Source organism: Flagellimonas yonaguniensis, from assembly GCF_029193885.1.
GTDB classification, from domain to species: Bacteria; Bacteroidota; Bacteroidia; order Flavobacteriales; family Flavobacteriaceae; genus Flagellimonas; species Flagellimonas yonaguniensis.
The window spans coordinates 57672-173014 of record NZ_JARFVB010000005.1 but is presented as its reverse complement, the minus strand read 5'-3'; the positions used below and the strand labels follow the sequence as shown (position 1 = coordinate 173014).

General features: G+C 40.9%; 106 protein-coding genes, 2 tRNA genes and 1 pseudogene (1 of these 109 only partly in view). 56 read left to right on the top strand and 53 right to left on the bottom strand.

Features of this window, described 5'->3' with window-relative positions; genetic code table 11:
* Window positions 1–393 precede the first annotated feature (393 nt).
* From PY092_RS10500 to PY092_RS10490, 3 genes and pseudogenes are all read left to right on the top strand, one after another.
* Window positions 394–852, top strand: coding sequence for a DUF4172 domain-containing protein (locus PY092_RS10500; protein WP_275615803.1), 459 nt, complete (start codon window positions 394–396; stop codon window positions 850–852).
* Window positions 853–870: 18 nt separating this feature from the next.
* A pseudogene (locus PY092_RS10495) lies at window positions 871–1497 on the top strand (Fic family protein); the annotation flags it as partial.
* A gap of 308 nt (window positions 1498–1805) precedes the next feature.
* Window positions 1806–2294 (top strand): lipocalin family protein, encoded by a 489-nt coding sequence (locus tag PY092_RS10490; RefSeq protein WP_275615802.1) that lies wholly within the window; start codon window positions 1806–1808, stop codon window positions 2292–2294.
* A gap of 21 nt (window positions 2295–2315) precedes the next feature.
* Here PY092_RS10490 and PY092_RS10485 read toward each other — a convergent pair whose 3' ends face one another.
* The 13 genes from PY092_RS10485 to PY092_RS10425 are packed head-to-tail and all read right to left on the bottom strand — an operon-like array spanning window position 2316 to window position 14740.
* A complete protein-coding gene (locus tag PY092_RS10485; protein ID WP_275615801.1) occupies window positions 2316–5348 on the bottom strand; it encodes a TraQ conjugal transfer family protein in 3033 nt (1010 codons plus the stop codon).
* Window positions 5349–5360: 12 nt separating this feature from the next.
* Window positions 5361–5900, bottom strand: a complete 540-nt coding sequence (locus PY092_RS10480) for a conjugal transfer protein TraO (protein ID WP_275615800.1) — start codon at window positions 5898–5900, stop codon at window positions 5361–5363.
* Window position 5901: 1 nt separating this feature from the next.
* The gene (locus PY092_RS10475; RefSeq protein ID WP_275615799.1) at window positions 5902–6864 is read right to left on the bottom strand and encodes a DUF4138 domain-containing protein; all 963 of its coding nucleotides are present in this window, start codon (window positions 6862–6864) and stop codon (window positions 5902–5904) included.
* A gap of 3 nt (window positions 6865–6867) precedes the next feature.
* Window positions 6868–7863 (bottom strand): conjugative transposon protein TraM, encoded by a 996-nt coding sequence (gene traM / locus PY092_RS10470; protein WP_275615798.1) that lies wholly within the window; start codon window positions 7861–7863, stop codon window positions 6868–6870.
* A complete protein-coding gene (locus tag PY092_RS10465) occupies window positions 7860–8480 on the bottom strand; it encodes a hypothetical protein (protein ID WP_275615797.1) in 621 nt (206 codons plus the stop codon). Before PY092_RS10465 ends, traM begins: the two co-directional genes overlap by 4 nt.
* 46 nt (window positions 8481–8526) lie before the next feature.
* Window positions 8527–9438: a TraJ family protein gene (locus PY092_RS10460; protein ID WP_275615796.1), complete on the bottom strand. Its 912-nt coding sequence runs from the start codon at window positions 9436–9438 to the stop codon at window positions 8527–8529.
* A gap of 10 nt (window positions 9439–9448) precedes the next feature.
* Window positions 9449–10066, bottom strand: a complete 618-nt coding sequence (locus tag PY092_RS10455) for a hypothetical protein (protein ID WP_275615795.1) — start codon at window positions 10064–10066, stop codon at window positions 9449–9451.
* Window positions 10063–12612: a TraG family conjugative transposon ATPase gene (locus PY092_RS10450; protein WP_275615794.1), complete on the bottom strand. Its 2550-nt coding sequence runs from the start codon at window positions 12610–12612 to the stop codon at window positions 10063–10065. The genes PY092_RS10455 and PY092_RS10450 overlap by 4 nt, the downstream gene beginning before the upstream one ends.
* The gene (locus tag PY092_RS10445) at window positions 12597–12920 is read right to left on the bottom strand and encodes a DUF4133 domain-containing protein (RefSeq protein ID WP_275615793.1); all 324 of its coding nucleotides are present in this window, start codon (window positions 12918–12920) and stop codon (window positions 12597–12599) included. The genes PY092_RS10450 and PY092_RS10445 overlap by 16 nt, the downstream gene beginning before the upstream one ends.
* A gap of 12 nt (window positions 12921–12932) precedes the next feature.
* Complete coding sequence (locus PY092_RS10440; protein ID WP_147378610.1) at window positions 12933–13292, bottom strand: hypothetical protein; 360 nt, start codon at window positions 13290–13292, stop codon at window positions 12933–12935.
* On the bottom strand, window positions 13225–13575 hold the full coding sequence (locus PY092_RS10435; RefSeq protein ID WP_275615792.1) for a hypothetical protein: 351 nt from the start codon (window positions 13573–13575) through the stop codon (window positions 13225–13227). The genes PY092_RS10440 and PY092_RS10435 overlap by 68 nt, the downstream gene beginning before the upstream one ends.
* A 9-nt stretch (window positions 13576–13584) precedes the next feature.
* Window positions 13585–14049, bottom strand: a complete 465-nt coding sequence (locus tag PY092_RS10430) for a hypothetical protein (RefSeq protein ID WP_275615791.1) — start codon at window positions 14047–14049, stop codon at window positions 13585–13587.
* 10 nt (window positions 14050–14059) lie between these two features.
* Complete coding sequence (locus PY092_RS10425; RefSeq protein ID WP_275615790.1) at window positions 14060–14740, bottom strand: ParA family protein; 681 nt, start codon at window positions 14738–14740, stop codon at window positions 14060–14062.
* Between the two features lie 814 nt (window positions 14741–15554).
* On the opposite strand from PY092_RS10425, the gene PY092_RS10420 reads away from it, so the two are divergent.
* Entirely contained in the window at window positions 15555–15941 is a 387-nt protein-coding gene (locus tag PY092_RS10420) for a hypothetical protein (protein WP_275615789.1), read from the top strand.
* The gene (locus PY092_RS10415) at window positions 15938–18232 is read left to right on the top strand and encodes a relaxase/mobilization nuclease domain-containing protein (protein ID WP_275615788.1); all 2295 of its coding nucleotides are present in this window, start codon (window positions 15938–15940) and stop codon (window positions 18230–18232) included. Before PY092_RS10420 ends, PY092_RS10415 begins: the two co-directional genes overlap by 4 nt.
* Before the next feature lie 14 nt (window positions 18233–18246).
* Here PY092_RS10415 and PY092_RS10410 read toward each other — a convergent pair whose 3' ends face one another.
* From PY092_RS10410 to PY092_RS10375, 8 genes are all read right to left on the bottom strand, one after another.
* Entirely contained in the window at window positions 18247–18618 is a 372-nt protein-coding gene (locus PY092_RS10410; protein WP_275615787.1) for a hypothetical protein, read from the bottom strand.
* A gap of 35 nt (window positions 18619–18653) precedes the next feature.
* Complete coding sequence (locus PY092_RS10405; protein WP_275615786.1) at window positions 18654–19163, bottom strand: ORF6N domain-containing protein; 510 nt, start codon at window positions 19161–19163, stop codon at window positions 18654–18656.
* 135 nt (window positions 19164–19298) lie between these two features.
* Window positions 19299–19697 (bottom strand): hypothetical protein, encoded by a 399-nt coding sequence (locus PY092_RS10400; RefSeq protein WP_094998913.1) that lies wholly within the window; start codon window positions 19695–19697, stop codon window positions 19299–19301.
* 9 nt (window positions 19698–19706) lie between these two features.
* A complete protein-coding gene (locus tag PY092_RS10395; protein ID WP_275615785.1) occupies window positions 19707–22250 on the bottom strand; it encodes a type IV secretory system conjugative DNA transfer family protein in 2544 nt (847 codons plus the stop codon).
* Between the two features lie 36 nt (window positions 22251–22286).
* Window positions 22287–22544: a hypothetical protein gene (locus tag PY092_RS10390; protein WP_275615784.1), complete on the bottom strand. Its 258-nt coding sequence runs from the start codon at window positions 22542–22544 to the stop codon at window positions 22287–22289.
* The gene (locus PY092_RS10385; RefSeq protein WP_275615783.1) at window positions 22541–24106 is read right to left on the bottom strand and encodes a toprim domain-containing protein; all 1566 of its coding nucleotides are present in this window, start codon (window positions 24104–24106) and stop codon (window positions 22541–22543) included. The genes PY092_RS10390 and PY092_RS10385 overlap by 4 nt, the downstream gene beginning before the upstream one ends.
* 69 nt (window positions 24107–24175) lie before the next feature.
* Window positions 24176–25036: a hypothetical protein gene (locus PY092_RS10380; RefSeq protein WP_275615782.1), complete on the bottom strand. Its 861-nt coding sequence runs from the start codon at window positions 25034–25036 to the stop codon at window positions 24176–24178.
* 126 nt (window positions 25037–25162) lie between these two features.
* On the bottom strand, window positions 25163–26389 hold the full coding sequence (locus tag PY092_RS10375; protein WP_275615781.1) for a hypothetical protein: 1227 nt from the start codon (window positions 26387–26389) through the stop codon (window positions 25163–25165).
* 121 nt (window positions 26390–26510) lie between these two features.
* Here PY092_RS10375 and PY092_RS10370 point away from each other — a divergent pair, with 121 nt between their 5' ends.
* The 4 genes from PY092_RS10370 to PY092_RS10355 are packed head-to-tail and all read left to right on the top strand — an operon-like array spanning window position 26511 to window position 33896.
* Window positions 26511–27275, top strand: coding sequence for a M23 family metallopeptidase (locus PY092_RS10370; protein ID WP_275615780.1), 765 nt, complete (start codon window positions 26511–26513; stop codon window positions 27273–27275).
* Window positions 27265–28536 (top strand): hypothetical protein, encoded by a 1272-nt coding sequence (locus PY092_RS10365; RefSeq protein WP_275615779.1) that lies wholly within the window; start codon window positions 27265–27267, stop codon window positions 28534–28536. Before PY092_RS10370 ends, PY092_RS10365 begins: the two co-directional genes overlap by 11 nt.
* Before the next feature lies 1 nt (window position 28537).
* Window positions 28538–28987 carry a hypothetical protein gene (locus tag PY092_RS10360; protein ID WP_275615778.1) on the top strand — a complete coding sequence of 150 codons (450 nt, stop codon included), beginning with the start codon at window positions 28538–28540 and terminating at the stop codon, window positions 28985–28987.
* A 37-nt stretch (window positions 28988–29024) separates the two neighbouring features.
* Complete coding sequence (locus tag PY092_RS10355) at window positions 29025–33896, top strand: Eco57I restriction-modification methylase domain-containing protein (protein ID WP_275615777.1); 4872 nt, start codon at window positions 29025–29027, stop codon at window positions 33894–33896.
* A gap of 183 nt (window positions 33897–34079) precedes the next feature.
* Here PY092_RS10355 and PY092_RS10350 read toward each other — a convergent pair whose 3' ends face one another.
* Genes PY092_RS10350 through PY092_RS10335 form a run of 4 tightly spaced genes read right to left on the bottom strand, consistent with a single transcriptional unit; the run spans window position 34080 to window position 37082 of the window.
* Window positions 34080–34718: a hypothetical protein gene (locus PY092_RS10350; RefSeq protein ID WP_275615776.1), complete on the bottom strand. Its 639-nt coding sequence runs from the start codon at window positions 34716–34718 to the stop codon at window positions 34080–34082.
* A gap of 6 nt (window positions 34719–34724) precedes the next feature.
* Window positions 34725–35582, bottom strand: a complete 858-nt coding sequence (locus tag PY092_RS10345) for a hypothetical protein (protein ID WP_094998902.1) — start codon at window positions 35580–35582, stop codon at window positions 34725–34727.
* A gap of 54 nt (window positions 35583–35636) precedes the next feature.
* Window positions 35637–36329 carry a hypothetical protein gene (locus PY092_RS10340; RefSeq protein ID WP_275615775.1) on the bottom strand — a complete coding sequence of 231 codons (693 nt, stop codon included), beginning with the start codon at window positions 36327–36329 and terminating at the stop codon, window positions 35637–35639.
* A gap of 39 nt (window positions 36330–36368) precedes the next feature.
* The gene (locus PY092_RS10335) at window positions 36369–37082 is read right to left on the bottom strand and encodes a hypothetical protein (protein ID WP_275615774.1); all 714 of its coding nucleotides are present in this window, start codon (window positions 37080–37082) and stop codon (window positions 36369–36371) included.
* Between the two features lie 333 nt (window positions 37083–37415).
* Here PY092_RS10335 and PY092_RS10330 point away from each other — a divergent pair, with 333 nt between their 5' ends.
* The 5 genes from PY092_RS10330 to PY092_RS10310 are packed head-to-tail and all read left to right on the top strand — an operon-like array spanning window position 37416 to window position 40681.
* Complete coding sequence (locus PY092_RS10330) at window positions 37416–37904, top strand: PRTRC system protein E (RefSeq protein ID WP_094998899.1); 489 nt, start codon at window positions 37416–37418, stop codon at window positions 37902–37904.
* Complete coding sequence (locus PY092_RS10325; RefSeq protein ID WP_275615773.1) at window positions 37904–38122, top strand: PRTRC system protein C; 219 nt, start codon at window positions 37904–37906, stop codon at window positions 38120–38122. Before PY092_RS10330 ends, PY092_RS10325 begins: the two co-directional genes overlap by 1 nt.
* 36 nt (window positions 38123–38158) lie before the next feature.
* Window positions 38159–39202: a hypothetical protein gene (locus PY092_RS10320; RefSeq protein ID WP_275615772.1), complete on the top strand. Its 1044-nt coding sequence runs from the start codon at window positions 38159–38161 to the stop codon at window positions 39200–39202.
* Window positions 39203–39204: 2 nt separating this feature from the next.
* Complete coding sequence (locus PY092_RS10315) at window positions 39205–39912, top strand: hypothetical protein (RefSeq protein ID WP_275615771.1); 708 nt, start codon at window positions 39205–39207, stop codon at window positions 39910–39912.
* Window positions 39902–40681, top strand: a complete 780-nt coding sequence (locus PY092_RS10310) for a PRTRC system ThiF family protein (RefSeq protein ID WP_275615770.1) — start codon at window positions 39902–39904, stop codon at window positions 40679–40681. The genes PY092_RS10315 and PY092_RS10310 overlap by 11 nt, the downstream gene beginning before the upstream one ends.
* 34 nt (window positions 40682–40715) lie before the next feature.
* Here the strand turns inward: PY092_RS10310 and PY092_RS10305 are convergent, their stop codons facing one another.
* The 9 genes from PY092_RS10305 to PY092_RS10265 form a co-directional block, all read right to left on the bottom strand.
* A complete protein-coding gene (locus tag PY092_RS10305; protein ID WP_275615769.1) occupies window positions 40716–41033 on the bottom strand; it encodes a hypothetical protein in 318 nt (105 codons plus the stop codon).
* Window positions 41034–41154: 121 nt separating this feature from the next.
* On the bottom strand, window positions 41155–42141 hold the full coding sequence (locus tag PY092_RS10300; protein ID WP_275615768.1) for a type II toxin-antitoxin system HipA family toxin: 987 nt from the start codon (window positions 42139–42141) through the stop codon (window positions 41155–41157).
* The gene (locus tag PY092_RS10295) at window positions 42138–42470 is read right to left on the bottom strand and encodes a HipA N-terminal domain-containing protein (protein ID WP_275615767.1); all 333 of its coding nucleotides are present in this window, start codon (window positions 42468–42470) and stop codon (window positions 42138–42140) included. Before PY092_RS10295 ends, PY092_RS10300 begins: the two co-directional genes overlap by 4 nt.
* 9 nt (window positions 42471–42479) lie before the next feature.
* Window positions 42480–42686 (bottom strand): helix-turn-helix domain-containing protein, encoded by a 207-nt coding sequence (locus tag PY092_RS10290; protein WP_275615766.1) that lies wholly within the window; start codon window positions 42684–42686, stop codon window positions 42480–42482.
* A gap of 400 nt (window positions 42687–43086) precedes the next feature.
* Window positions 43087–44112 carry a CBASS cGAMP-activated phospholipase gene (locus PY092_RS10285; RefSeq protein ID WP_275615765.1) on the bottom strand — a complete coding sequence of 342 codons (1026 nt, stop codon included), beginning with the start codon at window positions 44110–44112 and terminating at the stop codon, window positions 43087–43089.
* Window positions 44105–44482 carry a type II CBASS E2 protein gene (locus tag PY092_RS10280; RefSeq protein ID WP_470300425.1) on the bottom strand — a complete coding sequence of 126 codons (378 nt, stop codon included), beginning with the start codon at window positions 44480–44482 and terminating at the stop codon, window positions 44105–44107. Before PY092_RS10280 ends, PY092_RS10285 begins: the two co-directional genes overlap by 8 nt.
* Before the next feature lie 104 nt (window positions 44483–44586).
* Window positions 44587–45825, bottom strand: a complete 1239-nt coding sequence (locus tag PY092_RS10275) for a nucleotidyltransferase domain-containing protein (RefSeq protein WP_275615763.1) — start codon at window positions 45823–45825, stop codon at window positions 44587–44589.
* Between the two features lie 136 nt (window positions 45826–45961).
* On the bottom strand, window positions 45962–46117 hold the full coding sequence (locus tag PY092_RS10270; RefSeq protein ID WP_275615762.1) for a hypothetical protein: 156 nt from the start codon (window positions 46115–46117) through the stop codon (window positions 45962–45964).
* 53 nt (window positions 46118–46170) lie between these two features.
* A complete protein-coding gene (locus tag PY092_RS10265) occupies window positions 46171–46296 on the bottom strand; it encodes a hypothetical protein (RefSeq protein WP_262509855.1) in 126 nt (41 codons plus the stop codon).
* Between the two features lie 145 nt (window positions 46297–46441).
* On the opposite strand from PY092_RS10265, the gene PY092_RS10260 reads away from it, so the two are divergent.
* Genes PY092_RS10260 through PY092_RS10245 form a run of 4 tightly spaced genes read left to right on the top strand, consistent with a single transcriptional unit; the run spans window position 46442 to window position 48693 of the window.
* Entirely contained in the window at window positions 46442–47125 is a 684-nt protein-coding gene (locus tag PY092_RS10260; protein WP_275615761.1) for an RNA polymerase subunit sigma, read from the top strand.
* Window positions 47112–47456 (top strand): hypothetical protein, encoded by a 345-nt coding sequence (locus tag PY092_RS10255; protein ID WP_275615760.1) that lies wholly within the window; start codon window positions 47112–47114, stop codon window positions 47454–47456. The genes PY092_RS10260 and PY092_RS10255 overlap by 14 nt, the downstream gene beginning before the upstream one ends.
* Window positions 47443–48231 (top strand): ImmA/IrrE family metallo-endopeptidase, encoded by a 789-nt coding sequence (locus tag PY092_RS10250; protein ID WP_275615759.1) that lies wholly within the window; start codon window positions 47443–47445, stop codon window positions 48229–48231. The genes PY092_RS10255 and PY092_RS10250 overlap by 14 nt, the downstream gene beginning before the upstream one ends.
* Window positions 48232–48255: 24 nt before the next feature.
* Window positions 48256–48693: a hypothetical protein gene (locus tag PY092_RS10245; RefSeq protein ID WP_275615758.1), complete on the top strand. Its 438-nt coding sequence runs from the start codon at window positions 48256–48258 to the stop codon at window positions 48691–48693.
* A gap of 208 nt (window positions 48694–48901) precedes the next feature.
* Here the strand turns inward: PY092_RS10245 and PY092_RS10240 are convergent.
* Window positions 48902–48975: transfer RNA gene (locus tag PY092_RS10240), tRNA-Met, on the bottom strand.
* Between the two features lie 210 nt (window positions 48976–49185).
* Between PY092_RS10240 and PY092_RS10235 the strand changes: the two genes are divergently transcribed.
* Together PY092_RS10235 and PY092_RS10230 are read left to right on the top strand one after the other, a co-directional pair.
* Entirely contained in the window at window positions 49186–49569 is a 384-nt protein-coding gene (locus PY092_RS10235; protein ID WP_275615757.1) for an START-like domain-containing protein, read from the top strand.
* Window positions 49570–49623: 54 nt separating this feature from the next.
* Window positions 49624–50469, top strand: a complete 846-nt coding sequence (locus PY092_RS10230; protein WP_275615756.1) for an aminotransferase class IV — start codon at window positions 49624–49626, stop codon at window positions 50467–50469.
* On the opposite strand, the gene PY092_RS10225 is transcribed toward PY092_RS10230, so the two are convergent.
* The 5 genes from PY092_RS10225 to PY092_RS10205 all read right to left on the bottom strand — a co-directional run bounded on the left by PY092_RS10225 (window position 50466) and on the right by PY092_RS10205 (window position 54993).
* Entirely contained in the window at window positions 50466–51026 is a 561-nt protein-coding gene (locus PY092_RS10225; protein WP_275615755.1) for a YqgE/AlgH family protein, read from the bottom strand. The two genes, PY092_RS10230 and PY092_RS10225, sit on opposite strands and share 4 nt — an antisense overlap.
* A 119-nt stretch (window positions 51027–51145) precedes the next feature.
* The gene (locus PY092_RS10220) at window positions 51146–51418 is read right to left on the bottom strand and encodes an HU family DNA-binding protein (RefSeq protein ID WP_014034238.1); all 273 of its coding nucleotides are present in this window, start codon (window positions 51416–51418) and stop codon (window positions 51146–51148) included.
* A gap of 176 nt (window positions 51419–51594) precedes the next feature.
* The gene (fmt, locus tag PY092_RS10215) at window positions 51595–52557 is read right to left on the bottom strand and encodes a methionyl-tRNA formyltransferase (protein WP_275615754.1); all 963 of its coding nucleotides are present in this window, start codon (window positions 52555–52557) and stop codon (window positions 51595–51597) included.
* A complete protein-coding gene (locus PY092_RS10210) occupies window positions 52538–54430 on the bottom strand; it encodes a RecQ family ATP-dependent DNA helicase (RefSeq protein WP_275615753.1) in 1893 nt (630 codons plus the stop codon). Before PY092_RS10210 ends, fmt begins: the two co-directional genes overlap by 20 nt.
* Window positions 54430–54993 (bottom strand): AAA family ATPase, encoded by a 564-nt coding sequence (locus PY092_RS10205; RefSeq protein ID WP_275615752.1) that lies wholly within the window; start codon window positions 54991–54993, stop codon window positions 54430–54432. Before PY092_RS10205 ends, PY092_RS10210 begins: the two co-directional genes overlap by 1 nt.
* A gap of 88 nt (window positions 54994–55081) precedes the next feature.
* Between PY092_RS10205 and PY092_RS10200 the strand changes: the two genes are divergently transcribed.
* From PY092_RS10200 to murA, 3 genes are all read left to right on the top strand, one after another.
* A complete protein-coding gene (locus PY092_RS10200) occupies window positions 55082–55369 on the top strand; it encodes a DUF493 family protein (protein ID WP_275615751.1) in 288 nt (95 codons plus the stop codon).
* 82 nt (window positions 55370–55451) lie between these two features.
* Entirely contained in the window at window positions 55452–56102 is a 651-nt protein-coding gene (locus tag PY092_RS10195; RefSeq protein WP_275615750.1) for a DUF4290 domain-containing protein, read from the top strand.
* 15 nt (window positions 56103–56117) lie between these two features.
* Complete coding sequence (murA, locus tag PY092_RS10190) at window positions 56118–57425, top strand: UDP-N-acetylglucosamine 1-carboxyvinyltransferase (RefSeq protein WP_275615749.1); 1308 nt, start codon at window positions 56118–56120, stop codon at window positions 57423–57425.
* Between the two features lie 5 nt (window positions 57426–57430).
* Here murA and PY092_RS10185 read toward each other — a convergent pair whose 3' ends face one another.
* The 4 genes from PY092_RS10185 to PY092_RS10170 form a co-directional block, all read right to left on the bottom strand.
* Window positions 57431–59224, bottom strand: a complete 1794-nt coding sequence (locus tag PY092_RS10185) for a tetratricopeptide repeat-containing sensor histidine kinase (protein WP_275615748.1) — start codon at window positions 59222–59224, stop codon at window positions 57431–57433.
* Between the two features lie 306 nt (window positions 59225–59530).
* Window positions 59531–60535, bottom strand: a complete 1005-nt coding sequence (locus tag PY092_RS10180; RefSeq protein WP_275615747.1) for a pirin family protein — start codon at window positions 60533–60535, stop codon at window positions 59531–59533.
* A gap of 70 nt (window positions 60536–60605) precedes the next feature.
* The gene (locus tag PY092_RS10175; protein WP_275615746.1) at window positions 60606–61919 is read right to left on the bottom strand and encodes a cryptochrome/photolyase family protein; all 1314 of its coding nucleotides are present in this window, start codon (window positions 61917–61919) and stop codon (window positions 60606–60608) included.
* Window position 61920: 1 nt separating this feature from the next.
* Window positions 61921–62418, bottom strand: a complete 498-nt coding sequence (locus tag PY092_RS10170) for an SRPBCC family protein (protein ID WP_275615745.1) — start codon at window positions 62416–62418, stop codon at window positions 61921–61923.
* A gap of 177 nt (window positions 62419–62595) precedes the next feature.
* Here PY092_RS10170 and PY092_RS10165 point away from each other — a divergent pair, with 177 nt between their 5' ends.
* Window positions 62596–63450, top strand: coding sequence for a DUF2911 domain-containing protein (locus PY092_RS10165; RefSeq protein WP_275615744.1), 855 nt, complete (start codon window positions 62596–62598; stop codon window positions 63448–63450).
* Window positions 63451–63508: 58 nt separating this feature from the next.
* Here the strand turns inward: PY092_RS10165 and PY092_RS10160 are convergent, their stop codons facing one another.
* The 3 genes from PY092_RS10160 to PY092_RS10150 all read right to left on the bottom strand — a co-directional run bounded on the left by PY092_RS10160 (window position 63509) and on the right by PY092_RS10150 (window position 68904).
* Window positions 63509–65218 carry a sodium:solute symporter family transporter gene (locus PY092_RS10160; RefSeq protein WP_275615743.1) on the bottom strand — a complete coding sequence of 570 codons (1710 nt, stop codon included), beginning with the start codon at window positions 65216–65218 and terminating at the stop codon, window positions 63509–63511.
* 114 nt (window positions 65219–65332) lie between these two features.
* Window positions 65333–67864 carry a PIG-L family deacetylase gene (locus tag PY092_RS10155; protein ID WP_275615742.1) on the bottom strand — a complete coding sequence of 844 codons (2532 nt, stop codon included), beginning with the start codon at window positions 67862–67864 and terminating at the stop codon, window positions 65333–65335.
* A gap of 92 nt (window positions 67865–67956) precedes the next feature.
* On the bottom strand, window positions 67957–68904 hold the full coding sequence (locus tag PY092_RS10150; protein WP_275615741.1) for a septum formation inhibitor Maf: 948 nt from the start codon (window positions 68902–68904) through the stop codon (window positions 67957–67959).
* A 117-nt stretch (window positions 68905–69021) separates the two neighbouring features.
* Between PY092_RS10150 and PY092_RS10145 the strand changes: the two genes are divergently transcribed.
* Together PY092_RS10145 and PY092_RS10140 are read left to right on the top strand one after the other, a co-directional pair.
* Window positions 69022–70266, top strand: a complete 1245-nt coding sequence (locus PY092_RS10145) for a peptidase U32 family protein (protein ID WP_275615740.1) — start codon at window positions 69022–69024, stop codon at window positions 70264–70266.
* Window positions 70266–70496: a ferredoxin gene (locus PY092_RS10140; RefSeq protein ID WP_275615739.1), complete on the top strand. Its 231-nt coding sequence runs from the start codon at window positions 70266–70268 to the stop codon at window positions 70494–70496. The genes PY092_RS10145 and PY092_RS10140 overlap by 1 nt, the downstream gene beginning before the upstream one ends.
* On the opposite strand, the gene PY092_RS10135 is transcribed toward PY092_RS10140, so the two are convergent.
* Genes PY092_RS10135 through PY092_RS10125 form a run of 3 tightly spaced genes read right to left on the bottom strand, consistent with a single transcriptional unit; the run spans window position 70497 to window position 72355 of the window.
* Window positions 70497–71090 (bottom strand): Maf family nucleotide pyrophosphatase, encoded by a 594-nt coding sequence (locus tag PY092_RS10135; protein ID WP_275615738.1) that lies wholly within the window; start codon window positions 71088–71090, stop codon window positions 70497–70499.
* Window positions 71083–71610 (bottom strand): KdsC family phosphatase, encoded by a 528-nt coding sequence (locus tag PY092_RS10130; protein WP_275615737.1) that lies wholly within the window; start codon window positions 71608–71610, stop codon window positions 71083–71085. Before PY092_RS10130 ends, PY092_RS10135 begins: the two co-directional genes overlap by 8 nt.
* Window positions 71594–72355 carry a Rossmann-like and DUF2520 domain-containing protein gene (locus tag PY092_RS10125; RefSeq protein WP_275615736.1) on the bottom strand — a complete coding sequence of 254 codons (762 nt, stop codon included), beginning with the start codon at window positions 72353–72355 and terminating at the stop codon, window positions 71594–71596. The genes PY092_RS10130 and PY092_RS10125 overlap by 17 nt, the downstream gene beginning before the upstream one ends.
* Window positions 72356–72488: 133 nt before the next feature.
* Here PY092_RS10125 and PY092_RS10120 point away from each other — a divergent pair, with 133 nt between their 5' ends.
* The 4 genes from PY092_RS10120 (at window position 72489) to bshB1 (ending at window position 79260) form a co-directional block, all read left to right on the top strand.
* A complete protein-coding gene (locus PY092_RS10120) occupies window positions 72489–75662 on the top strand; it encodes a cytochrome c biogenesis protein (RefSeq protein WP_275615735.1) in 3174 nt (1057 codons plus the stop codon).
* Between the two features lie 254 nt (window positions 75663–75916).
* Window positions 75917–77326 (top strand): MATE family efflux transporter, encoded by a 1410-nt coding sequence (locus tag PY092_RS10115; protein ID WP_275615734.1) that lies wholly within the window; start codon window positions 75917–75919, stop codon window positions 77324–77326.
* A 34-nt stretch (window positions 77327–77360) separates the two neighbouring features.
* Window positions 77361–78530, top strand: coding sequence for a trans-sulfuration enzyme family protein (locus PY092_RS10110; RefSeq protein ID WP_275615733.1), 1170 nt, complete (start codon window positions 77361–77363; stop codon window positions 78528–78530).
* A 7-nt stretch (window positions 78531–78537) separates the two neighbouring features.
* Complete coding sequence (gene bshB1, locus PY092_RS10105) at window positions 78538–79260, top strand: bacillithiol biosynthesis deacetylase BshB1 (protein ID WP_275615732.1); 723 nt, start codon at window positions 78538–78540, stop codon at window positions 79258–79260.
* On the opposite strand, the gene PY092_RS10100 is transcribed toward bshB1, so the two are convergent.
* Window positions 79261–81354, bottom strand: a complete 2094-nt coding sequence (locus PY092_RS10100; RefSeq protein WP_275615731.1) for a tetratricopeptide repeat-containing sensor histidine kinase — start codon at window positions 81352–81354, stop codon at window positions 79261–79263.
* 264 nt (window positions 81355–81618) lie between these two features.
* Between PY092_RS10100 and PY092_RS10095 the strand changes: the two genes are divergently transcribed.
* From PY092_RS10095 to PY092_RS09995, 21 genes are all read left to right on the top strand, one after another.
* Window positions 81619–81694, top strand: a tRNA-His gene (locus PY092_RS10095).
* A gap of 148 nt (window positions 81695–81842) precedes the next feature.
* Window positions 81843–86603 carry a hypothetical protein gene (locus PY092_RS10090; protein WP_275615730.1) on the top strand — a complete coding sequence of 1587 codons (4761 nt, stop codon included), beginning with the start codon at window positions 81843–81845 and terminating at the stop codon, window positions 86601–86603.
* A 126-nt stretch (window positions 86604–86729) separates the two neighbouring features.
* Window positions 86730–88787 carry a fibronectin type III domain-containing protein gene (locus PY092_RS10085; RefSeq protein WP_275615729.1) on the top strand — a complete coding sequence of 686 codons (2058 nt, stop codon included), beginning with the start codon at window positions 86730–86732 and terminating at the stop codon, window positions 88785–88787.
* A gap of 209 nt (window positions 88788–88996) precedes the next feature.
* Complete coding sequence (locus PY092_RS10080; RefSeq protein WP_275615728.1) at window positions 88997–92893, top strand: hypothetical protein; 3897 nt, start codon at window positions 88997–88999, stop codon at window positions 92891–92893.
* On the top strand, window positions 92893–94248 hold the full coding sequence (locus tag PY092_RS10075) for a PKD domain-containing protein (RefSeq protein ID WP_275615727.1): 1356 nt from the start codon (window positions 92893–92895) through the stop codon (window positions 94246–94248). The genes PY092_RS10080 and PY092_RS10075 overlap by 1 nt, the downstream gene beginning before the upstream one ends.
* A gap of 92 nt (window positions 94249–94340) precedes the next feature.
* Window positions 94341–94703 (top strand): four helix bundle protein, encoded by a 363-nt coding sequence (locus tag PY092_RS10070; protein WP_275615726.1) that lies wholly within the window; start codon window positions 94341–94343, stop codon window positions 94701–94703.
* Complete coding sequence (locus PY092_RS10065; RefSeq protein ID WP_275615725.1) at window positions 94700–97936, top strand: fibronectin type III domain-containing protein; 3237 nt, start codon at window positions 94700–94702, stop codon at window positions 97934–97936. The genes PY092_RS10070 and PY092_RS10065 overlap by 4 nt, the downstream gene beginning before the upstream one ends.
* Window positions 97937–97943: 7 nt before the next feature.
* The gene (locus tag PY092_RS10060) at window positions 97944–98825 is read left to right on the top strand and encodes a hypothetical protein (protein WP_275615724.1); all 882 of its coding nucleotides are present in this window, start codon (window positions 97944–97946) and stop codon (window positions 98823–98825) included.
* Between the two features lie 174 nt (window positions 98826–98999).
* Entirely contained in the window at window positions 99000–99590 is a 591-nt protein-coding gene (locus tag PY092_RS10055; protein ID WP_275615723.1) for a TreTu family toxin, read from the top strand.
* On the top strand, window positions 99591–99890 hold the full coding sequence (locus PY092_RS10050; protein WP_275615722.1) for a hypothetical protein: 300 nt from the start codon (window positions 99591–99593) through the stop codon (window positions 99888–99890). It abuts the gene before it with no gap.
* Between the two features lie 120 nt (window positions 99891–100010).
* The gene (locus tag PY092_RS10045; RefSeq protein ID WP_275615721.1) at window positions 100011–100310 is read left to right on the top strand and encodes a hypothetical protein; all 300 of its coding nucleotides are present in this window, start codon (window positions 100011–100013) and stop codon (window positions 100308–100310) included.
* The gene (locus tag PY092_RS10040; protein ID WP_275615720.1) at window positions 100310–100555 is read left to right on the top strand and encodes a hypothetical protein; all 246 of its coding nucleotides are present in this window, start codon (window positions 100310–100312) and stop codon (window positions 100553–100555) included. Before PY092_RS10045 ends, PY092_RS10040 begins: the two co-directional genes overlap by 1 nt.
* A gap of 196 nt (window positions 100556–100751) precedes the next feature.
* The gene (locus tag PY092_RS10035) at window positions 100752–101294 is read left to right on the top strand and encodes an REP-associated tyrosine transposase (RefSeq protein ID WP_275615719.1); all 543 of its coding nucleotides are present in this window, start codon (window positions 100752–100754) and stop codon (window positions 101292–101294) included.
* Entirely contained in the window at window positions 101291–101413 is a 123-nt protein-coding gene (locus PY092_RS10030) for a hypothetical protein (protein WP_275615718.1), read from the top strand. The genes PY092_RS10035 and PY092_RS10030 overlap by 4 nt, the downstream gene beginning before the upstream one ends.
* 2 nt (window positions 101414–101415) lie before the next feature.
* The gene (locus PY092_RS10025) at window positions 101416–101646 is read left to right on the top strand and encodes a hypothetical protein (protein ID WP_275615717.1); all 231 of its coding nucleotides are present in this window, start codon (window positions 101416–101418) and stop codon (window positions 101644–101646) included.
* Window positions 101647–101681: 35 nt separating this feature from the next.
* Window positions 101682–101915 (top strand): DUF7660 family protein, encoded by a 234-nt coding sequence (locus PY092_RS10020; RefSeq protein ID WP_275615716.1) that lies wholly within the window; start codon window positions 101682–101684, stop codon window positions 101913–101915.
* 140 nt (window positions 101916–102055) lie between these two features.
* Window positions 102056–102718, top strand: coding sequence for an EndoU domain-containing protein (locus tag PY092_RS10015; RefSeq protein WP_275615715.1), 663 nt, complete (start codon window positions 102056–102058; stop codon window positions 102716–102718).
* A gap of 3 nt (window positions 102719–102721) precedes the next feature.
* Window positions 102722–103066, top strand: coding sequence for a hypothetical protein (locus tag PY092_RS10010; protein WP_275615714.1), 345 nt, complete (start codon window positions 102722–102724; stop codon window positions 103064–103066).
* A 338-nt stretch (window positions 103067–103404) separates the two neighbouring features.
* The gene (locus tag PY092_RS10005) at window positions 103405–104844 is read left to right on the top strand and encodes a cadherin repeat domain-containing protein (RefSeq protein ID WP_275615713.1); all 1440 of its coding nucleotides are present in this window, start codon (window positions 103405–103407) and stop codon (window positions 104842–104844) included.
* A gap of 113 nt (window positions 104845–104957) precedes the next feature.
* Window positions 104958–106829, top strand: a complete 1872-nt coding sequence (locus PY092_RS10000; RefSeq protein WP_275615712.1) for an outer membrane protein assembly factor BamB family protein — start codon at window positions 104958–104960, stop codon at window positions 106827–106829.
* A 104-nt stretch (window positions 106830–106933) separates the two neighbouring features.
* Window positions 106934–108652, top strand: a complete 1719-nt coding sequence (locus tag PY092_RS09995; protein WP_275615711.1) for a hypothetical protein — start codon at window positions 106934–106936, stop codon at window positions 108650–108652.
* Between the two features lie 123 nt (window positions 108653–108775).
* Here PY092_RS09995 and PY092_RS09990 read toward each other — a convergent pair whose 3' ends face one another.
* Window positions 108776–110332 carry a M28 family peptidase gene (locus PY092_RS09990; protein ID WP_275615710.1) on the bottom strand — a complete coding sequence of 519 codons (1557 nt, stop codon included), beginning with the start codon at window positions 110330–110332 and terminating at the stop codon, window positions 108776–108778.
* A 120-nt stretch (window positions 110333–110452) separates the two neighbouring features.
* On the opposite strand from PY092_RS09990, the gene PY092_RS09985 reads away from it, so the two are divergent.
* Together PY092_RS09985 and PY092_RS09980 are read left to right on the top strand one after the other, a co-directional pair.
* Window positions 110453–111709: an NAD(P)/FAD-dependent oxidoreductase gene (locus tag PY092_RS09985; protein WP_275615709.1), complete on the top strand. Its 1257-nt coding sequence runs from the start codon at window positions 110453–110455 to the stop codon at window positions 111707–111709.
* A 77-nt stretch (window positions 111710–111786) separates the two neighbouring features.
* A complete protein-coding gene (locus PY092_RS09980; protein ID WP_275615708.1) occupies window positions 111787–112713 on the top strand; it encodes a hypothetical protein in 927 nt (308 codons plus the stop codon).
* On the opposite strand, the gene PY092_RS09975 is transcribed toward PY092_RS09980, so the two are convergent.
* Window positions 112710–113354 carry an alpha/beta hydrolase gene (locus tag PY092_RS09975; RefSeq protein ID WP_275615707.1) on the bottom strand — a complete coding sequence of 215 codons (645 nt, stop codon included), beginning with the start codon at window positions 113352–113354 and terminating at the stop codon, window positions 112710–112712. The two genes, PY092_RS09980 and PY092_RS09975, sit on opposite strands and share 4 nt — an antisense overlap.
* 58 nt (window positions 113355–113412) lie before the next feature.
* Between PY092_RS09975 and PY092_RS09970 the strand changes: the two genes are divergently transcribed.
* The 3 genes in view from PY092_RS09970 to menD are tightly spaced (at most 55 nt apart) and all read left to right on the top strand, a layout consistent with a single transcriptional unit that may run on beyond the window.
* On the top strand, window positions 113413–113835 hold the full coding sequence (locus PY092_RS09970; RefSeq protein ID WP_275615706.1) for a PaaI family thioesterase: 423 nt from the start codon (window positions 113413–113415) through the stop codon (window positions 113833–113835).
* Window positions 113816–114877 carry a chorismate-binding protein gene (locus PY092_RS09965; protein WP_275615705.1) on the top strand — a complete coding sequence of 354 codons (1062 nt, stop codon included), beginning with the start codon at window positions 113816–113818 and terminating at the stop codon, window positions 114875–114877. The genes PY092_RS09970 and PY092_RS09965 overlap by 20 nt, the downstream gene beginning before the upstream one ends.
* A 55-nt stretch (window positions 114878–114932) precedes the next feature.
* Window positions 114933–115343, top strand: partial view of a 2-succinyl-5-enolpyruvyl-6-hydroxy-3-cyclohexene-1-carboxylic-acid synthase gene (gene menD / locus PY092_RS09960; protein WP_275615704.1) — the 5' end (the start) only. The gene runs 1329 nt beyond the window's last position; only the first 411 of its 1740 coding nucleotides appear in the window; it begins with the start codon at window positions 114933–114935; its stop codon lies beyond the right edge, outside the window.

Here is a 115343-nt window from a genome sequence, read left to right as displayed (position 1 = left end):
AAACAGAAAGGGTAAAGACTGAATTTGTTACCGGTCAGTTGGAAGGATACACAACTTTTGGGGTAATGTTTAGTTTTTGAAATTTGGTGAGCATTTTCATAATGCTCTCCCATGTGCCTGCGGAAGTTGAAAACCCTCCACCTCCAATCCTGACAGAGCGGGCACGCAAAGCTGGCCCGCTCGGTCGTCTTTCCGGCTACAGTTTTTAAACATCCTCGGCACCGCGCATAAACCCAAACGGACGAAAAAAAATCGTCCGTTTGAATTTATCTTTCCAACGCACCATTCACTATCTAATTTCTTAGTATAAAAGCTTTTTAGGTCATAGAGTTTAAGTACTTCAAGTAATTTTGAGCTATAAAAGTAATTTTTATCGCTCATGACATATCAAAAATGGAATTGGCAACAAGCAAAATGGCCTCAATTTCTTATAATCAAGAAGCCTTAAAAAGTCTTGAATATCAGTTTATGCAAGCTAATGGTATCGCCTTGGGTGCATTCAAGCATGTACAAGACGATGAAAAAGACGAACTGCTTATCGAAATACTTGTCAACGAGGCATTGAAGACCTCTGAGATTGAGGGCGAGTATCTTGACCGTGACAGCGTTCAGGAATCCATCAAGAAAAATCTTGGGTTGGAATCCACAAAAAGGAAACTACCTCCTTCGGAATTCGGAATCTCGGAAATGATGGTGAATCTATACGGAACATATGACAAACCAATAACTATTGATAAATTATTTCAATGGCACATGATGTTGACCAACGTTCGGCGGGATTTAGTAGATATTGGAAGGTATCGCACCCACGAAGACCCGATGCAGGTAGTTTCGGGAAGATTGGATAGGTAAACTGTACATTATGAAGCTCCGCCTTCGCATGCGATGAAAAAGGAGATGGATGCCTTCGTTTCATGGTTCAACCAACTACATCAACAAAGTAAAGATACAATGCTTCCTTTGGCAAAAGCGGGAATCGCACATTTTTACTTTTTGGCGATACACCCTTTTGAAGATGGCAATGGACGGATTGCAAGAGGGTTATCGGAAAAGTCAATTTCTATGAGCATTCGACGTCCAGCGTTGATTTCTTTATCACAGATGATAGAGGCAAAGAAAAAAGACTATTACGCTTTTTTGGAAGCACATAATGCAACATTGGATTTGACGAAGTGGTTGTTATATTTTGGGCAAACCATTTTAGATGCCCAGGAAAATACCTTAAAAATCATTGAATTCCTGATTGAAAAAGCCAAATTCTTCGACCGTTTTTCAAAGCAACTCAATGAACGACAGACCAAGGCGATAAAACGAGTATTAAATGCGGGGCATGTAGGATTCAAAGGCGGATTAAGTGCCGAAAATTATATGCGTATCGTCAAGACATCCGCATCGACCGCCACAAGGGATTTAAAGGATTTGGTAGATAAGGGAATCTTGCGGAAAACAGGAGAGCTGAAGAGTACACGATATTGGCTTCCGTTAGATATAGAATAGGCAAATATTGTTCAATTCTTTATTGCTCATCGGTTAAAGCTGGTCTAAACATTTCCATGCACCTGGAGGAAGTTGAAAACTATCCGCCTACAAGTCTCCCGAGCGGTCGATTTTCGCCCGCCCGCTTTCGGTCGTCTTTCCGGCTCCAAATTTTCAACACCCTCGGCACCGCGCATAAACCCAAACGGGCAAAGAAAAATCGTCTGTTTGAATTTATTTTTCCAATACGCAATTTATCGGCTTAAATCTTGTTTAAGATATTGGAGTTCAAAATTTTATATTTGTAGAGCTTGCCAAAACTAATATCCATGAAAATCAGCACTATTATTTTTCTAGTCTTTTCCATAATGTTCGTCTTTTCATGCAACAAAGATGATGACCAAGTTTCTGTAGCAGACCGAAATCGGGCATTATTAGGGCAATGGGAATATGAAGCGATCATGACAGACAGAGCGGTAGATTTGAACGGAGACAATACCTCCAATATCGATTTGTTCAATACCCAAGAACTGCCCCAATGTGTTAAGGACAATATTACAACTTATACTGAAGATGGCCCTTCAGGCAAACCGGAATATAACGTTACCGAAAATAATCTCGCTTGTGATGACAATAATCCATTTTCTTTTGTTGAAGAGGATTTTTGGATTCTTACAAACAATAATGCTACTATCAGTTTTGAAGGCAGGGAGCCTTTCAGAATAATCGAATTGACCAAAAACAGGTTAAAGGTCGAATCGGACGACACTTTCGATGGTCAAAATTATATTATGACAATTACTTATAAAAAGAAATAGAATATCATTTATAAAGTGTTTCTAGACCCTTTGTACGGTGCCCTTTTCAACATCGCTCCATTCCCCATTGCTGTCCTGAACCCGCACCTCATATCTTTGGTCGAGATATCGAAGTTTACCTTCGCTAGGCTCCTCTTCCATTAAGAATATGCGATCGACGCCTGTACCTTGTGCATCGTTATAGTTAAAAAGTTTGGTATCCCATCTTCTGTCAAACCGGTTATAGATCCTTATTTCCACCTGCTGCAATGTTGCGCCGTTGTAGGCCTCGCTACAATTCGTATCAAAACAGGTAAATATCCTTACTTGATAATCACAACCGTTCAAACCGCCACAACTTATATTTCGTTTCTCGCCTTTGGCGGCAACATTAGGCTTTTTAAACATAATTATCGATTCGCTCAGCGTTTGGGAAATGCCCGTGGAATTCTCGACCCTAAAATTGATGGTAAAGTTCTCATCGGTCTCGGGGAAAAATTGCATTGGGGTCGAGCCGTAGTCCAACGACAGAATATCCCCTTCTCGATATAGTCGGCTCTTATAGTATATGTACCCCGCGCTGGCACCCGTAAACGTAAAAGTCATTTCGTAGGTTATATTGGGATCATGACCTGTGCTGGCATTAGTAACTGCCGTCAAAGTAAAAGGCTGCCCTTCATACTTATCCTCGGAGGATTGACTGATATTGAAATCGAAGAATTCCTCGTATTTGTCAAACTGTATGTTGACATCCGCCTTTTTTTCTACTTCCGACGAAGACCGAACGGTAAACTCTATACTATGGTTCGATTCGGAAATTCCGGTATATTTTCCTTGGAATGTACCTATCGGAACGTTGAAACTCTCGCCGGCGGCATAGGTGGTTCCCTGATATTCAAAAGTACCGTTGCTTCCTCCTGAAGAATAATACATCACATACGTATCGCCGCCGATACCCAATTCCGATATGTTGAAATTGATGTCTACAGTATCCCAGGTATTGGCCTGCGATTGGGAAGCATTGGCCGTAAAGTTGAAATTTTTTGGTTCGACATTAATAGCAATGTCAACTGTCTTTTCAAGACCCGTATCATTCTGTACGTAGAAAGTCAAGTTGATATTTCCGTCATCCGTTCCCAACAGTTCCCAATTGAAATTTCCCTTGGGAACATCATAAATATTACCTGCACTGACCTGCGTGCCATTTTCATTGGTTATGACGGCATTCCCGTTAATACTATATCTCATAGTATAGTCCGAAGAACCAATACTTTCCGAAATATTGAAGTTCAAGGAAGTGATTTCCCCGACCGAAATATCGGATTTTTGGCTTCCTCCAGTAAATAGAAAATCCACTTGATTGTAACTGATAGAAGTACTTGCCGTATGGGTTATATTGGCAGTGGATTCTGCACTAAGTACGATATCATGTTGACCCGCTTCGGTGCCTGTGTAGACGACATTGTTATTGTTCGGGCCTAAAAGGAATTTCTCTCCTGGACCATATTCAGTTCCATTCACGCGTAACGAACTGTTTCTCCCCGATGAATAAAAGGCCTCATAACTATCATTGGTTCCCTCGGGTATTTCGTCAATGTCTATAATCACGTTCACGGGAATATTCGCAAATTCGGAAGTTTTTGAAGGTGTGATATTAACCGTAAAATCATTTTGCTTGGTTTCGAGATCGATCAATACAGGGCCGACTTCTTGACCATAATTATCCGTAACGATAAAAGAAACTTGATGTGAACCCAGACTTTCTGGATAATAGAATAGGGAAAAATTCCCTAGTTCCACGGGATACTCGGTCGAATTTTGTAAGGTGTTGCCGCTGATACCTGTAATTCTCCCATTGCCTTCCAAAAGCTCATAGGATATATTGTAATCGATGTTTTCGGTATTCCCGTTGGATTTGATATTGAAGTTGAATTGTGTCCTTTCATTCACGAATACGGAATTACTTTCCGAATTACCTGAAAAAGTAAAGGGAATATTCGCTACTTCGATTTCGACACTATCCCGTTTTACTTGACCGTTGGAATCACGAACGTCAAAATATATTTTCCGCTTTCCCAAATCGGTACTGGTAAACGTATAATTATAGGAGTTGGGTACAATTGTTCTGTATTGACCAGGTTCCATGACCCCACCGTTGTGATCTCTAACTGTTCCCGCTCCGTCACTTGTTGAGGAAAAGGAATGTGATATTTCATATTCCACTTCGGAATCCTTATCCTGAGTTTTCAAATCTATGGCAATGGCCAAATTTGTGTCGAGTTCTACTTGGGTCGAAGATGCAGTGGCATTGAGGGTAAAATCCAGATTTAGAACCGTGAGGAGTAATTCCTCTGTCAACGTAGCCCCATCGGGAGCTTTGGCCGTTACAGTAAGTTTGTGCTCACCCAAAGTCTCGGGCAGATATTCCAGTTCTGAAACCCCTTTTGGAAGGGTAAACGGTTTTCCTGCATCAAATACCTCCTCTCTAAGATATAATTTCCCAGTACCATTTTCAATTTGATAGGTAACTTCAAAGTCCCCTTTGTTATTAGGATCTTCAGTTTCTTTATCCCGCAATAGCGTTGCACTCAAGGGGTTTTTAGAGTTGATAATGAACTCGTTGACCCCTTTATTGAGCAAAAAGCTAAAACTGGCGTATTTGGCGTTGTACGATAATTCCAATTCTTTTTGATTGGCGTTGGAATCCCAAGCGAGAAACCTGACCTTATGCAGGCCTGTATCTATGGCGACATAGTTATAGTTCCAATTGCGGTCGGTTATGTTCAGGGTATCATTGGCCCGTATCGTGTCGCCTTCCATGGTCATAAAATAACCTTTACTATCGGTAGTAGAATACTTCATGAAGTAGTTTACGGTAGTAATCTCTTTTTCTGGAATCAAGGAGAAAGCGGTTCGGGTACTTTCGAACAAAAAACTTTCTTCGGGATGTTCGCCCGTAAAACTAAAATCAAAGCTGTCGAGAATAACATCTTCGAATTCTTTACTACAGGCTATGACAAGTGCCACAAAGCACAAAACAAGCGCAATTCGAATAGGTTTAAATTGGTTTCTCATTTTCATGTATTTTTAAAAGAGGAAATACCGTAGACCCAATCCAGCATACGGATAGAATTGGCCTACATCGCTATTTATATGGAAATATTCATTGGCCTTTAGCAAGAGGGAAAAGTCGTTGTTGAGGGTTATTTCTCCTTCAATTCCGACGAAAACCCCATATATAAATTGACTTTTGGCATCCAGAATGGCACCATTGGACAAAAGACTATTTCCGTTATTGATGACCTCATAACCGAAAATACCGCCACCGCCAACATTGATGGCATATTTCTTAAAGTTCTTCTGCTCCCAAACTTTAATGAAATACCCTGGCTGTACTGTAAATATGTTGTAGGGAATATCGAAACTTCCTTTATCCTCCGCAATGGCTGCAAATACACTTAATTGTGCATATCGGTTTCGGTTCAAATGGTAATTATACGTCCCCATAATCCCGAAACCATCTTCGGCGTAACCCCCACTTAGCCCTACGGAAGATGCATAGTTGCCACTTTGGGAGTAGGCCAAAGTTGAAATAAAAAGTGCTAGAATTATCGTATTGATTTTCATTTTAAAAGTGTATAGGGTTGTTGATAATTTCATGGCCTATCTTCAATGAAAGATTTCGATTTCCGGATTCTTCATCCAATTCAACGACCACCTCTTTCTTTTCATCCAAAGCAAACTTTTTAAAGACGATTACAAAGTGGTTTTCACTTTTACCCGAAACCGTTTTTGGTCGTTTGTAAACGAATACCGGTTCCAAAGGCATTTTTTGGTTGCTACTGCTATTTTTATAATTAGTGGCCAGTTGATGCTTAATGAAGTTGATGTCCAAGTCAAGCCCCTCTTTGTTCTCGATACGGTACTGAAAATAGAGTTCGTCCTCATTGTAATACACTCCCTTTAGCCAAAGGAAAACATTGTCCAGCCTTGAGAAATAACGACTAATCTTTGCCTTATCGAACTGTATATAATTGCATCGCAGACGGTAATATTCCATGGGGTCTTTTTCGTAGAGTTCTTTTGTAGCCCTGTCAATAGAATTTGTTGCCGAATCTTTGGTTGATATTGTGAGTTGTTCTTCTGGAATTTCTATCCGTTTTATTTTTGTTTCTGAACCTGAATCCGCAACGTCCAAACTAATTGACTTGGAATTACCATTGATATTGGTGATCGCCTTTTCGGGCTTGATGTACCACGTAAACTTCTTTGGTTTTTCCTTTAGTTTCAAAATAAAGTCATAAACGTTACCTGATTCGGTAATTACCGTATGGTTTGTGAGGTTTTCTTTTTCAGGTGCCAACTCATCATAGTATAACTTTAAGATTCGCCCATGGAATTTACTTCCAGCGGCCTTTGGCAAATCCGCTATAAAACCAAAGTCGTTACCGATAATACTTTCCGAAATATTCTCGGGAAATATTAAAATGGTCTTGTACTTTTTGGAAACTTCCAAAGTATCGGTACAGTATTGTGCCGTACCCTTGCACATCATCATTAAAGCCAATATGAAAAAAAACTGTTTTGCCATTTTTTATGCTTTTGGTACTAGAATTACACGATCCCCGTTGACCAGTAAAATCTTATCTCGTTCTTTGTATTTTTTCTTTTGGAAAAAATTGCCAAAAGACCTTACTAGATTACGGGCCAAGGGCGATTCTACCGATTCCCCAGCCGCTTCGGATAGTTCGTTTACACCTTCCCGTTCAATATTCGCCCTAAATTCCTGCATTAGTGCTCCTGCCCGCTCATTGTGAAGTCCTATCATTCCATCTTCTTTATCCATAGCTGTCAATGACATCTTTACATTGTCGATATTGGTTACTTCCAATATTATCCGTGAACCTTGTATGTTTGAGGTGGCATAAACAAAAGTGTTCTTTGGAAATCGCTTACCGTTGTAATAAGTATCCTCCTTTAAAATCAATTTTACGCGATTACCAGGAAGAATGAACTGGTCGCGATAGATGGCTGCATCAAGGGAAATTGAATTGGCGGAAGGTTTATTTGAGGACGCTACGTAGGGTGCGGAATAATCCTGACTTCGGGAAAGGCGTTCGTCACGTGCTTCCATCATCAGTTTTCGATACTCCAACTTTTCCTTAAATTCAGTTTTAGGATCGGCAGTCGATTTTTGTGTTGCAGCAGGCATAATTTCTGCGGATTCCATCGATGGTTTATCATCGAATGAAAAAGCGTTCAGTTCTTCCAGAACCAGTTCCAAAGAATCATTTGTCCGTTTGGTCTCCACGATGTTTTTCAACGTGCCATTATTGCGTAATCGTTCCAAAGAATCCTCTTGCGATTTTTTGTAAAGCTCATTGGGTCGTTGGACTTTAAGTTCATTCTCTTGACCGGGAAGCTTGTTGTTATAACCGTCGTCCTCCGCCAATGGCCTGTTTTCTTCTCCGAAAGAACCTAGACTGTTCACGAGAAAGTATATCGTCAGGAGCACGACAATCGGAGCCGACAACGCAAATAATTTGTGCTGTCTTACCCATGTATTGAATGTTTCGCGGTCAAGTTTCATTGTAAATCATTGTTTTCTAGAACATGGAACCGGATAATCTTTAACCCGTTCAAATTATTAGGTGTTGATTTGGTCTCCAAGAGAAAACCGCTGGTCACTAGATTTCGATATTCCGTCTTTTCATTCTTGCGTATTTTTTGTTTTCCCATAAACCGAAAGGCAAAGGGGTAAGCGGAGTAGTCGATATATAGCGAATCTTGCTCCACTTCAATGGAATAGTCGCTTTTGGCGACATCCTCATAATAGTTTTGATCCAACAGGCGGTTGTACAGCCGCTTACCGGAATGGTCTATCATATAGAGTGCCTTGCCCTCTATATTCCTTTTAATAAATCGTAGGTCGGGTTCTAACGAAAAGAACAGTTCGTGGAAGTTTTTTACATGTCCTTCGCACAAAATATCGAGCGCACGTTTGGGGTGGTTAATGCGCACAGCGGCCAATTTTTGTCCGTTGTCAAGCAAATAAAAACGGTTTTTTGCGCTTTCGTTCGTTTTATATCCAAAGTAAATATTGAACAAAGTGCAACCTACCGTAAGAGCTAAAGATATATAAAGAACCCTGTTGCTATTAGCACGAATCTTGTTTAAATCGTTGAAAATGTGATAAGTATCGTTCATCTGTTTATGCGCAATCGTTAAAAATCCATATTTATCGTTAAGGTGTTTACTGTATCAATGTTCTTACTCCCTTTGTAGCCCCTCCCGTCTTGGCATCGACCGTAGTTTGTGCTGCTTTTTTGGTATAGTGTTTTGTACGCTCCTTTAAGTGACCTGCACTTACGTTCATTCCCTGAACAATGAAATTGGAGAGTACCGGTGCCTTGAAATACATAAAAACGTTCATGAAAATCAAAAGCCCGCTCGTGAGTACCAACCCCAAATCGGCTTCTCCGCCCTGAAGTATGGAACCGATCAGCTTGTCGAGAATGTTCAACATGAAATTGTCAATGAGGTACAGCATGGGGATCCATAAACAAACGCTCATGAACTTTTGTAGCCACGCCTTCCACATTCCCCCGAACACGGGAATGAACGAAAGCCCGATATTCAAAGGGCCGAAAATGATAAGAACGAAGAGGTAAATGACTGACATCGCCTTGATACCAATGAATACGACCGCCGATATGACCGATGCGACCATGACGACCACGGAGGTTATGGAACTGAGAACAAACGCCTGAAATGCTTCAGGATCTGCACTTAAAAGTACCCAAGACCAGGCATAATCGGAAGAGGACTTCACTTGTGCGACCAAGACCTTCATTTGCAATATGTCCCAAGAAATATCATTGCTCTTAAAGGAGTTGCCGATGCCCTGATAAAAATCAAGGATGGTCATTGTAACTACTTTGTAATTGAGCAATAAAACGGCCAAGGGAACCCATTTCAGGTATTCCAAAAAAACTGCCCTTGTTTGGGGGTTCACAAAGACCCTAAGCGCGAGCAATGCGATACCGATAAAGGCGAACTGCTGCCCAATATCGACAATCGCATCCGTCGCTTCGAACGCATCGGCGATGTACCGGTCGAACATATCGTTGACCGTTTCGCGTATTCCTTTTTCCGTGACCTGCATATTCCTGTTCTTATTCTTTGTTCATATTGATCAAGGACAACTTGGCCTCCCGAAAAGCGTTGATTTGCGAGAGTTTGTTATTGTAGGCGATCAAGCCGTCCAAAAGCTGTTCGAGTTTCGAGTTGATGCCGCTGACTTTTTTTAGGCGCTCTTCGGGAAGGATGATGGATTTGGTCTTGATAATCCCATTACATTGTTTGAACAGGTTTTTGGCCTCTAGAATCGCATTGGCCGTATAGCCTGCAAATTCCTGAATTTCATCCTGCTCTAAATGTTTCCATTTTTGGATGCTGTTTTTGGAGGTGCTGTAGGCTTCAAGAATCTTGTCCTTCAAATCCATGGTCATGCTGACATCCGTTGATTTCATTACATAATCGGGGGAAGTCTTTTTGGCATCGAGTTCTTCCTTCAGTATTTTTCTCGATTTTGAGGTCTCGTTGTTGTTCTTTTCCATCAGATTGATGAGTCGCCCCAAGTTCTTGTTGACAGCCTTTAATTGGATGTTTATGTTCATCAATTGGCTGTTGACCATACCAACGCTGGCATTGGTAGCGGCGTCCGTTACGGGTATTTGCGCCGCCATAATAAACGGAACAATCGTTACTAGGATAAATAGTCTTCTTTTCATTTGTTTTTGTTTTTAGGGGAATTTTCGTAGGCGTAGGCCTTTGCGGTAAGCTCCCAATTATTATGATTGTTAGTGTATAGTTTTTTGATCCTTGAGCTTTCCGTAGGATTGGTCTCGTAGATACATTTTTCTTCCACCGAGGTTTCCACTCCATATACTTTTACCCTGTCCATCCAACAAAAGGCGACCTCACGGAACTTCCGGCCTTCCGGAAGGTCTTTATTGATGGATAGGATGAGTTGCTTCTGTTTTTCTCCAAGACCCATGACGGACTGGATTCGGTCAAAAGACTGAGCGAAATCCCGCATATCCAAAAAGACCTTAATGTGGGAATTGACCACAATGGCGTTTTTGAAAATCTCCGAGGAGGTAAAGTCATCCACCTTCTGTGAAATAAAAATAGGTTGGCCACCAAGTTTTCGCGCCATTCTCGATTGGCTGTTGAAATAATGTACCAGTTCCGGTCTGACCAATGCCTTCCATGCCTCGTCTACCGCTAAGATTTTATTTATGGACAGTTTCAAGGGGTCGTGCATTTTCTTATTGAAAATTTCCATGACCATCAACGCGATAATGGGAAATAACAGCTCGTTGTCTATAAGTTTACCCAACTTGAAGTACACCACCTTTTGGTCGCTAAGCCCTGTGATTCTATTATCCTCTTTATTCAACAAATTCCCTCTGGGGCCATCGGAACGGTATTTTTCCAATAGGAAGAGAAAAACATTGGGATCGAATTTTTCCTTCGGAATTTTCTTGGCTTTTATCAAAGCCACGACCTGCTTCTTACAGAATTCGAAAAAGGTATCGAACTTAAAATTTGAATCATCGTTCTCCCACATGGCACCATAGTAGCCTGAAACCAAAAGTTCAAGAACGGTATTCGTAACCTCAAGATCATTGCCATTGTCCGTACTCCCTGTAATCAATTTTAGCAAGGATACCAGATGTAGCAACTTACTTTCCGCCAAGGTCTTTTTCTCGGTGGTCGATCGGATAAAATCATGTTTGTCCAGTAAAAACGGGTTGAAGGTAAACGGGCGAGCATCGTCATGTTGTAGAACGACCCCACCGAATACCTTGGTCAGTTTGTCGTAGGAGTTGCCATCCTCCATGATAACGGCCTCGCCGCCCTGCCGTAGTTCGGAAGCAATATAGTGATTGACATAGTAGGACTTACCACCTCCCGATCCGGAGGCGACAAGCATACCACGGTTGAATATCCAATCCTTTTTTTCGGGTTCCCGGTAGACACTTACCGACAAGGGCCGCCCTGAAATCCGATCGACCAATCGCATTCCATAGACCGAATTCGTAGCATCCTTGTAGCCGCCCTCAAAATAGAGTAGGGAGGAGGCCATGTCACTTGGCATGGGCATGTACATATCCGAGGAAATGCCTATGCCGTTTCCCGGAACCCCTGCAAAAAACAAGTTCTTTCGATCTATGGTATTCTGTTTTGCGTTTATTCTTAATTTTTTGAAGGCCGAGCCAACGGAATTTTCCATCTGTCTTTGATGGTCTTTTCCTTCATCAAAACCAAATACGTTCAAATGATAAAAGACCGTTTCCTTGTGGTTTTCAAGAACCTCTTTTGTGTACTCATAGATTTGATCGGCGAAAATGGTGTTACTATCATCCTTCTTTCCCGAACTGAACCGTTGAAAGCTCTTGGCTTTTCGTCGAAGGCTGGCCAAGGCTTTCTCTTGATTCGGGATATAGATGTATTGGTTGATGATATGTTCATGGGATACCTTAAAGCCCAAAGAGAAAAGGTTACCGATGGGGAAGCGATTGTGCCGGGTCGTGAATTTGCCGTACAGTTCGTGGGAGCCGATATGGTCCTTGGTAAACTGGTCTAGGTTTTCGAGCGTGAAAAATTGGCCCTGTTTGTTTCCAATGTTGACGCTATTACCACAAAAGTCAATATCCCTCAAATTTTGGTTTTTTTCGGACAGTCCGAAATATTTGGCGTACAGTCCGTTTTCTGAAAACAGTTCGTCGTATTCCAATATGTTGGATTTGATAAGTCCGGTCGAATTGATCAAGTTGTTGACGCTCGTTACCTGGTTCTCGAAATCCGCCAATACATTAGTATCAATGAATTCTTTGGGGACCGTATGGTTTAGGTAGAAATCCCTGTTCTTGTCCAAGAAACCGTTCGCCCGTTTAGAACTGTACTTGATATAATTTTTGGGCACGATACTGATATACAGATAATGGGTCCCTTTCAGATAAGGACGGTCTTCAAAATGGTGCTCGTTGGCCCGTTCCAAAAAATCGCCTTGCAAACGTTCCTTGATCGGACGATAATTTTCCTGAAGGAAAAAATCCTGCCTGTGGAGCAGCCGGTTCGGCCCTAGAACGGCGATAATATTAAAGAACAGTTCTTGAAGGAGTCCATATTCCGACGCATCCAATGTGAATACTTCGGGAAGTTCCAATTGCAAAGGGATAGTCACACACCCCTTTTCTTTCGCGATCAAGGATTGCCTTTCATAACCGTAGATGGGGAACGCATCCCAAAGTGCTACCTGTTTTTCCATAGCAACAGATTTTCAAACGGATTGGAAACTTTAATTGTATCAGGCTTTTGGGAATCCGCCAGTTTTTTGACAAAGCCGTTAGCGCCATAGGTTCGGGAATAGAACAACAGTACAAGGAAGACGATTGCGATGACGATGGCCATCAATAGCAAGGCCCAGATTATCGGAATAAAGGTAGAAATTACCAGACCGAGCATGATGGCTGTCAGTACCAAATACAGACAATACCTAATGTATTTGGCCTTGAGTCCTTTATATAGGACATCCTTTTGCAGCCCCTTTTGGATAGGGATATACTGATTCTTCATGCGACGGGAAATTTAGATGTTGGCAATTTCCTCGCCGATGGCGATCAGGGCAAAAAATATGGCGATACCGATGACGGCCTTACCCAACTTATTGGCAAGATCGGTCTGCTGGTCGCGTATATAGAGATAGGCAAGCCCTGTTATGGCAATGGCGACACCGGCAATGATCTTGATGATGTCAACGATTTCACGGGATAAGGTCTTGGAATCGTTCTTAAAATCCTGTGCCTCCTGTAATAGTTGTTCGAATTGCCCGTAGGAGCAAAGAGGAATGCAGATTAGAATCAGAACTAGGAGAAATAGTTCAGGTTTCGGAATCCGGCGGGTCTTCTTCCGCCGTATCCTTGTTGCGGATAACTTTGAGTTTTTCATGCTTTTTGCGAGTTAAGGAATTTGAATCATCATCCAATGAACCCTCTTTAAAAGCTTCCAGAAGCTTTGAAGTGTCTTCCACTTCGTCTATCTGGTCGAGTACAGCTCCTAAATCGGTCTGTTCATTATTTGATTTATTTACAAATTTATTATTTATATGCAAATAAGCAAATTTTTCTGAATCTTTTTTCTTTGAAGTTCTTTTCTTTTTGAGCAGCACCCACGAAACGTAGCCATAATAGATAAGGGCCAAACCGATCAATATGTACCAATAGCTACTCATTTTTCTTTATTATTCCTGTTCGATAAGGTTTAGCAGTTTCCTGAACTTTTGCTGTATAAAATCTTCCAAAACCTTTCGCATCAAATCATTGCGATGGGTTTTGATCTCTAATTTATAGGATGCTCCCTGTGCCAATTTCTCATATTTGGCCATACACTCCCTACTAAGTGAGAGCACGAACGATTCCTTTCTGTCCCTGAAACTTTCCGCTTTTAGGAACTGTTCGAACTTTTGTACAGCATATCCATTGCCTTCCGGTGCATTTTCACATTTTTGGGGTTTCGAATTCCCAATAGCCGTAGTTTCGTCCTTTTTCTTAACGGATTTTCGCTCAAAATGTTGTTTGTTCTCCACCGTAGACTTGCTAGGCACCCGTTCGTTTTTCAACTCTTCCAAAACATCCACGGTTTTCTTGTTTTTCTCCGCCATTTTTTGAATAAGTCCTAGCGTATCAATTTTCCGTTGTTTTTTCATGATTCCACTTTTAACGCGTTAATTGGGCAACTTCCTTAAAAAAATGTTTGATATCCTTCTCCCCCAGCTCCTTATGTTGGGGAATGGGGTAGAGGGTATTTCGGTACCGTTCCTTGTAAATGGTTTTGTCCTTGACCACACTTTCCATCATCGGTATGTCCGCTTCAAGGAATTGTTGGCGCAGCACCGCAAATTTGTTTTTCTTGACCAACTTGTATTTGTTGAAGAACAGGTGGATACTCTTTAACATCCGTTCCTCATTGTCCAGGAAATTGTTTTTCAGGGTAAAATAAAAATGGGAAGTGCTATCGATTTCCAGTTCGTCATGATCGAATGGTACAAAGACATGCTCCACATATAAAAGACCTTTGACCATTTCCACGTTCAGGCTTCCGGGAAGATCAAGTATAATATAATCCACCATCCCGTAGTGCTTGACAATGGTATCCTGTAGGGTAGCAACCGTCACAGGTTCTATCGGATAAAGTTCTATGGATTGCCTTTCTTCCTCATCCAACGATTCCAATTCGCGCTGTCTTTTATTGTAAATGGAATATTGAGGATTGTCCAAATCCAATAGTACCACTTTTTTGCCCTTGGCATAAAAAAGGTCGGAGGCCAAAATGATGTTCAAGGTCGTTTTTCCGATACCTCCTTTTTCGCCGACGACACTAATAATCTTTGTTTCCATAATTCATTATTTAGTTCGTTCGATAATTATTTAAATGACGTATTGATCAATGCACTAATCAATGATTTATACACCTAAATAGTTATATAATTAATGATGAATATAGAGATATAAAATGTTAATATACAAGCATTTATGAATTATTTTCCAACACAAGACCATATAAGACCATAAGGGTTTAAATGGGTACAGGGACTGAATCGATATGGTGTTACGGAGATTCTTTTCTATCTAAAAGGGAAGAAAACGAAATCGGAAACCGTGACTATTCCATACTACTTTTTAAGTGCGGGTAGCCTATTTGTTTGAAGAGATAAAATAGACCTTACTTCGGATAAACGTCAAAAGATACTATCGCCATGGAACGGTAAAAATCGATTGATCAATGCTCTCCCAAAGTTCCTGCGGAAGCCAAGGAAGCCTATCGGCACCCTTGGCACCCTCGCAACCGCGCAAAAGCCCATGGGACGAAAAGGTCCCATGCACTTTTTTGGCCAATCACTATTTTTGACACTCAATTTACCGATTGAGACTTTTTTGGATTTTATATATACCAAAACAGCCGGCGGAAGTGCTACTAAATGACCGATTACGCTTTGAAAAGAAAATTAGAAGATGTCAAACAACTCATTAAAAATTAGCATTGATGTATTTTATCCAAGAATCGATACACTTGTCGAAATACCAATTACTTAGCTAAAATAATAGCTTATATTAAAATTCGTAGAATTTTGCAAGATATTTTTTAAGTAACTTAAAACTACTACTTCTTACGAAGTGAAAAAACGCAAAAGCGAGTAAAATCGGCTCCGAAATGGCACAAAAAACAGGTAGAAAACCGTTAGGCAAAAACAAGAGGAAACATGATATCATGTTGCGCTTCAATGATAAGGAGCTAGGAATGGTCAAGAAAATTTTGGCATCCTATGATTTGGATTTTGAAAAGCGCGGTATTGCTGCACCATTTCTAAGACGTCTGATATTGGACAAAGAGATGGTAGAAGAAAAGAAGCTACCTGATTTCTCGGCCAAACTGATCTATCAAATCAACAAAATAGGCATTAACATAAACCAATTGACCACAGTGGCACGGGCTAAAAACCTTAGAAGTCCGTCAGCCAAATTGGAAAGCGAAGTAGAAAGAGCGAACGAATTGTTGATGGGAATCATGGAGCTATTGAATGAAAAACTGCATAAATGATAGCCAAGATATTGTTTCGTGAAACTGTACATGGCGTGTTGAACTATGTATTCGGTAAGGAAGGAAGCATCATTTTAGGCTATCCGAACACCTGTTCGGAATTTGGGCTGTCGCCTGAATTTTTCACGAACGTACTGCATTTTCAAGGCCAACGCCATGCTACCGAAAACAGGTATGTACATATTACGATCAACCTTCCCCATGGCGAGCGGCTAGACGATACCACTTTTTACCAACTGGGAAAGGATTATATGGCAGAGATGGGCTTGGGAAACCAACCCTTTTGTGTAGTCCTTCATGAGGATACAAAACATCAACATATACACCTTGTTTCAACGGTAGTTACCGAATCTGCCTCCCTGATCTCTATGTTCAATAGTTACCGGAGAAGTATGGCAACGCAAGCGTACCTTGAAAAACGCTATGGTCTTTTGCCATCGCCCCAAACCCGACAAAAACAGCACAGGGAACTTCCGATATACCGATTTCCGGAATTCCAGTTCAAGCCCGATGATTCAAATGGCACAAGGTTCTATATACAGGATGTAATGAACGGCCTCCTTCAAAAGCACAAGGTGCGCAGTTTTGCCGAACTAAAACAATTGGCCAGACCCTACCACATCATCGTAAATACCATGACCCATGAGAGTGGAAGGGTAGGGGTAGCCTACGGAATCGATAACCAAAAAAAATACAAGACGCAATTTATAAACGGGTCGACCGTGCATCCGAAATTGAGCGGGCCGAAACTTGTGGCTATTTTTGAAAAGAATTCCAAATCGAAATTATTGGCGATGCACAAAAAGCGCTTGGAAAAGCAATGGATGACCACCTTAAAACTTTTTAAAAGCATTCGTCAGGAAGATCTACCGGATGTCCTGAAATCATATCAAAACATAGACTGCGAATTATCGTACGGAAAGAATAGACAATTGAACGAGCTAATCATTTATGACAAATCAGGTTATGTCTTCTTAGCCTCCGAGATCAGCTCCCAAATGGATTTTATCCATCACCCACAATTAGAGGACGATGTGAACGGTACAACCTGTTTGGACGAAAACGGGAAGCAATTTTTACTTGAAACCCGAAAACTCATAAAAAATGCTTTTTACGAGGCCTATTTACAAGCCAACAAAAGTGATAGGTCGTTATCCGAGTTTGTAATAACTAAAAATCTGAGGGATTTGTTGCCTCATATCGCAGGCTCTGAACGCTATTCTTTCCTAAACCATTATATGAGCCAGGATAAGGGTAAAAACCTATTGAAAGTTCTGAAAACCGAATTTGAGGGTACACGTAGGGAACTCCACAAAACCGAATCAAGAAAGGAAATGAAAACCTTGGAAGACAGAGTTTCACTATTCAAAAACGTGTTGGAAGCCAATGTGTTCGATGCTACCAAAAGCCTCTCATTTAATCTACTTCAGGGTTTGGGTCTCAAATATGTCGGGGGTAAAGTTTTCTTTAGTAATTCCAAAGCCCATTCCGTTGAATTACTTATTGAGGATTACAAAATGCCGGAAGTGGGCTCATCCTATATATCCACGGGTAGTATCAACCAAAACGTGAAAGTTCTTGAAACGCTCACAGAAACCGGAACAAGTAAGCCATCGGATTTGAACGCAACTTCTTTATTCCTTCCTTTATTGCTGCCCGAACTTTATGAATCGATGAACCCAGAATACCAAAAACAGTTTGAAGCACTCAGTTTAAGGGCATATCTCAGAATGGCCGAACAATTCAACTTACCTCTTGAAAAATCGCCCGTCGATTACATTAGGTTGTTCAATGCCAAAGGGTTTTATTTTGAGAAAAAAGTAGGGAAAGTTTACCTACGCTCACTTTATTCAAAAAATGAAACCAATATTCCGCTTTCTACGAAAACCCAGGCATATCTAAAATCCAGCACGGATTTGGATGCTGTCTTGGCTGCTCAAATGGAGACCGTCAACATATCAAACGAAAACGGTCAAATGAATCTTAAAAATTTATGGGTTTCATATCTCATCGAAAGAGGCGTTTACGGCAGGGCAGCCTACATGATGGTTTATGAGGGTGTACGACCGAATTTACATCGTGAAGCACTGGAATATCATAAGAAGAACGGGTTGCGGGAAAAAATACACGCTGAGTCCCAACAAAAAATCAATACCCAACAGGCGGCTATTTTACGCAAAAGTGTTTATTCGTTCAGTTCGCTTTTAAGCGGAAAATATAAGGAAGAGGTGTTTAACGGCTTTAGGGACGAGCTTACGGATTATACAAATAAAAAAGGTCTTTTTAGATAATTGGGTTGTGTACTTTAGTTTCGAAATCGACCTGAAAGATCATCCCAAATTTTTCCAGTTCTAGAAATGGTTGTATCCTTACGGAGTATATTGCTTAGTTCCATCATGAGCGTTTTACCAACTCCCCTGACTCTTTTAAAATCATACAAAGTAATGTCTTCCAAATAATCGAAAGGGACTCTGGATGTATATCGGGTGTTCTTCAAAAGGATATTTTGCAATCTTAAAGAAACACCTTGCTTGGACTGCAACCATTCCTTTATCGGTTTCTTTTGCGTCCTAAGAAGTTCACGGTCCCGATACATTTCAATAACATCGACCAGATGATCATGCAATTCGATGACCTCTGAATCATCCAAACACTGAAAGAGCTTTTTTAAATCCATGTTGACTATACTATAATTTTAGGATAACCTGTTCCTTACACAGTGGTCGCTTTATAACCAATGCTCTTTCTGGGTTTTCTCTCCTGCACGATAAGGTCTTTAATCGCATCGAAGACCACCTTGAATTGTTGGTCGTATTTCCGTTCCATGGACAATATTTGTTTTTCCAACTCCTTGTTCGATTCGAGTAATCTTCTTAATTGGACGAAGGTTCTCATAATTGCGATATTGACATCCAATGCCTTTTGGCTTCGAAGCACACTTGAAATCATGGCGACCCCTTGTTCCGTAAAGGCCATCGGAGCAGCTCCGCCTAAAACCCTTTTATTTTGTATCACATTACGTGATACCAAATCATCGATCTCGCTTGGCTCAAGTTCGAACATGAAATCTTTCGGAAATCGGTCAAGATTTCGTTTGACCTGTTGCTTCAGAGACCTATTTTCCACCTCGTAAAGCTTTGCAAGATGAAAATCCAGAATAACTTTATGGCCTCTAAAATATTGTATGGTTTCGGCGATGTTTTCAGGTAATATCTGTGTCATTTTCTTATACTGTTCTGAGGTATCACAAATTGTGATACCTCAAATAACTGTCCATTTTTTTGCATGTTTCAAATGTTTCATAAAGCACAATCTTCTTAGTCTATAGGTAACGGGCTCAATGGGGTCATTATGGGCTCAGAGCTTCTTTTTAAACTTCATCAAAGCCGAAACGATATCAGATTCCAATTCACGATATTCTTCCTGAACATCGGTCTGGTATACCACATTTTCGCCAACATTGTGCTTCATTATAAATTCGTTATCGGGCGAAAGGATCCAAGCGGGATTGTAGCCCAAGGTGTAATAGTACAGCACCATCTTGATGGAGGTGTAGGAAAACGTCCCTCGTTCCACATTGACAAGAGTATAATAGTCTATACCGAAGCGCTCGGCCAGATTTTTTCGAGAAAATTCACTATCCCGTTTGTTTCCGGAATCTTTTTCGATCAGTTCATCGCGTATAAGGCGCAAACGTTCCCCGATGTAACTAAAATCCTCTGAAGAGGCCTTCATAATTTCATTTATATCTTTCATAATAGTATATTATTGTGTTTGTTCATCTACCATTTCCGCGGGATAACTTGAATATAGATCGCCTAAATCCCCAATATTGGGGTTATCGACTACTTCTGTTTCTTTAACCGCCGAGACCCTTTCAAATGTAGGGATTTCATGTGCTTTCCTGAACGCATCCGCCAACTCCCTACTGGGACGTTTTTTATAGTGTTTCATAAAATTTTGGGCGATCTCCTCTTCCTTTTCCAAGGATTCGCCAATCTGGTCGCCCGTTTTTGCTTTGTCGAATACAGTAAATTCCGGTTTTTTCCCCGTGCAAATTTCATATTCCTCGGTTACCAGATCGTCAATATCCTGAATGACTTTTAGGAAATTGGCATCAAGTATCCGTTCGATTTCTTTATTGACGAACATCCTGTCCACCAATGTTGCAAGGAAGAGTTTCAAGGTGTCCTCGGTTCCCTCCTTTTTATTGATATGCCCGTCCAATGCCTGCAAATGGTCGTACAATTTGAGTTCGCGTGCCAATTTGATGAACTGCACCCGTTTTATGCTGTTCGGATAGTGCTTTTCGGCAAATGCGTCGATGTAGTACTTGTAGAAACCGATATAGTCCAATTGATTACAATCTATTTTTTGGATGGTTGCATGAAAATCAAGAGTCTGCATTAATTTCAAACGATCCTTGACAAGTTCACTATGGTTCTTGCTCCTAAAATCGGCATGGTCCGGGATTTCATATTTTCCCTGAATCTTCTTTGAAGCCATGTTGGGCCTGAGCAGCCCAAAACATAATTTCTGGTCGATTGGATGTTCAAAGGTATCCGCCACGATGCCCCCGAAATGCCCCGTGGACATGCTTGTGATCTTACTTTTCGGCAGTAATTCGGAAAGTATCGTGCTGAAATTGACCGTGGTATCGTTATTGGAAACGGCCTTGCTCTTTTTTTCCTGATGGATACGCCCGAAAATATCGCTGATACGCCGAGCCGTTTCCCCTTTAGCAGCACCGCTGAACACATTGGAGCAGTTATCGAAAATGACCTCGGCCAGTTCCCTGCCGTAGTCGGCAATCAATTGGGTTATACTCTGAATACCAAGCACGGTGGCCACATAATGCGACCTTCCGGTATCGATAATTTTTCGTAATCCCATAATGAATACGGTGGGCAGTTCGTCCAAAATCAACCCCAAAGGCCTTCCGCCAGGTTTGTTGACCACCTGTAATATTTTGTTGATATAAAGACCTATTGGTGCAGCGTAGATTTCCGAGCGATCAGGATTGTTCTGGATACAGACGATCTTGGGTTTCTTTGGGTTATTGATGTCCAACCTAAAATTGTTGCCGGTCATGATATAGTAGATTTCCTTGTTGGCCAACATCGATAGGGATATCTGTGCACTTGCGGTCTGTCCCGCCAATTGCTGGCCCGCCTGTCGTTCCATGGCATCCTTAAAGGGAATCATCAGGCTGCGTACCTCTACCTCACGCATCATAATGGTCAATAAATATTCAATATTGACCGTGGAAAGGGTAATCACGTGGGGCAGGGTGCAGATATTTTTACCCGTTTCCTCCGATTTTTTCTTCAAGTACCATATCAGCCCCGAAACAAAACTGATGGCGCTTTTAGAGAAGAAATCGCTGCGCTTGATCCAGTCCTTGTTCAGATTCTTCATGATGATGGTCGCGGCGTCTGCGGCATCGGTCTGGTTGCGCATCAAGTAGGGGTCGATGGGGTTGCAGCGATGTGATTTTTCGATATCGTCAAAGCTCAGGGTATAGAATTCGGGCAGTTCGATAAGTTCGTCTGACTTTGCGGCCATTAGTCTTTCCTTTTTTCGCATCCAATAGTTATAGGTGATTTTGCTCAGGGTATCGAACTTAAAATCATAGATCAGCAGCGTAAATCCCTTTTCTATAAACTGTTCAATGATTTCTTCGATCAAGGCAAACGACTTTCCGCTTCCCGGTGTACCAATAATTAACAAAGCCCGAAATAGATTTACGAAATTGATCCAACCCTTCCGTAGCTTTCCTTTATGACGGTATTCATAGGGTATGTTGACGGAGTAGGGGGTGTCCACCCTTTTTTCGGTCTGCCGAAAGGTCTCGTTCTTGTCGTTGAACGGGTCGTCCTCGGCCTCGTTGCCGTAGTCCATTACCTGAAAAAGATGAACCGCTCCCGAGACCGAGAAGAAGAACCCGAGCGTGTATAAGGCCAACGAGCACCAAAGTAGCTCTTGCTGGGACGGAATCAAATAACCCGTAATAAAAAGGAGTAGACCACCCAGACCAAAATAGATAAACCCTGTTACAAAAGATTTGCCCTCTCGCTTTCTGGGATTGTAGAGCATGACCGCGCCCAAGATGCACATCAATAACAGGCCACGGCTGGGCAAGGGTTTCTCCAGTGCTTCAAAGCGCAGTAAAAAATGGTAGCCGATTTCAGAGAGTTTGGAATCCCATTGCTGGTATTGCAGAATCGGATAATAGGCCATGAACCCGATTAGGGTAAACACAGCCACGGATAATAACATAGCCGAAAATGTGAGATTCTTGTCGTTCATGACGAAACCTTGGGAATTTGAAAGTTCGTTCCGGGATTATCGGAACATCCGCTCCTTCCATTGTTCGATCACCAAAGAGGAGGCGATAGGGAAGGCGACCTCATTTTTTTCGATATGATCGATGGTCTCGTCCATTAAAAGGCCTGCCTGCTCATTGATGAACCGGGCATAGGTATCCGCTTTTTGCAAACGGTGCTTTAGTTCCATATCGTTTTCCTCGATAAGTTCGTCTAAAAGGGAAACGTAGTATTGATTGTCCTTTAATTCTTCGGATAATGGTTCCATGGTCTTCATGACAGAATGTTTTGTAAGTTATTGTTTTTTGAATTCATTTTTGATTTTTCGCTGCCTTGTTCGATAACCTGGGCAGCACTTTTCTTAAAATGGGAGTGTATGGCAGAATATGGAATGGCATAGGTATAGTTCAAGCCAAAGTCGCATACCACACTATTTTTCTTTATGGATTTTACTAAACCTTGGTTAGTGCCACCTTCAGGGCCTTTGGTCGTATGCAATTCGATTTTATCCCCAACTGCGATAACATTTGGAACAACTGCGTCCATTTTTAGGTATGTTATGCTTTTGGAAGCGCAAAGGTCATCGTTCCAGTCTTTTCCCTGCGATTTGTGGAGGTCAGTCTGAAAAGGCAGATATAGCGCATTAACCATATTCAGCAGGGTTTTGAACACGTTTTGCTTTTGTTCGATATGTGGCGTGTTGACTACTTCGTTCAGGGAGAACTCCAAAAGAATCTTGTCCGAGAACCCGACACAGCGTACAAGGTCAAAAACCAAATAGTCCTTTTCTATATCGGAAGTCAATTTTTCGTTTAGAATAGTCGTATGATGGGACAATTGCCCCCTGACTTTTTCGGTATAATGAATGCCCATACTCACTTTGCCCGACCGAAATGCGGTTTCTATATAGATGTTCGGATTGTACCGATTGATGACCGCAGTAAAGATCTTTAGGTCGAACTCATGGCCTTTGAGGTCGTTGTCCGTGATGGATATCAGTTCTGTTTTCTTGGTTTGCAGTATTGGTTCGATCAGTTGAACGAAGAACTGCAATTTTTCTTGGTACACATTTCCCCCAAAGGACACGTAAAAATTATCAGGTTTTCCGTAAAGCTCGTGATAGGACATCAGGTCGATACCACTTTCCCCGAATAGTATGCGAGCAGGTCGGTCAATAGGCTTGGAATGAAACAAAAAATGGTCTTTCTGGTTCAGTACCAATCGAAACTTTTTGATTTCATTGTCCTTTTTACTTCGGTAGGGTCTGTTGTAGAGGATGTAGTTTTTTGCGTTTCCTTCCAAATCGTATTTCGGAAAGGCAATATTGGCGATTTTTCCGCCATTGTCCCGAATGTGATAGGCGTTAAAAATTCGCCCCTTGAATGCTTCGGTGTTCAGTGTTTTTCTGGAAATACTTCGCTGTACCCTCAAATATTGGGAATTCCGCAAGGGCACGATATTGTAGTTGTCTTCCAAGGATTTCACAAAGGTGTTCGGTTTATTAGCCCGCAAAGCGGTATGTTCCAGGCCATAGGCTCTAGCGGCGATTTCCAGCCCCGCCTGCACGGCTTTATAAAAATTTTCGCTGCGTTGCATCAGGTATTTAAAGAACAATCCTTTGTCAAATGAATCGTTCCGGTTGAAATAGGTAACGGGATTTCTTTTGGTTTGCAGTACGATCCGGTCTTCGTCATTTTGAAACTCCATGGAACCGGCACTTTTGGTTATGAGTTGATAACCGTTTTGGTGCAGGTACATGGGAAAATTGACCTCTTCATTAATCTTGGCGATCGACCGTTTATAATGTTCGGGATCATCCCTATAGTTCGGACTCTTCATGGGAAGGGTTTAAAATGGCCGACACGCCAAGCATATCGGCCTTTGCATTGAGTTAATTAAAAAAAGGAACTACAGGCTCATGGCGTTGCTAGGCTGTTTCTTTTTTTTTTCGCTGTCAAGGGTTGTCCCCGCTTTGACCTCCATATCCTTGAGTTTCGCTTTCTCCAAATCCCTGTAGAGAAAACGTTGCCCTTTCGCACTCCATCTGACCATATAGGTCAAAGGCCCTTTTTTGGTCTTACGGATAGTGATTTTGACTTCTTCCCCTTTGTTCATGGTGTCGGCCTGCTCCTTGGTCAATTGTTGCCCGAGTACGTACATATTGGCGGAAACTGCCGGTTTTGTACGGATATCGTTCAGTCTTGGCTCATAGTAGGCCAGTTTTTGGAAGGTGTCCCCGTTCAAGGAAGTACCGGTAAATTGAATGGTTTTGTCTTCTTTAACCATGGCATTGTATTCCTCCTTGGTAAATTGATATTGGTAGGCATTCGCATCTTCCAATTTGATCTGTTCGTTACGTCTGATCTGTACGTCCAATTTGGAACCAGTATTGGGATTATAGACCATTTGCACCATTTTGACAGAACTTTTCAACTGTCCATCACTGATATAGGTGGTCTTGATCAAACGCTCCTTGCCTTCCAAAAGGGATTCCTGAACATTATCGTCCAACTTTTGAAAACTGATATAGGCTCCTTCCAAACGCCTTTTTACGTCTTCCTTAGCAAATTGATGGTCCAAGTTTTCCCGGATCTGTATGTCCTCGTTTTTTCCACCTTCCTCGTTCATCTTGGGCATTGTAAAGGTTCTGCCATCATCGGTTTTGACCTTATAGGTGTCCTGATCCTTGGAAATGGCTTCGCCCTTAAACCAGACCTGGCTTACGTTGACGAAGACTTTTTCGATTTGTTTTTCTGCTTGTTTTTCCATTTTTGAGTGATTTTTAATTGTTACGAAATTTGAATTTGTTACTTTTGAGTACATAACTGCAAATCAGGAGTGATTTGTGAGTTACGGAATTTGAAGGAAAGAGGGCGGGAGCGTCCTTTTTCCATTTTATAGTGCGATTCTATACTCTTTCCACTGCACCTCCTTCCTTTTTTTGGTTTGGCTTTCTACCAATTCCCATTCCGAATACCAATTGTGGGATGTCGGTTTGAGGATTTCGATGGTCTTGTCCAAATAATTTTTATAGTACGACCAGACCAATAACCTTATGGCATTGGTCTCCAAAGGCAGGCGCACTTTGATCTGCTCCCCGTCCTTGGATACCATGATGCTATATCGGTTCAATCGGTTCTGGTCGATGATCTTATTGTATTTCAGAAAACTCTGGGCCAGTTCGGTATTGAACCGCCGCGTATGATCATAAAATCGGGAAAAGGATTTCTCGTTTCCCATTGGGAAATCGATTACCATATCCCTATCGGTCAAATGCAGTTTAAAATCCGAATCCTCCACATAGGAAATAAAATGCAGGTCGCGTAAATACCCCTCTATTTTTTTATCGCCCGTAAAGCTCAAAAAAAGCTTATCCACCTTGGTCAAACGCTGGATTTTAAAAAGAATTCGTGTCGTTTGGGCATTGATAGCCCCCAAAGCGAGATATACGACGTTTTTAAACTGGAATTTTCTATGGAACGCCAACGCCTCTTTAGGATTTTTAAAAAGGAACAGTCCATCGATTTTTTTGGGAATATTGGAATACCACAACGAATGTTTGATGGCCGATTCCTTATAAGGGAGCACCTCTTGCTCGGTATCCGTAAAATACCCACAGACCTCGTTCTGGATATTGAACAGTGGAAATAGGACTTCGTCTTCCTTATTTTTGAAGATGCGCCCCTCAAAAGGTGCCATATCGTCCAAATTTTTATAGAGTCCATCGGTGTTTTTATCCAAGGGTAAGGCATAAGCAAGAAAATGGTTGAAATCTTTTGTTACTGTTTCAACGGGGCTTTCCGTATTGTTGCTAACCAATAAACTTTCTGTCCGTAACACCTCTCTATAATAGGTGTCCACTTTGTCCCAGAGCATTTCTTTGTCCATTCCCTCGGTTTTCGATACATGTTCGGTAATCAGATCCGAGGCCGATAGTTTTTCATCCGGGCGTTCTATTTTATAGTACAGATAGCCCTTTTCGGTGTTGAGGATAACGTATTGCGCGCCGTTACCTTTGTATAGATAATGTGTTCTTTCCCGTTGTACCGCTCGAAAGCCCAGATGCTTAAAAAGCTTCGGGAGGTCGATGCGATGGTCTTCTGTTAGCCAATTTTTTATCATTTCTTGCTTATTTGCAAATAAATTATAAATTTGTATATAAAGCAAATATATGAATTTTTTTGAATCTGCAAATTTATTAGGAAAAAAATTGCGAATAGTTGGACATTGCTATATCAGCGGTATGGGTCGAAAGGAACTGGCCCACTTGCTCTTTCTGATACTTCTTTGTCTTTTCTATGTCATCGGAAATGGTTTTGGTTTTTCGGATTCAAAACTTCGGGAAACAACCGTTGCCATGGAAAATTACGGGGAACGGCTAAAGGACAATTTTAAAACCGACCGCTTTGATAGTACCATTGTGGATAAGGAACGGGAACATTTGTTATTGGCCATTGAAGAACGGATTGCCAAGTACCTGTATCAAATTCCGGATTACTCCTATATAGCTGCTTTGGAAACATATTTGACATACCGACCGGAACTCCTGCACCAGTTTCCCTCGTGTGTTCCCTTGGAAAAGGGCAATTATTCATTGTCAAGTAGGTATGGCATGCGTACCCATCCCATTTCCAAAAAAACGAAAACCCATTTTGGTATCGATCTGGCCGCTCCATCAGGCAAGCCTATATATGCATCGGCCGCGGGAACCGTGTCCGAGGTCATTTATTCAGAAAATGGTTATGGCATCCATATTATCATCAGGCACCGGTTCGGTTTTAAGACCCTCTACGGACATTTGGAAAAGGTATTGGTCGCCAAAGGACAGACTATTGACCAACATGAGCTTATAGCAACGGTTGGTAGTTCGGGTAGTTCCACGGGATTTCATCTGCATTACGAAGTTTGGAAGAATGAAGTCAAAATCGATCCAAGGCCATCCTTTAACCTAAAGAAAACCATCTATGCCGAAGTCATGGATATTAAACCCAATACTCATGGAGAATAAAATCCCAATTTGGAAAAGAGCTGCACGCTTTGCAAGGCGCTTGTACCATACTGTCAATAATTACAGTCAAATGTCGAAAGATATAGATTTTAGGGCTTTTGGTAAGCTGGAATATGACCCGATAACCACTGATGAAGTCAAAGACCTTAAAAAGCTCGATTATATCAAACGGCTAAACCTTGCCAAAAAGGGCTATATCGATGGAAACCTTAAAAAGCTATTGGCCCAAGGCAAGGAAAAGGAACTACTGGTAAACCACGACCATAAAATCCTTCCTATCGGGAATTTTAGGATTTTGGAAAGCGATTCGCTTTTATGCACGATAAAATTCGGGTTTCAGTTCAATACCCAAACCTTTTTTATGGCCAGCACTACCCACGGTAATATTCCTTTATGGAAAACCTACGACGGTCGAGGCTTGCGTCAATCGGTTTCGGCCTTACATCCGGTAGAAAAAAGTTCGCTTCGATTTGAGCATTCCTTTTATGGGGCCGACCGATTGCAAAACGAAAGAAAGGATAGCAGAAGTATTGCTGCATTTTATAATGATGCCGTCCAACTGACCTTCCAAAGCAATCCCTATTTCAAGGAATCGATTTTACTACCAAGCGAGCAGGTGGTATCCGATCCCATACAATATGTAGGCAAACAGTTCCATCTTTCGGAATTCGAAGGAAAATACAATATCATGACCCTTACGGAAGCTACGGAGCGCTACTTGGTGTTTCAGTCCTTTCTGGAGACGGCACCAAAATCCGAATCCCACTATTTCGGCATGCAGGAATTCAAGGAACGCTTTCTGGACAGCAAGATAGAACTCATAGCCTATCTAAAGCACGGTCTACAACTTGGCATCCACAAAGGCATCCTTTATGTTCGGCGCAATGAGGAAGTTAACGGACATTCACGATTGCAATGGGAAACTTATAAAAAACTCATGCAATCCAAGGAAATTTCTGCCCAAAAAAGACTGTACCTCTCGAAAGAGGTCATTGTCAAAAAGAATTTTGTTGTCGAAAAAGAAGCCATTATGCTAAAAAACAATGAAAGAACGGCGTTCCTCAAAAAGCATTACGGTACGGGGGAATGGCGTTTTGCGGAAGGCGAGAAAAATCAAGAGGAAATGAACTTTAGACCCATTGTCGGTTCCGTACTGCGGCATATCGATCGGAATTACTCGCACAGCAAAAATTTTCCAATTGCCTTGGTAAAACTAAAAAATAATCTAGCCGTGCAGACTGTGCAAATGAAACCTTCCTAAAATGGAAAATAAGCACAAAAAAATCGACGGACACGTTTTTAAAATGGCCATGGTAACAAAATCGTTCATTTACTATATCGGCGACAGCGAATGTGATGACAACGGAAGTGTGAGGATGTACGAAAAAGAAACGGGCCATTTGGTATCGGATAACTATATGGCAAATCGGGATATGCACCAAAACCTACTGTATTTCAATTATGAGTGGATTTGTGAAAGGCTCAGATACTCAAGAAAATGTATGGTAGAAGAATGCAAAATCAATCTTGCCCAAGAATATTTCCATGAAAATGAAATAGAACACAATGGAATTCTTGGTTGGTCCGAGTTTGCCAAGCGTAAATTCAACGATGCCCTTTTGACGAATTTAGGTTTTACACTTTCAAAATATGATTTGCGGGAAGTCCGTAAACAATTTAATCCAGATAAAAATAAAGGTCTGACTATGTAGCATAAGCATCCAATCAAATTCCTTAACTCACTCACTCATGAAATACTCAAAGAAAAGGTACCTCGACCATTTGGTCAGAACCTTGGACGCCCTCCACGCGCCAGAATCGGATCCGCATCTATTTATTAACAACCTTGGTTTTGGCAATATTTACGACATCCTCAAGAATGAGGAATATCGATCCGTTTTTTTGGAACGGTTGGAACGTTATTTCGGGCAGGAATATGCCCCGACCGTTCTGGCAAGCTTGGAAAAAAGTTCCCTCAATTCCTATTTTACACCTGTTCCCATTATACGGTCCATCGGTTCGTTCTTGAATGGTTTGCAGGGTTTTAAACCAGAGACCGTTTTGGAACCGAGCGCGGGCAACGGGCTTTTCATCCGGGAATTATTGAAGCAGTTTCCTGCGGCACGATACACCGCTTTCGAAAAGGAAATCCTGACCACCCGTATTTTGGAACACAATTTCAAACCGAACACCAATGTCCAGATTTTTGGGGTTCCCTTTGAGAATATGGCACAGACCGATGCCGGTAGAAAGTATGACCTTGTGGTCGGCAACATTCCCTTTGGGGCGAGCAAGATTTTCGATACCGCGTTAAATGGCCATCCATTACAGGCCCGGATTTCCAAGAACATCCATTCCTATTTTGTGTACAAGGGATTGTCCTGTCTAAAACCCGCTGGGGTTTCCGTTTTGATATGTACCAAGAATTTTTTGGACAAGGCCCAATATGCGCCCATTCGGAAGCACTTGATGGACACCAATAATTTTTTGGGCGGTGTCCGCCTGCCCGATACGGCCTTTGCGCAGGAAAATACGGCCGTGGTCACCGATATTTTGGTATTTCAGAACAATCAGGGGATAGAATCAACTGCCGAACAACAGAAGATCAATGCGCTGTTTTCCGATACCATAGAACAGGTGGTGGGCGAGAACACGGTCCAGTTCAGTTCCTATTTCTCGATATACGGGGATCGGGTCTTGGGCGAAATAGCTGAAGGCGGAATGTACGACCAAACCGATTACACCGTGCAAAACGCGATCGATCTAGAAGGCCTGCAACTCGCCATAACCAAGAAGTTGAGCAATCTTGGACTGGCCCATAAAACTAGGACAATAGAAAAAAAGCCGATTGAATTTAGCCCCAAGGAACCTTTGGCACCCATTCCGCAGTTGCAGTATAAAGGCATCCTAAAGGCCGGTAATCTGGTCATCAGGGAACAGAAAATCGCTAAAATCCTTGAAAACGGAGCGTTGGAAGTGTTGACAATCAAACCCAAGGAATTCGACAGGCTTTCAAAGATATTGGCCTTGCGCGACACCTATCTTGAATTATTAGATACTGACAGGAGTAAGGGGCAACGGACTTTGGACAACCTGAACTATCAATACGACCTGTTCGACTTTCAGTACGGGAAACTGCACGACAAAGCGAACTACCCCTTTGTAACTTTGGACATTCAGGGACCGATGCTCCTGGCCTTGGAAAGACCTGAAAACGGCACTTTCTTAAAGGCCGATATTTTGGTCAATCCTTGGAGCGGGATGGCCAAAACCCCTGAAAAACTATCACTGGAGGATGCCATTTATTTTTCATTGAACAAATACAACGGCATCGATGCGGATATCTTGGCCGAAATGACCGGGGAAGCCAAGGAATCGCTCATCAAGGATGCCCTGGAACGGCAATTATTGTATCTGAATCCAGAAGGGAAAAGGGTCGTTTTGGCTCCAAAATTCCTTTTTTTATCGGGAACCATTTACGAAAAAATCAATTTTTACCGAAGGAACGATTTTGGCCCGTACCAAACTTATGTCGATAAGAATTACATCGACAGAGCCCTATTGGCCTTGGAAGGGGTAAAACCACCCATTACACCTTTTGAAGACCTTGATATCAAACTGCACGAACCGTGGTTTCCGTTGGAGATTACCCAGGCCTTTCTCTATGACACCTACCAGACCTTGGCGCACATTGCCTACAACGAGAGTACATCCAAATACATGGTCAAGATCGAGACCTACGAATATCAGGAAGTCAGAAAGTTCTATGTACGGAGCGAGAACCGGAGCTATTATTTTACGGATATTTTGGAAGGTGCCCTGAACTCAACCATTCCCTATATATCGAAAGGGCCAAAGGGGAACAAGAAAACGGATAAGGCAAGGATGCAGGAAATCCGGATCAAATTTGAAATCCTTTATAAGGATTTTCACAACTACATCATGGGGAAGCCCGATCTGAGGAAAGAACTGGAATTTATCTTTTACAAAATGTACGATGCCAAGGTACATCCCAAATATGATGGCAGCTATCTCAAATTCGAGGGGTTGCAACAGTTTACCCCATACCCCAGCCAAAAAGATACCGTGGCGGGCATCATCATCAACCAAGGGCTGTTGGTCAACAAAGAGGTGGGTTTCGGGAAAACCTTGGACATGGCCTTGGCCTCATACAAGTTAAAGGAACTCGACCTTTCGAAGAAAACCTTGGTTATCGGCCTGCGCTCCACGGTGGTTCAGTTACGGAACGAACTGCTCAATGCCTTTCCGAACATGAAATTATTGGTCGCCCATGACAAGGTGGTCAGCGGCCTCGCCAATCGCAATGCTTTTTTTGCCAAGATCGCAAGTACCGATTGTGATGTCGTATTGATGAGCCATGATACCTTTAAGTTCATTCCGCAGTCCCCAAAGGTCATCCACGACATCATCAGCGAGGAACTGGCGAACCTGGAACGCGACCTGAACGTCATCCATGAGGATAAGTATTCCATCAGCAAAAGGGTACTCAAAGGGCTACAGCAAAGGCGCGAGAATTTGAAGGCCACTTTGGACGAGGTGTATTTCCAGATGCAACAGAAACAGAGCGAGGTCATCAATTTTGACCAAATGGGCTTTGGGCACATCATGGTGGACGAATCCCATAAGTTCAAGAACCTCATGTACACCACGCGGCACAGTAGGGTTGCCGGGTTGAATACCAACAAGGGTTCGCAGCGCAGCAAAAACCTGTTGGTCGCCATTCGAACCCTGCAAAGGGAAAAAGAAAGGGACTTTCAGACCACTTTTCTATCGGGTACGCCCATTTCCAATTCGATTACCGAGGTCTATGTACTGTTCAAATACCTTATTCCCCATCGCATGCAGGAGATGAACATTACCTCCTTTGACCAATGGGCACAGGTGTTCGCCATCAAATCCTATGAATTTGAACCTACCGTTTCGGGAGATTATAAGGTTCGCGAGCGTTTCCGTTCCTTCAAGAAAATGAAATTGTTGTCCTCCCTCTACAACGAGATTTCGATTATCGTCAACGGAACTACGCACCAAATCGATAGGCCAAGAATGCAGCTCGATGTCCATACGTTAAAACCTACTGCCGCCCAATTGGCGTATTTTGACAGGATAAAGGAGTTTCTGCAAAGAGGGGACAGTAGCTTGTTATACGGCGGAAAGGAATATACCGAGGAACAAAAAAGCGCCTTGTCGCTGATCGCGCTTCATCATATGCGAAATGCCTCCATCGATCCAAGATTGTTGAACCAGGAATTGGACGACCCCGGGGAGGCCAAATTGCGGACCATTGCCTCTGAAGTCTATAAAACGTATGTCGAAACCAATTCTTTTAAGGGCGCACAGGCCATTTTTTCTGATTTGGGGGTTCCCAAGGAGCATTTCAATATCTATGACGAGCTAAAGCGTATTCTGGTCGAAGAATATGGAGTTCCCAAAGAAGAAATAGTGTTCATCCATGATTTTAAGACCGATAGAAAACGCTTGGAATGCTTCAAAAGAGTAAACGAAGGTTCCTATCGGGTCATCATCGGCTCCACGGAAAAGTTGGGGACCGGAACCAATATCCAGCAACGTTTGGTACGGATACACCATGTGGATATTCCCTACCGGCCTACGGATATCGACCAACGCAACGGGAGAGGGGTGCGCAAAGGGAACCTAGGTGCCAAGGAACATTTTGACAACAAAGTCGTGGTATCGTTTTATATCGTCGAGAACTGTACCGATGCCCTGATGCTCAACAATGTCAATATCAAAAAGAATTTTATCGAGCAACTGACCAATGGCACGATACAATTCAACAGATTGGATATGGGGCCGGTCAACGACGAGGGCTCCATTGATTACAAAACCCTGTTGGCCGTTGCCAAGAACGACCCTTTGTATTTGGAAAAGGAAGAGTTGGGCAAACAATTGGACGAACTGAAACTCGAACGTTCCATTTTTAAAAAGAACCGTTTGGAGGCCCGGAACAATATCCATTTCTATGAGAACGAACTACTGAAAACGTACAAAAACATCGCCAATCTTCAAAACGATCTGCCCCTATGGGAATCCCTATCCGATAAAAGCATCTATTTTTTGAGTTTACTCAAAGCGTTGAAAATAGAAGGTTCGACAGAAACGCTGGTCATTGGAAAAAAACTCCAGCATCTTTTAGGATCCAAGCGAAAAACGGTCGGGGAGCATATCATAGTCTCCCTCTTGGATGCCGAACTGAGGCTCAAGGTCATCGATAACGATGAACACCGGTTGTATGTCAAGACCCCGAATGCCAGCTACGTCCATGGTTCCCAGAAAATCGTGGCCAATCCCCTAAGTATCGCGGAATATATGCACAATGCCTTGGCCAAGATACCCAAGACCCTCAAAATGCAGACGGAGCTGAAAGACGATTTCGGCAAGGCGATAGCGGCCAATGGAAAGGTGTTGGAACTGGAATTCGACAAGTCGGAACAGTTGGTACAGATGGAAGAACGGTTGGAAGAAATCAATCTTTCCTTGGAAGATAAATACGATGTTGAACCCGAGGAAAAAGAAGAAGAATCGACTTCACGAACGAAGTCCGTCCAAAAAGTCTCCCATACGCCAAACATCTCTTTATAGGTTTTTGGGCGTTGGCCGGGCTATCCGCTATATCGCCCTTTCGGACCCCAAGGTTTCGTACGCCTTGAAAGAGCTCCGCTGTCGCTTTTCAAGGCAACGAACCCTAAGGGGGCCACTGCGGTCGATGTCGCTGCTATCCCTAACGCTGGCGCCCGATAGGGCGCTTTTAGTAGACAGTAAGGTTTACTTTTTCTTTTTTCTCTTATTCCGTTTTTTGACTTTCAAGTATTCTTCATAATCCGATTCGGCCAAATAGTTGATTTGTCGCACTCCGGCCCGAAAAGCCTCCATTGGTGTTTCGTGGAGTTCATTTTTTAAAAAACCTGCTTCTTTGTCTTTGTCAAATTCTCGAAAATCATTCAGTACTAAGTAGCCTGTTCTATTGTTCACCTTGTCCACTCCGCCAATAATATTTATGTAATAGAATTCATCAGTGTCACCTAAAAGCACTTTTACTTGAGGGCTAAATTTTATAATCTTTTGCTGAGTCCTTTTAACCAAGTACTTCGTTTCATCTATTGGATTTTCCAAGGGTCGGCCCCAATTATCAGAAGATAAACTTGATTGTTGTCTTGAAAATTCTAGTCGTATTTCTTTGCGGCCTTTTCCTAAACTTTGGGTAAACTCATATTCAGGAAAAGCTTTAAGTATTTCTGATTCCAATTCCCATTGCTCATATTCACTTGTGAAATTAATCTCATACCTATCCTCGAATTCTACGATGACAATGGGTGCTTTAATTTCATGTTCCCTTAATAATCCTTGAATAAGTTCAATATCAGTTTTTCGATTTACAGTTAGGTTTAAGTAGGTTTCTATCATCACAAATTATTTCTCTAGATTGAACCTATCATTATACATGGATCGTCCAATATCAGATTTCCAGAAACTTTCAGGATCTTTCATTATTTCTTCTACAATTCTATCTTGTTGAGCTTCGCTTGGAAGTGGAAACTCTGCTATTTTTTTAATTCGATTGGTCATAAAAGTTGTTATCGGTTCATATTCTAACCTCTGGGGGATTTCAATACTCCCCCCTTTTGGATGAATTTCAACATCATAAAGTTCATCCAGATATCCAGGGCTTTTGATGACACTCCAAAAGACAAAGCGGTTGAACTTTCCATATACTATTACATACTCTTTAGATGGGCCACTTACAATTGTTCCGTCTAACGCTCTAGTGAAGTAAAAGTCGACTCCCTTTAAATCTGTTGAATGTGATTTTATCCTATCCGTCAAAAATAGGTTTACGTTGTGAAACTTTCCGGGAATAGTGTCTGTCCGCAAATAAAACTTCCATTCCTCTTCTACCTCTTGAAGTAGTTCAAAATACCATCGTTTCTTTATATTTTCCGTCGTTCTGAATTCGGACAATAGTATTCGCCATAGAAACGAAATTGAGAAATAGTAGAGATTTTCGTTGTATTCTAGTTCTGTAGTACCTTCCAAGAAAGGATGAAAAATTTTCTCGGCGAACCATTTTTCGCGAACTGCAAAATCTTGCTCTGCTTTAAAACTTAGCAAATGATGTTTAATTCCATCTTGTTCCCGTTTATTGGGTTCAACCAATTTTCTCAAAAATTTTGACCCCGTTTTCTTGGTATGCTTGATGACAAATTTTGGAAAAATGTGGCTTTCCATCAAATCTGTCTCATTTCCATATAATGCACAAATTCCTTTCATGATTTACTTTACTCAAAATAAAAGAGAATCCAGATTTTAGACGTAGAGGAAGATTCAGGTTTTTTTCGATAGTTTCAAACCAATCTCCAATAACTTTCGATTACCGACCTTGTTTTTTACCTTATCAACCAAAGCACGCTTTTTTTCTTCAACCTTTATGAGGAGTAAATTGGTTAAAATAAAAAAGTTCTTCAGTTGGACTTCATCGAAACTAAACACTTTGATAGAGTAATGACTAAAGGTGGAATTCAGGATTTTTCCATCATATTCAAATTCAATATGAGCCCTATCGGTTTCATAAATATTCCTATCCGCGTGTGCAATGAAGGTATTTCTTAAACCCATAATATACTTATGAAATCGTAATAAATCGGCAACTTCTATATCATTGTATTTTGGAAAATCTTTTCTGATGAGTTTGATGTCAATAGAATTTCTTCCGTCCTTTTTAGTACTATTAAAGCATCGAGCATAGTTGATAATCGCGGTTATAAAAAGTGCTCTTTTTATCAGTCTCCTTTCCTCTTTATTTGCTTTTACCTCTTTCTCGCGGATAACGACAAGTTCCTGAATAAGATCCTTTACGTTTTCTAGGTCATCGATAATCGAGATATAGTTATTGAGTTGCTTAACGAATTTGATTTTTTCATCAATCAGCCATGAATTTTTAGGTAATTCCTTCAAGAGTATCTCCTCAACGGATTTTGGAGTGACATCGCCAAATATTTTTTCTGTTCGTACAGGCATATTTTTATTGAGGTATAGTAAACCGAAAATAATTAGTATTTATAGCCCTGAGAGATACCAGTTATCAAGTCTTTTGACAAGCCCTACTGTTTCAAGTTTGTCGGAACCAGGCCCAAAAGCGATTTCAATTTTTGCAGTTTCGTTCTCAATTTTTGCTTCTCCCATGATTCTTCCATTCTTAAAACTTTCGGCAAATTTATTCTGCATTTCCTTTGGTTGCATTTCCACTAAACAAATTCCGCGCACATCTCCATCATTTTCACCGTAAGGGTCACACAGATATCTCAATTTACTGAAATCATGATTCTTCGCTGACTCGAACAAATAGTTTATTACTCCTTCCGGGGTGTTTTGAAAATCAAAGGTTTCCCTTAAGTTTATTAGAGAAATCTCGTTTTCTAAGTTTGATATATAATCATTCAGCTTTCTAATTTTAGTGCTTTGGTCATTGAGTTGCTTTTCTTTTGTTGTGCTTGAACGACCTAACTGAAATCTGCCAATCTCTTCCATTTTTTTATTCTCTTGGTCTAGTAATTCTTTAAGCCTTTCTAGTTCATTGGTCAAGTCTATTCTTAGTTTGGATTTTCCAACTTCAATTTTTTCCAAATGGATTCTCTCTAATTCCTGTTGTTCCGCCAATCTTTTTTGTTCCAGTTCAATTTTGGCTTGTTCTTTTTCAACTTCTTTTTTACTCTTTCCGCATGCAAATGCTAGCGTCATGAATCCAATTGCAAGGATCTGGTTTATTTTCATTTGTATATATGTTTTTTGGTTATGTATTTAGGCGAGCCCAAAATACATTTATTTTTTTATTAGTAAAAGTCTTACTTATGCTAAAGATATAAACCCTATTGCGTTTAACTATTTCATATCCTTTATTGGAATATAGCGCCCTATCGGGCGCTTTTTTTGTGGATAGGGAGAAAGAAGATAAGGGTGGATTTTAGCCTGTTTTTCCGTGGATTCTCATTGGTATGGGCGTATCTTGAAGGTGAGTTAAGGAAGGAGCGGGGCAAATTCATGCGGTTTATACCAAGCCCCGCTTCTAATTAAAATAGTTTTTTAAGAACAATAAATACCGTTACTATGACAGACTTTTTTTCAACATTACGGCAAACGGGAATCGAACAATTTGGCATCAGTATTTCCTTTAATGAGGATGTGGTAAGCGTATCTCTACTGCCCAAATCGAGTGCCAAGGACAAGGCACTTCAATCCCTAAAACCACTTACCCTGCGTGGAAACGTAACGGAAGTGGACGAGAAATTTTTTCAAATCCTTCAAAAACCTTTGGAGCAGACCAAGGCACTTTTCAGGAATACCGTGGCTTTCGAGAAAACCTTGGCGGAAACCGAACAAAAGACACAACAGGCCAAGAAGAAAAAAGAATCTACTTCCAAAAAGGCGACCGAGTTAAAGCAACTTCTGAAAGAGAAGGACTTTAATCCCATGAGCGACCATAAGAAGGCAACTGACCTTGCCAACCAAATTTTGAAGATAGACGCGAGCCACAAGGAAGCTCAAAAGGTCATCAAGGATATGAAAGCATACGAATCCCCTAAACTTTTTCAATAATGGAAATCGCAACAATAGAACGTAAGTACATCTACCAAAACGGAAACAACAACTCCATCGTTTTGGATGATTTGGATAGCCTATTGACCCATCAGCAAGTGATGGAACACTATTCACAGATCTATGCCGAACTGACCAACGCCAATATTATGGACAAGGGGATTGTCAATGGTTATCATGAAATCCATTTCAAGACCTTGGCGGGAACAAAGGGATAGACCAATGAACGTAGACGAATTTCTAAATAACGAAAAATGGACCCACAAACCGACACCCTTACGATCGAAAGAACTCAAAGAGTTCCACGCCCAATTGTTCAAGGCGGTACAACAATCCCATTACAGGTTCGGAACACAAAGACCAAAAGTCCTGCAACCAAAGGTTTTTCCATTTCTGACCTAAGCGTATTGCCCTTGCTTTCCAAACCGATACTAGAGGATGAATCATCGGTCGATACAAAGGCACTTGCCAGTTTAATAGTGGATGCGACCCGAAACTTTTCGGGAAAGATTGACGATTGGCGGTTTTCAGCATCCGATAGCTTGGATGATTTGATATTGCGATGCGCCAATCATTTAAAAGAAAGAGCTAAAATAGACCATATCGAAGTTTTATGGGAAGATTCCGATTTGCGCTTGGTTTTGAAACGCCATATCGGGAATCGTAGCACGGTCTATTGTATTCCGTTGGAATCCGTTATGCCCCTGCGATGGAAAAACCCCATGCTTTTTGATATACTGATGTCCTTCATCAAAAGCCTACCCTATATCAACCTTTTTCATACGGGCGAGGATAGGGTGGACTGGCTCTGGGAATATCTTTTCGAGGAAGAAGCCTACCACAGAAAAAACGGTAGTGTTTTTGGGAATTGCAATTCGGTCAGGTTCTTCGGTCGCTACCAAAAGCTTTTCAATGAATACGAACCACAGGATTGGAAATCCCTTTTGCTAAAATACCGTCCTCGCAAGTCCCTGCACAAACGAATCAAGGAACTGTTATCAAAAGCCGATACCATTGATTTTCAGGTGCCGTTCCGTATCGGAACACGGGATGCCTATGAAAGTATGTTCGAGCATTGGGAATCATTCCTGATTGTTGATGATGCGGATAGTGAATTTAGCCGTTCCTATATCGAAATGCTCAACGAATGTTCCAACGAATACGACATAATTTCGGCTTATGAACTTACTACGGTCGAAAAAGGAAACATTCAACCTTTCGAAGAAGGTTTGATCTACAATCTCAATCGGTTGGAAGAATTTCTCACCGATCTCAACGAACTTTTAAGACTACTTTGAACATGGAACAGATCGCTATTTTACAGCCCGATGAACACTTTCTTCCAAAATTCGCCATAATAGGCTACTCCCAAGAGGAAGATTATTACAACAGGGGACACTACTTTTCATATCACAACATCGTAGGGGCAAAGCTTACGGCAGGGATGCCGTTGACCAAAGATACCGCCCGAAACCTTTTTAGGTGTTTAGAGGGCGATTTGATAAAGTTCCGTTTTAAGGGAATGTTGCCCAAGAACCTTATCCATTTCGATTTCAAGGGAAATCTCCAACTGGTATGGTACGTCCATCCAAAACAGCACACCCTGTATTTCGATACACGAACGGGAATCGCTTCGGGAAATTATCCCTTGCCAAAACTGGTTTTCAAACTCGAAGGAAATAACCTCAAAGTCTTTGCCCTTCATCGAAAGGATAAATTGACCGACACTATACCATTGTACCACGCACCCTTATTGAACGTAGGAAAGCAAGGAAATGTATGTATGGGCAACGCCTCGATGGATTATGACGGCTTCGAATATTACGAGGACATCATGGGGTTTGTCGAGCTGCAATTTTTTCGTTCCGTTTTCACGGCAACCCATCACAACCACATTGCAAAAGGGAACATTGTCGATGTCATGAAACGGAATTTTGGGAAAACATCGTTTGATGATGGGCTATTGAATGAAAACAAATTGATTTTAAAGGATTTATATGAAGACTAGAATACACTTTGCGCCCAATTATTTCTATAACCCCACCCATCCAATTACCATTGCATTGATTGGGGTGGGGGGAACAGGGTCATTGATGCTGGCACGGTTGGCAAGGATGGATTTTGCCTTGCGCCAGATCGGACAACCAGGGTTGCACATAATCGCTTATGATTCCGATGTGGTGGAAAACAACAATGTAGGCAGACAACTCTATGCCCTTAGTGATGTAGGGGAGTATAAGGTTGTCAATGCCGTCAATAAGGTTAATATTGCCTTTGGTCTGCAATGGGAGGGTATTCCTATGGATTCACTGCCTAATGGCGAGGATATTCGGGCGAACATCATCATCACTTGTGTGGATAATGCCCGATTTAGAACACTGTTATCAAAATCGCTTGAATTTCCCTTCAAAGTTTCGGAATATCAAAGCATGTTCTATTGGTTGGACATTGGAAATAGCAGGGATAGTGGGCAATTCGTATTGGGAACGTTGTTCGAGGAAGAACGAAAAACAGAACGGGAGGATTTTGAAATGGTGGAAAAACTCAAAAACATCATCGACTTTTTCCCCGATTTGGATGCGCATGATACGCCCAATTTGCAGGGTAGGGGATGTGCCTATTCCGACAAGCTGAACGAGCAATCGTTGTTTATCAATGATGTTTTGGTCGCCCATGCAGCCGATTGTCTGTTTCGGTTGTTGTACCATAAGCAAATTCAGAAACACGGGGCATTCGTGAATTTGGAATCGGGGAGGGTTAACCCGATTTTGGTGTGACCCTTAAAAAAAGGAACTATTGTACATTGGATATTTAATCCCTTTCCTCATCTATATTTTCTCCCAATTCAATGTGAATAGTGCTATCGTTGTTATTCCAGACCACTGCGATAACAATGGAGGCATCATCAAAAGAACATCGCTGCCCGCCATAAATCCATCTCTTGTATCTTTTTTTCAAGGCTTCGGTTTGCTCTACCTTTCTCTCTAAATGTTTATAATCTTGAGGGTCAATAAAGAGGCAATCTCCGATTCTAGGCACAAAGGGCATCTGAATCTCAAGTTGCACGGCCTTATCCATATAATCTTCAGCACATGGAAAGTGGACATAAATTGTGTACATCTCATTCATCTTCAAAGGATTTTAATTCTTCTATTTCGTTCATTCTAGCATGGAGTTGCTGCCAAACAAATTTTTGTTTGGAGTGCGTATTTTTTCAAGTAGAAGGTATGTTTGTTGGAATTTGTACCTATTACTTTCGATTTAGTTTTTTAAGCCTTGTTTGATACGACTGTAAATAATTTCGTTTGGAAGTATCACTTAGATAGGAAGCATCTATTAATTTTTCGACCGCTTTAGAATTTGACAGCAATTTGTCCAAGACCCCATCCAATTGGCCTTGGCCAATTTCTGCGTGTTCGGCAAGCGAAAGAAATTGTTGCATAACCTTGCCTTTGGACAAGTTCTTAGGTAACAGGCCGTCGTCTAACGCAAAATCGGAATCCTGTATATGCATTCGTGTATTGAGCAGGTCATAGGCAGGACTTAACCTGAAATCTCCCAATTCTGTTTCCAATAACGAGAAATTTTTGAAATGGGCATCCCCATTGGAAAAAAGATAATTGAAAACGAGTAGTCGGAAAAGTTTCGGTGCCTCCAATTGATAGGCAGGCAGGTATTTTTTCATAAGTTCGAACAATTCAAGATAATTGCACGAATATTTATAGTGTTCCCCATGGGTCTGGGGAGTCCTTCCCGCCAAGGAAGCAAAATCCTCTTTGGCAAGTTTTCTACCGCCTTTCTTTACATCAAATCGCTTGGTAATGTAGGCCGGTGTGCCATCTTTAAAAAATATGAGCGCATTTTCGGCGGTCTCGATATCGAATACCTGTCGTGCGATCTGCATCGTCAAATGCTCATTAGCAGGCATCTGGTCAGGATTTTTACCTGCACCGGGAATTGGTTTTAATATATAGGTTCCTTGCTCCCCTTCGTTAATAAGCCGAAGTTTATTTTTCTCCAAAAGGACGGAAAATTTTTCCTGTACCCCGGAAATCGAGATCCTTTTTCGGTTCTCAACAAAGAGTTCATCCGTAGCTTCGTTGCTGGCCGGGGAATCGTAGGGCAACATATGGTTTACCTTTCTTCCATCAAACACCCTTCTCAAACAGGTCGTGCTGTAGGTTTCATACCCCTCTGCCAAAGTGCCGGGACAATATTTTATCATCGGTAAACTCATATCGGTTGCTCAATTTTCTTTACGGTTATGGCACCAATCGTATCATAACGTGCCGTTGTCAGCAACAGGCCAAAGTAATCGTTTTGGTCTATCTTCATATGTCTGCACACTACCTGTTTGTTTGTTCCCTCTGGAAGCATATTATAAAAAAATGGGAACAGATGTTCGGAACGGTACTCCTGTTCGGTTTTGGGCAACGTTAGGCTTATGGACGGCTTTCCCGAATCGCCAAGCCATTGATCATGGTAGCGATACGTAAAACTTCCATCGTCATACTGGGTAAGTATGCCTGCTTCTTCTCCCTTAAATAATATTTTGGCCTGCCTCATATGATCAATTTAGAGCTTCTTTACCTCTAAGCATACCTCCATTCCCAATACATCCGCAATTCCATCCAAGGTTTCAAGGGTAGGGTTTGCCTGGCCACGCTCAATTTTATAGAGTGTGTTAACACTTACATCGGCGAGTTGGGCCAATTGTTGTTGGGTTACCCGTAGCGCTTTTCTACGTGCTTTAATGCTCTTGCCTATCTTCTTTTTTGACACTATAATGTGATTTAGGTGTAAAATTAGCTATAAAATTTAATATTTACAATAAAAATCACATTATATTGAGATAATAGGGTAAAATATTCGACAGAAATAGTGAACAGGGGTAAAAATCACATTATAATGTGATAATGGGGATTTTTTGAATTTGGAACTTAAGAGTCAAGACTTTTCAATTTACGAGAGTTATTTTGCCATAAATGATGGGGTTAACACTTTACAAAAAGCGGATTGTGTAAAGAGTTTTGCTTTTCTGAAGTATGTTTAAGGTTGTTCAACTATAATTTTGAACCAATGTTCAATTGGTGTAATGTGAAGAGTATATTAATCAAAGGCATTTGAATAATATTTTAATGCTAATCCTAGATACGGGTTTCGTTGTGGTTTGTATTTGAAATTAATAGAAATGTTTATTTAAAATTGAACTTCTATTGTGTTGGTATTTGATTGAAGCAAGTTCAGCGAAGTTCTTGATTTTGGTCGTATCACTTTCATCCATATCAATGTAATTATCCTCATTAAGTTGAACTTCGATTCGATCGTAGACAAAATTTGGATTTTCCTTTTCGGTTTTATCGATTCCTTGGTACAAAAGACTAATATAATTTGCTACAAGTTGCGACTGACTTTGCATAAATAAATCGATAAGCCTCAGGCGTTTATCTTTTCTCATCCAATAGTAAAGCCCCCATCTTTTTCGAGAATTACCATCAGTAAAATTTTTATATCCGGTACCTAAAGAGAGTATTTCCAAATCGGATATTTCAACTTTGAAAGCTTTAATGGCTTCCAAAAAAGCGACTAATGTTGGATTATTTGCCATTACCCCGCCATCAACTTTGTTTACGAAATCTTTCTTCGTTCCATTCAAGTCAACATACTCCGTCGTATATGGGTCAAAATAAGTTGGGGCGGCAGAAGTGGCCATTGCAACCTGATAAGCAGGAATATGATAATCTCGTTCAAACGCAGGATGGTATTTTGTTTTCAATACACTAGGGTTGCCCTGAATCAAATCGTAAATAGGGATGCAGACATGGGTTTTACAGTCTTTTAACCTTGGCTCAACGGCACCATTGGCTTCCTTGAATTTATTCCGAACCAATGTTTCAAGATGATCTCTTTCGTGAGCTGAACTACGGAATTGCCCAAATAAAAAAGACCTTTTATTTCCAAAGATGCTCTTCGCATTATCCAAATACAAATGATAAATTTCTTTCGCGGGAATACCAAGAGCCAAGGCAATAGCGATAATACCACCAGTCGAGGTGCCCGCAATCAGGTCGAAATGTTGATAGATCTTTGTTTTGCCATCCGAACGATTTTTCAACTCATCTTCCAATAGCATTAAGAACATTGCCGGAAAAACACCTTTTATCCCTCCACCATCAATGGATAATATTTTAAACTTTTTGTTATTCATCTTTTAATATTTCTGTAAAATCTTCATTTGGATATTCATTGTGGCCACCCCCATACCATTTTCCTTCAGGTAACCACAATTCATAAAAATATAGCCATTCACTCGCCCAAGGAATAATAGTGTCAACAATATAATTGTAACCACTCCATTCATTTCTGCTTGGCGAATACAAACAAAGTTGTTGTCTTTTACTATTATAGACGTGGGGTAACTTAACCCTGTTTGGTGCTATTTTGAGTTTTTTGTTAATCACATATGCTTTTACAGATCTATTCTGTTCATACCAAATCATAATATGGTATTTTTCACTTAAAGCAGAAGGCTGTATCTCTAAAATTATTTGAAAACTATTCCAAGTATTCTTTACAATTTGGGCAGCCGGGAAAGCAGCTTTTATTTTTTTAGCTGTTCGGAGGAAAGAAGCCCTTTTAATGTCCTTTTGCCATTTGACCTAAAATATCTGCTGCTCATTTTCTAATCACTACCTTCAAAATTATGGTTTGGCACCGATTTACCAGTACTTCCTAAAATCCCAGTACCAACAGCCATTTTTCTCTGCCCCATCTCTCTTAGCTTCCTATTCTTTTCTCCATAGGCGGCAAATGTTTTTTTGATAACATTATCGCCATATTGCGCGGAGAAAGATTCATTGAGTTTGTGTAAGCCTATATTCTGACTACTTTTAATTGTAGATAGATCATCCTCCAACTTGTCCAGCCAAGCATAAAAATATTCCTCTTTTTGAGGGACATCTGCCCATTTGTCGGCGAAATTCTCTTCGTCGTTAACCGGATTGCCTACCCATCTTTCCTGCTGACCCGTTTTCGGATTACGTCTGGTTTGAATATAGCTACGCATTCTACTTGCAATATTAACATAGGCATCAACGATATTCTCACTTTTATCGTATGCTCTGCTTGCCAGCGTAGTAATAATGACGGAAATAGGTTTGTTCTCACTATCGTACTCTTCTGAGGAAAACATGATGTCCCTGTGCCGTTTTAACAGCTGAATTGCCCTTTGCAAAGGCATTTTGCTCTTCTGATATGGTCGAACAGGATCAATCGATTCGCTTAGGGTAAACATTTTGGTTGAATTGTATATGGCCCTTTGGTAAAACCATTTGGCATAGCCGAAAGGGTTGCTTTTCATCCACCATTCTGTCTCGGTCATAATCGAATAGAAGACCTCTTCCTTATCGGTAATTCGGATTGCCAATTTATCGGTATCAAGATTTTGGCTATTGTTAAATGATTCACTCAACAATACAGTAAAGTTCTTATCCGAAATTGAAGGGAGGACATCTAAATGATAGTTAGCATCGTCTGAATATTCGAGTGTCCAACATCTTCTGCCGCCGTCTTTATCCTCTAGCATATCACTATAATTGGCATTCTCTTTAAGTCTATCGCCAACGGCTTCCTTTAAATGCTTTTGTGTCCAATGAGAAGGTTTCCCTTCCAATTTGCAAACAAGGTCTATGTCGATATCGTCTTCATCATTGATGGGTCTGATTATTGTTCCAAGCATAAAAGATCCTTGAGGAATTATCCTCGGGGAATATGGGTATAGCGGAGAACCCTCTTTAGAAAGCCAATCTCCGACAGCCTCGTAACTTTTTACCGCCGCTTTGTATTGGCTTTCAGAGATGTCCAGATTTTCGCTTAGAATCTCTAGGATTTCATTGATTTCTTTTTTGTAAATATCTATCATAAGAATTATTTATAAGTTTTATGGTCAATTTTTGAGCCATCCCATAGTCTTATTTTTCATATGACAAAATGACCCTATTAATATATTATTTCCTAAATATGGCAGCCTTGATACCAAGGCCACTATAATCAAGTTTCTAATTAGATTGCTCTAACATTGAAGCAATGCCGCCAATAACAACAAGAGTTGCAAGGCCAAACACGATAACTTTTGCAATATCGCCTCTAACATTCATACAATTGTTTTTATGACATACACTAAGCTCTCCCTTGGAGAAATTAATACTATTCATAAAATGAATTTAAGATTAAACAATCTCCATTTAGAGCTGTGGAGTTCCGCTCGTTACTTTCCCTTGCTGTCTTTCCTATTGCTTCTAATATGTTCCTTGACGGTTATCGTTTTGCCGCCTACTTTTCGTTTGTGCTCTGGTATTCTGTTGAACTTTTTACCTGATGAATCTTTCGCCATAATTTTAATTTTTAAGTTTGTAGGGATTTTCTTTATATTTGAATCTCCCCAAGAATTATTTACCAGCATTTTACTGTTTAAACCGTGGTTTTATGAGTGCCACTCACTCATATACCTTAATAGATATATCCGTTTTGGTATATAGATGAATACAGATACCAGTCAAGACATAGATTTTGAAAAAATGCCTAGCGTTGAACTGCTAGAGTACATTTCTTTTAAAGAAGAATTCCCCGCCGAAGCGCAGTTGGCCTTTGCGCAATTCTGCTATCGTTTTGAGAAGGATGTAAAAAGGAAATCTGAAATCTACTGCAACAAATATGGATATAACGAGGTCGTTGCTTTGGAAATAGCGAATTGCACATTCTCTAGGGTATGGAAGTACCCTACCTTCAAGAAAGAGAAAGCTAAGGCCAAAGACTTTGATAAGGCCATTCTGCTGTGGATGTATCCAATTTTGTATACCCAGATTATAAAATATGGAGAGCAAAATACTTGTGCGGAACCTACAGAGGAGGAAGATTTAAGTTTGGTCAATGATGCTGAAGAATTGGTTGAAAGATTAAATATAGATGGTGTTGAGGCCAAAAGGGAGATAGTGGCCAAAATGAAAACTATAGAGAGCGCCTTAACACAATTGACCGAGAAACACCGTATTATATATTTTACCTACCGAGCCTATCAAAAAGAAGGTAAAAAAGTCCCGAGAACCATTACCCGACTACTAAGAGAAAAACTCTCTTTGACCCAAAAGTCCGTGAACACTTATTACGGAGATGCGAACAGACACGTTACGAACTACTTAAATATTATTAATGGCAAAGCCTAAAAAAATAGGATTAATCGAAATCGGGCACTTGGATAGTTGGTTGAGCTCCACAGGTTTTCTGTTTCCGAGTAGCGAACGAGAACTCGACAGATTTAACAAGCTGTATGAAGATTATAACTATAAGTTAGACAATACCTCCATTGACCCCATAGCTATAATCAACAGTACCTTCCATAGAGAACCCAAGGTTATCACTATGTTTGAGGAAGATATTGATGTTGAAATAGAAAGTTTACGAATGGTAGCCCGAAAGGGAAAGGAAAAACTACCACAGCATATCATTGATAAGATGCGTAAAAAACACGATCAGGACTCAAGTGATTCCAACTAAGCCAAGCATAAAAGAATTAGCGGAAACCATAGCATTGGAATATCAAGAAAAGGCAACGCCACTTGATAGCATAATTGATGATGAAGGTTTAGCTGTTTACTATGATTCCTATGGCAAAGATACTGTAGATGGAATGACATTTTATGAAAATGGAAAATTCTATATACATTTAAACACGGACTTAGGGAATAAACCAAACTCGGCAAAAGGTAGATTCACTTTGGCCCACGAGCTTGGACATTATTACATAGACTCCCATAGAATAGGACTGAAAAAAGGTCTACTGGAACCGCATCCCTCACGTACCAACCGAAAACAATTCAATCAAATTGAAAGAGAAGCTGATTATTTTGCGTCTTGTTTGTTAATGCCGGAAGCTAGGTTCAAAAAAGATTGCTACCGTAAGGAATTCAGCATAGAGCTTATCGATTTTTTGAAAGACGAATATAATGTCAGTAGGACGGCCTGTGCTTTTAGGTTTGCGGGAATTGGCAATCATTCTATTATGATAATCTACGGCGAAAATGGGAAGGTGATTTGGAGACATTGTAGTGAAGACTTTCCATACAAGTATTTGTTATATCAAAATAGAGTTGCACCGAAAACTGTAATGGGCGAGTACTTTGCAGAAAGTATTGAAAACCTATTCAAAAAAGAAGAAATCTGGGCTGTCGACATATTCGACTACGTAAAAGATGATGATTCACACAGGAAGTTCTTTGAGCACTGCATCTCCTATAAGGGTAGAGCCCTCAGTATAGTTTGGGAGGAGTGATATGAAGTTGAAATAAAGGATTGTATGAGTAATAAGTCAATACAGAAAATTAGGGAGCAAAGAATTCAGATGAATTCTCAAATCGATAAAATTTATGACTCCGTTAAATCTTTAATGACTATTAGAGAAGAGGCAATACAAATATTAGAAAGATTTGAGGATCTTGATTCAAAGAAAAAAGATAAGCTACAAGAAGAACTTAAAACTCGAAGGCTAGTTCATTCATTGGATAGAAAAATCGAAGATGCAGAAAGGGCTTTGGCTAATGCGGTTTCAGATAGATTTAGTTTAAATACAGATTTTCTAAGCGTTCAGCTGCTAGAGTTAAGCATTCGATTTCAAGATCAGACAATAGCAAGCAAAGAAGCTTCAAAACGGCAAAGAAATCTTGCAAGGGCGATTGTAATAATTGGGGTTTCTAGTTTACTAGTGACCATATCTCAATTATTTAAGTTGATTTAAAAGTTCAAAAGAGCGAAACTCTTTACAGAATGTGTCTTTCGTAAAGAGTAAAATAGCCACTCATCATTATTTACATAAAGAATAACAATAATTGAGTCTTGAATTGACTCGTTAGTAATAGACAAGTAAAACACCAAAATGTTTTACCTATGTTTTACCTAACAAAAAAACCCAAGATTTTCATCTTGGGTTTTTTATCATCAAAAAGTAGCGAGAGGGGGACTTGAACCCCCGACCTCTGGGTTATGAATCCAACGCTCTAACCACCTGAGCTACCTCGCCATTTACTTCAATATTTCAATTTTGTCCCCGGGTTATGAATCCGACGCTCTAACCAGCTGAGCTACCTCGCCATGATTTCGCTAAGCGGGTGCAAATATATGTTTAAATTTTCGCTGAATCAAAATTCATGATTAATTTATTATTTGATATTTATTTTTATATCTTCCCAAACTATACTAAAGTTAAAAAAACGATTTAAAGAACACGACAATGAGTGATAAGGTTAAATTTGAACTGGAGTTTGTGATCCAGGCGTCGCCTCAGTTGCTTTACCAATATATTTCCACTCCCTCGGGACTATCTGAATGGTATGCCGACAACGTTAATTCCCGTGGAGAAATTTTTACATTTATTTGGGATGGTGCAGAAGAGAGAGCTAAACTGCTCAAGCGAAAAAGTGAGGAATTTGTAAAACTTGCATGGGAAGAAAACGAAGATGATACCTTCTTTGAAATGCGCATTATAGTTGACGAAATAACAAAAGATGTTTCCCTTTTCATAACAGACTTTGCTGAAGATGACGAGGTCGACGAAGCAAAAATGCTCTGGGAAAACCAGGTTTCCGACCTTAAACAGGTTCTTGGTTCAACCTAGTCTGATTCTCAAGTAAACCGTATCTTTGGTCCCGATTTAAATCGGGACTTTTTTATGGTCAATTACAATGGAGAGCTTTTAGCTGCGGATAAAGCGATTTTTACACAAAGCAATAGGGCGTTCAGGTACGGCGATGCCCTTTTTGAGACGGTTCGTTATGTAAATGGAACCCTCTTTTTTTGGGAAGACCACTATTTTAGATTAATGGCTTCTATGCGTATTCTGCGTATGGAAATTCCCATGGAATTCACTTTGGAGTTTTTGGAAGAGGAGATTAGTAAAACCATTGCCTCCAATAATCAGGAAAGTGGTGCGATCCGGGTTCGTTTAACTGTTTTCAGGAATGAAGGTGGGCTCTATACGCCAAGCACCAATGATGTATCCTACGTTATTGAAACGGGAGCTATGGAATCTCCTTTTTTTATCATTGAAGAAGGAAATTACGAAGTGGAATTGTTCAAGGATTACTATGTGAACAAGGATATGCTTTCCAACTTAAAATCAACCAACAAAATACTGAATGTGGTGGCAGGGGTGTATGCCCAAGAAAATGGCTATGCCAACTGTTTGTTGGTAAACACTGACAAAAAAGTAGTTGAAGCTATAAATGGAAACCTATTTTTAGTGAAGGGCAATGAAATCAAAACCCCACCCTTGAGTGATGGTTGTTTAGATGGTATTATCCGTAAAAATCTTATGAAAATCATTGCAGGTTCCGAAGAATACGATTTGGTAGAGGATTCCATCTCTCCTTTTGAGCTTCAAAAAGTGGACGAGCTGTTCATTACCAATTCCATCATGGGCATAAAGCCTATCAGCAAATACAGGAAAAAGGAGTATGATACAAAAGTAGCGAAGAGCTTGGTAGGCAAATTGAACGCCAAGGCTCGAATCGGTTAATTGAGCGAAGGGTTTTCGGGCGCATTGGACCATAACAGATAGTTACCGCCCAATTCAACCATTTTTTCTTTCCAAAAGGCATTGGCCGCTTTTTCCAGAATGCTGCTTTCATATTCATTGGGCAAAACAACCCACGATTTTGATGAAAGTTCTTGATCTAATTGGCTGGTTCCCCATCCAGAATACCCTAAGAAAAAACGAATATCCTGTTCGGTAATGGTTCCACTGTTGATGAGCTCAACGGTCATTTCAAAATTGCCGCCCCAGAAAATCCCATCGGATATCTCGATACTGTTTTCAATAAGTTCAGGGACTTTATGTATAAAATAAAGATTGTCCTGCTCCACAGGGCCTCCGTTGAATACCTGAAAAGGGATGGTAATATCGGAAACCAGATCACAGATGGTATAATCGAGAGGTTTATTTAAAATAAAGCCCACCGAACCTTCGTGATTGTGTTCGGCAATAAGTACAACGGACCTGTTGAAAGAAACATCACCGGTAAGTGAAGGTTCCGCAACAAGTAAATTCCCTTTTTTAGGCTTTTGACTTACCATTTACATTTCTTCTTGTACTTAAATTTAACATATTATTCAAAATATGCAAAAAACAAAGTGCATATAAACTAAAAAAGCACCCCAAAAGGAGTGCTTTCGTATATTAAATAAATAATTGATTAGTTTACTGCACCGCTCAATTCAGCACCTGCTTTGAACTTTACAACGTTCTTAGCGGCAATCTTAATAGTAGCTCCAGTTTGTGGATTTCTACCTTCTCTAGCGCTTCTTTTAGAAACTGACCAAGAACCAAAACCTACCAAGGAAACCCTGTCTCCTTTTTTAAGCGTTCCTTCTACATTTCCCAAGAAAGATTCCAATGCTTTTTTTGCTGCTGCTTTAGTGATGCCAGCATCAGCTGCCATAGCATCGATTAATTCTGTTTTGTTCATAATGGAATTAAATTAATTGTTGTTAATATAATTTTAATGCTGAACAAATTTATATGGATTTGTGTCTCACGCAAGTAAAACCAAGGGAAATCAAGGTTTTTGTTGATAACTTGAAACGTTTGTTGATAAAGTGGGAAAAAAATGACAACTTTTCGCAGCCCAATCATAGCAAGGCTTTAGCGAAGATGTGCCCCATTTTTCAGATTTAACCCATTCAAAACCTCGTTGACCTGCATTCTTCGCTTACCAGGCAATTGCAATTCCAAAAGGGAAATATAGCCGTCTTTAACGGCTACCTTCAACGATTTTTTTTCTGCAATCAGCTTTCCAATACTGTGGTCGTGGCCAGCCTGTTCCATTTCAGTAGTAAAGATTTTCATGGGTTCGGCTTTTCCTCCATTTACCAACTCGGTCCAAGCACCGGGGTAGGGGCTCAATCCTCTTATATGGTTATAAATGTCCTTAATTGTCGCTTCCCAATCAATTCGGCAGGTATCCTTATGGATTTTTGGAGCGGGTCTAAGCGCTATATTTTCATCTTGTTTTTGTCTGGTGACCGTTCCCGCTTCAATCTGCTTGCAGGTATCCACAACCAAATGGGAACCTAGTTCCATCAATCTATCGTGCAAGGTACCCACGTTATCATCGGGGAGTATTGTTGCTGTTTTTTGAAGGATGATACTGCCCGTGTCTATTTTTTCATCAATAAAGAAAGTGGTCACGCCAGTTTCCGTTTCCCCATTGATTATGGCCCAGTTGATGGGTGCTGCACCACGATATTGGGGCAGGAGCGAAGCATGAAGGTTAAAGGTGCCATTTTCGGGCATTTGCCAAACGGCTTTCGGTAGCATTCTAAAAGCGACCACTACTTGTAAGTTAGCTTCCAGACTTTTGAGCTCTTCCAAGAAAGCCTCATCTTTTAAATTGGTGGGCTGTAATACCTTTAGGTTGTGTTTGACCGCAAATCGTTTTACGGCGGATTCTTGAACCTTACGACCGCGACCTGCAGGTCTGTCAGGTGCAGTAACGACACCGACTACGTTAAAATCAGCTTTTAAAAGCTGTTCAAGGCTGCCCACGGCAAAATCCGGGGTGCCCATAAATACGATACGAAGTGAATTATTTTTTGATGTACTCATTCTTAAAGTTTAGGGAGACCAACTCATCTTCCAGAAGTCTTTCCAAGGTTTTTAATAGTTCTTTTTCATTGGCCCCGATGGCTTTTTCCAGCTGTCGGGAGGTATGGGGTCGAATTGCCAAGAGATCTATGATCCTTTTCTCCAAATCATGGGGAGAGACCTCTACTTTTTTCTTGATACAAATATCGCATGTGCCACACTTTTCAGCGGTCTTTTCCCCAAAATAATTCAATAAATAAACACTACGGCATACCTTTTTATTGGAAATGTACCCCAACATGGCTGCCATGTTGTTCTGCTTTACCTGATTAAAACCCTTGATTTTTTTAGCGAACAGGTTAATGGTGTGATCATCTTCACGGGGCACCAAAAAAGTAATTTCCAGATCAGAGGTATTGTTTTGATACTCTGCAATGTTATCGTCTGAGAGTTGCTGTAGTATTTGTTTTAACCGTTCCTCGCTTGTGCCCGTTTTTTGGGAGAGCATGTACAGGTTGATTTTGGTCTCGTAATCGGTAATGCCTCCGTAGGTCCTCAAAATAGTTTGGATGATGGGGGCTGTTTTCCTGTTTTTGTCCAGATAATTAAAAATCTCAGCCTTGGAGGCCACAAATTGAAGCGTGGTTTTCTCCTTAAAATTCTCGGCAAGTGATAGCACGGAATTCTGGTCAAGAATACGGATGGCATTAAAGGTCATGTTGGGATTGAACTCGTATCGCTTACAAAATTCGTTGAATTTGAATGCCAGTGGTTCGGAAATAAGTTCGCCGTAGGATATCTGAAAGTAATTGTTGAGCTTGGAATATACCTTTTTAACGAAAGCCACATCGGGCAATGTGGATAAAAATTGTTGTTTCGCCTTATCCTCATCCTCATTGGAAGTTATGATGATTGCAGTGGATGGTTTCCCGTCGCGTCCAGCTCTTCCTGCTTCTTGAAAATAGCTTTCCAAGCTATCGGGTATCTGATAATGTACGACCAACCGAACATCGGGCTTGTCCACTCCCATACCGAACGCATTGGTGGCCACCATGACCCTGACTTTTCCACTTAACCAAAGGTTGAGTCTTTCCTCTTTATCCGATTTTGGAATACCTCCATGAAAAAAGGAGGCTGAAATTCCATTCTTGCTCAAAAACTTGGCCAGCGAAATGGACATCTTTCTAGAGCGTACGTATACAATGGCGCTTCCTGGGATTTTTCCCATGTACTTTTTGAGTTGGTACAGTTTATCTTCAGAACGCTTTACCCTAAAATCAATGTTTGAGCGAGAGAAGGAATCCTTAAAAATAGCGACATCTTCCAATTCCAAATTCTCTACGATGTCATCAACAACCCTTGGTGTGGCTGTTGCTGTCAGGGCAATCATTGGGGTGTTGGGGACAAGCTCCTTTAAAATGGAACACTCCAAATACGCAGGTCTAAAATCGTTTCCCCATTGCGAGATACAATGTGCCTCATCTATGGCGATAAGGTTCACGTTCATCTGTTGGATACGCTCCCTGACAATGGTTTGCTGCAAGCGTTCGGGGGACAGGTACAAAAATTTATAGTTGCCATACAGGCAATTGTCCAATAGATCGTTCAACTCGCTGGGCGGTATGCCTCCCGTTAAAGCAATGGCTTTGATACCACGCTTTTTCAATTGGGCAACCTGGTCCTGGATGAGTGCCACCAAAGGTGATACCACAATGCAGATGCCCTCCATGGCCAGCGAAGGCACTTGATAGCAAACGGATTTGCCGCCACCTGTGGGCATCAAGGCCAGAACATCTTGCCCTGAAAGAACGGTGTTGATGACCTGCTTCTGGGATCCCCTGAAATCATCATAACCCCAAAATTGTTTTAAAATGCTTGTGATGTCCTTGTGCACTATAATTTTTTAAGTGTTTCCAAAATAAAATCAATCCGATTTAGGACTGCATCTTTTGGCACTTCGATGGGGTTATAGCCAAATTGTGTATAGGTTTTCATCAAAGAATGATGAATGCTCTCTGCTTCTTCAAAGGTCTCCATTCGTTCATTGTCGGAAACATAAATCTCTTTCCAAGGAGGAACAATAAAAACCGAATCGTATCTATGGTCTTCGCAATGCGAAATAAAAAAGTTGTCGTATTCCTGACCGAAAAAGTCCATATAGGCCAATACATCGGGGATACCACGATCAAAAAAACTAATCGGTGTGTCCATCTTGAGGGATGCCTTGTAGTGGGATGTCCTGCCCTCCAACAAATCTTTGTTGAACTGGAGCGCATCATCAACAAATACGAGCGGGTTGGAAATATAATCCTCGGACTGACCTTCCTCCTTTGCCTTGGAGGTCATGTCCCTAATAATCTCATGAAAGCAATGAAAACCCTTGCTCTCCAATCCATTTACTATGGATGTTTTCCCTGTTCCGGGTGCTCCCGTTATAACTACTTTACTCTTGCCCAAAGACCTTGAATTAATGCTACAAAGTAATGAAATCGCCAGAAGGAAAAAAAATTGATGGGTAAGCCATATATTTGTATAAAATTGAGGTATGGATAAGAAAGACACAGAGGAATTCTATGCAAAACTTAGGGAGAAGTTGTTGGAGACCACAAATTGGCCTTCCGATTATCTCTACAAATTCATAGTGCCGACGGACGAAGAACGTATTGCGCAGATCCATGGGATTTTTGACAATACAGGTGCTGTGATAGAATCCAAAAAATCAAAAAAGGGTACCTATACCAGTCTTTCCATTATGGTTCATTTGGAAGGCCCCGATGAAGTCATCCACAAATACAAGGAAGTTTCGGTTGTGGAAGGGGTTATTTCACTCTAAACCCCTTGTTTGCCATAATTTTATTAATTTGCAGGCGTTATCGGATTGACTTTCCAATTATCAAATTTCTAAACACATTAGTTTGAACGAAGTATATAACCTAGAATACAATACAGAGCGTCCAAAGCTTTTTATACCAGAGTACGGTCGTCATTTTCAGAAAATGGTGGATCGTGCAGTAGCCATTGAGGACCGTGATGAGCGCAACAGAGTGGCCAAGTCCATCATCAGCGTGATGGGAAATCTACAACCGCACCTAAGGGATGTTCCAGATTTTCAACATAAGCTTTGGGACCAACTGTTCATTATGTCCGATTTTAAATTGGACGTGGACTCCCCGTTTCCAATTACTTCAAAAGAGGTCTTGCAGCAAAGGCCGGAACCTTTGGAGTATCCGCAGAACCATCCGAAGTACCGTTTTTATGGAAACAACATCAAAAGGATGATCGATGAAGCCGTTAAATGGGACAAAGGAGATATGAGGTCTGGTCTGGAATATGCCATTGCCAACCACATGAAAAAGTGTTATTTGGTTTGGAACAAGGACACGGTGGAAGATACCGTTATCTTTAATCACTTGAAAGAGCTAAGTGACGGACAAATAGATTTGGCCAAAAGCGATGAGAGTTTGACGGAAAGCGGACAGTTCCTTAAAAATAGGCCCAGTAGGTCTAACAAGTCCAACAATAACCGTGGTAAAAAAGGACAAAGAAGTCGCAAAAAACGATACTAAACTCCAAAGGAATACATGGGTACATTTCGAATAGAGGGCGGACACCAATTGCATGGTGAAATCACGCCTCAGGGAGCAAAGAACGAAGCACTTCAGATTCTTTGTGCCGTTTTGCTATCAGAAGAAAAAATTACCATAAACAACATACCGGACATTGTCGATGTCAATAAATTGATCGCCCTCCTTGAAGATTTGGGAGTGAAAATCCAAAAAAAGGGCAGCGGTTCCTATACTTTTAAGGCAGATGATGTCAACTTGGATTATTTGCAATCGGCAAAGTTCAAAGAAGATGGTCGCGGACTTCGTGGTTCCATTATGCTGGTAGGGCCGTTGTTAGCGAGATTTGGCAAAGGATATATTCCAAAACCTGGGGGAGACAAGATCGGAAGAAGAAGACTGGATACCCATTTTGAAGGATTTATAAAGCTTGGAGCCCAGTTTCGCTACAATAAGGAAGAACACTTTTATGGTGTGGAAGCCGATAAGCTCACAGGAACCTACATGCTTTTGGACGAGGCATCGGTTACGGGAACGGCCAACATTGTGATGGCCGCTGTCCTGGCAGAGGGTACTACGACTATTTACAATGCAGCCTGCGAACCCTATTTGCAGCAATTGTGCAAAATGTTGAACCGCATGGGAGCCAAGATTTCTGGAATTGGTTCCAACTTGTTAAAGATTGAAGGGGTGGATTCCTTGGGAGGCACTGAGCATACCATGTTGCCAGACATGATCGAAATCGGTAGCTGGATCGGTTTGGCCGCAATGACACAAAGTGAACTTACGATTAAAAATGTAAGTTGGGACGATTTAGGCCAGATTCCTACTGTTTTTCGAAAATTGGGAATTACCGTTGAACGCAAAGATGATGATATCTTTATCCCAAAGCACGAAGAAGGTTACGAAATACAGAATTTTATTGATGGCTCTATCCTTACCATTGCAGATGCACCGTGGCCGGGTCTGACCCCGGATTTATTGAGCATTATATTGGTAGTAGCTACCCAGGCAAGAGGAGAAGTGCTCATTCATCAAAAAATGTTCGAAAGCCGTTTGTTCTTTGTGGACAAACTTATTGATATGGGGGCAAAGATCATTCTCTGCGACCCGCATAGAGCCACAGTTATCGGACACGACTTTAAATCCACCTTAAAGGCAACTACCATGGTATCTCCCGATATTAGGGCAGGGGTATCTCTTTTAATAGCGGCACTGTCCGCAAAGGGAACTTCCACAATACATAATATTGAGCAGATTGATCGTGGTTATGAAAACATTGATGAGCGTTTGCGCGCCATTGGCGCACAAATTGTCCGTGTGTAGTTTTTTTAGTTTTTTGGAATCAAGATAGTGACCTGGGTTCCCTTTTCACAGCTTTCTACCTTAACAAGCTCCTGATTCGAAAATTTACTTAAGGCATTAATTCGTTTTGCCGTAATGGACATGCCCCTTGAGGGTCGCTTATACATTTTCTCTGCGTCATTGGACTCCAACCCCACACCATTGTCCTCAATGGTGCAAACAATATTTTCTGTTGTATCCCGGAAAGAAACCTTTAATTCCTTTTTGCCATTTTTGGGCATTAATCCATGAATAATGGCATTTTCGATATATGGTTGTACAAGAAGTAAAGGGATTTCATAATTATGAATATCCAGATTTTTGTCAACATCGAAATGGTAACTAAATGAATTATCAAATCGTAATGCCTCCAATTCAATATAGATTTTAAGCAACTCAATTTCTTCTTTTAGTGGCAAAACAATATTAATTGAACTTTCCAGGGTTTGTCGCAGTAATTTTGAAAACTTGGAGAGATAGGTCAGTGCACCCTTTCGATCATTTGAGTTGATCAAATGTTGAATGGAACTTAACGAGTTAAAAATGAAGTGCGGATTCATTTGTGCTCTAAGCATTTGTTTTTCAAGTTGAACATTCATTCCCTCGATAACTTCATTTTGTTGTGATATCAACTTGTTTTTCTCGCGGAGCAGGGCATTGGATTTTTTCTTGGCCAAAAATCTAAAATAGAGCAGGCTGGCGGATAACAACAATAAAACTGCAATAATGGACAGGTACACCAGCCTTTTTCTGTTGGATAACATCTGTGTATTGAGGAGTGAGAGTTCTAATTCACTTTCTTTGATTTCCTTGTCCTTTGTGTACACATCATATTTGACCTGAAGATTTTCAATTTCCTTTACCTTAGTTTCATTCAACAGACTATCCTTATAGGCCATGGATTGTTTTAAATGATAATTGGCTTTAGTTAATTGATTAATGGAGTCATAAATTTGGGAGGCTAGGTCATGAGCTTCAAATTTAAGTTTGTACATGCCTTTAGCAGATAGTGCTTGAAGGTTTTTATCTGAATAATGTATAGCCTGTCCATACTTTTTTTGTTGGAGCATTAAATCTGCAAGATTATAGTTTATTACAGGAGTGATTTGATTTAGTGATGCTTGTTCTGATAGATCAAGTGCTTTTAAAAGGTATTGTTGGGCAAGGTCCCATTGGTTTAGCTTTATATAACAGTTGCCAATATTCGAATAATTGATACAACGACTCATGTTGTTACCATTTGTTTCATAAAACACTTCGACTTTAAGGTACTTTTTTAATGCTTCTTTATATGCTTTGTTGTTCCGATCTATGGCAGCCAAATTGACCAATACTTTCATTTCCACTCTTTCAAGGTCAGGACCTTTATAGACTTCAAGGGCTTTGTTATAGCTTTCAATTGCTTTATCCTGATCTCCCATAAGATCATACAGTATGCCCAAATTGGAATAGACGGATGATGTGGGTAAATCCAACTGTAATGAATCAACCAATTTAAGACTCATTAGATAATACTCTTTGCTGGTGGGATAATCACCAATCTGTTTATAGACTATCCCTAAAATGCCGTATGTTTGCTTAATTTTCTGGTATTCCCGATTTTTGGTTGCCAAAGAAAGGCATGCATTAAGGTATTCAAGAGATTCTGCATAATTGCCGGTCATACCGTGGGTTAAGCCCAAATTATAAAGTGCTTCGATTTCACCTTTTACAAAATCTATTTCTCGGGATTTCTCTAAACTTTTGTTGGTAAATTCAAGCGATCTTTGCTTATCCTGCATCCTTAGTTTATTACCTAAAGTCCTCAGCAAATTAACCTCAGTGGTGTCGTTGGCCGTCTTAAGCAAATTTTTGAGACTGTCAATTTCTTTTGTTTGCGAAAAACAAATATTGGTAATGCAACAAAAAATAAGGGCATGCAAAATTGATGATGGGAAATTCTTCATTTGAAAGTTAGTTTATTGAATAGTTGAAGGTTGATTTCTATTCAATTGGTTCTGGCTAGGTATTAATGTATGAAGAATTCCTTTTAAGTTCACATTTTAAAAGGATTATGGAGCAAAATAATAAGTCCCGTAAGAAAAGAATTATTTTTTCTCTTCTAATTTCCCATCAGGATAAAGTGCAAAACGACCTCTGTTCTTATCATGTACATTATCTGGATGTGGCCATGGCCATCCCCCAAACTGGGTAAGCCGATATTCCTCCATGGCTTTTTGGATTTCCTCTTGGGTGTTCATTACAAATGGGCCGTATTTGGCAACCGGTTCACCTATAGGTTTCCCTTGCAATAGCATAAAATGCGCTTTTTCAGGACCAACTTTGATTTTTGCATCTTCGGTAGGACTCAATACAATTCCAAAGTTGGGGTTGATTTTTTTATCCCCTATATGAATCTCGTCACCTTCATAAAAGTATAGTACACGGTTGACCGATTCACTGGCTTTAGGCAACACATATTCCGAGTCTGTATCAACATGAATGTTCCAGACGGCAACTTCGTTCTCAGGGCTGGCCGCCCATGAATCTGGTGCAGGAGCAACAGGAGCTACATCCTTATAAGTTCCCGCAACCACTTTGATTTTGGCATTATCCTCTTCCACAATTGGAATATCCTCGTTCCACAGCATCTTAAAGTGTGGATCAACAAATTTACCGGCTTTGGGAAGATTCAACCAAATTTGAAACAGTTCCAAAGGGTTTTCTTCATCATCCTTTAATAATGGGAACATTTCGGAGTGTTGCACACCTCTGCCTGCCGTCATCCATTGTACATCACCTTGACCAAATCTTCCAGCAGCTCCCAAAGAATCGGAATGATCACAAAACCCCTTGTTCACAATAGTTATGGTTTCAAAACCCCGGTGTGGATGGTATGGAAACCCTGGAATGGTCTGTCCGTGGTACATACGCCATGCTAAGCTTGGGTCAAAATCGCTTCCCAAGTTTCTCCCTCTAAGCAATGAGGCATCGGGTCCCATTTCGTCATTCCCTTTGGGAAAATGGTCCAAATGGTATACACTGAACAAAAATGGGTCAAGAGTTTGCCATGGGGAACTTAATGGAAAGGTTTGAATAACGGGGTTTTTCATTTCGCAATTTTGTGGTTTTCTTCCAAAATGAAGAAAGACATTTTTTAATCTTAAAATTAGAGAAAAAGCTTCAACTTATTGCCTCTTTATATGTTTTTAAGCATCGTTCACGAGCCATTTTATGATCAACCATTGGATTCGGATAGCTTAGCTCCTGAAGGTCAAGCACCCAGGTATTGATGTATTTTTTGTCCTTATCGAATTTTTTGATCTGTGTGGTAGGGTTAAATATCCTGAAGTAGGGGGCAGCATCCACACCGCTACCTGCAGCCCATTGCCAATTACCCACATTGCTGGCCATTTCGTAGTCCAGAAGTTTTTCAGCAAAATAAGCTTCGCCCCACCTCCAATCGATCAATAAATGTTTGCAGAGGAAACTGGCCACCAACATACGGACCCGATTGTGCATATACCCCGTTTCATTGAGCTCACGCATTCCAGCATCCACAAGTGGATAGCCTGTTTTTCCATTTTTCCATTTTTCGAATTCCTCTTCGTTGTTTCTCCATTCGATTCTATCGTATTTGGCTCGAAAGGCCTCATTGACGGTATGTGGAAAATGCCAGAGAATCTGCATAAAGAATTCCCTCCAGATAAGCTCGTTCCAAAAGGTCTCGTTCTTTACATCAATGGCTTTTTTTACCACCTTGCGGATGGAAATGGTGCCAAATCGCAAATGTGGTCCCAATCGGGAAGTACCTTTTTCCTTGGCTGGGTAGTCCCGAGTATCCCCGTATTTTTGAATCAGATCCGAAGTGACCGTAAAATCGGGGACTTTTATAGAGGACTTCTCAAACCCCATATCCTCAAGGGAGAGTTGAGGTAAGGATTTTGACTGATATAAGTTTTTGCCAAGGTTGTTCAGTGTATCGTATTCCACCAAATGGATGGGTGGATTGAAATTTTCTTTCCACTTCCTCATAAATGGGGTGTACACAACGTAAGGATCACCATCGTCCTTTACCACTTCGTCCATTTCAAAAATTACCTGATCCTTAAACGTATTGAAGGGAATATCGTTTTCTTCCAAAAAAGATTTTATTTCGTCATCTCGCTTTTTGGTATAAGGTTCATAATCGTGGTTAGTGTAGACCGCTTCAATGTTGTAGTCATACAATAATTGTTGGAAAACCTTTTTGGGTGTATCGTGAAACTGTGCGATTCCGCTATCATGGTTTTGCCTGAGCTGATTGCTCATTTTTTGAAGCTGTTCGTGGATGAAGGTTACCCTTGCATCATTTTTTGGAAGCTTTTCCAGTATTTCGGTATCAAAAATAAAAATTGGCAATACCGGTATTTCGTTCTGAAGTGCGTGGTACAAGCCAACATTGTCATCCAGTCGCAAATCACGCCTGAACCAAAAAATTGAAATTGGATGGTTCATCTTATACTTTTCCTATGCTTAAAAGATTCTCTTTTCCTTCCACCTGGCCGAACAATTCGGCAAGCTTCTTCTCCCGAAACTCAAAAATCTTGTGCAGTTGTTTTTTTACTAGTAAAGGATGGGCCAATTGTCCCAAAAACCCAAAAGGCAATTTATAATCGATAACATCCTCCATTTCCACACCTTCCGGAACTTCCTTTAAAAAATGCTTGTGGTGCCAAAGGGAGTAAGGACCAAAACGCTGCTCATCCACAAAGTACTCGCCATCTTTTAGATGGGTGATTTCGGTAACCCATTTGGTGGAGATGAACGGAAACGGTTTTACAATGTATTGAATTACTTGGCCTTGATACATAGGCCTGCCAGCTCCTGCCAAAATATGAAATCCCATATGCTTAGGGGTAATTACTGCTAGATTTTTGGGATCCGATAAAAAGTCCCAAGCTTCCTTTTTACTAATCGGAAATACTTGCTTGGATTTCAATTGATAGAGTTGCATCTAAATGAATTTAAACAAAGATAGCATGAAAAATGTTTAATCAAAATAATAAATTGTTAAACAAAAATCAAATCAAAGGCACTTATTCACTATTTTTGTTTTAAGGTTTAATTAACAGATAGCGCATCGCTTTATCTTAATTTTGTTTTGCTGAACATTTAAATACATACTACAACTATGAAAAAATTTGCATTCTTATTATTTGCGGTTTCGATGTGTTTTTCTTTGGAAGCACAAATACAGACACCAGCGCCCAGCCCATCATCAACATTGGAACAAAAGGTTGGTTTGACGGATGTTACGGTTAAATACTCTAGACCTTCCATGAAAGGTAGAAAGATTTTTGGAGGACTTGAATCTTATGGAGAAATCTGGAGGACTGGTGCCAATGAGAACACAACCATTTCTTTCAGCGATGATGTAACCGTTGAAGGAAAGGAGCTAAAAGCAGGTACTTATGCCATTTACACTAGGCCCAACGAAGCGGTATGGGAGGTGTTTTTCTATACGGCTACCGATAATTGGGGGAATCCACAAGAGTGGGATGCATCCAAAGTGGCTGCTACTGTGAAAGTGGAGACCATGGAAATTCCCATGCCCATTGAATCCTTTACCATTACCATTGATGATTTGCACAATAACGGCGCTACTTTGGGTATTATGTGGGAGAACACTTATGTTGGTGTGGATTTTGTTGTACCTACTGTGGATAAGGCACTTAAGAGTATTGAGTCGGCCATGGAAAGTAAGGATGATTTGACTGCCAATGATTACTTTGCTGCCGGTTCTTACTATTTTGCCGAAGGGATGAACATGGAACAAGCTAAGGAATGGGTAAACAAGGCTGTTGAAATGGATGGAGGGAAATCCTATTGGATGATGCGCACCCAATCCTTGATCTATGCAAAACTAGGGGATAAGGAAGCTGCTATCGAGGCTGCCAAGAAGTCTTTGGCCGCTGCTCAAGCCGCAGGCAATCCCGATTATGTCAAAATGAACAAAGAATCTTTACAGGAATGGGCAAAAATGTAATTGAAGCCTATTTCATTTCCATACAATAATAAAAGAGCCCACTTTTCAGTGGGTTTTTTTATTCCTGAATAGCAGAGGAATTACCTAAAAAATTATCGAATACTTGGGTAATGATGGCCAAAACAATTACCAGGACACACCCAAAGGCGTTTAGCCACAAGTAAGACATCCAGTCTAGATTATAACCTACAATCACAATAATCTGAGTGACGATAGCTGCCACAAAAACAGCATTTCCTTTCACAAATTTGAAAAAGAAAGCCAGTAAGAATATACCTAGTACATTTCCGTAGAAAATGGAACCTATGATGTTGACCAACTGGATAAGGTTATCAAAAAGGTTGGCCACATTGGCAATCACAATCGCGATTATTCCCCAAAGTAAGGTAAAGGCCTTGGTGGCTTTTAAATAATGCTCTTGGCCATGATCTTTTTTGTTGTTCCTTTTATACAGATCCAAAGCGGTAATGGTTCCCAATGCATTCAATTCCGATGCCGTTGATGACATCGCAGCGGATAGAATAACTGCCAGTAACAAACCAATCAACCCCATGGGCAGGTTATTTAGGATAAAGTGGATAAATACGTAATCCTTATCATTGGTCTCCACGGTACCATCCGCTTGGGAAATAATATTCTTTGCGGTTTCCCTGTTTGCATTTTCCCTTTCATTGATTTTTATGATATCCTGTTTTGCCTGTTCAATGGCGTTGTATTCTTTGAGTTCCAAAGCGGCCGAGAAAGAATGCTGGGCCATCCGTTTTTCTTTCTCCAATTCTTTATGATCGTTCTCAAGCGCTTGATAGTCATTCGCATATTCAGATTGCATTACAGCTTCGGTGGCAGCAGGGTTGAAGTTGAGGGGAGAGGAGTTGTACTGGTAAAAAACAAATACCATGGCACCTACCAAAAGGATGAAGAACTGCATTGGGATTTTAAAAATCCCGTTGAAGATTAAAGCCAACTGACTTTCTCGAACAGATCTACCTGATAGATATCGCTGCACCTGACTTTGATCTGTACCAAAATAGGCCAAAGCCAAAAAGAACCCGCCCGTGATACCGCTCCAAAACGTATATCGGTTATTGGGATCAAAAGAGAAATCGAGAATATTGAGCTTATTATTGGCACCGGCTATTTTTAGAGCTTTATCAAAAGTAATATCCGTTGGCAATGCCCCCATGATGAAAAAGAATGCAAAGAACATCCCCAACATGATGATGAACATCTGTTGTTTTTGGGTTACACTAACCGCTTTGGTACCACCAGAAACGGTATAAATGATTACCAAAATCCCAATGATTATGTTCAATGTTCGTAAATCCCATCCCAATACTGCGGATAAAATAATGGAAGGCGCAAAAATGGTTATCCCAGCAGCCAACCCGCGTTGCACCAAGAACAATAGGGCTGTAAGGGTTCGTGTTTTCAGGTCAAAACGGCCTTCGAGCATTTCGTAAGCGGTAAATACCTTTAGCTTTTTGTAGATGGGAATAAATACCAGGCAGATAACGATCATCGCCAAAGGCAGTCCAAAATAAAACTGCACAAAGCCCATTCCATCATGGAACGCTTGCCCTGGTGTGGATAAAAAAGTGATAGCACTGGCCTGTGTGGCCATAACGGATAGGCCAATGGTCCACCACTTTACATTGTCGCCACCACGGACATAGTCATCCACATTGTTGCTGCCACGGGTTTTCCAGACACCGTATGCAACGATGAACAGTAGGGTGCTACCAAGAATAATCCAGTCGAGTAATGCCATTCAGGGTGCTAATTGTTTAAAATCATTATGAGGTAAAAAACCAATATATATATGGCATTTAAAAGGATTACGATGCTGTATTCCTTTTTCCATTCAAATTTGGTATCCATATTATTATCCTTTGACATTACTGTCCCTTTTTACTTCATTTTTTCCTACAGAAAGCATATTTGCAAAGAGTTTGTACGCTCCCGAAACCCCAACAGGTAATTCCCTGAAAAAGCTTAATCCTGTGTAAATATAATGACCTTCTCCATAAGGTGCTACAATAAGACTTCCTTGCTTGTCGGTTTCACCCTCATCCTTCATGGAGAGAATCGGTGTGAATTCTGAGCTCCATTTACTTGGAAAATACAATCCGCGTTCCTGTACCCATCCATCAAAATCCTTTTGTGTGATGGTGTTCGGGTAGTTGACCAATGAATTGTTGGGAGCCAATATTTCAACTTTGGCATTTTCATCGGTAACCCTGTCCCTTGATAGTGTCACATCATAAGGGGCGATATTTTCGAACTGACTGGCCCATCTACCAGCGGTATTGTACTGCACGATCATGGTGCCGCCATTTTTAACGTAGTCAAACAGTACTGGTTGTTTGAATTTTAGGGCATCCACCACATTATAGGCTCTAATCCCGACCACTACAGCATCATATTTGTCCAAATCCCCATTTTGGATATCATTGGGGTCCACTATGTGTACTTGGTACCCGATTTGTTCCAAGCTTTCGGGCACATTGTCCCCGGCCCCCATAATGTAAGCGATATGCTCTCCGGATTTTTTGATGTCCATACGAACCACTTTGGCCTCTGATGGAAGCAGTACGGATTGTTTTGGAATATGATCGTAACTGATTTCCACGAGTTCTTTGTCGAACACCTTATTGTTGACAGTGACTTTCGGCTCTATTTTCCCTTCGCTTTCCGTATTGGGAGGGGTAACATTGAACATCACAGAGATTTCCTCCCCTTTTTGCGCAATGGAAAAAGGAATACTGTTCGGGCTAACTGCCCATCCTGATGGGTGGTTCAGCACAACTGATCCAGAAACATCATTTTTTCCTGCTCTTATTTTTACCTGAACTTCTTTGGTATCGGAAGTGGCAAAAATCAAGACCTTTTCATCGATTTTGGAAGTTACTTCGGGCAAAATGGCAAAGGGTTCGTACAATTCGCCTTTGTCAGGTTTGGAATACCTGTGCACTACGGATTTTTCAAAAGGGATTTCAACACCGTCAATAACTAAAGTAAAAATAGCTTTAAAAGCACTTGGGGTTTCTGGTTTACCGATCAAAGTTTGATCATTCACGGTGTACGTCCCCAAAGTTCCAGGTTCATTCAACCAGTAAGGACTGGTATACGAAGTGCTTTCTGGAATGGTATAACTGATTTCAAAATTTTCCCTTTGGTTGTCTCCCAAAACTTTGTTTGGGGTTAATTTGGCATCAACTCCAATAATATCGATTTCTTTTAAAGTAATACTTGGAGCAGACCTGTTGATGGTCTCTATATTGATGGTCGCATTGCTCCCTGGAGTAACCGAAGAAGTTACCGAGCTAGCCTCCAAATACAATCCCGCTGCTGCCAAGATGATATTCTTCAGTTCTTTTGATTTTAATGTTTTCCAGTGCTCATCTTCGACCTTTTGCAACAATTGATATGCTTCAACAAGTTCGAGAATATGTTTGGATGGATTTTGGAAATCGAAGTCAGCTTCAACCTTATACAAAATATCACCAACGGCTTTACCTCCTTTTACCCGGGACCAAGTGGTGTTTATACCTTCGAAAACATTATTGTTTTTTGGCATATCACCTTTTAAAAGTTCAATGTATTCGTTGGAGGAACCCCTGTCGGTCAACCTACCAAAGCCTTGGCAAAGGTGTTGACTACGCGACATTGCGGCAATTTCGTTATTGGAAAGTCCAAGTTCAGCGTAATAGGTGCCCACATCCAACTTTACCATTCCGGATTTATCTACTTTTTCAAAGGCTTCTTGGCTACCGTATTGCCACCATGACGTATTGTAAAATATACGTTTGGGCTGCCATGGTGTGGTCAATTTAAGCTGGCTAGGATATGCTTCAGGGTCATTGGCGAGTTCAAAAGCCTCCATGCTTAAAACAGCTGATGCGGTATGGTGGCCATGGGTTGTGCCCGGAGTTCTGTGATCAAAGCGATTGATGATGACATCAGGTTGAATTTTTCTGATAGCCCATACCACATCGGCCAAAACCTTATCCCTGTCCCAAATATTAAAGGTTTCTTTTGGATGCTTGGAAAACCCAAAATCGTTGGCGCGGGAAAAACGCTGCTCGCCACCATCTATGTGCCTTGCGGCCAAAAGCTCTTGTGTACGCAATACGCCCAAAAGTTCCCGCAACTCCGAACCAATCAGATTTTGTCCACCATCTCCCCTCGTTAGTGATATGTAAACCGTTCTAGCTTTATCGTGGTTGGCCAAATAAGAGATTAGGCTCGTGTTTTCATCGTCGGGATGTGCGGCTACGTAGAGGGCTGTTCCCAAAAAGTTCAATTTTTGGATTTCGTGGAATAGCTCAGAGGAGGTAAGCTTGTCGGGTTTTTGGGCAAAAGCGTTCGTGAAAAATAGCGTGGTCAAGGAAAGGAGTACCCAAAAATACTTCATAGTTGGTTGTTTAGCGGTTCATTCAAATATAGGTAGTTTGTATGCAGTCGTCCGTTTCTTTACAAGACTTTTAACATAGCAATTCGTTGCTGTTACAAACCTAAACTGTCCCTTAGTATTGAATTTTTGTTTTCATTTTGTTGCCAATAGGCAGTTTTGATTGATTTGATTTTCGAGGCGGAAGTCGTCAATGTTTTTGCATTGGGACCAAAGCCACTTTTAAATTCTTCCGTCCAACTTTCAATGGAATGGGGGAAGTCAGTCGTGAATTTTATCATCAAATTTCGTTCCAATTTTGGGTAAGAAAGGGTGTAAGTTGTAACGCCATCTTTAGATGAAATTTGGGCATTGGCGTCATAAGCTTTCATTTCTTGGTGTCTCAGTCGAAGAAACTCCAAAGAGGGGATTATGGAAACATCCCCCAGAGGAAGATTATCCGGATTGATTCGGATTTTGTTCCAGATTTCATTCTCCAAAATGGTTTTTTCCATCGAGAACGCTTGATCGGCCTCTCCTTCAAAATAGGAGTGGGAGGTAAAGTCAAATTTTTCACGGTTGTTCAGTTGGGAGTAGACATGACCACACCATTCTTGAACGGACAAACTTGTTTTTATTGCATGTTGATTGTCGTAAACGGGATAAAATGTACTGCTCATGATGGAGTAAGGGTAGATCCCAGTTAAAAACTCTTTGGTGGCATTCAACTTCAAGACCGATATATTTTCAGGATTGCTATTGTTGGCTTTTACCTGTTCTTTGGGTAAAAACGGCTCGGTAACATAAATCAGAACCACCTTGCCATCCCGAAGCTCCCCATATCTGGCCTGCTCTAATTGGTACGAAGTGATTTCGGCTTTACCGGTATACCAGTACTCTTTGAAATCTTCCGAAAGTGGGATTTTGGAAGGTTGCTCTTTGGCTTTTGTGCTAATAGCAATATCAGTCGAAGTTTCGGTATTATTTTTTTGTTTACATCCTACAGCTAAGAGGAAGGTCAGTAATAAAAAAGGAATAGTGAAAGTTGGGATAGAAGGTTTCATAGGCGCATTTTTTGGAAACTTATGCATAAAGTCGGATTATATCAAGATACTTAACTTTTTCCAATACACGGAAAAATGTAGTTTTGCAAAATATTTCGTAAGCTAAACATTTTTGGTATGCAACAGATTGAGTTGATGGCCCCTGCGGGTAATTTTGAATCCTTGCAGGCTGCGTTGGACAATGGAGCCGACTCAGTGTATTTTGGTGTGGAGCAATTGAACATGAGGGCGAGGGCCACCATGAACTTTACTTTGGATGACCTGCCAGAAATAGCGAAGCGATGCAATGCCAAGGGGGTAAGAACATACCTGACCTTAAATACCATTATCTACGACCACGACCTTTCCATTGTCAAAACTTTGTTGAAGAAGGCTAAAGAGGTTGGTCTGACCGCCATTATTGCCATGGACCAAGCCGTAATTGCTTCTGCCAGGGAATTGGGATTGGAAGTTCATATTTCCACTCAAATCAATGTCACCAATATTGAAACGGTAAAGTTCTATGCGATGTTCGCCGACACCATGGTGCTGAGCCGGGAGTTAAGTTTGCGACAGGTAAAAAAGATTACCGAGCAGATAGAAAAAGAGCAAATCAAAGGGCCATCAGGTCGTTTGGTGGAGATTGAGGTTTTTGGACATGGTGCTTTATGCATGGCCGTTTCAGGCAAATGTTATATGAGTTTACATTCTTACAACTCTTCTGCTAACAGGGGTGCTTGCAAGCAAAACTGCCGTAAAAAGTACACGGTCATCGACCAAGAGACTGGTTTTGAAATGGAACTGGACAACGAATACATTATGTCTCCAAAGGATTTGTGCACCATTGATTTCTTGGATCAAGTGGCCGATGCAGGCATCAAAGTATTAAAGATTGAGGGTAGGGGACGTGCTCCCGAGTATGTGGCCAAAGTGATCAAATGTTACCGTCAGGCTTTGGATAGTTTGTACGATGGCAGTTATGATAAGGAAAAAGTGATTACTTGGATGCAGGAGTTGGAAAAAGTATACAACCGAGGCTTTTGGAGTGGTTACTATTTGGGTCAAAAATTGGGGGAATGGAGTAAAATACCAGGCTCATCCGCGAAACAAAAGAAAGTTTACATTGGGAAAGGAGCCCATTTTTTTCCAAAAAGCAATATCGGTGAATTTATCATTGAAGCTTACGATATTTCCATCGGGGACACGATTCTGGTAACTGGCCCGACAACAGGTGCCAAGGAAATGAAAGTGACCGAAATGTTGGTAAACGATGCCAAACTTTCCACTGCCAAAAAAGGAGATTCCGTAACGATCCCGTTGGATTTCAGAATCAGGTTATCGGACAAGTTGTACAAAATCGTGGAAAATAAGGTAGAGGCCTAATGGTGGTAGTTACGCTTCAGCGCGAAAAATGTATCGGCTGCAATTATTGTGTGGAAATGGCTCCTGAACAGTTTGCGATGTCCAAAAAAGATGGGAAATCGGTTCTGCTTCATTCCCAAAACAAAAAAGGGTTCCACACCATAAAATCCCATGATGAGGGTATTTTTGATACTTGTGAACAAGCCTCAAAAGCCTGTCCCGTAAAAATCATTTCAGTAAAACGAACGTGATTACAATTCCATGAGTGTTTTGTAGACCAAATCGGTGGGCAGCCCCACCACGTTGGTGTACGAACCTTGAATCTCGGTAATACCGATCATCCCAATCCATTCTTGAATACCGTAGGCCCCTGCTTTATCAAACGGTTGGCAAGTGTCAATATAATAGTTGATTTCCTCATCCGAGAAATCCTTCAACTTAACCTTTGTGATGCCACTTACTGTTTTTTGGGAATCTTTTGTGGTAAAACAAACAGAGGTTATCACTTCATGCCAATCGCCGGAGAGCGTACGAAGCATTTCAAACGCCTCATCTTTATCGTCAGCTTTGGCCAATGATCTATTGTTGTGCCAAACCACGGTATCCGAAGTGATTGCGATTTGACCGGGTTCCAACTCCTCATTAAACGGTATGGCCTTAAGCTTGGCCAAATACTCAGAAATTTCTTGACCTTGTAATTCCTTAGGATAGACTTCCTCCACGGATTTGGGTCGTACTTCAAAGTCAAGTCCCAATTCCTCCAAAAACATTTTGCGTCTAGGAGAACCAGAGCCCAAAATGATTTTTTTGTCCTTGAGTTTTTCTTTGAGCGGGTTTTTAGTCATTCTTGGCGCTAAAATTATCGTTCCAGTCCCCACGAACCTTCAATACTTGTTCAATAATATCACGAACACAACCTTCGCCACCATTTTTATGGGAAACATAGTCGGAAATGGCTTTTACCTCTGGTACCGCATTTTGTGGCGAAGTGGCCAACGCCACCATTTTCATGGGAGGGATATCGGGAACATCATCACCCATGTACACCACGGATTCCGGGTCAATACCATGAATGTCCAAATACTCTTCCAAAGGTTCTTGCTTGTGATGGGCACCCATATAAAAATCGGTTACCCCAAGACCTTTTAAGCGCTCTTTTACCCCTTGGTTGGTGCCGCCTGTAATGATACAAACATTGTATCCTTTTTTAATGGCGGTTTTAAGGGCATAACCATCCTTGACGCTCATTTTGCGAAGCAGTTCCCCATCGGTGGTGATCAAAACTGTCCCATCGGTAAAAACACCATCGACATCAAAAACAAAGGTGGTAATATTGCTCAATAACTCTTTATAATTCTTTTTCATGCGTTTGTTTTATGGCTTGGCTCAATAATTTATAGAGTGTAATGTGCTCTTTTTTGCTCAGAAGTTTTAGGTGCTCTTCCATACTTTTGATGTCATTTCGGCGTGCTGGACCCGTCTGTGCCTCATAGGGCGACATGGTCTGGACTTTATCAGCCGTTTCCATGATCAGTGGTTTCAATAAATCAAAAGAGAGTCCTTCTTCCAAACAAAGTTCTTCGCCGATCCCGTAGAGGTAATTGGTGAAGTTGTTCACGAAAACGGCTGCAAGATGCAATTTTTTTCGCTGTTCCGAGTCAATATGGTATACGTTTTCGGAAATGGATGTTGCCAAGATCTTTAAGGTTTCCAAAGATTTTTCCTCATTAGCTTCTATACAGATGGGAATGGTTGAAAAATCAACTGCCTTACCTTTGGTAAAAGTCTGTAGTGGGTAAAAAACACCTTTGTTTGTGGGTTGTATCGCACTCAGACTGATGGCTCCCGAAGTATGGGCGACGATTCCCTTTTTATTCGATAGGTGTTTGGACACTTCGTCAATAACATCATCTTTTACCGCTATCACGTAGACATCGGCATCGACAATGGTTTCAAAATCATTGGAAATAATGCAATGCTCGGAAAATTGCTGTAGTGCTTCCAAATTGCGTCCCACAACTTGAGCCATATTCACTTCCTTGGCTTTGGAAAAAGCATTGTACAAGTGTTTGGCGAGGTTCCCAGTCCCCAAAATCACAATCTTGAGCATGCCCAAAACTACAAATTTAGGGTCTATGAATCATAGTAAGAATTAACAAATCTGTGCGATTTTTATTCGTTTAGGCAACAAGGAAGTTCTAAAAAGAACGTATTTTTGCAAGCCGAAAGTAGACCGAATTTCCATGATCGATATTCTTAAGAAAACGCTTTTTTCCACAAGACTTATGGCTGTTCTATTTTTGGTCTTTGCTGCGGCATTGGCCATGGGAACCTTTGTGGAAACCTGGTACAGTACCGAAACCGCACGAATTTATATTTACAACACAACTTGGTTCGAGGCCATTATGGTCTTTTTTGTGATCAACTTTTGCGGAAACATATACCGGTATCGTTTATTGCAATGGAAAAAATGGCCTGTACTGATTCTTCACCTTTCATGGATTTTGATTATTGTTGGGGCCTTTGTGACCCGTTACATCAGTTATGAAGGCATGATGCCCATCAGGGAGGGTGCAACAGAGAAAGTATTTTATTCGGATAAGACCTATTTGACCGCTTTCGTGGATGGGGACATCAATGGAGAAACCAAAAGACGCATCTTGGAAAGCGAGATTATTGTTACACCTGAAGGCAAGCGTATGAGATATTCCTTGCCATGGAAATCCGATTTTAATGGACAGCCTTTCACCATTGGTTATGTAGACTTCATCAAGGGAGCGGAAAAAGGATTGATTCCTGACGAGAATGGAGCCGAATACCTCCAAATTGTTGAAGCGGGCAACGGACAGCGTCACGAGCATTATCTGGAAAATGGGAAAATAGCCAGTATCCATAACATTCTTTTTGCCCTGAATAAAGAAACAGACGGTGCCGTCAACATCTTTTATGACGAAGAAAACGGTTACCGTATCAAATCGCCTTTCGAAGGTAATTTTATGCGAATGGCGGACCAGTTTCAAGGCGAAGTGGCAAGTGACAGCATTCAGCCTTTGCAATTACGATCGTTGTACAACATGGGCGGTATGCAGTTTGTGGTGCCAGAACCTTTGATAAAAGGTAGCTATGGTATTGTTGAAGTGCCCGATGAGGAAATTACCAAAGAAACCCAAGATGCGTTGATTGTCTCCATCTCCGCCAATGGCGAAAGCAAGGAAGTGAAATTGTTGGGAAGCAAGGGAACGTCAAATTTCTCGGATAAGATCAATGTGGGTGGATTGGATTTCTCGTTGAGTTATGGCTCTAAAGTGTACGAGCTTCCCTTTTCCATTGAGCTGAACGATTTTATTGCCGAAAAATACCCTGGGACCGAAACAGGTTACGCCTCATTTATGAGTAAAGTCACAGTGCACGACGACCGACCTTTTGATTATGATATCTATATGAATCACGTTTTAGATCATCAGGGGTACAGGTTCTTTCAATCCAGTTTCCATCCTGATGAGAAAGGAACCGTTCTCTCCGTAAACCATGACTGGTGGGGGACTTGGATTACCTATATCGGTTATTTTCTGTTGTATATTGGTTTGATGGGCATCATGTTCTTTGGAAAAACACGTTTCAGGGATTTACAGACCATGCTCGACAAAATAAAGGAAAAGAAAGCCGCATTGACAACAATTGCTCTTTTCTTTGCCTTTGTATCGGCAAACGCTCAAGAAGAGGTGCATGAACATTCCAATGTACCAACCCAAGCACAGATAGACTCCGTAATTCAGGCGACTACAGTAGCAAAGGAACATGCCGAAAAGTTTGGGGCCTTGGTCGTGCAAGATGAAAAGGGGCGAATGAAACCCGTGAATACCTTTGCCTCTGAATTATTGCGGAAATTGAGCGGGGATGACAAATACAAAGACCTTTCCGCCAATCAGGTATTTCTTTCTATGATGTTGAACCCTGGGGTTTGGTACACTACAAACATAATTGCTTTGGGCGATAAGGGGAATGATAGTATTCGCAAGGTTGTCGGTGTACCCGCAGACACGAAGTTTGTCAAGGCAACTGATTTCTTTGACGCAGAAGGAAATTATAAGCTCAGACCCTTTTTGGAGAAGGCTACCTCCAAGGCCAACCCAAATAAATTTGAAAAGGACTTTAAAAAAGTAGGGGAGCGGTTGAGTTTACTCGATGTGGCCTTGAGTGGAAGTATAGTGAAAATATTTCCTTTACTGAACGATGAGAACAACAAATGGATTTCGGCCGTGGAATTTCGCTCTGGGCAATATCAGGTTCAGGATTCACTCTATGCCAATTTCATCAGAAATGCGATGCCCTATTATTTGAATTCACTGCAACAATCCATTGCTACGGGAGACTATTCCCAACCTGATAGATTGCTGGAGGCTTTCAAACAGAACCAAAAGAATCACGGCGAGGAAGTATTGCCATCAGATAAAAAGATAAAAACCGAGATTATTTACAATAAGCTGGACCTCTTCAACCGTTTGTACAAATACTATGCAATGGTCGGGTTGCTGTTGTTCTTTGTTCTGATAGCCAAGATTTTCAAGGAGCGCAAGTTTCTTGACGCTTTCGCTTATGTATTGAAAGGGACCATTATCATATTTTTTATATGGCACACTATCGGTTTGATCCTACGTTGGTACATTTCTGGTCATGCCCCTTGGAGTAATGCCTATGAAAGTATTATTTACGTGGCTTGGGCTACCATGGGCATAGGTTTGGCATTGGGCAGAAAGAGTGAATTGACCATAGCATCCAGTGCTTTTGTGACCTGTATGTTGTTATGGGTAGCGCATCAAAACTGGATAGATCCTGCCGTTGCCAATTTGGTTCCGGTATTGGACAGTTATTGGTTAATGATTCACGTAGCGGTAATTGTGGGAAGTTATGGTCCGTTGACCGTCGGGATGATATTGGGCGTGGTTGCCTTGTTGTTGATGGTTCTTACCACGAAAAAGAACAAAAAACGAATGGACATCAACATCAAGGAACTTACCGTTATCAACGAACTTGCACTTACCGCAGGTTTGGTCATGTTGACCATTGGTAACTTTTTGGGTGGTCAGTGGGCCAATGAGAGTTGGGGACGTTATTGGGGCTGGGACCCCAAAGAAACTTGGGCATTGGTCTCGATTATGATCTATGCATTTGTTCTGCACATGCGATTGGTTCCGGGGCTTCGTGGCAAGTGGACATATAATTTCGCCAGTATTGTGGCCTACGCCAGCATTATGATGACCTATTTTGGAGTAAACTTCTATTTGGTCGGACTGCACAGTTATGCCAGTGGGGACCAAGTAATAACCCCAAGTTTTGTGTGGTACACTGTACTCGGGGTTTTTATTCTGGGAGGTATCAGTCTTTGGCGGTACAAAGTACACTACGCTAAAAAATAGGATGCTCTTTCTCGTTCAGGGCTTTGAACTTTCATCATTCAGGCTGTTTTTTCGCATGAATTTTGATGTAAAATACTGATGTTGTAAAAAAAATGATTTTTCTATCTCTTTTTTTTGCATATTTGCATCATTATGAAGCTATAAGAATTATGTATACGATAGATGTCACATTTGGCCGAGGGCCAATCCAGTAACCGAATCTCTCTCGGCGAATCCGACATTTACTTTCTTTTTTCACACATAATTCTTTGATAATGACACATCAACATACAAATTCATTTAAAAAATTCATTCAATATTTCTGGATAGCCATTTCCGGTAAGGAAACAGAATTTACCTCTGGAAGCATCCGAAAGGCCATTTTCATGCTTTCCATTCCCATGATTTTGGAAATGCTCATGGAATCCATTTTTGCGCTGGTGGACATTGCCTATGTCTCCAAAGTAAGCGTTAATGCCGTGGCCACTATCGGTCTTACCGAATCCGTAATTACTTTGGTTTATGCTTTGGCCATTGGGCTCAGTATGGCCGCCACAGCAGTGGTGGCCCGAAGGATTGGCGAAAAAGATGTGGGTGGGGCACGTACTGCAGCTGTACAGGCCATTAGTTTGGGTGTGGTAATCTCCATTACCATTGGAATCATTGGAATCATCTATGCCAAGGATATTTTGGCCCTAATGGGTGGGGAGCCCGACCTGATTGCTGACGGATATGGTTACACCCAATTCTTGATTGGAGGGAACATAACCGTAGTGCTATTGTTCTTGATCAACGCTATTTTCCGTGGTGCGGGTAATGCATCCATTGCCATGTGGGCCTTGGTGCTTTCCAATGGACTCAACATTATTTTGGATCCCATGTTCATTTTTGGTTTTGGACCCATTCCAGAAATGGGAGTAAAAGGAGCGGCCGTTGCCACCAATATTGGAAGGGGAACGGCAGTACTTTTTCAATTGGGGATCTTGTTCTTTGGTTGGGGGAAAATCAAATTGGTGGCCAAGGATTTGGCACTGAACTTTAAGGTAATGATCAATTTGATCAAAGTTTCGTTGGGCGGGATTGCCCAATTCCTGATCGGAACCTCCAGTTGGATTTTCCTTATGCGTATCATGTCCGAATTCGGAAGCGAAGTATTGGCGGGGTACACTATCGCCATTAGGGTAATGATGTTCACTTTGATGCCATCATGGGGCATGAGCAACGCCGCAGCAACCTTGGTAGGACAGAATCTAGGTGCAAAACAACCCGATAGAGCGGAGCAGTCCGTTTGGAAAACAGGGAAGTACAATGCCATTTTTATGGGAACGGTTTCTTTGGGATATCTGATCTTTGCGAATACCATTATTTCTTGGTTCAATACTACCCCGGAAGTGGTAAAGAGCGGGGCACTTTGCCTTCAAGTAATTGCCATTGGCTATATATTTTATGCTTATGGCATGGTCATGACCCAGGCATTCAATGGGGCCGGGGATACCCGAACCCCGACCAAGATCAATTTCATATCATTTTGGTTGTTCCAATTGCCCTTGGCCTATATATCCGCGATGGTTCTGGGGTGGGGTGCAACGGGAGTATTTGTGGCCATTACCTCGGCAGAAGTATTGATTGCAGTATTGGCGATGATATGGTTTAAAAAAGGGAAATGGAAGAAAGTCCAAGTATGACGGGTTTCGTATCTTTATGCGAAAGAAAACCAACATGAAAAATGATACAAAAGGACTGAATACCATCTGTACCCACGTTGGTGAATTGGAGGATAATGAGTTCAAAGGGGCTGTTTCTCCTTTGTACATGAGTACATCCTATCAGTTTGAGGACGTTGCGGTAAAAAGATACCCTAGATATTACAATACGCCCAACCAAGAAGCATTGGGCAAAAAACTGGCAGCCTTGGAGCATACCGAGGCTGCTTTGATTTTTGGTAGTGGCATGGCTGCCATCAGTACGGCATTGATGACCTTTCTTCAATCTGGGGATCATGTGGTGCTGCAGCAGACCATTTACGGAGGCACCTATCATTTTGCAGTGAGCCAATTTGAACGATTTGGTATTGAGTACTCTTTTACCACCGGTTGGGAAGTGGAAGATTTCGAGAAAGAAATCAAACCAAATACGAAAGTGCTGTATTTGGAAACACCATCGAACCCCTTATTGACCATTACTGATGTAAAGGCAGTGGCCGATTTGGCAAAAAAGAAAGGAATCCTGTCCATGATCGACAATACCTTTGCGAGTCCCATCAACCAAAACCCGATTGATTTTGGGATTGATGTGGTGGTGCACAGTGCCACAAAATATATGGGGGGACACTCCGATATCTGTGCTGGTGTTGTTGCGGCATCACAAGAACATATCGACAAAGTTTGGCAAACAGGGATTTGTTTTGGAGGAAGTCTAAGCGATTACACGGTCTGGCTTTTGGAACGAAGTTTAAAAACGATGGCGATACGGGTAAAGGCACAAAATGAAAATGCGATGCAAATGGCCACCTATTTGAGCCAGAATAAAGATGTGGACAATGTGTATTATCCAGGATTGGAAGATCATCCCGGGCATGAATTGGCCAAATCGCAAATGAATGGTTTTGGTGGTATGCTGTCTTTTGAACTGAACTCAGGAATAGACGCATCGCTATTTTTTAAGGAATTGAAATTGATAAAACCATCCATGAGTTTGGCGGGGATTGAAAGCACGGTGCTTTCGCCGACCCAAACATCCCATGCATTAATGAGCCCTGAGGATAGGGCAAAACAAGGGATAAAGGATTCATTGATTCGTTTCTCGTTGGGTATCGAAGAGACGGAAGATTTAATAGCGGATATTGAACAGGCAATTGCCAAAGTAAAATCCATGACCGTTACGGCGTAATATTTATATGAAATTAGACATTTTAGTATTCGGAGCGCATCCAGATGATGCCGAACTTGGGGCAGGGGCCACCATTGCAAAGGAAGTTTCCAAAGGAAAAAAAGTAGGAATCGTTGATTTGACCCGCGGTGAACTCGGAACGCGTGGTTCTGCCGAAATCAGGGACAAAGAAGCCGCCAAGGCAGCGGAAATTTTGGGTGTATCGGTTCGGGAAAACATGGAGTTTGCCGATGGTTTCTTTGTGAACGATAAAGAGCATCAGTTGGAACTCATCAAAATCATTAGAAAATATCGACCAGAGATAGTACTCTGCAATGCCATAGATGATCGTCATATTGATCATGGAAAAGGAAGTAAACTGGTCAGCGATGCTTGTTTTTTGAGCGGTTTAATGAAAATTGACACCAAAATGGATGGGGATGATGAATGGCAAGAGGCCTGGAGACCGAAATTGGTCTATCATTTTATCCAATGGAAAAATCTTGAGCCCGATTTTGTGGTTGATGTCTCTGGGTTCATTGACAAAAAAACCGATGCCATCATGGCGTATGGCTCACAATTCTTTGATCCCGATAGTGACGAACCTGAAACCCCAATAAGCAGCAAAAACTTCACGGATAGTGTAAATTATCGAGCTAGGGATTTGGGCAGGTTGATCGGTGTCGAGTATGCCGAAGGATTTACAGTGGAGCGATATGTTGGTGTGGACAGTCTTGATGATCTAATTTGATCACGAAGCCTTCTGGTATTTGTTTTGTGCTTTTGGAACGGTAAAATAGAAAGTAGTTCCCTTTCGCGGAACACTATCCACCCAAATTTCCCCATTGTTTTTATGGACCATTTCCTTGCAAAGTGAGAGGCCCAAGCCTGTGCCTTTCTCGTTATTGGTACCGTAAGTGGTAACGTTGGATGAATCCTTGAAAACGGACCGCTGCATTTCTGCAGTCATGCCGATACCCGTATCCCGAACGGATATTTGCCACATACCTGATTTTTCTTCAGCACCAATGGTGATAAGACCATTCTCCGGGGTAAACTTAATGGCATTGCTCAGTAAATTTCGGATAACGATATCAATCTGGTTGTTATCGGCCCAAATACGTGGATTTTCAGGCAGTTGGTTTATAATTTTGATGGATTTATTTTTTGCGATCTCAGATAACAACTTAATGTTATTGCCCACAAGGTAGGACAAGGATACTCTTTTTGGTTTGGTGACAACACCGTTAAGCTGGTTCAATCCCCAAGACAAGAGGTTGTTGAGGGTAAAGGATATATTGTCGACGTCTGTTTTAAGTTTTGGAATAAAAGAGACCAGCTCTTTTGTGGAAATATCCCCATCGGCAAACATTTTCAATATGCCCTGTAAACCACCGATAGGCCCTCTGAGGTCGTGCCCGATAATGGAGAACAGTTTTGTATTGGTCTTGTTGATTTCATGCAATTGGGCTTCCCTTTGAATTACCGCTTGTGATTTATCCTTGAGTTCTTTGTTCAATTTTTTCTGGATATTCTCACTTCTACGGATTACAAAGGTGATGATGGTCAAGATCAGAAGTATGATTACGGTAAAGTAAATGTAGTTGCGTTGTTTGGCAAGAGCAGCTTCATTGGCTTCTATTAGTTCCTGCTTTTCCTGCTCGTATTGCAATTTGGTCTCGAGGAGTGATAAACTTTGCTTGTTCTTGTCCATGAACAAGGAGTCGGACAGGGTTTTAAAAGTTTCCAGATAAGCCAGAGCCTCGGGGTCATTGCCGTTTTTCTTGTGGACCTTGTACAATGTTTCCGAACAGTCTATTTGGCCTTGTAGCGACTTGATCTTATTGGAAAGTGCAAGTCCTTTTTTGGCATATTCAAGCGAGAGGCTGTCTTTTTCCAACCCAAAATACACTTTTGCCATTCCGTTCATCAACTGGATCTGGATACGGTCGTCTTCAATTTGATGCTTGAACAGTATATCGCTCTGGTCGTACCAATACAAAGCCCATTTATATTTTTTCTGATCTAGATAAATATCCCCCTTTACCTGATAGGCATAGGCCAACCAATCATAAATTTTATGTTTTTCGAAGGTACTGATGCTCCTGTTGATGTTGAACATCGCATTTTTGTAATCCTTTGCATCTTTATAGAGCGATGCTATGTTACTTTGTGTTTCGGCATCCACGACCTCGTTGCCCAGTTTTCTATTGAATTTTTGCACTGTGTCATAAAACATCAGGGCATTCTTGAAATCTTTTTGGTCTGCGTAAAGTCCTGCTATGTTTTCATTGAGCACGGAGAGCGTTTGTTGATCATTGATTTTCCTGGCCAGATCTATTCCTTTTAGGTTAAGGTTCAACGCCTCGGCATAGTTGCCTTCAAAACTATAGTTTTGGGCCATGGTGTTTATTATGGTCAATTCGGAATCTATATCTTCCACCTCGGTTGCGAGCAGAAGAGCCTCCTTGAACATAGGCATGGATTTTTCCCTGTTCCCTTTATTGTAATGATAGGTTCCCAGAGCATTCAACCCCTTGATTGTACCCTGGGCATAATTGATTTTCCTACTGTATTCCAAGGCTCTGTTTGCCACCGAGAATAGGCTGTCACTGTCCAGATATTGATAGGAAAAAGCAAGGTCCACCAACAAATTAATGTGTGTTGTGTCTTTGGGATTGAATCGATGGGTTGATTCGAGGCGTTGCAGTTTATAGGCCAAGCTATCTCTTTTATTGGAAGATTGTGCCAGAGCAGGAATGGAAACGGTGAATATAAGGGTGCAAAGCACTATTGAAACCAATGAGGCTTTATGGTTGGTTAAGAAGTTTTTTTCTGACAACACCCGGTTGAAAATATTTATTTCAAAAATAATTTCGAGACACCATTTTGGGAATTAATTGTTGTGAAATGCCCAAAAAAGTGTGTTTGGTCTTAAAAACGTGCTTTTTATCGGTAAATTGTATTGTTCAACTTTTAATGTTAGTTGCCAGCGAGTTAAAAGAAAACAAAATAGTTGCGAATATGCAGTAAGAGAATAAATTGATGGAATTTGAAAAATATTTTGGTTGAATCATTACAAAAAAGTATTTTTGCATCCGCTTTAAATGGTGGTTGTAGCTCAGCTGGTTAGAGCGCTGGATTGTGGTTCCAGAGGTCGCCGGTTCGAACCCGGTCTTCCACCCTTGAGTTTGTAAAATCCCAAGCCTTCTGGTTTGGGATTTTTTGTTTTTAGGCATTTGTTGCTTTTTTTCCCTCATCCGTCAAATGAAAAGGGGCATTCGTCAATTAGGACTTTCAGTACAATACTTTTCAATTACTTTCCCTTTGAAAATGAAAAAAGAATTTTCTGTTCCCCCACAGAAAAACGTGATTTCTATGTTCAAAAGGGCACTATTGATTTGTCTGTTGTTGCTGCAAACCCTACAGTCAATTCAGGCAAATACTTCAAAGGTAACTGATTCTTTATTCGGTAAAGCGAGAACAGTTGATGTTAAAACCGAGCATCGTTTTTTTGATGAATTAAAGAATGACAATCAAAATCTTCTCACATTTTCTTCTTCTTCAAAGAGTGAGTTTGATCAAGACTATATAAATAGGAATTTTTCAAGAGATACTGTTGCCAATACACAGGTAGATTTAGCTAAATCAGTATTTGATGAATTGGAACAGAATCAGAATTATGTCAGCCTTATTTCCTCAAAGGATATGGTAACCCTACCTATAGGTGTCAAAAAGGAAATAGGGACAATTACCTACCGGTTGGCTATCAGTAAGGCTAAAATAATGAGGGATTATACCGAAGTTACCGCATTTGTTCATGTTGAAATACCACAATCGGATACAAGCGGAGAACCCATCCAACTTTTTTTCGGGGCGGATAATATAAAAATATCCCATAAAGGGGGCATTTATGGAGATGCCAACTTGGTATTATTGGGGGACATAGGGATTCCCATTAATGGCGGAAATGGATTGGTGGCATTAAAAGGTGGTTTTGATATGACCACTGGAGATGTACAAAAATTAACCTATGTTACCATTGACTGTGGTGGGTTCAAAGAAATGGGGATTACCGCCGATGTGTTGTTTCCGAGAAGCATGTTGGAACCCGTTGATGCCAATTACGAAGTTATTCCAGATGAGAATGTAAAGGTCCAGGGACATTTTCAAACCATTGTTGGGGATTGGAATGATATTTTGGTGGAGATTGATTTGCCAACATTTCAATTGGCCAAGACACAAAGCTCTGATGGTTCGGGTAAGGCAGGTCTCATTTTCGACATCGACAATGCCGTTTTTGATTTTAGTGATGTAAGAAATTCATCAAGTGTGCAATTCCCACAAGGGTATCAGCAATATCTAGTACCTGGTAACGAGCAGTTATGGCGAGGAGTCTATGTCAACAATGTACAAGTAATACTTCCCAAACAATTCAAAAAAAGAAACAGTGAGGAGCGAATAACATTTCAGGCCTCCAATTTATTGATTGACGGTGTGGGGGTTTCTGGAAATTTTTCAGCTGACAACGTTTTGCCGATTGATGAAGGAGAGGCTTCCAATTGGCAATTCTCGGTTGACCATATAGAAGCCGATTTATTGGCCAACAATCTAGTTGGAGCAGGATTTGATGGTCTTATTGTTCTACCTGTAACAAAAGAGGTAACGTCAGAAGAGGGAAAAGATGAAACAGTGCTCAATCAGAAAACACTAAGTTATCAAGCTATTATTGACCCTGTAAATGATGAGTACCTACTGACAGCAACTACAAATGATGCCATCCCTTTTGACGTTTTTAAGGCAAAGGCTACCATTACGGCCAATTCGTATGTTGAATTACGGGTTTCGGAAAAAAAGTTTAGACCTAAAGCCGTGCTTCATGGGAATTTGGCCATAAAGGGAAGCAACAGTACCTCGGACCCAGATAAGGGCACTGTGGACTTTAAGGGTATTACCTTTCAAAACCTACAACTTCAAACAGTTCCCCCCTATTTTCAAGTAGACTACATGGGCTATACTGGGGATGTAACATTTGGAAACTTCCCAGTCACCATTTCTCAAATTGAATTTAATTCCAGTAGTACGACAGCGTCACTTTCCTTTAATCTGGATGTAAATATGATGGAAAAAGGGTTTGCTGGTAATACTACACTTTCCATAGTGGGCGGTTTTAATGAAAATGAAGGACTCCATCGCTGGCGTTTTCAAAAGATAGATTTCCATCAAATTTATGTGGAGGCCGATTTGGGCACCATCCAAATCAGTGGAATGCTGGACATCAAAAGTGATGACCCAGTGTACGGGGATGGGTTTTATGGGGAACTGGGGGCGACATTCAATGGAATAGATGTGGATGCCTCCGCATGGTTTGGCAAAACAGATTTTAGATACTGGTTTGTGGATGCATACGCGAACCTTTCCCAGTCCCCAACACCTGTTTTCATAGGTCCGGCCAAAGTAAATGGGTTTGGAGGCGGGGCCTATTTCAGGATGAGCAAAAAGCCAGGCTCATACTCTGCTATGGTTCCATCTGGACAATCGTATGTTCCAAATAGGAATAATGCTCTTGGTTTTCGTGCACTTGTTGGGTTTGCACTCACGAATGAAAAAGCGTTCAATGGTAAGGTAGGTTTTGAAATGGATTTCAATACCAATTACGGACTTAACCGTGTAATGTTCTTTGGGGAAGGTCATATAGTTAAAGCTTTGGATTTTGAGTTCGGGGATAAATTCAAGGAAAAGCTGCAAGGTATGGAGGAGAAGATAAACTCCTTTGGGGAAAACAATCCCACCATGCAACGCCTCAAGGAAACCAATTTGGTCGATTATAGCAAAGTCAGTTTTCCGCAAGATGGTTTAACCTTTGATGTTGGTATTGATGCCAATTTTGCAATGGAAATGGATTTTCAGCACAAGACGTTCCATGCCGAACTGGAAATTTATGTAAATACACCTGGAGGCTTTTTTCAAGGAGTAGGCCCTAAGGGAAGAGCAGGATGGGCCATTTTCCACATCGAACCTGACGAATGGTATCTACATATTGGAACCCCTCAAGATCGGATAGGATTGAAGCTTGGTCTGGGTAGTTTTAGTCTCCAAAGTACTTCGTACTTAATGATCGGGGAAGATTTGCCAGGAAGTCCACTACCACCGCCCATTGTGGCGGAAATACTAGGGGTGGATCTAGCAAGTTTGGACTATATGCGTGACCTTAATGCGCTTGAGAGCGGAATGGGTTTTGCCTTTGGTGCAGATTTCAGCATCGATACTGGCGATATGACCTTTTTGGTTTTCTATGCACGTTTTCAAGCAGGGTTGGGCTTTGACATCATGATCAAAGATTATGGGGAAACCGCTTGTAAAGGCAGCGGTCAAATAGGTATAGATGGTTGGTATGCCAATGGGCAAGCCTATGCCTATCTGCAAGGAGAATTGGGCATCAATATCAAATTGATGTTTGTCCGGAAGAAAATACCCATAATCAAAGCAGGTGCCGCTGTTTTATTACAGGCTAAATTACCTAACCCTGCTTGGTTCAAAGGATATTTAGGCGGACACTTCAATCTATTGGGAGGATTGGTTAAAGGCCGTTTCCGATTTAAAATTGAATTGGGAGAGGAATGTGAAATTGTTGGGGGAGCACCTTTGGGTGGCCTCAAAGTGATTTCCAATGTAACTCCTCGTGATGGGTCAGACCAAATGGATGTTTTCACGGTACCTCAAGCTGCATTCAATATGCGAATAAACCACCCATTTGAGTTGGAGGATGACGAAGGAATAAAAACCTATCGAATACTGCTGGATGAATATCGGGTAACCAGTGACGGGAATGAGATAGTCGGAGAGCTGGAGTGGAATGAAAACCATGACCTGGCCAATTTTGTTTCGTACGATATTTTACCTCCCAATGCCCCAGTTCACGTAAAGGTGGCCGTGAGTTTTCAGGAAAGAAGAGGAAATGGATGGGTAACCTTGACGTATGAAGGAAAACCTGCCAAAGAGATTGAGGAGCGTAGCTTTACTACGGGCGAGGCACCGGAATATATTCCATTGGCCAATGTGATTTATACCTATCCTGTGGTCGACCAGCAATATTTCTATCAGAATGAACGAAACAAGGGCTATGTAAAACTAAAACGTGGGCAACCTTATTTATTCGCACCACAAACGGATTGGGTGCAATCCACAAGATTTGACACAGAAACACAAAGTTTACGAACAAACCAAGTATCCTACAATGCTTCGGAGAAGATGGTACATTTTGATTTTCCCACGCTTCAGAATCAACAAGCCTATACGTTGAAAATTGTAAGTCTATCCCCAGAGGAAGCAACAGCGGGAAGCGTCAATGAAAATTATGTTTCAGAAAATACAGGGCAAGAAGGAAACTCTGTGGAAGTTCGCAATCGAGAGATAAGTGCAACCGCCCAAAAGGCCGTAGAAACCGAGATTCTGGTCTATGATTTTTCAACCAGCCAATACAACACCTTCAAGGAAAAAGTAGCAGCTAAGGAAATAGACCAATACTTATTGGACCCTATTTTCTCCAATGTCCATGCATTGCAAGTGGATGTGATTCCTTCCGAACGTTTTGGCAAGGACGAAATCTTGGGTGCTGACTACACAGATAACAAACCCATGATTGCAAGACACGCGGTCTTAAATGATAGTTATTACCGTGAAGTCATAGACCCGCTTATTTATGAAGGGTATCCATTGGAGTCCCGTTTCACAGTAGATCGAGATATTCAAGAATTGGGCATACCTCCAAAAAGAGGTGTGGATATAATGACCTGGTACATCTCCTATCTGGAGTCGAACCCAAACTATTCTTTATTGGACAAAAGAATACCTTATCGCTACAATCTACCCTTTTACTATAAACAGGACTTCATTGACATTCAATATAAAGTAGTTAATGCCTATTTGCATGAACCAACGAAATATCAATCCCAAATTGATAAGTACAACTACATCATCAATGGAATAATGCCGCCTATCAGAACAGGGGACTATAAGGTAAGGTTCCAATATGTACTTCCAGGTCAAATTGAAGGGACTTCCCAAATCTTTAACTATAACAATCCCTACTAAGGCTTTGCTATGAGAGAATGTAATATTTCAAAAAGCATCACAACTGTTTTAATAGCTTGCCTTTGTGCATTTCAAGCTAGGGCCCAACAAGACTCTCTGACTGTTGATGAACCCGCGATCGTGGCCATGGCTCGTCCGCAAAAGGATGGAAAGATAATGCTACGATGGGCGGTTACCACTCCAGTGGCATGGCGACAACTCAATGAATATGGCTATGAATTAAAGCGCTATACCGTAACGAAAAACAATAGAACTTTACCGATTCCTACGGAAAAAACCATTGGAATCTTTTTGCCTAAACTTTTGGAGGAGTGGATGCCCTTGGTGGAAAGTAACGACAATGCAGCCGTAATGGCGCAATCTATTTATGGGGAAGGCTTTGATGTGGAAGGGATGGACCAGCTATCCGCTATTATCAATTTGGCGGAAGAGCAGGAACAACGATTTACATGGGGATTGTATGCTGCCGACCAAGATTATGAGGTGGCACAAATGGCAGGATTGGGCTTTGTGGATCATGAAGTGGAACCCAACGAAAAATATGTGTACAAGATCACTTCTTTGGTGCCCGAAAATTTGATGAAAATCAAAGAAGGAGGGGTCTTTATTGGCCTTCAAGATTATGAAGATTTACCAAAACCCTTGGATTTGGCGGTTGTTTTCTTTGATGGCAAATCTATGTTGAGTTGGAACTATGCCATTCACAACCAAACCTATAACAGTTACTTCATCGAAAGGTCGGTTGATGGAAATAACTTTCGAATACTCAATGATTTACCATTGACCAACCTGAATAATAGCGATAAGACAGACCCTTTACGGATGTTTTATACGGATTCCATTGCCAATGGGACAACCTATTACTACAGAATACGGGGGAAAACCCCTTTTGGGGAGCTTAGCCCCGTTTCTGAAGTAGTTTCTGGAAAAGGAGAGAAGAAACTACCCTATGTTCCCCACATTACCACCAAATATTATGAAGACGATAAAACCGTGTTATTGGAGTGGGAGTTTATGGAAGAGGGCAATGATATGATCACGGGTTTTGAACTCAACCAAAGCGATAATGTGGATGGTATTTATAAAGCCGTAGTGAAAAATATCCCGCCAGAGGCCCGAAGGGTAAGGTATGATAGTTTAATGCCCACCAATTATATGGCGATTACTGCATTGGGCAAAAATGGAAGCAAGCGCACCTCATTTCCAGCTTTGGTACAACCTGTGGATTCCATTCCGCCAGCTAAACCCAAAGGGTTTACAGGAGTAGTTGATAGCTTGGGCGTGGCAACCTTAACATGGGATCCCAACACAGAGAAGGATATGCTTGGCTATCGTGTTTTTAAGGGCAATAATAAAAATGAAGAATATTCGCAACTTACAGTCTCCCCACATGAATCAACCACATTTTACGATAGTGTTTCGGTAAAAAACCTCAATAGTAAAGTATACTACCAACTCATTGCCGTGGACCAACGTTTCAATATGTCCGAGCCTTCGGAAATCTTAGAGCTCAAGAAGCCAGATTTTATAAAACCCACTCAACCCGTATTCAAATCTTATAAAATAATAGAAGGAAAAGTACACCTTACTTGGGCCAATAGCTCTAGCGATGATGTAATAAAACATGAGCTGTATCGAAAGGAGAGCACTAGTAATGATTGGAAACTTGTTTATTCGGTTGACAGTAAGCAGTACACAGATAGCAGTATGCAGTCCACTGCCCAACTGCCTACTGATTCCCTGCCCACTGCTCAACTGCCCACTGCTCAACTGCCCACTGCCCACTGGATCGATGAAAACATAACAGAAGGAGAACAATACAGCTACACCCTAATAGCGATTGACGATAGTGCATTGGAATCCGACCCGGCACCGCCACTTACAGTAATTGTGCCTAAGACGAGTTTATACCCTCCCTTACAAGGCCTGTATGGCGAAGCAGACAGAGAAGCGGGAACCATAACCATTCGCTGGAAAGCTTATAAAGAACCCAATGCTTCCAAAATAACCATTTACAAGGGAACGCAAGGGAATACCATAAACCTGCTAAAAGAAATACCTGTGGACACCCAAGGAATTGTGGACGGCAAAGTAAAACCGAACAATACCTATGAGTATGTGTTTCGGGTGGTGTTTAAGGATGGGAGGGTAAGTGAAATTTCAACCTTGGAAGTAAAATATTGAGAGTTATGGACAAAAGACTAATATACATAATATCTGTGTTTCTTTTTTTTAGTAATTACAGTTTTGGACAAGATTATGCCTTATGGACTTCTACAAAACCATATCAGACAAATATACCAGGATATAATTATCATGCGGGATACAACAAATTAGCTGATAATTGGACGCTCAGTGACCCCGATCCAGGAATTTATACAAATTTACCTGAATTGCCAATAAAAGCTGGTGCATACGAAATTCAAAAGTATGAGATTTTGATGAACCCAAACAATACTTTATGTGAAGGAGGAGGTTCTGAATTTATAAACAAGTATGAAACATTTGTGTGGGGACATAATGGTGAAATCCAGTTGTGCCAGAATATCATTTCTAACAATCCTGAGGATTATGCTACTGTATGGCAATACGCTGTAATACTTCCTAATTATGTTCAGCCTAACGAAAACAATAGAACACACGATGATTTTTTATTCAAGACTGTTCAAAATAATTTTCAAGATAATCCTGTAAATGTTTCTGGTGTTGAATGGAAATACAGTGTGGATGATAATTTTAACTTCAAGCACTTTCCACAGGAAATTCTTAATCAGTTTCCACTAAAAGCCACTGTTGAGGAAATATTAGCAAATGAACCCAACGCTAATTCTATTCAAAACTTAAGAGTGAAAATGTTTATGGATATACCAAACAGTCAGATTCCTCAAATAAGTTCGGATATTCTATTTTTTACCATTGAATCAAGTTCCCCAACCCTCCTCAACCTAACCCCTCACAAAACCACCTGCGTAGGAGCCGAAGATGGAAGTTTTACAATAACATTGGACAGGGATTTGGAAGATGGAGAAGCATTATTGGTTTATTTATATGCAGAAAATTTAAATAACCCGGATGATTTTGAGCTAATAGGAAATGCATCAACAGAAGACGACCTTATCGATAATGGAAACCAGACCTTTACCTATCCAAGGGAACTACTCCAAAGGAATTATAAAATCAAATACCAAACTTACCCAACTGGGCAGCAAGAGAATATTGAAGATGATTCATGGGATAGTCTAGAACTCTCTGATGACCCCATCGTCATTGAGGATCCCGACCCCGTAATTTTTTCTCTCCAAAAACTCAACGATGTCTATTGTTATGAAGGTAAAGATGGCCGTATAGAAATATCGGCTTCTGGAGGTTCAGATGAGGGTAATTATCAATACAATGTAAACAATAATGGATGGGAGAATTTTGTTAATCCCAATAATCATACGCTAACTGGTTTGGTCGAAGGCAATTATGAGGTAGCAGTACAACGGGTCAATGACGATGCCACCTGTGCTGGGCAAGCTGATGGAGTTGATGAAATCCATATTGACCAACCTTCAGCATCAGTTTCAGCAGAGTTATCTGGTCTAGTGGAACCCACAGCCTATGGATTTACCGATGGCAGCATTACCGTAAATGTGTCAGGTGGAACGATGTATCAAAACAACAGTTACGATTTTAAGTGGTACGATGAAAACAACAATCCCATCAATACCACATCCGCACTTTTTGTGGATGAGGTCTATCGTATCACGTTGGAAGATATAACAGCAGGAACTTACACCTTAAGCGTAACAGATGCGAACTATAATCAAGCCAATGATAATGAAGGCTGTGTTTTAACTCAAGAATTTGAACTATCTGGACCTCCAGAGTTGCAATTGACGATGGAGGAGACTGTTTCCATATCATGCAATAGCGCCAATACTTATGATAATCCATCCAACGACGGCCAATTAACGGCCATTGCTTCAGGGGGAGTGCCACCCTATACATATTCTTGGAGCAAGAAAGATGATAGCGATGAATGGCAAGCCATTCCGAATAACAATTCCGAAGTGCTCAGTGATTTAGAAGCGGGCGAATATGCCGTTAATATTGAAGATGCCAACGGTATTGTGATTGGAACTTATGTGAACAACCAACTGCAACAGGCCACTCCAGTGGTCTATGTATTGGAAGAACCTGAATTGCTTACCGTACAGATAGAAAAATCGGATATCAACTGTTTTGGCGGTATTGATGGAACAGCTACCGCAATCGTAAGTGGTGGAACTCCCCCTTTTATCTATCAGTGGTCTTCAGGAGCCAATTCGGAGACTGCCGAAGGATTGTGGGTGGGCGAATTTACTGTTCATGTGTATGACGCTTTGGGTTGTGAGGCCGAGGCGGAAGTCAGTATCGAGCAACCCGATGCACCCGTTTCAATTTCCAATCCGCAATATGTGCAACCGATGGCCTATGGTTTTACCGATGGGAGTATTACAGTACAGGTAAATGGGGGAACACCCTTTAACGATGATAGTTTTTCCTATGAATGGCGGGATGAAGGAAACAACATTATCAATACAACTACTGCACAGAACACACCCGATGGTTACGCGATACAAGTGCACGACATTCCAGCCGGCATTTACACAATTACCGTAACCGATGCCAACTACGAAAATGCAGTGCAAAAAGAAGGATGTACCTATGTTGCCGAATTTATTTTGGAAGAACCGCCTGCTTTGTCAGTAAGTGTGGAGCAGACGATACCCATTTCCTGTAGTGGGGGAAATCAATTCAACAATCCTTCGGACGATGGTCAGCTTCTGGCCACGGCATCAGGTGGGGTGCCCTTTGATCCTTTGATTGATGGTCAATACGCTTATAGCTACACCTGGAAGAAGAAGGATGAACAGAACAACTGGCAAATCATCCCCAACGTCACAGGAAATGTGTTGGACAATGTGGATGCGGGCGAGTATGCGGTAAATATCGAAGATGCCAACGGAATCATTTTGGGCGCTTATGTGGACAATGTGCTACAAGAACCAACGGATTACGAATATCCCGTTCAGGAAACCGACCCCATTACCCTGCAACTGGATAAGATGGATGTGAGTTGCTATAATGGTAACGATGGATTTGCCACCGTGGTCATTGAAGGAGGAATGCCTCCGTATGATATTTCATGGTCTTCTGGAGCCGATTCCGAAATTGCGGAAAACTTGGCGGCAGGTACTTATTTTGTCTATGTAAAAGATTTTTATGGATGCGAAGTAAGTGGTCAGGTAACCATAGAACAGCCTGAAGAATTGGTGGTCAACATCATCAATACCGTTGCTCCCACCTGTTACGATGCATCAGATGGTAGTTTATGCGTGGAGATTGTGGGTGGAATCCCTCCGTACACATATATATGGAATATTGACGAAGACTCATTGTCACTCGATAATTTAAGCGAAGGCACCTATACCTTGGAAGTGGTGGATGCCATTGGTTGTGTTACCTCAAAAGCTATTGAGTTGACAGCACCCTACCCAAGTGCGGTGGATTTGGGAGAGGACAGGACGCTTTGTAATGGACAGCAACACGAGTTGGATATTTCAGTGGATGACCCTGCCGCGACTTATGAATGGACATCCGACAATGGGTTTTACAGCACCTCGTCTCAAGTAAATTTATCGGAATCAGGGATTTATACCGCCACCGTGACCAATAGTTTGGGCTGTTCGGCAAGTGATACCATACAAATTACCACTGTGCAAACAGAAATTGACTCCCAATTTTTGATCACTTCACAAGCCTTTGCTGGTGAAGAAGTAGTCTTGGTTAATACCAGTAATCCCATTGGTACCAATGAGGCCTGGATTTTGCCTGATGAAGTTACAGTAGTGGAACAGAGCGAAGGAATGGCCATCATCCGTTTTGATGCTCCTGGTGCTTATGAGCTAATCCTGAGAAATTATCAAGACTATTGTTATCAAGACATAACCAAAACCATTATTGTGGCAGAAGCAAGAGAGCTTCCGGATGTAGGGGACGCCATTGCACCTTTTATCAAAGAATTCAAGGTGTCGCCCAACCCATCATCGGGTACGTTCACGGCTTTGGTTTCCCTTCAAGAAGCATCAACAGTAGTTTTGCGTTTGTTTGGGTTAGGCTCTAACAACGTTCATGATGAACAAGAATTGAAGGGAAGTGCTGTATACGAAGTACCGTATACAATGGATTTACAATCGGGTGTATATCTCTTGTTGTTGGAAACTTCCAAAGGAAGACAAATTAGAAAACTTGTGATTTTATAATGAGACAATATCGAAATCACATAGTTTTTGGCTTGTTATTTGGATTTTTGGTGTCATGTGCCAAAGAAGTCGCATTGCCCATTGATCCCAATTTTGATATTGAGGTAGTGGATCATGATTATTCGGTGCCCGTTTATGTGAAAATCAATAATCAAACCGAAGGAGCGGACACGTTCCAATGGACTTTTGATGGGGGAGAACCAGCTACATCCACTGATAAAAACCCTGGCACTATCCTGTATAATCGTGCAGGGAACTTTACCATTTCATTAAAGGCTTCCAATAGGGATGGTACCCAAGAAACCAAGAGTATGGGTCTGTCCATTGACGAAGCCATTGTTCCCAATTTCAAAATCAATGTGGAGGGAGATGATTTTGCTCCAGTAACCATCACTATTGAAAATACGACAAAAGGAGCAACAACCTTTGATTGGACATTTGCCGGAGGGATTCCCCAAAAATTTGATGCTCGTACCCCAGGTAAAATTGTTTTTCAAGAGTCAGGAGACCATGTCATAACATTGGAAGCAGGTAATGGAAGGGAAACCCATACGATAACGGATACGGTTGTGGTTGCTTCTGGAGTTTCGGCGGATTTTGAAATGGAACCTGCTTTTGAGGATGATGATTTTCAAGCTCCCGTAACCTTAAACCTTATCAATAACAGCACAAGTGCCATAGGTTACGAATGGACTTTTGAAGCCGCTGATTTATCCAACAGTACAGAAATCAATCCTACGGTCACATTCCATACCCCTGGGGTGCATCAAATTAAACTGAAAGCATACAACAACAAGCGTAGTAGCACTAAAATAAAAGAAGTGACCATATATGAGAATACCAACCTAAGAGTTCTGGAGAATATTGAACTGGGCATAAGTACGGCACATAATTCAAATCAGGTAGGGGCTTTTTTTTCCACAACAACAAGGGAGGTTTACAAGGCTGATGAGATTGCGCCGGATGATGCCAGCTTCATCGATATTGCCTTTTTCGCACTCAATCAAGATTTCAACTTCAACAAGTTTGTCTCTCCCGATGAGGTCCAAGATTACACATTTGGGCCTATTCCCAATGCAAAGCATACCAAATTCATCAATCTACAGGAATCCTGTGAGTGTGAAGCAACTCTTACCGTAGCGGAATTTGATGTAATGGAAGATGATTCCCTTTTGGCTGTATTGAACATTGAGGAAACAATTGGGGGCATTCAGGATTTTGACAACTCCGTGTTGCCACGAATTGTACTGTTTGAAACATGGGATGGTAGAAAAGGAGCGATTAAAATAAAGGAATTTGTGCAAGACGGTACCAATTCACATATCGTCGTGGATGTTAAAGTGCAGAAACAGTAGGCAGTGGTTCAGTAGGCAGTGGGTCAGGGGTTCAGTAGGCAGTGGGTTAGTGTGCAGTAAGGCAGTAAGTAAAAAAATAAATGATTGAATAGATGTTCAAAGAATTAAAAGCATATCAAAAAGGGTTTCAACTTGCGATGAAGGTTTTTAAGGTTACGAAGATGTTCCCAAAAGAGGAGCGCTTCGCCTTGATAGATCAGATGCGGAGAAGTTCACGGTCGGTATGCTCCAATCTAGCGGAAGGATACCGAAAACGATTGTATATAAAGCATTTTGTGGCAAAACTATCAGATGCGGATATGGAGAACACGGAAACACAGGTTTGGTTGGACTTTGCCCTTTCCTGTACTTACGTTTCCAAGGATGTACATGATGCATTATTGGCGGATTCGCTGGAGGTGGGAAAGCTTTTGGGATATATGATTCAGAACCCTGAAAAATTTAGAAACAAATGAAAAAGTATTCTAAGTATGCGGTAATCAGTATGCAGTATGCAGTATCCAGTAAACTTTGTAGGTTGTTAAAAACACTGCTCCCTGCTTACTGCCTACTGCTTACTGGAATAGTAACAGCCCAAATCTATCCCGTACAGGCCACGCCGCAAATGGTACCGCCCTACAGCTTAAAACTGTCCGATTACACCACAACCACCCAAGAAAAATTAGTCCTCAATCTGTTGCTCACGGATGCCCAAGAATCGGGTAGGCAAGTGCGCTTGAAACTCTTCGTGGAAGGCCCTGGCATCAATTTTCAGTCAACGGATTTTGTAAATGGAGCCCTGACCATTGTATTGGACGGAGGAATAAACCAACGCCTGACCAATCTGGACCTGCAGCCCTACTTTAACCTGAACAATCTGGTTGGCATCAGTCCTAAACAATACAGCGAACAGTTGCCCGAAGGGCAGTACCAGTTCTGTTTTGAAGTGTACGACCAGTTTTCGGGCCAACGGATATCCAACCGTAGCTGTGCCAATGTTTATTTGATGCTGAACGACCCACCTCTGCTCAATGTTCCTTTTCGTGGGGACTTGGTCACGGCCCAGAACCCGCAGAACATCATTTTCAACTGGACCCCAAGGCACATCAACGCCCCAGCGGTACAGTACGAGTTTACCTTAAAGGAACTCTGGGACACGGGCATGGACCCTCAGGCCGCTTTTTTGGCCAGTCCACCGCTGTACCAGACCACCACATTTGCCAATACCCTGCACTACGGCCCCGCACAAATGCAGTTGTTGGAGGGTAAGACATATGGTTGGCAGGTAAGGGCCTTTGTGAGCGATGGCATCAACGACACATCCCTGTTCCGGAACAACGGTTTGAGCGAAATCTACCATTTTACCTACCGTACCGATTGCCCACCGCCCCGTTTTGTACTCTCCGAGGCCGAGAACTCCCAGACCGTAAAGATCAATTGGCAAATGGGCGAACACTTGCGCTACCGGGTACAGTACCGCAAAAAAGGCTATGGGGAGGACGATTGGTTTGGGCTCTGGTCACGGAACAATAAGGTCACTATCCGCAATTTGGAAGCGGGGACCACTTACGAGTTCCGTGTGGGTGGAGACTGTGAGCCCCTGCAAACATCCTCGGAAGTATCAGGAGTTGGACTGGCCTATTCGCCCATTCACGAGTTTACCACCCCCACTGAGGACGAAATGGCTTATTACAACTGCGGCATCCCACCTGAAATTGAAATTTCCAATCAAAACCCTTTACAACTGTTGGAACCTTATGAAGTTTTTACAGCGGGAGACTTTCCGATAGTAGTTAGGGAAGTATCGGGAAGCAACGGCTACTATTCAGGCTGGGGCTATATCACATTGCCGTTTTTGGAAAAATTCAAGGAAGTGATTGATGCAGCGAACATTGCCACTGGGGGAGAAGTGAACATTGGCAAGTTCAGTCGAATACGGGTGGAGTTTGACAACATCAAGATCAACACCGATTACCAATTGGTGGAAGGGATGGTGGTTACCAGTTATGACCCGGATTGGTCGGGTATTGTGGATGTGGATCAGGCGATTGAGGATATTGGTCAGTTCGTGGGTTCACTCAAAGAGATTATATCCCAAATATTTGATAGAAGGGAAGAGGAGTTGAAACAACTGCAAGAGTTACAGAATCAATTGGCGGAAGGTTCCATAACGGAGGAGGAATTCAATGAACAAGCAGAGGAAAAGGCAAACAATATTGAAAAATTGGACGATTTGCTCGGGGAACAACTTAAAGAAAAAATATTGGAGAGTCCAGTTGTAACCGAAGCGCAAAAAGAGGAAGTCAAAAACCTTGGGCCTACTGCGCTTGCCAGTAATGATGATTTTAGCCAAACGGACATCGATAATATTAGAAAAAAAGATACCGCGGCCAGAAAACGACTGGAAGAGATTGCAGAAGAGGTAGCCTTGGCGGAGGATATGTACTTTGTAAATGAAGCCTACACCTTATTGTCAGAGGATGGTGTGTACCAAGAAGTACTGGAAAAGATAAAAACCATTTCCGAATATCTGAAAGAATCTTCGGAACTGTGCAAGGAGCAAGGGTGGGGAAGCTACAAGGACCAAGGTGTGTTCCCTTATTGTTTATGGAAGGAGGCCCCTATTGCCGAGGCATTTTATTATAGCAAAGTAGATATTCCCTTTGTGGCAGGTCTTACGGACGGATTGTACGGAGAGGTGGAAGGCTTGGTGTTGCTGCCCAAGATGTTCTATGACGTTTCCACCGGTATGCAGGAATTCATCTATGCCTACACTTGGGCCAAATGGCAATGCACGCCCAGCAAGGTGGCCATGAACCAGAAGCGGATGGGACTGCTGTTGGAAAAACTGGAAAGGGAACAGGCACAAACCAGTATATGGAGCTGGGTAAAGGAGCAGTGGTACTCGGGACAAAAGGAACTGACAGAATATGAGGGCAAACGCTGTGAGGATGCCGAAAAGCTGCGCAATGAAGTAGACGAGTTTGTGGACTTTGTACAGGAACGGGAAAACCTAAAGCAACTGATCGCCGATGTGGAGGAAAAATTGGCAGATTATTGGAATACCATCAGTGGCATCGACAACACGGCCAGGTACCATCATGGAAAGATATTGGTATTCGCCGCCTCATTTGTAGTACCCGGCCTTGGGCAACTTACCAAGATAAAAAGGGTCAAGAAAATTTTGGAGTGGATAAAAAAGGCCACACCTGATCAATTGTTGGGGCTTAAATTGAGATATACAGATGAACTCAATAATGCAGGTAAAATTAAAAAACTTTGGACTAGTATTGATGAATCTTTAGGAGATTTTAGAGGGAAAATAGGTACATACTATGATGTCAATGTCACTTTCAAATCAAGTAGACAACGTGTTGGGGTTTCTGTTATGAATAATGACATTTTGGAGTTACACCTAAGGATTCCAGAGAAATTACAAGGACAAGGAATAGGTTCTCAAATAGTAAAGCAAGCAATAATAGAGGATTCCCCAAAAGCGATTAAAGGTTGGTGGAAAACGCAAGATATTTATACTAATGGAGAATCGATTAATCTGACTATTTTTAAAAGTGGAAAGGCTAAGAATTTATCTGATATTGAAGCGGCGCTGCAAACTCCATCAGGAAAAATATTTGCCCGAGAAGGTTTTGATAAAATTGAGGTAATTAAAAACACCTCTGACGAGGTTATAATACTTTTTTTAAAATAATATAGGTATGGATGTCATCACTATTTTCAGTATTTACTCTGAAAAAGAAATATTAGGGAAAAAAAAATCAAAAGATGGTCTGTATCAGATTTTTGAATCAGTTTTTGAAACACTCATTTCTAAAAGGGTAAACAAGCATTTGTATGGTATTAATGGAACCGATTTACAAATGTTAAAATTAAAAATTGAGGAAAAGTTGATAATACTTCTAAAACAAAGAAAAGTTACCCCGCCTGAAATAGCAGATTGGAAGGGGAGGTTTGAACGAGAAGAAATTTTCCATACAAAAAACGTTCTAGGAAAAGATTATGAATTGTATTCGGGAGGTATTGATTCTCAAATCTGGGGGTTATCCTTATTGTACGAGATTGTTATAGAGTCAGAAGGAGACGGTAAGGGGGGGATTCTGGTTTATTATAGTAAAAGGAAATCTGGTTTCAAAGAAATCAAGACAAAAATGAATTTAATTCGATCGATTAAGAACAACCATAATACGTCAAGAATGTCTAAACCTGAAAAATTACTTTATTATACACTTGATTTATACCATGAACTTGGTTCACCTCAAATTAATTCATTCAATCCGTTAGATGAATCAAGTATATCAATATTTAGTTTTCACTTTAAAGGTTTAGACAAAGAAGATAACATCTATTTTAAACTTATCAGATTGATTGAAAACTTTTCTGGTGATTTATCATGGATAATGCATGGTTATGGAAGTAGAAAAAATTATACAATTGAACCGTTAGAAATATATTTTTTAAAAAGAAAGCATGGAGTTGAATATATCAATTTTTTGTCTAAAGAGGATTGTCAAAAAATCGTGGGTTCATCTCAAAGAGATACTATCAAATTGTGTGAATACATAAAAAAGAATTTTCCTTAAAAGAAGATGCTTACTGCGCTCATGCAGTAGTATTTAGAAGTTCTTTGATATAATTTAAAGTTTATTGCTTACAGGGCCAAACGCTGTGAAGATGCCGAAAGACTACGCAATGAAGTTGACGAGTTTTTGGACTTTGTACAGGAGCGGGAAAACCTAAAGCAACTGATCGCCGATGTGGAGGAAAAATTGGCAGATTATTGGAACACAATCTCTGAAACCGACAATGAAGCGAGATACCATCATGGAAAAATCTTTATTGTGGTTGCAAGTAGTTTGGTTCCTGTAGCTGGTTGGGTTTCCAAATCTACCAAGGTAAAGAAGATATTGCAGGCGATGCGTAACTTTACAAAAGGCCAGTGGGATGAGTTCTTTGAAGAGATAAATAGGAGGTTGTCAAACCGCATTGTAAAGGTAAAAAGATTGTTTTGGAGGGAGGGGCAAACATTTATGACAACATCCGAAACATCTAGAATTGGGTCTTGGATGACAAAAGCAGAGTATGATATTATGGTGGAAACATCACAACTTCAGAAAAGATCAGGAGGACTGACTCATGTTCTTCTTGAGGGCAAGGAGCATTATACTGATATCGTTGGAAAAATTTATGTAGAATTCGATATCCCAGCAAATGTTACAATTGCCAGGGGAAGTGGAAAGGGGTGGGGGATTTTTTATGAAAAAGGCTCTACAAGATGGAATTATTTTAATGAAAAAGGACTTAATATAGCTCAACCTAAAGTGTCAAATATTCAAATAGTCAATTAAATGGAATTCAATAAAACTAAAACTGAAATAAAACAATGGTTTCAAGATTTAATGGGAAAAGAAATAACTCATATAGAATTCAAAGAGGAGATTAATTTTCAAAACGTACAAACCCTGTCAATTGATTTTGAGAGTAAGATTAGCTTAGGGATTATTATTATTTATGAAGACAATCATTTATTTTTTGATTTTATGAAAAAGAATGATTCTGAAATGAAAAGCAGCAATTGGTCGGAGGTTTTTTTTGATCAGGAAGATTTAAAGGAAAGAATTGAAAAATCTTTAAGTAAGTATTGGTAAAATAATTAATACAAGCCCCGCTAGCGCGAGCCTCTTGGCTGGTGCCGAGAATGAGTAAGAGATTGTGTTAATAATTTTATAAACGTTCTTTGACATAACATAGAGTTTATAGATACGAGCGTGACGCTCGCACCAGCGGGGGCTTTTGCTAGTAAAACTCCAGTTCAGATAGAGATAAATGGAAGGACAATTTCATATGATAACGCTCCTTTCTCTGGAATGACATGGTTTGAGAAAAATGGATTTAATATTGGTGAAGAGGCATTTGCAAGTGAAGACGAATTAATCAAAACAATCCTACATGAAATGCATAGATTGAAAACAAGTAAATTAAGAGGTTCTGGTACAGCTGCCGAAGTATCAGAAGAAACTAAAGCAGCATATGACTTTGCTAACAAAACAATTAATCTTTTTAAGTGATGACTGAAAAAAGGAAAAAATGGCTTGATGCTGTTGAAGAATTCAGAAAAAATGTAAATGCTGTTGTAGAATGCCCAAATTGTTCTGATGGACTTTTAAGTATAACAGATGTTGCATTTGATGAATTAGATTTTAAAAAAGGTGGTGAGAGAATATTAAAATGTGATAAATGTGATAAATGTGAAGTTGTTCTATACAGAAAACCACCACCCAACTGGTATTCAAAAAATTCAAAGGAAAACTAACGGAGGAAGCATTGGCAAAAATGGACTGTAGTGAGTTTGTGAGCCGATATTTAAAAGCGTTGGGATTGTTTGACGAAGTGCCTTGGTTTCATACAGGAGAAATGGCGTCCCCGCTAGCGCGAGCACTTGCACTGAGCTTGTCGAAGTGTCGCGCTCGTGAAATAAATGATATTATGAACAATAAAGGAATATTAAAATGAGCCGTAAATATAAGTTCCACAATCCAGAGGCAGCTTACTTTGTAAGTTTTGCCACGGTGTATTGGATAGATGTATTTGTCCGCCAAGAATATTTTAATGTTTTGGAAGAGAGTATAAATTATTGCCGATTGGAAAAGGGTATGGAAGTTTTTGCCTATTGTTTTATGCCAAGCCATGTACATTTGATTTTTAGGTCTACCGTTGGCAATCCATCGGGTTTGATGCGGGATTTTAAAGGATATACCTCTCGAAAATTGATAAGTACAATTGCCGAAAACCCTCAAGAAAGTAGAAAGGAATGGATGTTGGAAATGTTTCAACGAGCAGGAGAGGTAAAGAGTAATGTGCAACAGTACCAATTTTGGCAACAACACAACAAACCAATAGAATTATGGAGTGACGGAGTGATACAGCAAAAAATAAGCTACATACATAACAATCCGGTCGAGGCAGGTTTTGTGACCGACCCAATGGATTGGAAATATAGTAGTGTGCGTAATTATCAAGAAGACCAAACTGTTTTAGCGATAGATATATGATGTATAGGATAAACGGCACAAGCATGATGCTTGCGCCAGCAGGGGATTACATTATAAAACCAGACGGTATGAGGGACTATCAACTATACCACCCTGATGTACAACAAATACCCGAATAATAATGGATAAATATGATACTCAAATATTAGAAATGATCAGAGATTACGAAGAATTAAATGGCTCAGGGATAGGTATGTCAGTATTAGACAGAAAGTTCTACGGGGTATTTAATTTTTCAGAAGCCCATTTGACTGAGCGGGTAATTAAGTTAAAAGAGTATGGTTTTATAAAAAAGAGCAGGCCTTACTCTTTATCAGAAAAGGGAAAAAATTACCTTCAATCACTAAAATGAACCTTCCCTGATATTCAAAATTAAAATATAAAACAATGAATATTTACAAACAGGCAGAGGAAATTAATAACCAAAAGGATTTTGTCAAATTCTTAAACTCTTTACAGAAAGATTTACAAGAAAATTTAAGTGAATGGGAAAATGATAGCCTTGCAAAATTTCTTGATGCATTAAAAGGCTACTGCTCTGATAAGGACCAAAAGAAAACTTCTTGGAAAACATTTGCCCCCGCTAGCGCGAGCCTCTTGGCTGGTGCCGAGAATGAGTAAGAGATTGTGTTAATAATTATATAAACGTTCTTTGACATAAAATAGAGATTAAAGATACGAGCGGGAGGCTCGCACCAGCAGGGGGGGGAAATGTGGGGAGGATAATAAAACTTTCGGATGATTCTTATAAAGTACTGAAAGTGTCGCAACAGCAGAGTACGGTATTTTTAAATAAGATTAAAAGTCTTAATTTAGATGATGACGCGCTAAAGCGCTTCAACTTGGATTTGAATGATGGTGCTTTTGCACAGGCAGTTGCTGAAAATCCAGATTTGGTTGAGGCGTGGAAAAAGTTGGATGATCTGGGAGACAATGCCTTTGATCAGCTCAGAAAAACCCCTGACTTCTTAGAGAAATTTGATGGTGTTGTTAAAAATGATGGGCTAAATAAACACCTATTAGAGGGGGATGTAAAAATTATTGGCACGAACGCAGCAGGTAAAAATATATATAAAGTCACAGGAATTCATTCAAACAAAGCTTTTGCAGATGGAACTACTAGAATAAAACCAGGTACTCAATTAGACGACTTGGGAGATGAGTTTTATAGGGCGAAAGTAGAAAAACAGATTGATGGTTTTGTGAATGCAGAAGGCACAAATTGGAAAGTGAAAGCTGATAAATCTACTTTCTTTCCTGATAATTGGAGTGCAGAAAAGATACAAGCAGAAATCGCTAATGCCTTTAAAAACAAAACTCCTCTTGGAGGTAATAAATATCAAGGGACAACCACTACAGATCATACAGTTGTAATGTTTTTGGATGAAGCGGGTAAGATTACAACAGCATTTCCTAGCTTTTAAGATATGAGTTTATTTGAAAAATATGATTTGGAATTAAAGATTATTTTGGATAGAATCCATGTTGTTACTGATGTTAAAAGTACCCAAATACTTGCTCAGTTTTTAGACCTTTGGAATAGGTCGAAAGATATAAAAGAAGATTTGCTACCAGAGTTGAATCCAGTATTAAATGGAGAAATGGAGTTTAATGATATCGGTGCTGATGTGGTTGGTGTAGCTTATATTGAAGCCAATACCACTAAGTTAATGGGGAGTGATGTTGGATATTCTGACTTAGAATTGCCAACAGAGGATTTTAAGGAATTAATTATGCAATGGCTCTCAATTTTAGAAAAAGAGGGTAGATGAAAATTTTAAAAAACATATTACTTTTTCTTGCATTTCTAGGGTTATTTTCAAAAAGCCTTGAAGCAAAAACTATTATCATAGAAAATGAGAAATTAGAATCCTTTTTAGAGCCCCCCGCTAGCGCGAGCGTCGCGCTCGTGCCGTAAAAGAGAGAGTGTGACTGAAAATAATTAAACAATAAAATGAGCCGTAAATACAAATTCCATAATCCAGAAGCAGCTTACTTTGTAAGTTTTGCCCATCTTAAATAAAAACAATTGTAAGCAACCAATACTATAATGACCTAAACAATAAAGATTAAGCGCAGCATAACCCCCAAATCAAGTTTCTTCCATAAAATGATAGCGGAAGAAAAACAGATAGTAACCATTAAAAATTTACTTATGCTACGTAAAAATTATGCAGTACTTCATCAAGAAAAACTTTGTAAAGCTAAAATACAGGACAAGCTCTGTTTTTCAGTACTAATTGTCCTCTTCACGCTTTTTAGTTCATGCAGTAAGGATGACCCAAAGTCAGAAGAAGTAATAGTAACTGTCCAAACTGAAGATAAGACCTTCACAATTGATGAGAACCCTACAGAAAATCAATTGATTGGTACTGTTCCGGGTACAACAAACCAAGGCAGTGTAACATTTTCCATTATGGAACAAACACCTGTTGGCGCTTTTAGTATTGATACTAAAACAGGTCAATTATATGTGGATAAGACTTCCATTTATGATTTTGAAACAAATACCAGTATTACCGGAAAAGTAAAAGTGGAAAATGGAGCTATTTCCAAAGAAAGTACCATTATTATCACCATAAACGATGTGGACGAGGATATATTCATTGGTAGTATCGAATTAAGAAGTCAAGAGGAGGTAGATGAATTTGGGCTTAATAACTATAGGGAAATAACAGGGGATCTTAAACTAAGAGAAGACGAGGATTCCGAAAACCCTATCATTGATTTATCTAGTTTAAACACTTTGGAAACTATAGGTGGGGATTTGGCCATTTTTGCAACAAGTACGCTACAAACCCTTGAAGGGTTGAACAGCATTGAAAATGTTAATAGGTGTATTATATACGATAACCAAAATGTTGAAGATATAAGTGCCCTACAGGGCATTATGGTCACTCGTTCTATTAATGTAACTAATAATCCCAAAATAACCTCACTAGGTGTTTTTTCAAATATTGAAACTTTGGAAAGTGGAGTTCAAATAGCAGGAAACAATTCCTTAACAAGTTTACAAGGATTCAACAATTTGATTTCCACAGGAGTGGGTGTAGGTATTAAACATAACGAGAACTTGAACAATGTGTTTGATTTGAATTCCCTCACAACAATTGGTGGGCGATTGGACATTTCGGGTAACCCTAACCTTATTAATCTAAATGGATTGAACAATCTTCAAACCGTGCAGAGTGATGTGTGGTTAATGGATAATGAACATCTTTTTGATATTAATGGCCTTCAAAACCTGACATCTTTTAATGGAGAAATGATTATTAACCGTTGTGATAATTTGCAAAATGTGGATGGCCTAATAGGTTTAACTTCAATAGAGCGATTACAGCTATATAATTGTAAATCTCTACAGGATTTAGATGGTGTAGCCAACCTAACATCCGTGGATGCCGTAGCTATAATTTACAATGATTCTTTGAATGACTTTTGTGGGCTAACAAACCTTATGAATAATAGTTTTTCCGGTTCTTATTCAGTATATGAGAATTTATTTAACCCAACAATTGAAGATATTCTCAATGATAACTGTAGTAACTAAGAAGTTCGATATGATTTAAGCTATAATAATAAAACGCAGCATAACCCCTAAATCAAGTTTCTTCCATAAAATGATAGTGGAAGAAAACAACCATTAACCATTAAATCTTACTTATGCTACGTAACAATTACCTAATGCTAATATTGGCATTATGCATTACTACTACCTATGCTCAGGATAAGCTCTGGGAAATCAATTTAAACGAAAAACTCTATAAAGTAGGCTGGATTGAGCAAACCAACGATGGTCTCATCTTGGCCGCAGGCGATAAAGGCCTTATGGCCTTGGACAATAATACAGGGGCTGAAGTTTGGTTCAACGACACCCTTAAATCTGTAGATCGCAACTCTTTTTTAAGTATTCCAGGACTCCCTATGTTTTATGCGGAATATGTACCCATTATCGGTAAAACCAGAGGAGTGCTCATTAACTCCAGTAACGGGGATATTTTGTTCGACACTAAGGAGAACGGATATAAAGTAAAAGGGTTTACTGTTTATCCAGAACAGGCCATGATTTTGTTTGAGTTGGTACAGGATAAAATGCGATATCTAATGAGGTTCAGTCTTAGAACATGGACCGAAGAATGGATGGTACCTGTTGGAAAAAACAAGGAAAATCTATTGCAGAAAGCTTTTGGTGGGGTCTCATTTGTAGATCATGAGCCACAATTTGATCAAAATGGCAATATGATTATTGGGATCGACGACGAAATATATGTTATAAACCCAAAGAATGGCAATCAACTGTGGCATTATGAAGCCAATAAGAAAATAAAGGCATTGGTGTATTCCCCTATAAGCAACAGTATTTATGTCGGGATTAAAAAGTCCAATAAATTAACGATTCTTGACCCTAAAAGTGGAGAAGATATAACCCCGGGCAAACTAAAATTAAGGGGGTATATGATAGACCTTGTTCAGGACGACGATACGGATAATTTGATTTTGGTAGAGACCGAAGGGTTTAACATTATAGACCCTAAAACCAATAATTTACTTTGGAAAAAAAGCTATAAAATGGACCCATTGACTGAGGTTATTCCCAATGGAAGTGATTTTATTGCCATTGGCAAAGGGGAAAAAGTGGGGCAAATGGCCAGAGTTGACGCAAACGGTAAAAAGGTATGGGACACGAAAATAAGCGGTTACGCCTATTTTAATAGTCTTACAAAAAAGGGAGTAATGTATATTTCAACCGAACGTTCCAATATTATTGATTATGATACAGGAAAGGATGTTTGGAAGAAAGATGTAAAGTTTCGTTCCATACCTGCAGTCGCCTACGACGAACAGGAAGACAAGGTTGTTATTTATGAGAACGGCAATGCATATAAGTTCGATTTGGAAACAGGGGATATTGACCTTTTTGCCGAAAATGTTGATTTGGAAAAAGTATCTAGAAAAACACCTTTACAGGCGGAATATGTTATGAATAAAGGCTATTTCTTGTTTACTGATCAACACGTATCAATGTTATCAAACCAAGGAGAATTGGTATACACGGATTATTACCAACCTCCATCTTCATCAAATGCACTGATTGCTTTAGGCGATTTTGCTGGGAGCGCGGTTTTAGGTGTCGATTTGGATATTGCCGGTTCCATTGAAAATATAAACATGCTAACCGATTTGTCCAATGGGGTATACCGAAGCAACTTAGATCAGAACGGTACTAATCAGGAAACTTCATTAGTTGCAGGTCTTTATGTGGACAATGGCAATGCCATGCAACCCGTGTTGGAAGTTACCAAAACACGCTATTTTAATTCACAACAGACCCTCGACCATCATTTTTTAGTTACAAAGGTGAAAAGTGATACGGCACCTACCAAGCACTCTATTTATATGGTGAACAAGGCGACTGGGAAAATTGAAAAGGAAATAGATTTGTTGGACAAAACACCAAATTACCTTGTTGATACAGTTGATAATAGAGTCTTTGTTAACCAAAACAATGAATTGTTGACATCCTATCAATTTTAAGGTCAAACTGAATTTTAATTAATAGCTATTCTCTTCTTGAGTAAAATCTTGAGAAGAGAGTGCTATTTGAATGATTTTTTCTCATCCAATCTTCATTTTATCACATGGCCTTAACTATTTCTAAAATACGTTGGCTCACGCTGTCTTTTTTCTTTTTTGTTGCCATAGCATCTGCCCAAACCGTCGATTTGGAGACCTTGGGCAAAGGCAAGGCCTTTGAACTGGGTGGTGGAGTTTCAACCAATGGTGTTTTTTACAACTCCAACCAAGAACAGGGCAGGCAACCCTTTACTTATTTTTTGCAGGGCAACCTCAATATCTCTTTTTACCAGTTCAGTATGCCTATTAGCTATAGCTATTCCAACCAAGGAGAGCAGTTGAACTATAATCTCCCCTTCAATCTAAATAGGTTGAGCTTGCACCCAAAATACAAATGGATTCAGGGACATATTGGTGATGTGAGCATGAGTTTCTCTCCCCATACCTTGAATGGTCACCAATTTACTGGGGGAGGGGTGGAGCTGACCCCAAACGGACCTTGGAGGTTAAACGCCATGGCAGGCAGGCTTCTTAAGGCCACCGAATTTAATGGAGATGAGCAGACCATTCCCGCTTTTCAACGTATGGGTTATGGGCTAAAAGTGGGGTATGAGCAAGAGAAGTACACTGTGGGAGTTATCGCCTTCTATGCCAAAGATGACATGAATTCGATTGGTGTGGCTCCCGATGAACAAGGAGTGACACCCAAAGAAAATATGGTGTTGAGTTTGGAAGGAGCATACAAAATTTTGGAAAACCTACAAGTCAATGCCGCTTATGCCACATCCGGCATGACCCAAGATCTTAGGGCCAATGAGCTTACAGATGGGCAAGGAAATCTGGCAGGGCTCTTTTTAAACGATAGAATTTCAACTGAATATTTTGATGCCTTCCGTGCAGGATTGGACTATAGTTTTGATAAGTCCACTTTGGGACTTGCCTATGAACGGATTGCCCCTGGGTACGAAACGCTGGGTGCTTATTTTTTCAACAATGATTTTGAGAACATTACCCTTAACACAGGTACAGTTCTTTTTGAAAATAAATTGAATTTGGCATTCAATGTAGGATATCAACGCGATGATCTTGAAAATCAAAAGGAACGTTCCATGAACAGGACGGTGGGCTCTTTGAATGCGACCTACAATGCTTCCGAAGTATTAACGATAACAGGTTCGTATTCCAACTTCACAACGTTTACCAATGCCAAAGTCAATCAGTTCGAAGTCATAAACGATGATAATCTATTGGATGATCAATATGATGCGTTGAATTACAGGCAACTTTCTCAAAATGCTAATGTTAATATCAACTACATTCTTTCCAAAAGGGAAGATTTGCAGCAAAACTTGAACATCAACTATGCCTTGGCAGATGTATCCAATGCAGAAGATGGCGTAGTTAGAATAGGGAATGCCTCCACGTTTCATAATGGCAATGTTTCCTATACCATGGGAATGCCAAATCGAAATATGAACATTACCACAGCCCTTAATGGCACACTCAATACAGTAGGTGCCGAAAATTCATCTACTTGGGGACCTACTTTGAACATTAACAATAAATTTTTGGAGAACACCTTGAACACCAATTTTGGAGCATCTTACAATACAAGCAACTCGGGTATGGCCAAAACCAGTGTGACTAATTTGAGAGCAAACCTGTCTTATGTTTTAAAGGAAAAGCACAATTTCCATTTGAATGTCATCCAATTATTCAAAAGTCTATCAACAGGTAATAGAATCGAACTGACCATCACTTTTGGACATAGCTACAGTTTTTGAATGCTCTTATTATGAGATTCCGAAACAAGTTCAGAATGATCTTGAACAATATTATATCTCCTTATTCCAAATAAAAAAGCCCTCAACATGGAGGGCTTTTGCTTTTTTTTAAAATTCCAATACTTAATCAGCGGCCTTGTCAACTACCAATCTATTAGGTCTGTTGGCTATTTCCCATGCTGTGTGGAAAATAAGTCTTGATCGGTTTTCCAAAAGATCATAGTTTATTTTGTCGGGTGTGTCACTCGGGCGGTGATAATCCGCGTGGGTACCGTTAAAATAGAAAATGATCGGAATATTGTTTTTTGCAAAGTTGTAATGATCGCTTCGGTAATAAAAACGGTTAGGGTCGTTTTCATCATTGTACGTGTAATCAAACTCAATGTTGGTGTACTTATTATTTACTTCTTCGGATAGATTGTGCAATTCGGTGCTCAATTTATCGGAGCCTATCAAATACAAGTAGTTTCTAGCTCCCTCATAGTTGGGGTCTATCCGCCCGATCATATCAATGTTAAGGTCCGCAACAGTGTTTTCCAAAGGAAAAACAGGATCAACATCGGTATAATATCTGGAACCCAAAAGTCCTTTTTCTTCTCCGGTAACATGCAAAAAGACTATGGAGCGTTTTGGGCCATTGCCCTCATCGGCAGCTTTTTTGAATGCTTGCGCAATCTCCAATAGGGAAACAGTGCCCGATCCGTCGTCATCGGCACCATTATTTATCTGTCCATCGGAAGTAACTCCGATGTGGTCCAAGTGGGAAGAAATAACCACAAACTCATCTGGTTTCTCGGAACCTTTTAAAACAGCCACGACATTTTCAGAATTGATTCCTTCATTACTGCTTGAAATGTTCAATTGGATATCCGCCTCAATGACTTTGGGAACATTGTCTTCTTCAATGTCACTTTTGAGTACTTTTACCGCGGTATCGTCCAAGTAAATGAGAACTTCATCACTCTTGTCCTCGGCCAATCGCATTCTACCACTATTGTTTTTCTTCATAAACTGAAAATACCTGCTGAATCTTGGGAAGCTCAACATATCGTAGTACAATACCCCGATAGCTCCTTTTGCGTGGGCAATATCCTGTTTTTTGCCCACAGCTTCTGATGCATTGCTCCAAACGGATTTTTCCATATTTCCAGAAATCTCGTACACACCATTTGCATCAACGGGCTCGCCGGCTTTAATGAGCACATATTTTCCTTTAACATCGATTCCACTGTAGTCGGAATACTCACCATCTTCTATACCATACCCTGCATAAACAATGCTGTTATGTGCACCCTTGGCCTCTGAGAAGGTCAATACATGCTCGCCAAGCTCAAAAGAGGTATCGTTGATGCTCAAGTTTCCTTGGGGAGCTTTGGACATCTCCAATGGCACTTTTTGAAAATAATCGCCATTTGATTGTGCCGGTGGAATTTCCAAGGATTCATAGTGGGCCTTAATATAATCCACGGCCTTTTTTTGTCCGGGAGCGCCGGTTTCCCTGCCCTCAAACTCATCCGAAGCATAAGTGTATAAATGTTCTTTAAGTTCATCTTGAGTAATGGATTCCGCATAGGACACCGGACTGGCTACCGGTTTTGGTTGTTGGGCCTCCGAAACTGTTTTCTGGGAGGAATTGCAGGCAAAGGCAAAGCCCAATACCAATAAGGATAATTTTTTCATTAGTTTGTGGGTTTTCAAAATCCTTCAAAAATAGTCAAAAAGTTAGATAAAGAAATTGCAAATTTTGCATTAACATTTTCAGACCCTTTACGTATTTTGCACCCTTATTGAAGTATCAACATGGACAAGAACAAAAGTGTGGTTATAATCGGTGGTGGTATCGTGGGACTTTCCACCGCTTATTTTTTACAAAAGGAAGGACATCGGGTAACCGTACTGGATAAATCCGACATTACTTCGGGGGCTTCTTTTGTCAATGCAGGATACCTGACCCCTAGCCATATTATTTCCTTGGCCGCACCAGGTATAATCACAAAGGGATTGAAGTACATGTTCAATTCATCCAGCCCCTTTTATATGAAACCACGATTGGACCCTGATTTTATTAAATGGGCATGGTATTTTAAAAAATCATCAACCAAATCCAAAGTGAAGCAGGCCATGCCCGTGATCAAGGACATTAACCTTTTGAGCAGGGAACTGTATGAAGGTATCCAAGCTTCGGGCGACTTGGGGGATTTTGAGATAGGGGATAAAGGTCTGTTGATGGTGTACCAAACCGAAGCAGCCCGCGACCACGAGATGGAAGTGGTGGAAAAGGCTGGAGAAATGGGACTGGTGGGCAAACATCTTTCCAAAGAAGATTTGAAGCAAATGGAACCCAATGTGGATTTCAATGCTGCGGGAGCCATCCTTTGGGAATGTGATAGACATACCACACCTCCATTGATCATGAAAAGAATGGTGGAGTACCTTGATAAAAGTGGGGTGGCACTTCACAAAAATGAAACTGTGATCGATGTGTCCGTATCTGGAAACAAAATTACCGAGGTAACAACCGAAAAAGCATCCTACAGAGCAGATGAAGTGGTCTTTGCCGCAGGGTCATGGACCGCTGGGCTATCAAAAAAGTTGAACTTGAAATTACCGTTGCAGGCAGGTAAAGGATATAGAATCAATGTGGAGGAGCCAACAAACATTACAATGCCCGCCATTTTAATGGAGAAAAAGATTGCCGTTACCCCCATGGAGGGCTTTACCCGATTTGCAGGAACCATGGAGTTTTCCGGAATCAATCACAATATTCGCAAGGAAAGGGTAGAGGCCATAGCAAAAGGGGTTGAGGGGTATTACAAAGGACTTCACGTCCCCGAGGAAGCCAAGAATAATGCACAATGTGGACTTCGTCCCGTGTCTCCCGATGGCCTTCCGTACATTGGTAGACCTAAAAATGTTGATAATGTAACCATAGCTACCGGGCATGCCATGATGGGTTGGAGCTTGGGACCAGCAACGGGCAAATTGGTGACCGAAATTATTTCAGGGGATAAATTGTCCATGGATATTGCACCATTTGACCCTCAACGAAAGTTTTAAATAGGATATGGCCATCTAGGGCACAATATGTGTGGTTTAGATTTTTCAGTTGCATTTTTAACGACTAATTTTACAACATGGAAAAACACTGCACCATACTATTTCTTTTTTTATTTCTCCATAGCCTTGGAATTTGGTCCCAAGAGGTTCAAATTTTTACCGTAGAAGACTTTGATCTCAAAGGGCAGGTCAAGTCGTGTCTAATAAGTACCGATTATGGTAAGGAATTATTTGAATTCAATAAGGATGGTGTACTGACCAAGACAATTACCCAATACAACGACACCGATCAGGACATTACATATTACAAATACGATGAAGGTGAGTTGGTGGAGAAGCGTATGGAAAGTTATAAGGGCAACGTTTTGGATGAATCCACTTCCATGGCCAACTTTTATGAGATGGATACAGTTCCCAACCGAAAGGTCATCGAGAAGATAATCTCTTACGACAAACAATTCTTGGAGCAGCAGCAATACCATTATGACGAAGAAGGGAAATTAACCCGTATCATCACATCCAATGGTGAAGGTGTGGACGAGACCACTTTTGAATACACTCAGGTAAAAAATGAAAAGACGGTAAGCACTTTTACCAATGGAATTTTACAGAAATCCGTGAGAACTTCCACTAAAAAGGGAGCGAACGGAGAATATGAGGATATTTTGACCAAGGAGTATATCGATGGAGAACCAAATATTGCAAACGAAGAGGTCTTCAATACCGCCGGCAAATTGGTAACAAGCGAAGATTTTCTGTATGATGTGGCCGGAAAAGAATTCGTATCACAGAAAAAAAGGTTCTATCACTATACAAATGGAGTGCTGAGCAAAGTGGTCAAGAAAACGGTGAACACCGAATCGGCGGACAAGTACATTTTTCAGTTCGATAACCATACTCCCGGTAATTGGGTAAAACAGATTGTTACTCCCGGCAATACGTACACCACAAGAACCATCGAGTACTACGAAGAGGAAGCTCCCAAGGAGGAGACCAGCAATTAAATCAGACCTTCAATAATTTCAGGTTTCACTTCGTGTCCACCTTTAAACGTAACGGTTTCAGCATTACCTTGAAATAGTTTGTCAATTTTGATTTTTTCGCCCTCTAATCGATCTGGGGTCAAGTATTGGTCTTGGTCACCGTAGATTATTTTTATCGTTGTCGCATCGTAGTCCAGAAACCCAAAATCGTCAGTGGTCAATTCATTGGGAATACCACCGGCATACAAAGTGACCAGTTTACAATTTGCCTTTTTGCTGGCCAGCCATCGCGTAGCTACGGAAACCCCTTGCGAAAATCCAAAAAGCATAAGATTGACGTTTTCTGGAAGGTTTTCAGCTTCAAGTACGGCATCAATATAGTTCAGCACATTTTTTATTTCCGTTGCCGTATTTTCCTTGGTCAACCAACTGGCACCAACATATTTGTACTCGTTCTTCAAATAATATTTGGATGGCGCTTGGGGAACAATAATGTAGTTTTTCTCAGCATCGAGCCCATTGAAATATTTTACAAAATAGCGGCTCAAATAGCCTATCCCGTGAAAAACCAACCAAACATTCTTGGTTTTTGGGGTTAACTCGTTATGGGTCAGATATGTATTTTCGGTGGTGTAGGTAACAGTCTTCTCTGTGTTGGACATTTTAAATGCTCATTTAGATATTGGCAAAGCTTTGTGTAATTTTACAAAAAATAGAAGGATGAACGAACACAAAGAGAAGATTCTGTCCGTTTGCAATGAAATTTGCAAGGATACATTGATGGAGACATTGGACATAACTTATATTGATGTAGGCGAAAATTTTCTCTTGGCTAAAATGCCCGTCACACCAAAAGTCCATCAACCTGATGGTGTATTGCACGGAGGAGCTTCCGTGGCTTTGGCCGAAAGTGTGGGGAGTGCGGCTTCCTATATTTTCTTGGACGGACAAAAGTTTTTTGTTCGAGGCATTGAAATCGCCGCCAACCATGTTCGTTCCATAAAAGAAGGCTTTGTGTATGCCAAGGCATCCATTTTACATAAAGGGAGGACCACGCAATTGTGGGAAATAAAGATAACCGATGAGGAGGACCGCTTGATTTCCAACTGTAAACTGACCACCATTGCACTACCCAAAAACTAAGGACCTTCAGGAAATTTTGGATAGGGTAGAGGTCTGCCTCGAAGAAGGTTTGCCTTTTGCGCTGTACAGAAAACCCAACGATGATGAAATTTTCGGGATTTTTCAGGCCGATGCTACACTCCATCATTCCATGGATTTCACGGAGAAAGGATTTGCTTTTGCCCCATTTGATTCAGAAGAAAAAGTTGTTTTGATTCAACCTGATGACATTTGGAAAAGCGAGTTCCATTTTGAAGCATCCCTGGCCACAAATAGCATTCCTTTGGATGAATCAGGGCAGGAAGCCCATATCAATTTGGTAAAAAGCGGCATTAAGGAAATTAAAAAGGGAAGGCTTCAGAAAGTAGTGCTTTCCAGAAAAATTGAGGTAACAGTCTCTAAATCGCCCATCAAAATATTAAAAACACTTCTCAATAAATATCCCAATGCCTTTGGGTATCTTTTCCATCATCCCAAAGTGGGGGTTTGGTGTGGTGCAACCCCCGAAACCTTGGTAAAAGTGAAGGACAAAAAATTGCAGACCATGTCCTTGGCGGCCACCTTGCCTTACATTGAAAATGAAAAACCAAAATGGGGCAAGAAGGAAATTGAGGAACAGCAAATGGTATCTGAATATATTGGCGATAAATTGGCCCATACCATGGAGCGTTTGGAAATGGATGAAGCCGAATCCGTGCGGGCTGGTAACTTGTGGCACTTACGCTCCGAAGTACGCGGTACCATGTTGCCTAACCTAAAGGTTAGAGAGGTAATCAGGGCGTTGCACCCAACTCCAGCGGTATGCGGAATTCCAACAGGGGAGGCTGCACAATTTATCCAGGCCAACGAAAATTACAAAAGAACCTTCTATACAGGCTTTTTGGGTGAGTTGAATTTAAAGGCGCAAGGGGAGTTGTCGTTGTTTGTCAACCTAAGGTGCATGCAGTTGGAAAATGGCAAAGCTTCCATTTTTGTGGGGGGTGGAATCACGGAAGCATCGAACCCGGAAAGCGAATGGGTCGAGACACAGAACAAGAGCAAGACCATGTTGGGCATCCTGTAAATTCATGTGCCGTATGTTGGCTTTTTACCATCCAGATGATGTATTTTTGTAGTCCATGATGTATTCAGATATTCCCGCTGCACAGACCTTGGTTTTGTACTTTGAATCAAGGGGTGTTAAAAATATAGTTATCTCTCCAGGGTCCAGAAATGCCCCATTGACCATAAGCTTTACCAAAAACCCGTTTTTCAACTGTTTCAGTGTTGTGGATGAACGCTGTGCCGCTTTTTTTGCCATGGGCATGGCACAACATTTACAGGAACCGGTTGCCGTGCTTTGTTCTTCCGGCAGCGCCATGTTGAATTTTTATCCTGCCGTAGCGGAGGCGTATTATAGTGATATTCCATTGATTGTTGTCTCTGCGGATAGACCTAGTTATCGAATCGATATTGGCGATGGACAGACCATACGACAGGAAAATGTATTGGAAAAGCATATTGGCTATTCCGCGAATTTGAAGCAGGAC

Excerpts from the sequence above, each read along its gene's own strand:
- PY092_RS10500 (WP_275615803.1), top strand. The coding sequence starts at position 394 with ATGGAATTGGCAACAAGCAAAATGGCCTCAATTTCTTATAATCAAGAA.
- PY092_RS10490 (WP_275615802.1), top strand. The coding sequence starts at position 1,806 with ATGAAAATCAGCACTATTATTTTTCTAGTCTTTTCCATAATGTTCGTC.
- PY092_RS10485 (WP_275615801.1), bottom strand. The coding sequence starts at position 5,348 with ATGAGAAACCAATTTAAACCTATTCGAATTGCGCTTGTTTTGTGCTTT.
- PY092_RS10480 (WP_275615800.1), bottom strand. The coding sequence starts at position 5,900 with ATGAAAATCAATACGATAATTCTAGCACTTTTTATTTCAACTTTGGCC.
- PY092_RS10475 (WP_275615799.1), bottom strand. The coding sequence starts at position 6,864 with ATGGCAAAACAGTTTTTTTTCATATTGGCTTTAATGATGATGTGCAAG.
- traM (WP_275615798.1), bottom strand. The coding sequence starts at position 7,863 with ATGAAACTTGACCGCGAAACATTCAATACATGGGTAAGACAGCACAAA.
- PY092_RS10465 (WP_275615797.1), bottom strand. The coding sequence starts at position 8,480 with ATGAACGATACTTATCACATTTTCAACGATTTAAACAAGATTCGTGCT.
- PY092_RS10460 (WP_275615796.1), bottom strand. The coding sequence starts at position 9,438 with ATGCAGGTCACGGAAAAAGGAATACGCGAAACGGTCAACGATATGTTC.
- PY092_RS10455 (WP_275615795.1), bottom strand. The coding sequence starts at position 10,066 with ATGAAAAGAAGACTATTTATCCTAGTAACGATTGTTCCGTTTATTATG.
- PY092_RS10450 (WP_275615794.1), bottom strand. The coding sequence starts at position 12,612 with ATGGAAAAACAGGTAGCACTTTGGGATGCGTTCCCCATCTACGGTTAT.
- PY092_RS10445 (WP_275615793.1), bottom strand. The coding sequence starts at position 12,920 with ATGAAGAATCAGTATATCCCTATCCAAAAGGGGCTGCAAAAGGATGTC.
- PY092_RS10440 (WP_147378610.1), bottom strand. The coding sequence starts at position 13,292 with ATGAAAAACTCAAAGTTATCCGCAACAAGGATACGGCGGAAGAAGACC.
- PY092_RS10435 (WP_275615792.1), bottom strand. The coding sequence starts at position 13,575 with ATGAGTAGCTATTGGTACATATTGATCGGTTTGGCCCTTATCTATTAT.
- PY092_RS10430 (WP_275615791.1), bottom strand. The coding sequence starts at position 14,049 with ATGAAAAAACAACGGAAAATTGATACGCTAGGACTTATTCAAAAAATG.
- PY092_RS10425 (WP_275615790.1), bottom strand. The coding sequence starts at position 14,740 with ATGGAAACAAAGATTATTAGTGTCGTCGGCGAAAAAGGAGGTATCGGA.
- PY092_RS10420 (WP_275615789.1), top strand. The coding sequence starts at position 15,555 with ATGGCACAAAAAACAGGTAGAAAACCGTTAGGCAAAAACAAGAGGAAA.
- PY092_RS10415 (WP_275615788.1), top strand. The coding sequence starts at position 15,938 with ATGATAGCCAAGATATTGTTTCGTGAAACTGTACATGGCGTGTTGAAC.
- PY092_RS10410 (WP_275615787.1), bottom strand. The coding sequence starts at position 18,618 with ATGGATTTAAAAAAGCTCTTTCAGTGTTTGGATGATTCAGAGGTCATC.
- PY092_RS10405 (WP_275615786.1), bottom strand. The coding sequence starts at position 19,163 with ATGACACAGATATTACCTGAAAACATCGCCGAAACCATACAATATTTT.
- PY092_RS10400 (WP_094998913.1), bottom strand. The coding sequence starts at position 19,697 with ATGAAAGATATAAATGAAATTATGAAGGCCTCTTCAGAGGATTTTAGT.
- PY092_RS10395 (WP_275615785.1), bottom strand. The coding sequence starts at position 22,250 with ATGAACGACAAGAATCTCACATTTTCGGCTATGTTATTATCCGTGGCT.
- PY092_RS10390 (WP_275615784.1), bottom strand. The coding sequence starts at position 22,544 with ATGAAGACCATGGAACCATTATCCGAAGAATTAAAGGACAATCAATAC.
- PY092_RS10385 (WP_275615783.1), bottom strand. The coding sequence starts at position 24,106 with ATGAAGAGTCCGAACTATAGGGATGATCCCGAACATTATAAACGGTCG.
- PY092_RS10380 (WP_275615782.1), bottom strand. The coding sequence starts at position 25,036 with ATGGAAAAACAAGCAGAAAAACAAATCGAAAAAGTCTTCGTCAACGTA.
- PY092_RS10375 (WP_275615781.1), bottom strand. The coding sequence starts at position 26,389 with ATGATAAAAAATTGGCTAACAGAAGACCATCGCATCGACCTCCCGAAG.
- PY092_RS10370 (WP_275615780.1), top strand. The coding sequence starts at position 26,511 with ATGGGTCGAAAGGAACTGGCCCACTTGCTCTTTCTGATACTTCTTTGT.
- PY092_RS10365 (WP_275615779.1), top strand. The coding sequence starts at position 27,265 with ATGGAGAATAAAATCCCAATTTGGAAAAGAGCTGCACGCTTTGCAAGG.
- PY092_RS10360 (WP_275615778.1), top strand. The coding sequence starts at position 28,538 with ATGGAAAATAAGCACAAAAAAATCGACGGACACGTTTTTAAAATGGCC.
- PY092_RS10355 (WP_275615777.1), top strand. The coding sequence starts at position 29,025 with ATGAAATACTCAAAGAAAAGGTACCTCGACCATTTGGTCAGAACCTTG.
- PY092_RS10350 (WP_275615776.1), bottom strand. The coding sequence starts at position 34,718 with ATGATAGAAACCTACTTAAACCTAACTGTAAATCGAAAAACTGATATT.
- PY092_RS10345 (WP_094998902.1), bottom strand. The coding sequence starts at position 35,582 with ATGAAAGGAATTTGTGCATTATATGGAAATGAGACAGATTTGATGGAA.
- PY092_RS10340 (WP_275615775.1), bottom strand. The coding sequence starts at position 36,329 with ATGCCTGTACGAACAGAAAAAATATTTGGCGATGTCACTCCAAAATCC.
- PY092_RS10335 (WP_275615774.1), bottom strand. The coding sequence starts at position 37,082 with ATGAAAATAAACCAGATCCTTGCAATTGGATTCATGACGCTAGCATTT.
- PY092_RS10330 (WP_094998899.1), top strand. The coding sequence starts at position 37,416 with ATGACAGACTTTTTTTCAACATTACGGCAAACGGGAATCGAACAATTT.
- PY092_RS10325 (WP_275615773.1), top strand. The coding sequence starts at position 37,904 with ATGGAAATCGCAACAATAGAACGTAAGTACATCTACCAAAACGGAAAC.
- PY092_RS10320 (WP_275615772.1), top strand. The coding sequence starts at position 38,159 with ATGGACCCACAAACCGACACCCTTACGATCGAAAGAACTCAAAGAGTT.
- PY092_RS10315 (WP_275615771.1), top strand. The coding sequence starts at position 39,205 with ATGGAACAGATCGCTATTTTACAGCCCGATGAACACTTTCTTCCAAAA.
- PY092_RS10310 (WP_275615770.1), top strand. The coding sequence starts at position 39,902 with ATGAAGACTAGAATACACTTTGCGCCCAATTATTTCTATAACCCCACC.
- PY092_RS10305 (WP_275615769.1), bottom strand. The coding sequence starts at position 41,033 with ATGAATGAGATGTACACAATTTATGTCCACTTTCCATGTGCTGAAGAT.
- PY092_RS10300 (WP_275615768.1), bottom strand. The coding sequence starts at position 42,141 with ATGAGTTTACCGATGATAAAATATTGTCCCGGCACTTTGGCAGAGGGG.
- PY092_RS10295 (WP_275615767.1), bottom strand. The coding sequence starts at position 42,470 with ATGAGGCAGGCCAAAATATTATTTAAGGGAGAAGAAGCAGGCATACTT.
- PY092_RS10285 (WP_275615765.1), bottom strand. The coding sequence starts at position 44,112 with ATGAATAACAAAAAGTTTAAAATATTATCCATTGATGGTGGAGGGATA.
- PY092_RS10275 (WP_275615763.1), bottom strand. The coding sequence starts at position 45,825 with ATGATAGATATTTACAAAAAAGAAATCAATGAAATCCTAGAGATTCTA.
- PY092_RS10270 (WP_275615762.1), bottom strand. The coding sequence starts at position 46,117 with ATGAATAGTATTAATTTCTCCAAGGGAGAGCTTAGTGTATGTCATAAA.
- PY092_RS10265 (WP_262509855.1), bottom strand. The coding sequence starts at position 46,296 with ATGGCGAAAGATTCATCAGGTAAAAAGTTCAACAGAATACCAGAGCAC.
- PY092_RS10260 (WP_275615761.1), top strand. The coding sequence starts at position 46,442 with ATGAATACAGATACCAGTCAAGACATAGATTTTGAAAAAATGCCTAGC.
- PY092_RS10255 (WP_275615760.1), top strand. The coding sequence starts at position 47,112 with ATGGCAAAGCCTAAAAAAATAGGATTAATCGAAATCGGGCACTTGGAT.
- PY092_RS10245 (WP_275615758.1), top strand. The coding sequence starts at position 48,256 with ATGAGTAATAAGTCAATACAGAAAATTAGGGAGCAAAGAATTCAGATG.
- PY092_RS10235 (WP_275615757.1), top strand. The coding sequence starts at position 49,186 with ATGAGTGATAAGGTTAAATTTGAACTGGAGTTTGTGATCCAGGCGTCG.
- PY092_RS10230 (WP_275615756.1), top strand. The coding sequence starts at position 49,624 with ATGGTCAATTACAATGGAGAGCTTTTAGCTGCGGATAAAGCGATTTTT.
- PY092_RS10225 (WP_275615755.1), bottom strand. The coding sequence starts at position 51,026 with ATGGTAAGTCAAAAGCCTAAAAAAGGGAATTTACTTGTTGCGGAACCT.
- PY092_RS10220 (WP_014034238.1), bottom strand. The coding sequence starts at position 51,418 with ATGAACAAAACAGAATTAATCGATGCTATGGCAGCTGATGCTGGCATC.
- fmt (WP_275615754.1), bottom strand. The coding sequence starts at position 52,557 with ATGAGTACATCAAAAAATAATTCACTTCGTATCGTATTTATGGGCACC.
- PY092_RS10200 (WP_275615751.1), top strand. The coding sequence starts at position 55,082 with ATGGATAAGAAAGACACAGAGGAATTCTATGCAAAACTTAGGGAGAAG.
- murA (WP_275615749.1), top strand. The coding sequence starts at position 56,118 with ATGGGTACATTTCGAATAGAGGGCGGACACCAATTGCATGGTGAAATC.
- PY092_RS10185 (WP_275615748.1), bottom strand. The coding sequence starts at position 59,224 with ATGCAGGATAAGCAAAGATCGCTTGAATTTACCAACAAAAGTTTAGAG.
- PY092_RS10180 (WP_275615747.1), bottom strand. The coding sequence starts at position 60,535 with ATGAAAAACCCCGTTATTCAAACCTTTCCATTAAGTTCCCCATGGCAA.
- PY092_RS10175 (WP_275615746.1), bottom strand. The coding sequence starts at position 61,919 with ATGAACCATCCAATTTCAATTTTTTGGTTCAGGCGTGATTTGCGACTG.
- PY092_RS10170 (WP_275615745.1), bottom strand. The coding sequence starts at position 62,418 with ATGCAACTCTATCAATTGAAATCCAAGCAAGTATTTCCGATTAGTAAA.
- PY092_RS10165 (WP_275615744.1), top strand. The coding sequence starts at position 62,596 with ATGAAAAAATTTGCATTCTTATTATTTGCGGTTTCGATGTGTTTTTCT.
- PY092_RS10160 (WP_275615743.1), bottom strand. The coding sequence starts at position 65,218 with ATGGCATTACTCGACTGGATTATTCTTGGTAGCACCCTACTGTTCATC.
- PY092_RS10155 (WP_275615742.1), bottom strand. The coding sequence starts at position 67,864 with ATGAAGTATTTTTGGGTACTCCTTTCCTTGACCACGCTATTTTTCACG.
- PY092_RS10150 (WP_275615741.1), bottom strand. The coding sequence starts at position 68,904 with ATGAAACCTTCTATCCCAACTTTCACTATTCCTTTTTTATTACTGACC.
- PY092_RS10145 (WP_275615740.1), top strand. The coding sequence starts at position 69,022 with ATGCAACAGATTGAGTTGATGGCCCCTGCGGGTAATTTTGAATCCTTG.
- PY092_RS10140 (WP_275615739.1), top strand. The coding sequence starts at position 70,266 with ATGGTGGTAGTTACGCTTCAGCGCGAAAAATGTATCGGCTGCAATTAT.
- PY092_RS10135 (WP_275615738.1), bottom strand. The coding sequence starts at position 71,090 with ATGACTAAAAACCCGCTCAAAGAAAAACTCAAGGACAAAAAAATCATT.
- PY092_RS10130 (WP_275615737.1), bottom strand. The coding sequence starts at position 71,610 with ATGAAAAAGAATTATAAAGAGTTATTGAGCAATATTACCACCTTTGTT.
- PY092_RS10125 (WP_275615736.1), bottom strand. The coding sequence starts at position 72,355 with ATGCTCAAGATTGTGATTTTGGGGACTGGGAACCTCGCCAAACACTTG.
- PY092_RS10120 (WP_275615735.1), top strand. The coding sequence starts at position 72,489 with ATGATCGATATTCTTAAGAAAACGCTTTTTTCCACAAGACTTATGGCT.
- PY092_RS10115 (WP_275615734.1), top strand. The coding sequence starts at position 75,917 with ATGACACATCAACATACAAATTCATTTAAAAAATTCATTCAATATTTC.
- PY092_RS10110 (WP_275615733.1), top strand. The coding sequence starts at position 77,361 with ATGAAAAATGATACAAAAGGACTGAATACCATCTGTACCCACGTTGGT.
- bshB1 (WP_275615732.1), top strand. The coding sequence starts at position 78,538 with ATGAAATTAGACATTTTAGTATTCGGAGCGCATCCAGATGATGCCGAA.
- PY092_RS10090 (WP_275615730.1), top strand. The coding sequence starts at position 81,843 with ATGAAAAAAGAATTTTCTGTTCCCCCACAGAAAAACGTGATTTCTATG.
- PY092_RS10085 (WP_275615729.1), top strand. The coding sequence starts at position 86,730 with ATGGCTCGTCCGCAAAAGGATGGAAAGATAATGCTACGATGGGCGGTT.
- PY092_RS10075 (WP_275615727.1), top strand. The coding sequence starts at position 92,893 with ATGAGACAATATCGAAATCACATAGTTTTTGGCTTGTTATTTGGATTT.
- PY092_RS10070 (WP_275615726.1), top strand. The coding sequence starts at position 94,341 with ATGTTCAAAGAATTAAAAGCATATCAAAAAGGGTTTCAACTTGCGATG.
- PY092_RS10065 (WP_275615725.1), top strand. The coding sequence starts at position 94,700 with ATGAAAAAGTATTCTAAGTATGCGGTAATCAGTATGCAGTATGCAGTA.
- PY092_RS10060 (WP_275615724.1), top strand. The coding sequence starts at position 97,944 with ATGGATGTCATCACTATTTTCAGTATTTACTCTGAAAAAGAAATATTA.
- PY092_RS10050 (WP_275615722.1), top strand. The coding sequence starts at position 99,591 with ATGGAATTCAATAAAACTAAAACTGAAATAAAACAATGGTTTCAAGAT.
- PY092_RS10040 (WP_275615720.1), top strand. The coding sequence starts at position 100,310 with ATGACTGAAAAAAGGAAAAAATGGCTTGATGCTGTTGAAGAATTCAGA.
- PY092_RS10035 (WP_275615719.1), top strand. The coding sequence starts at position 100,752 with ATGAGCCGTAAATATAAGTTCCACAATCCAGAGGCAGCTTACTTTGTA.
- PY092_RS10030 (WP_275615718.1), top strand. The coding sequence starts at position 101,291 with ATGATGTATAGGATAAACGGCACAAGCATGATGCTTGCGCCAGCAGGG.
- PY092_RS10025 (WP_275615717.1), top strand. The coding sequence starts at position 101,416 with ATGGATAAATATGATACTCAAATATTAGAAATGATCAGAGATTACGAA.
- PY092_RS10020 (WP_275615716.1), top strand. The coding sequence starts at position 101,682 with ATGAATATTTACAAACAGGCAGAGGAAATTAATAACCAAAAGGATTTT.
- PY092_RS10010 (WP_275615714.1), top strand. The coding sequence starts at position 102,722 with ATGAGTTTATTTGAAAAATATGATTTGGAATTAAAGATTATTTTGGAT.
- PY092_RS10005 (WP_275615713.1), top strand. The coding sequence starts at position 103,405 with ATGATAGCGGAAGAAAAACAGATAGTAACCATTAAAAATTTACTTATG.
- PY092_RS10000 (WP_275615712.1), top strand. The coding sequence starts at position 104,958 with ATGCTACGTAACAATTACCTAATGCTAATATTGGCATTATGCATTACT.
- PY092_RS09995 (WP_275615711.1), top strand. The coding sequence starts at position 106,934 with ATGGCCTTAACTATTTCTAAAATACGTTGGCTCACGCTGTCTTTTTTC.
- PY092_RS09990 (WP_275615710.1), bottom strand. The coding sequence starts at position 110,332 with ATGAAAAAATTATCCTTATTGGTATTGGGCTTTGCCTTTGCCTGCAAT.
- PY092_RS09985 (WP_275615709.1), top strand. The coding sequence starts at position 110,453 with ATGGACAAGAACAAAAGTGTGGTTATAATCGGTGGTGGTATCGTGGGA.
- PY092_RS09980 (WP_275615708.1), top strand. The coding sequence starts at position 111,787 with ATGGAAAAACACTGCACCATACTATTTCTTTTTTTATTTCTCCATAGC.
- PY092_RS09975 (WP_275615707.1), bottom strand. The coding sequence starts at position 113,354 with ATGTCCAACACAGAGAAGACTGTTACCTACACCACCGAAAATACATAT.
- PY092_RS09970 (WP_275615706.1), top strand. The coding sequence starts at position 113,413 with ATGAACGAACACAAAGAGAAGATTCTGTCCGTTTGCAATGAAATTTGC.